The organism is Vibrio kyushuensis (genome assembly GCF_050337325.1).
In the GTDB taxonomy this organism is placed as follows: domain Bacteria; phylum Pseudomonadota; class Gammaproteobacteria; order Enterobacterales; family Vibrionaceae; genus Vibrio; species Vibrio kyushuensis.
Genome location: NZ_JAKJSV010000006.1, coordinates 57,672 through 173,014, shown reverse-complemented (window position 1 = coordinate 173,014; position 115,343 = coordinate 57,672). Strand labels below are relative to the sequence as shown.

Below are 115,343 nucleotides of genomic sequence, written 5' to 3'. Positions count from 1 at the left end.
AAAAAGGCCGGACCCGAACCCAAGCGGCGACAGATATTGTTACACAGACCAAATGGCCTTTGCTTGGTGCAACAGTCATCGCTGTCACAGCCTTCGCCCCTATTGGTCTGTCTGAAGATGCAACAGGTGAGTATTGTGGTACATTATTTACGGTACTTTTGATCTCACTAATGTTGAGCTGGTTTACGGCTATTTCTCTAACTCCATTCTTTGCTGATATGTTCTTTAAGGGACAAAAAATGCCAGAAGGTGGTGAAGATAACGACCCGTACAAAGGGGCGGTGTTTGTTATCTATAAAAACTTTTTAGAGTTTTGCATGAACCGCGCTTGGTTAACGGTCGCTGTTCTTGTCGTAAGTTTAGGAGCGGGCCTTTATGGCTTTACAATGGTTAAACAGTCATTCTTCCCTTCATCTATTACGCCGATGTTCCAAGCAGATATCTGGATGCCGGAAGGGACCGATATCAGAGCGACGAATACCAAACTCAAGGTATTAGAGAGCTGGATCGCAGAGCAAGACAATGTTGAGCATGTCACTACGACTGCGGGTAAAGGTTTACAGCGTTTTATGTTGACCTACGCGCCGGAGAAAAGCTATGCAGGTTATGGCGAGATAACAACGCGTGTCGATGACTACGCTGCACTGCACGATCTGATGGCGAAGTTCCGTCAACATGTTGAAGATAATTTTCCAGAAATTAACTACAAGCTTAAACAGATTGAATTGGGGCCGGGTGGTGGTGCAAAAATTGAAGCGCGAGTAGTTGGCTCCGATCCAACGATATTGAGAGGTCTTGCAGCTCAGGTAGTCGATATCATGCATGCGGATCCTAATACCACGAACGTACGTCATGATTGGCGTGAACGAACCAAAGTTTTAGAGCCGCAGTTTAACGAAAGCCAAGCAAGGCGTTACGGTATCACGAAGTCGGATGTTGATGACTTCCTATCAATGTCATTCTCTGGGAAATCGGTCGGTGTCTATCGAGACGGCACAACGCTAATGCCTATCGTCGCTCGGTTACCTGAAGATGAACGAGTCGATATTCGTAATATTGAAGGCATGAAGATGTGGAGCCCAGTACTGAGCGAATATATCCCGCTTCAACAAGTTACGCTAGGTTACGAGTTGCAGTGGGAAGACCCAATTATTGTCCGTAAGAACCGTAAACGTGTTTTAACGGTAATGGCGGATCCTGATTTGCTAGGTGAAGAGACGGCTTCGACATTACAAAAGCGTCTAATGCCACAAATTGAAGCGATCGAAATGCCACCGGGCTATTCTCTTGAATGGGGCGGCGAGTATGAGTCATCTCGTGATGCTCAAGCTTCACTATTCACAACCATGCCACTTGGCTATCTGTTCATGTTCTTAATTACTGTTTTCCTATTTAATTCGGTTAAAGAGCCGTTAATCGTTTGGTTGACTGTTCCTTTGGCGATAATAGGGGTGACAACGGGGTTATTAGCACTTAATACACCATTTGGCTTTATGGCGCTGTTAGGCTTTTTGAGCTTGTCTGGTATGTTGTTGAAAAATGGTATTGTATTGCTCGATCAGATTGAAATTGAAATGCAGTCGGGTAAAGAGCCTTATATTGCGGTAGTCGATGCTGCATTAAGTCGTGTTCGTCCGGTGTGTATGGCGGCGATTACGACGATACTTGGTATGATTCCACTGTTGCCTGATATCTTCTTTAAACCTATGGCTGTAACGATTATGTTCGGGCTTGGTTTCGCGACCGTTTTAACACTTATCGTTGTTCCGGTTCTATATCGAATCTTCCATGGGCTAAAAATCCCTCAGCAATAGATCACTAGCGCTTCAACTTATTTTTGAGTCAGCACTAGAATAGTATTATGAAAAGCGCCTCTGATGATTCAGGGGCGTTTTAATAAGGAACGTTTCTTAAAGGAGTAACAGCAATGAAGGAAACAACATGCGCATGGGCAATAAATACCCCCCTAGAACGTGAATATCACGATAATGAATGGGGTAGGGCTGTTTATGATGACAGAGTGTTATTCGAGTTTATTACGCTGGAAGGGGCACAAGCAGGGCTCAGCTGGATAACAATCTTAAAAAAGAGAGAAGGCTATCGTGCTGCGTTTCTCAATTATGATTTAGACATGCTTGCGAAGCTTGATGATTCCAACGTTGCATCGATCATCGAAAACTTCGATATCGTTAGGCATAAAGGAAAAATCGCATCAGTTTACAACAATGCTAGAGCCGCCATTGAATTACAAAATGAATACAGTTCTTTGTCTAAAGCTCTTTGGCAATTTGTTGACGGAAAATCACTGACCAATCAATGGTCTTCAATGGATCAAGTTCCGGCTTCAACTGAAACATCAAAAGAGATGAGTAAGTTTTTAAAGAAGCGTGGTTTTAAGTTTGTTGGCGAAACGATCTGCTATGCGTTCATGCAGGCGACGGGAATGGTCAATGATCATCTTATTGATTGTCCTAAATATAATTTAGATAAATAAAATTGGCGAGTAACAATGTAGCTTCTACTATTAATTAAAAGAAGATCACGTTGCTAGGAATAAATATGCCGATAACTGCTATCGAAAAAAAATTAATCCAAGATAGCTTTGCCAAAGTAGCTCCCATTGCAGACCAAGCCGCGGAGATATTTTATGCAAAGCTTTTTGAGTATGATCCCAGTCTAAAAGTATTGTTTAAAGGCGATATGAAAACGCAGGGTAAAAAGTTGATGACTACGCTTGGTGTTGCCGTTAAAGGGCTAGATAATCTTGATTCGCTCATACCAGTACTACAGGGTTTAGCGACTAAACATGTAAGTTATGGAGTGAAGGTTGATGATTACACCCCAGTAGGAAATGCATTACTTTTCGCATTAAAGACTGGACTTGGTAATCAGTTTGACGATAAAACGCGGAATGCTTGGATTAAAATTTATAATACGATAGCAACGGTAATGAGAAGTGCAGCTTACCCAGGCTTTGATCCTAATACGTACAAAAATACTCGAGCATATAATCGACAGGGTCAGAGAAATTCAGCGTAAATTCCTTGCTAGTGGTTTCAGTATGGTCATGCGAAAAGAGTGCAGAAAATGACGGCACTCTTTTTAATTAGCCTTTGAATAACGGCACTAACTTATTTGACACTAACTTATTTGGCACTTAGCTATTTAGCGTTTGCTTTGACCGCTTCATTATAACGCTCTAAACCCAACTCTAAATCAGCAATTAAATCATTAACGTCTTCAAGTCCTATGTGAACACGGATCAGAGTACCTGTGAAGTTAGGGTTGGCGATGGTTCTTAAACTGTTAAAGCTTCTTGGTTCATTAGCCAAAATCAAACTTTCAAATCCACCCCAAGAATACCCCATGCTGAAATGCTTCATTCCATCAAGTAGCTCTGTGGTAGCTTTTGGGTGAGATTCGTTTAGAACGAAAGAAAACAACCCATTTCCACCAGTGAAGTCACGCTCAAAGAATTCATGGCCAGGACATGTCTCTAAAGCAGGGTGGCGAACATGATCAACCTCAGGACGTTCTTGTAGCCATTTCGCAATAGCCAAGCTGTTCTCGGCATGCTGACGTAGACGTACATCTAACGTACGAATACCACGTAACCCTAGATATGCATCATCAGGAGAAACACATTGGCCCATCAAATAGCTTTGCTCTCTCAGTTGAGGCCAGTATTTTTCAATTGCTACAGCGGTACCGAGCATGACATCTGAGTGACCAACAATGTATTTGGTCGCTGCTTGAATTGAAATATCAACGCCAAAATCAAACGGGGAAAAGTTCACACCTGCAGCCCAAGTATTATCGAGCATAACTATGATATCTTGTTCGTGAGCGATACGAGATAGAGTCGGAATGTCTTGAACTTCCATCGTTACAGAGCCGGGAGACTCGGTGAACAAAATTTTAGTATTAGGCTTAATAAGATCGCGAATACCTTCTCCGATCATCGGCTCATAATAGGTTGTCTCAACGCCCATCTTTTTCATGATGGAATCACAGAAATCACGAGTAGGTTCGTAACACGTATCAACCATCAAGATGTGATCGCCGGTTTCAACGAAAGAGAGAATGGCGTTTGATATGGCGGCAGTACCACAAGGATAAAGAGCACACCCAGCACCACCTTCAAGTTCCACCATGGCGTCTTGGAAAGCAAAGTGTGTATTGGTGCCTCGGCGTCCATAGAACAATGTCTTATCTGCGCGTTTTAACATGGCTGCATTTTTCTCAGCAACGGTATCAAAAACGATTGTTGATGCTCTTTGAACTGGAGGGTTTACAACACCATTAGTCCATTTTTTATCGCGCCCAGCGGTGATGAGCCGAGTTTTTTTGCCTTCCGACATTCCATTTCCTTGTCTGCTAATTTGATCTATGTCTATTTAAAGCATGGAGTTGGGCTTTGTTTCAACCCCTCATAGCCGTTTATTTTGAGTTTCTAAATGATTTATAGTTACAAAAGTGGATTGAATAAGAAAAAGGCCCGTTCTAAAAATCGATGTCGAAGAGGGCGTACCTTCCATTGTTTTGCATCGACAGGATAAGATTGTTCTATGTATTGCTGCTGAAGCCATAGCATTTCTTTTGTAAATTCTTGATCTTCAATTGCTAAGGTCACTTCAAAGTTAAGCCATAAACTGCGCATATCCATATTAACCGTACCAACAAGACAGAAGTGGTCATCAATAACGACTGACTTTGTATGCAGTAACCCACCGTGAAATTCGTGGATATTGACGCCTGCTTCAAGAAGGTCACCATAAAATGCTCTTGAGGCCCATTTGACCATCAGTGAGTCATTCTTGTGAGGAATGATGATATCAACGTTAACACCTCGTTGGGCGGTCAGTTTAATCGTTTCTAGTAAGTCGGTACTCGGAACGAAGTAGGGTGTGGTTATTTTTACGGATTCATTGGCTTGGTGCATAGCCAATGCAAGCACTTGTAGAATCAGGTTCTCTGGCATGCCTGGGCCAGATGGCACTACCTGAATAGGGTGCTGTTGTTGCGATGGTTCGATGTGACATTCTGGCAGCTTTGGTAGTTCCCGCTTTCCTGTTTCAACTTCCCAATCCCAACTATGAATGGCTGATAGTACATTAACCGTAGGACCAGTAATTCTCACCATGATATCGATCCATTGGCCTACGTCTGCTCTTTGTTTGAAGTATGCGGGATCAACCATGTTCATTGAACCTGTGTACGCGACCATGTCATCAATGACGATTATTTTTCTATGCTGGCGTAAATCAAGGCGACGCAAGAAAATACGCCAAGGACTCACTTCTAACGCTTGAATAACGTGAATGCCAGACTGCTTCATCATTCGATACCAAGGGCTTCGGAAGAATCTTGGGCTGCCTGCTGAGTCGAGTAATAGCTTAATTTTAACGCCTCTTTTTGACGCTTTGATCAGTGCACTCGCTACTGAATCAGCTAATCCACCAGGGTGCCAAATATAGAACACCATACTAATACTATGTTGTGCTTTTTCGATGTCTTGAATAATAGAGTGAAGAATTTCATCAGGAGAGTTTTGTAGCGAAAGTGTATTGCCGCTGAGTGCGGGGATGCTCATTCGATTATTACAAAGATCATCTATTTTAGATATGTGCCCACCAAGCGATTCTGGAAGGTGCGCCTGGCAATGGTTAAGTTGACTAAACCATTGCTGAAATGGGCTAAACGCCTCTTTTGCTCGTTCACCACGTTTTCGGCCTAAATTGAGCTCACCAAATAAAAAGTAACAACCGACGCCAACAACGGGAACGATGTAGATGATCATAAGCCAAGCCAAAGACACACTGACAGCTCGTCTCTTTAATACGATTCGTAAAGTAACACCGGCAACCAAGAACCAATAGAGGCCGATACTTGCTAACGTAAGGAAATGATAGAACTGATCCATACACACTTAAGTTGTTGAATGATTGATAAGGATAGTAATGGGAATCAGTCAAGATAGGAATGGCTATTTGAACTTATATGAAATCATCGACAGTACAAAATTGTTAAAAAATCGTAATCGGCAGATGTGAATGTAACGAATTGTATATATTTGCAACAGATAAGACGTAAAATTAAGCGGTGGGCCATAATTTATACTATGTGGGGTTCCAATTTTACGCTCAAACTGGTTTACTTACCATATACGAGCGTCACTAAACCTTTATTGGGTGTAAACAGGGCTGTACAGTCTGTATTTACACTTTAACTTTTTAAGGCGCCAGTAAGACAAATATAATTCAGACAAACACAACATAAATTTTGGAGATACACCGTGGCGACTAGCAGTACAACCACACAACCCCGTGATACCTGGGGTTCGAAACTAGGATTCGTAATGGCCGCAGCTGGTTCAGCTGTAGGTCTAGGTAACATTTGGAAATTCCCGTATACAGCAGGTGAAAGTGGCGGCGGTGCGTTCGTCCTTATTTACCTATTGTTCGTTATTTTTATCGGTTTCAGTGTAATGCTGACGGAATTCGCTGTTGGTCGTAAGACAGGCGTTTCTGCAGTAGGTGCGTTTAAGAAAACAGACCGCCGCTGGTCGTTCGTCGGCGTTATTGGTGTTTTCAGTGGTCTATTGATCATGGGTTTCTATCCGGTTGTAGGTGGTTGGGCAATTGCTTATATCTACAAACTGGCTACTGGCCTATTGAGTGCACCAGAAGCTATCGGTGATAGCTTTGGTAGCTTTATCTCTAACCCAATTGAACCACTAATGTGGATGGGTCTTTACCTACTATTGAATATCGCAATCGTTGCTCGTGGTATTTCTGGTGGTATCGAGAAAGCAGGTAAAGTTCTAATGCCTATGCTGTTCATTATCCTTATCATTGTATCTATCAAAGGTATGATGCTTCCGGGTGCAAGCGCAGGTCTAGAATTCCTATTTAAACCTGACTTCTCTCAAGTGGATAGTGGTGTTGTTCTAGCAGCACTAGGTCAAGCGTTCTTCTCACTAAGCTTAGGTATGGGTTGTATGATCACATACGGTAGCTACCTGAAGAAGAAAGAGAACCTAGTTCAAACGACTGCAATGGTAACAGCAATGGATACCAGCGTTGCTATCCTTGCTGGCCTAGCAATGTTCCCTGCAATGTTCGCATTTGGCATGGCTCCTGCTGCTGGCCCTGGTCTAGTCTTCGTTGTTGTTCCTCAGCTATTCGCTGAAATGGGCGCAATTGGCTTAATGTTCGCTCTTATGTTCTTCGTTGGTCTAAGTGTTGCGGCTCTAACGTCTTCAGTATCTCTACTTGAAGTTGTTGTATCGTACCTAATCGATGAGAAAGGCTTGAAGCGTTCTACTGCTGTAGGTCTTGCTGCAACAGTGATGGGTGTACTATGTGTATTCTCTTCTATCTCTCTGGGTGGCCTAGGCCCACAACTGTTTGGTACAGGCGCATTTGATGTATTCGACCTACTAACAGATAAAATCTTCCTAGCGGTTGGCGGTATGCTTGTGTGTATCTTCGCTGGTTGGAGACTTAACCGTGAAGAGCTTGAGAAAGAGATCACGAACGATGGTGACATCAAGTTCCCACTGTTTGGTCTTTGGTACAACCTAGTTAAATACGTGATTCCTTTCGCTGTAGCAATCGTTGCGATTGCAGGTGTTTACTCTGGATTTGAATCTGGAAAAGGCGAAATCATGTTGGTTGGTCTAGGTGTGATAGCTGTTGCCGGTATCATCTCTAAGAAGCTCTAATAGAATCAGTTGGTTAGTTACATTTAACTAACGCAGCTACTTAAAAAGGCGAGAAACGGAATAGTTTCTCGCCTTTTTTATTTTCTCACTTTCTTAAATATCTCCCATACTTACCTAGCTATGAGCCAATAAAGCAGCATCAGGAAGCAATGACTGCTCCTTTTACTGCTATTTACTGTGTCGATTTGCACATAGGAAAGGGGGAGTCGTATGTCGGTAAGAAACAAGTTATATGGTGGATTCGCAAGTATTCTAGCCGTTGTCATGATCGCGATGGCGGTTATTTGGTGGGAAGTTGAACAGTCACACGACGTCGCGACAGAAATACGTGTAGACGACGTTCCAGGTGTTGAGCTTTATTTAGTGTTGATCGACGAAGCGGGTGATGTGTATCGTGATTCACTTAAGATTGTTGCTAATACGCCCGGAGCTAGAAGTGATTATGAATCTAATAAAGCCCAATTTAGAGACGCATATACGAAGATCGTCGCGTTGGAGAAAAGCAGTGCAGTCGACTACGAGCGACTAAAAAAAATAGAGGCACTGTTTAACCTTTATACCAGTGAGTTTGAGAGAAACGTACTACCTCAAGTTAATCCTTCGCAAGACTCTGACGTACTGTTTAGAGAGCTTGATCAACTCTACGACAAGCACCTTGTTATGCTAGAAAGTTTGCTTGATGACGCGTCCCTATCAGAGAGTGCAGAAGCACAGCGGGCGTTATTGGCACTCAATGACTCTTTTAATACTATTAACAGTACGATTTTAATCCTCACCATTATTGCAATCTTGTCCTCGTCTGCGGTTGCTTATTTCCTATCACACTCTATTACGACGCGTTTAACCCGCTTAGATGAAGTTGCCGTTCGAGTGGCTAATGGGGATTTAACTGCCGTGGAAATCGAAGACCCATCCAGTGATGAACTGGGTAACTTAGCGAAATCTGTTAATAAGATGCAAAGCTCCTTAGTGAGCCTATTAGGTTCAATCTCCAACGTGAGTTCTGAGGTAAAAGGCGTGACATCTGAACTCTTTCAGATAAGTAACGATATTGTTTCAGGCGCTTCATCTCAAGCAGATAAAGCTGCGCTAATTGCGACCGCCGCTGAGGAGTTAAGCCTAACCATCTCAGAAGTTGCGCAGCAAGGGAATTCTACTTTTGAAGAAGCACAGCGTTCTGAGAAGTCGGCAGAAGAGGGGCGTAACGTTATTATTGAGATGGTAGAAAGCATCCAACAAGTGTCTAACCAAATGAGCGACATGTCGACACAGATGAACACTCTAGGCTCGCATGGTGAGCAGATCGGCAGTGTTATTAAGGTTATCGAAGATATAGCCGAGCAAACGAATCTACTGGCTTTAAATGCGGCGATAGAGGCTGCACGCGCGGGAGAGTTTGGCCGTGGCTTTGCCGTGGTTGCAGATGAGGTGAGGGCACTGGCTGAAAGAACCACAAATGCGACTCAAGAGGTCTCAGGAATTATTCAGTCAATTCAATCGGGTACCAAGGAAGCGGTCACCTTCACCGAGGATAACTGCCAACTTGTCGAAATAGGTGTGAAGCAGAGCGTAGGGGCTGTGACTGCATTAGAGGAAATTGTATCAGGAGCTGCGAATGTTCAGAACATGGTTAACGCAATAGCGACAGCAGCCGAGGAGCAGACTGCGGTGACAAGAGAGATTGCTGCTGATATCACGGCGATTAGTGATATTTCAGAACAATCACTAACACTAGCAAATCAAAGCTCACAAAGCACCACTGGTCTAAACGCGCGAGTTTCAGAGCTTGAGCAATTAATAAGCAAATTTAAATTATCATAAGATAGATTCTCCTACCTAAGCTACGTCGATATTAGTTTGATGGTGTGAAAGGGGTAGGGGAGTGGAATATCTATTAAGAATCGGTATACTCCTTCGCTCTATACCGGAGCCCAATAATGTTCGATATTCTTCATACCGACAGTGACTTTCTCGTCATTAACAAACACCCTAATGTATCTGTTCATAAAGATGATGGAGATACGATGCTGCTTCAAGAAGTGGCAAAAGTTAGTGGTGATCGACAGCTCTATCTTGTGCACCGTTTGGACAAAATGACATCAGGTATACTCTTACTTGCTCGTAATCGAGAAGCCGCAAGCGCATTATCGCAGGCATTCGCCAATCGTAATGTTGAAAAACATTACCTAGCCATTGGTTGTAAAAAACCAAAGAAGAAACAAGGCTTGGTAAAGGGGGACATGGAACGCTCTCGTCGTTCAAGCTGGAAGTTGGTGAAAACTCTAGATAACCCCGCTATTACACAGTTTATATCGTTACCAGCCATGCCTGGTGAACGTCTGTTTCTATGCAAGCCATACACTGGTAAAACGCATCAAATAAGAGTGGCACTTAAATCTGTTGGTTCAAGCATTGTCGGTGATCCAATATACTCACCAAGTAGTGTATCTGATCGTGGCTACCTTCATGCGTTTGCATTGAGTTTTAACTATAACGGTATTGATCATCAATTTATTTGTGACCCTCGCCAATCGACGCTGTTAGGTACTAAATGGCAGGAGCAGCAAGTCAGTGACGGTATTCAGGCTTGGCTTCAACCTAGCTCACTCTCGTGGCCAAAACTAAATATACACCAAGATTAAACCGATCCCAAAATTAATCAGATCAAAGAGAATTAGAAGCAATGCAATCATCTCAGTTACCGAAGTTTTTTGACCATGTTGAGTCGGAATTGTCCCAAGTACCTAATGAGTTACGCCGCCTTTTTCATGGACGGGGGCACTACTGGCCGGGTCTTGAGCAGTTAACCTGTGATTGGTTGCAAGGGCAGTTGATCGTTAACCTATTCAAAGAGGTTGATGAAACGTTTCTTGCGACGTTAAAAGATGGCCTAATTAAACTGACAGAGCTTAACTGTTGGCTAGAAAAGCAGGGCAGCTGCATTGTGCTCCAGCATCGCTACGCGGATGGGGCACCGTCTGAGGTGCTAGTCGGAGAGTTAGATTCGCGACCTGTGGTTTCAGAGAACGGGTTGAAGTACCAACTTGATATTGGACGGAACCAAAACTTTGGTCTGTTTTTAGATATGCGTCTGGGTAGAGAGTGGGTGAAAGCGCGCTCAGAAAACAAAAACGTACTCAATTTATTTGCTTATACGTGCGGATTTTCCGTTGCTGCTGTTGAAGGCGGTGCGGTCAAAGTAGCAAATGTCGATATGGCCAAGTCTTCACTAAGCAAAGGCAGAGAAAACCATAAATTAAATGACCATGACTCGCGTAAAGTGAATTACTTAGGACACGACATCTTTAAGTCGTGGGGCAAGATTAAAAAGATGGGGCAATATGACCTAATCATTATTGATCCGCCATCATTTCAAAAAGGCAGTTTTGCACTAACGAAAGACTACAAAAAGATTCTACGTCGACTACCAGACCTTCTAGCGGAAGGCGGTGAAGTATTGGCATGCGTCAACTCACCTGTTGTTCATAGTGAGTTTTTAATTGAAAGCATGAAAGAAGAAGCACCTTCACTTAACTTCAAATATCGCTTGGATAACCCTCCAGAGTTTATCGATACCGATACTGAAGCCAGTTTAAAGGCACTTGTATTTAGCTAACGGCTGCCGCTATTCACTATTTGAAAAGAGAAAGTAGAGCATTAATGCTCTACTTTTTTATTTATGTTTTGTAGCGTGATAAACCCTGAATAAATACGAGTAATGGTCGTAAACCAGCATGCCGCAGCAAAAATATAGGCAATGACTGGAAAGTACGTAGGGAGTAAGCAGAACAACACAAAGCAGCCAATAGTTTCAGTGCCCTCGGTTAAACCACTCATGTAATACAAAGATTTGTGCTTATAAACAGGGTTCTCTATGCCTTGCTTTCCCGCCATAACAGCAAAAGCTAAGAAGCTTGTTCCCGTACCTATAAAAGTAAAGATTAGAAAGGCCCCCGCAATGGCGTTTTGGTCCGGGTTAGCGAGAACAAAACCAAACGGAATTAGAGAATAGAAAATAAAGTCGAGGCTAATATCAAGAAACCCACCTGCATCAGTTATACCCTGTATTCTAGCAAGAGCGCCGTCTAATCCATCACAGGTTCGGTTGACTAATATTAGAAATAGAGCCAATAGATACTGTTCAAATACGAGTGCTGGTAAGGCTACACATCCTACAGCGAAACCAAACAGAGTCACTTGATTCGCAGTAATACCAAACCTATTGAGTACCTCTGCGGTTTTAGCTAGCGGCCATCGAACTATTTTAATGCTAAAGCTATCAAGCATGATTTGTACTCCAGGGCCAATTTAGAATTTTGCTGTTTGCTGGTACATCTTCTTTGTCATGCGTCACCATCAAAGTTGGAATATTGGCCGCTTTTAACTCAGAAACCACCCAATCGCGAAATTGGCTTCGTAGTTCTTTATCAAGCTTGCTAAAAGGCTCATCTAGCAGTGCGAGCTTGGGTTTTGCCAGTAGCATACGAATCAGACTGATCCGAGCGCGTTGACCGCCCGAAATCTGCTGTGGAAAAGAGTCTGCGAGGTGTACCAGTGATATAGCTTTAAGTGCGGTAATAGCCTCTGATTTTCGGTCTTCACCTTTAATGTTATTCGGTAATGCAAAAGCCAAATTCTCCCAAATACAAAGGTGAGGAAAAAGTAAGTCATCTTGAAATAGAATACCCACTTGGCGCTTGTGAGCCTCTAATGTAGATATATCGATATTATTTAGAGAAAATGTACCGTTATAGTCAAACTCATCGCTAAGGTGACCGGCAAGGAGATCAAGCAGTGTGGACTTACCACAGCCGCTTGGCCCCATAAGAGTTAGAATTTCACTGTTTTCAATTGTTGTTGTAAGTGATGAAAAGAGTGGCCCGCCATTTTTTTTAGAGACGGAAAGGTTTTTGAGAAACAGGCTCATAAGGTAATAGACCTTTAATTGAAAGTTGACGAGAACGAAGGCTCAACTTGCTTAATCCTATAGCAAAAGAGAAAAATAGTAGCGGTAATATTGCCTGCCATAGTGCGTAAATTGCCGTAACGCGTCGATCAAAGCCACTTGATAGCGCAACTGCTTCAGTCGTTATTGTTGAAATACGCCCACCACCGAGCATGAGTGTTGGCAAGTATTGAGCAAGACTAACGCTGGCTCCAATCGCCCAAGCAAAAATGATACTTAGAAATAGTATTGGCAATTTAATTTTCCACCAAACCAAAACGGGATGCTTACCTAAACTGAGTGCTGATTTCGTCAAGTTAGTATTATAGCTTCTCCAAGGGCCATCAAGAGAGAGATAAACAAATGGGAATGCAAAAAAGACGTGAGCCCAGAGCGTCCAAAGGTAGTAACTGCTTTGATTGATATATAGCGTCGCTATTTGAATACCAAACAAAATAGAAAGTTGAGGTACTAGCATTGGTATTGCAATTAAGTAATCAGACAGTGCCCAACGATGTTTCACTCGGTATTCGTGCGCAATGATGGCTAAAATAAGTGCGATTGTTGCACTTGCCAGTGCTAGTAACAGGCTCTGCTGTATATTGTTAAAAAGCGCAGCCCACTCGTAGCTCCAATATCGAGTAGTCAACTGGCTTGGAAATAGGTCAGGAAATCGCCAGCGCTGAGCATAGCTCCAAATCAGCATTAGTGGAAAAATTAAGATTGATGTAGTGAACACAACAATTAGGATTGCTTTCCCGCCAATCGCTTTTCCATAGCGTCCGGAGAACTGCCAAGCTCTGAATCCCTGAGTAACTAACCACTCGATACCGCGAGCCGTAATCATTAGTAGTGTGGCGAGTAGAAATAGAATCATCGCACCAGCGGCAGCCCGTGGTAACAGAGAAAGGTCAGGGTCACTAAACCACTGCCAAACTAAAACAGCGAATGTGGGTGGATTCGTGGGGCCAATTATAAGGGCTATGTCAACAACTGACAGGCTATATGCAATGACGGCAAGAAGAGGGAAACGCATCTTTTGTATCCATATCGGAAAAATGCATTTCCACCACATTTGGTATCGGCTGTAGCCTAATGATGAAGCGACCTTTTTAAGCTGGGAAATATTGAGTTGGTTTAATATCGACATGCTCATCAAAAGAAGAAACGGCACCTCTTTTAAAGCAAGCATTACGATTAGGCCAACGGCATATGGATCGTTAATCAATAGAGGTAAGCTGCTGACTCCTTGTTCATTAACATCGTAGCCAGTTGTATTGTAAAAAAACCTAGATATTAGTCCTGTTGGAGCAAAAAGAAATGCGAACCCGATTGCAAACGCAACGTGAGGAAGAGCAAGCAGGGGAGACAATGCCGTTTCAATTTTACCCCACACTCTACCGCCCCAGCACGATAGTAGAATCGCAAAGGTAAGCAACGCGGCTAGATAACTGCTGACCAACGCCGAAAAGACCGATAAGCCTATTGAATGCCATACGCCTTTCCAATTAAATACCATTTTAAACCCTTCAAAAGAGGGGGTGTTTAAATTGATAGGCGGAATATAGCTAAGCGATGAAGCCGCAAGTCCGACTATTCCAGGAATAGTCGGAATAAAGCAAATGAGGATGATAAAAGGGTACAACGCTCTTAACATTACTGTTTAACTATCCTATTTAATGGCCACTGATATTTAACGACGACTGATATTTAACGGAATTAGCGGTCTAATTTCCGTATCGCTCAAGCCAAGATTTTTCAATTGCTGCCTGCCAACTAGGGTGAGGCTCAGAGACAGATTTGAACTGCTGAGTATTTTTAGCGCTACCCGTTAAATGTTGGCTATTGAGCACTGAAGGATCCCCCCAGACCGATAAGTCACCTTTACGAGACTGCGCTTCAGGGCTGAGTAAAAAATTAATCGCGACCTGTGCGCCTTCGTTTGAAGTCGCGTTCCATGGAATGGCCAAGAAATGAATGTTAGACAAAGCGCCGTTGTCCATCGCGTAAGCCTTAGTTGTCATTGCGAGCTTGCCAGTCGCTTGAGAAGAAAATACAGCATTTGGATTAAAACTAATGGCTAAATCTAGCTGGCCATCATCAAGAAGCTGAATTGTTTCTGTTGTTCCTGAAGGAAACTGTTTCCCTCCACGCCATGCTACTTTGTGAAATTCGTTTAAATAAGACCACAGAGGCTCGGTGACGGCATCGAAATCTCCTTGTGAAACAGGTTGTGCTAAAGCAGGGTCGTTGTCTGTTAATTCGATTAAAAGTGATTTAAGAAAACTTGTCCCGTGGAACTCTGGTGGCCTTGGGTAGCTTATTTTATTTGGAAACGCTTTAGCGTAGCTGAGCATTTCAGTAAAGGAACGAGGAGGATTGCTTAATGTCTCTTCATCATGAATAAAGACAAGTTGTCCAACTCCCCACGGGGCTTCTAGTCCAAGTGTTGGTTCTGAAAAATCGACATCAACCGGAAGTGATTTATCGACATATTGCCAGTTTGGTAATGATTGAGTAAAAGGGCCAAATAGTAGCTGGTTATCCTTCATTGATTTGAAGTTTTCGCCATTAATCCAGACGATATCAACACTACCACCACTGTTTCTATTCGCTGACTTTTCTGCAATTAATTTTGTTGTTGTCTCTGCAATATCAGTAACTTTGACGTGTTTCAGCGTTACGTCATATTGCTCGCTTAGCTCCATGCCTGCCCACTGAATGTAGCGATTAATCTCTTGGCTTCCACCCCATGCATGAAAATAGACAGTTTGTCCTTTCGCTTGAGATTCGACTTCTGCCCAATCCATAGCAAAAGCTTGGCTAGTCATTGTTGTGGCGATAAGCCCGATGGTACTGAATAACGTCTTCATAACTTAATCCATGTGAAATGATAATTATTGCTTAATCCATTAACTAGAAATACTAATCTATCTTATTCATTTATCAATACTATTCATAAATGATTTCGATAAATAATCGTTAAGATAATAACGCAGGTTAATGGATGTTTTTGATAGCAAGTAGAGACCTGAGAAGTGGGGAAAATATTGCAGATGAATTGAAATATATTAGGTCAACAGACCCAAGTAATGCAGCGAAGTAACTAGGGAGAAGAGTGGTTACTGTTCATATTTAATCGTATAGAAAGCTAATTGGCAAAAAAAAGAGCGGATATCCGCTCTTTTTTTAATCTTGATTGCTTTAGCAAAGACAGAGCTTAGTTCACCCAGTCACGTAGTGTGAAGGTTAGTGTATGAACGTCATTTTTAAGCTCTAAGCTGTCTTTAGTTAGAGTGATGTCACTCCAGTCAGTTAGAACTTGAGACATAGCCATCTCGGTGTTCATCGACTCTTCGTCACACATCTTCATTGTTGTTCCCATTCTTTCGATACGGAACTGATTCTCGTTAAGTTCAGCTTGACCGAAAAAGTTGTTACAACCTGCGTGACCGTTCGCAGACATGTTCTCGCCGATTTCTAAACGTACAGGCTTGTTGTCTTCACCTTTAGCAATGTCTTTGCCATCAATTTGAACAAGTTCCCAGTTATGGTGCTGAAGATCTTGAGATGTGATCACTTGTCCTTCCTCGCCATTGCTTACACAAGCAGTTAATAATACAGGAACAGAAATAGCAGCAGCCAGTGTTTTTAAACTAAGCTTCATAATAGGTAACTCCACAATTGGACATGGGGACCAAGCGACACGCTTGAGGTCGTAAGATTGTCAAAAAGTATAGCCAATGAAACACTGTTTTTGTCAGCGGTAAGTCATACTTTAGCGTAGTTCACAGTTTAAAAGTGATAATTACGCTATTAGATATACACATCTAACATATTGAAAGACTGAGCAATATCAATTACGGTACTTGAGAAAGGAGGCATTGATGGAACAGTTGGAATTCTTTACAGTGCCAAGCCCATGCGTGGGCGTTTGTAACTTGGATACCAAAGGTTACTGTCAAGGTTGCATGCGAAAACGTGAAGAGCGGTTCAACTGGTTGACGATGACGCCGACTGAGCAGTTGCATGTCATTAAGCTGTGTAAATTGCGATACCGACGAAAAATGCAAAAAAATAAAAAGCTAGAGGCGGAGAAAATTGAGGCTAGTAATCCTCAACAGGATCTTTTCTAATAGTTACTGTTTATATAAACTCAATTTTAGGATCATTCAGTGATCAAGTCTCTTTATCGTTCAATTCTTCTCAGCACAGCTAGCTTATCGACGACGGCCTTTGCTGTGTCGTTCACAGATCCTATTGACGGCATGCTCGATATGGGAGAGTACCTTGCTGAAAATGCGTATGGATTTCTCCCTGTTCCCATTCTAATCACAGAACCCGCACTTGGCGTTGGTGGCGGCTTTCTTGGCGTGTTCTTACATGAATCAGAACAAGAAAAAGAAGCGCGTAGAAAGCTTGCTCTAGAGTCTATCGATGGTGGTGCGAATTTGATTCCTCCAGCGGTGACAGTTGCTGGTGGTGGCGCTACCCAAAATGGCACATGGTTTGGTGTTTTGGGCCATAGAAGAACGTGGGATCAAGACTCGATCCGCTATATGGGCGGATTGGGCTACGGTAATGCTTTTATTGATATTTACGCGAATAGCCAATTAATACCAGATAAGAGTATTAGCTTCGAAAGTGACAACAAAGGCTATGGAGGAATGCAAAAACTCCAGTTTAGAGTAGGGGATACTCCGTTATTTCTTGGTGTCTCTCAATTTTGGGCAAGATCAGAGGTTAGGTCTTCTAACGATGTTGTTAATGCTGCCATAGAAAAATTAATTGGTTTAGAGACAACGGCTTCTGCTTTGGGCATCAATGCTGAATATGACACCAAAAACAGCTTCTTTTTTCCAACTGACGGGTATTCAATTAACGCAGAATACATGCTTTATCGAGACTCATTTGGTAGCGATCACAGTTACGATACATTTGAGCTTGGGGCGCAACTGTTTCATCCAATCTTAGACAGTTGGACGCTTGCCTTCGCCGGTGATTATGAGTCGTTAACTAAAACCGAACGAGGCATCTTGCCTCCGTTAGCTAAACCGTATGTAAAGCTTCGCGGTATATCAGCATTTCGATATCAAGATAATTATGTGTCATCTATTCAATCTCAACTGATGTGGCACATTGATAATCGTTGGACTGTTTCAGGGTTTGTCGGTGTGGGCTCTGCAAGTAAAGAGGTAGATGGACTCTTTGATGATACTCATGTGGCATACGGTACGGGTTTTCGATATTTGATAGCGCGTCGTTATGGTATTCATATGGGAATGGATTTCGCGTTTAGCGAAGATGACAATGCTTTCTATTTCAATGTAGGCTCTGGTTTTTAATTTGTGACTTTTGTCGTTTATCTAATAAGTCTTTCAGGATCAATAACGCCGCTGATTAAAGCGGCGCAACAGCATTTACTTTGTTAGTGCCAGTGATTACTTCAGACCCCAAGTGTCGCTGACCCATCCTCCTGCGCCTTCATCGAAGTGACTGCCACTAAAGCGATGGTTTCTTTCGACATTCTCTTCACCGTGAGGTTTGTCATCTAGCATATGTTGTATATGGATAGCCATTGCGTCGTTGGATAGCTCACGTTGCTTTTTAATCGCAACCTCTTTTATCAGTTGTAGTCGATATGCAGTGCTTGCTCGTTTCATCCTCAATGACCTCCTAGTTAATATACTTAATAACAAAAGTTAGAAGTTAATCACATTAGCGTCAAATCGATTTTGGACAAATTTTGAGACTTTCTTAGTATTGTTTTTTGATGAAAAAAAAACGGCTATAGAATCAGAAAGTAACAGGAAAGGGAGGTACAAAGTTAAGCGAGAGAATTTTATTGAGTGTCAAGTGGCACATAAGTAAATTGTCGTGTTGTAGTTGACCAGTACAAGGCTAAAGGGAACTCACTTTGCTTGTATGATTAAGTTATTTTGAACTTGCTAAGATACCGTCAATCACCTTAACCAGATAGAGCTTTCTATTTTGTTCTTCACACCAAGCTTTGCTTAAACCACGTCGATTGAACTCAGATCCAATTGCAGCCTTTGTTTGCGTCGTGGAGCGAGAAAAATAAAGAGTGTCACACAGTTCCGTATTCGTCATATTTTGCGCATAGGTATTTACGCTGCTTTTTCGCATACCGACCGCACTGGCTTGCTGGTTTGAACAACCTTGAATGGCTAAAGCAATTAACAATATAGAAGCAAAACGAAGCATTGAATCCCTTAAATAAATACTGAGCATGAAGCATCGACAAAGAAAGAACAGATAGTTTACCAAATTGAAATGAGAGATATACAAGAATGAACTAGGTATCACCCATAGTTTGGAGCAGCTTTGGATAATAGAGGCTTAGTCTGCTAAAGTTTATAAGTTAGAGGCCGAAATGATAGTATCAAGGAATGATAGTGATTTGTAATGTATGGCGGTGTATCATTCATTCAGCCACTAAAAACAGGTTGGAGTTATAACCTTATGAGTGAAGATTCAATACAGAAGCGTCAATATTACCGATTAAAATATCCTAAGCGTGCCATGCCAGTGATGCGTATTCAGGATGAGCTTTATCGTGTCAGTGAAGTTTCTGAAAAAGGGATTCGTTTTGTTATTGATAAGCCCGATAGTATTCATCATGGCTTAGACATGTCTGGTGTCCTAAACCTGCATGATGATAGCCAAATCAGCATCCAAGGAGCAGTACTTCGTTTGGATAAAAATGAAGTGATTATTTTGCTATCAAAAGGACCAAGCTTTAAAGATATGGTGCAAGAGCAGCGCCATATTCGTCAAAAATACCCTACATATTTTGCCAAAATGCGCGAATGTACTGCTTAACATTCTACTATTCACGTTAATCCAATTATTCTGTCTATCTTCTACCTCCTGTGAGTACGATATTGCTTTGCCCAAGATTCATTATCTCTTAGAATAGCCACGCTTTTTGTAGTGGTTATAGAGTTTCTCAGAAATCAGGCAGTCGATAGTTTATGGGCAGTCGATAATTTATGGATAGTTGAAGAGTATGGCGATTGAAAGTCTGTGGTTATTCGTTGGAATCGTGTTTTTTGTTGCAGTGGTTCCAGGCCCTAATGCACTTTTAGTATTGAGTACTGCTCTGTCAAATAAGAAAGGGGACGCTATTACCAATATTCTCGGGGTATCACTTGGCTTTTTAGTGCACGCCTTTATTTCTGCTACTGGGATCAGCTTATTACTGTCGCAGTCAGATCTTGCTTTTAACGCATTGAAGTGGCTAGGCGCGGCTTATCTGCTTTGGTTGGGCTTCGTTAATGTCCGTAACGGGTACTCTATGCGTCAAGGTGACGCTGCAATTCCGGCACCTAAGACGGGTACGATCAAGGATCACTTTACGAGAGGCTTGTTGACGAACCTTCTTAATCCTAAAATCGTCTTATTTTATTTATCTATCTTCCCTCAATTTGTCCGCTCAGATACTGTTATCGCAGATAGCTTATTACTAGGGCTAGTTCAAGCGATGGTTGTAGCCAGCTGGTTTTGTGTCGTTATATTGCTTGCTCAAAAACTGAAAAATGTACTAACCCAACAGAAAACTGCGAGAAGGCTGAATTATTCCGTCGGACTGATTTTTGTGGTTTTTGGTGCGCAGCTAGCACTGTTCCAACTTTAGAGAAATCGCTGAGCCTTGACTGATATTTGAATACTGAGCAACGCTGTCTCATATCGGCTTGTTCAATCGCACATTCCATCTGATTTTCCCCTTAATCTGGTCATATTTCCTCTGCTCTCTCACTTGTTAAGCTTTACTTTCACCTTACTATTCTTCTGCTAATCCTCTTTTTACCTTGCTTTTGATAGTTGATATTTACATTCAAGTTACGGTTACATAGCACCTTTCTCATAAATTCAACCAATTAATGCTTGTATTAATAATTGCTAACAATATAATGCAAATAATTCTACGAATGATAATTAATATCATTACCAATTGAGAAAGGAAAAGCAGTGAAAAAATCATCTCTTAGTCTTGCTATCTCAGCAGTCGTATTTGCTTCTGCCGCATCAGCAGCCCCTCAAGTTAAAGTGTTAGACAAAACTCATCAGCCAGCAGGTAGCTTCCTTGCCTATACAGAGTTTGAACTCTCTGGTGAGCCGTTAGCTGAAGCGCTAGGTCTTGATCTTGATGTTCTTGATCCAAATGCTGCGGATATTCCAACGCCATTTGACTTCGCTGCTGGTATTGAAAGCTACGAATACTCTGAAGAGGCGATGTACGCACTGAACTACCAATCGACTATGGGACCTCACCTAGTCAATGGCCCGGTAAACAAGGCTCGTGGTGGACAACTGGCTGATTTAGGTAAGCGTGTTATTGAAATGGCTGACGCGGTAGGTTTCCCTGCAAGTGAAGTTCCGCAAAACATGTATCCAATTTCAATACCGTATGTGTCTGGATCTCCTGAGTTTGCTCAAAAGCCAGATACGACGACAGTGAATGGTGATGAAGTTGAAATCACAACGGCTAAAGGCGTAACCAAAACAGTTGAAACGGTTGTTCCTGCCTATTTCCGTGATTACAAATCTTTAGCGTGGGATGAAAACAGCTTTGATAAGTCGTTCAACCCAGCAGCAACAGGCGGTATCTTGCTAAAAGAAGTGATGTGGTCACAAGACTTCTTAGGCGGCATGCACGTAACAGAATCTGATGAAGAAGTGGAAGCTGAATCTTCGAAGATGGACCAAGATGGTGTACACAGCCTAGGTGTATCGGCAGCCGATGGCTTCAACGGTATGCTGTTAACAGAAATGTCGATCGATAAGATGCTTATCATGCAAGAGCAGATGGGCTTTGATGGTAAAAAACTCGGCGTTAAGTTTGGTCCAGATTATAACCCACAAAATGGTCCAATTTGGTTTGCTCACAAAGTTGCGGTTACAGAAGGTACTGCAAATGGTGTGAACTCAATTAAGTCTCTGAAAGTTTCAGACAGCGCATCAACTCTACGTGATACGTGGTCAATGCTATGGCCGGTTTCCGAGTACTTTGCATACACCGATCAGCGTGTGGCAAACAGTGCTCAAAACCCAGCATTCCTAGCGGTTTTTGATGGTGCTCCTTTTGCGGCGGCTCCAGCTAAAAACACAGACAGCAAAGATAGTAACGACGTGATTGGTCAAGATGCGTTCTCTCTATCGAACAACATTTCAAACTTACTTTTCCAAAACATCTCAGCGCTTCACTTCAACGAAGAGGCTGGTACGTTTGTGACTGAATATAAGAAAGGTAAGCAGGGCAATGTTGTAGACACATACGATGCGGCTTATTCAATTGTTGCATTGTCTATCTACCAACGTGCAAAAGACGCACTTCCAGTAGGCTATGCCTCTGCTGAAGCGAGTGATGTGAACCTTAAATCACCAGCAGGTAAGCAAGCACTTAGCATGATCACCGCACAAGCTGATTTCATTATTAACAGCCTAGTCTCAAAGAACGGTCTAGTGGTTGATGGTGCTCAGCTTGGTAAAGGCGTGAAAATCCAAAAAGGACAATCACTGGACGCACAGTTCGCAGCTATTCGTGGATTGGTTGCCGCTTTCTTAGCAACAGAAGATGTGAAGTATAAGCAAGCAGCTCGCTCAATTTACCTAGCGGTAGAGAAGAACATGTTTGATGCAAAGATCAATACATGGGCAGCGAAACCAGGTAAAGCGACCGTTCATACTCCTTACACAGCGGCGGCTATCTCTGGTGGTCTGCGTGAAGCAATTCTTCACCTTAAAAATGAAGAAGGCGAAAACGAGCCTGCACTTGAGCTTGAAGCGCTAACTGACCGTTACGTAAGCTGGTTCAAAGGTGTTATCAACGGTGGCATGCAACTAGCAGAATGGATGGGCGACTCAGGTGAGAACCAACTTAAAGGTAGTGACTCAACTGATACCGACGAAGATGGCGTACAACAAATCATCGCATCTGGCGGTAAGTTCGGCACGGCTATGACAATGGCTAATAAAGTCACGGTTAAATAATAAGTAGCTCAATAGGCGAAACCAAATAGTTAAACAACTAAGTAGTTAACTTAACGGCTAATTAAGCAGCGATATTGAATCGCTGCTTTTGTCGTATCAATGAAGCAGTAATCATGATGATAAGTGAAACAGAACAATTGCCAAAGAGTAGCCCATTAGCACAATGGTGGAAAGGCTTAGCCTACCGCCATAAGTGGGCTGAGAGTTTGCTTTATATTATGTTTGTCTCTGGTGTCTTACTTTGGCAACGAATTGAGTTAGCTTGGGCGCTAGAGAGATGGATGCTGCTTATTCATATGATGGTAGGCGTTTCGATCTTTTCAATTGTCATTGGTGCATTTTGGTCCTCTCACCGAAGCCTTATCCAGAATAGTAATAAACCGTTTTTGCGCAAAACTGGCACCATTATCGAGTGGTTATTAGTGCTGTGTTGCTTAAGCGGCTTTTTCCTATTTTTCTTTGGTAAGACTGGGAATACGCTGAGTGTCATTATTCAGGATATGCATTTTTACTCTTCTTGGTTTTTAGCTCCATTGGTCTTTCGTCATGCCATGCGTTGGAGCGTGCTTAAAGTCTTCTCAACTAGACGTGCATCGAAATAGTTATACAACTATTTAGTCATACAATCATTAGCAATCGTATTGAGGATTTATGTTTGCAAGTTTTTTAATAACACTGCGTGAAGGGCTAGAAGCCTTTCTTCTCGTTGGCATTGCTCTCTCATATTTGGCAAAGCTTAACGCTCAGCGATACAACAAATACATCTACATGGGTGTATTTGTTGGATTGATCTGCTCATTGGCCATTGCTGTGGTTTTTCAAGTCGTTGTCGATCAGTTTAGCAACGAGTTGTATCGCAACCTATTAATGGCAGGGATACTCATTTTTGCCACGATTGTGCTCACCTATATGGCTGTCTGGATGCAGAAACAGGCAAAGCATCAAGTGACCCAAATGCAGCAAGAGATCAGTGATATTGTCTCAAAGGGCAATGTGCTTGGTTTGGTGTTTCTTTCGTTTCTAGCGGTTCTAAGGGAAGGGTTTGAGACGATATTATTCTTCTCTGCTTTGATGTATTCAAGCTTTGGTGAGTTCTCAACCGAAGATGCGCTTATTGGCGCAACCGCTGGGCTTGTGCTGGCTTACGTTTTGGTTTGGGTGATGTTCAAAACCACTAAAACAGTGCCTCTTAATTCTTTCTTCCGTTGGACGAGTCTACTGATCATTATCATCGCTGCGGGCTTACTGTCTTCGGCTATAAATATGTTGCAAGCCGCTCACGTGCTGCCAATTGTCTATGAGAGCTTGTTTGATATTTCACACATTTTGGATGACCAAGGCGTATTTGGCACCTTCTTGCGAGCACTGTTTGGTTACAACTCATCCCCAGGCTTGTTGCAGCTCCTTGTTTGGGTTGGCTACATGTCAATATTTTCGCTGTTTTGGCATAAAGGATATAAGCACGCATGAAAACAGAAAAACCGATTTCACAAAAACATATCGCTATTTTGGGCGCAGGGCCTGCTGGGCTAATGGCTGCTTGGGAGTTAGTCGAAGCGGGTCACAAAGTGACACTAATTGAAAAGGCGGATCACGTTGGTGGAATGTGCGCAACTCAAACGTTTCAAGGTAAGCACGGCGAGTACCGATTTGATTTTGGTGGGCACCGTTTTATTACCAAAAACCCAAAGCTACTTAACTTTGTCGATACCTTGATGGGCGATGATCTGCTTTATGCCCAACGTAAAAGTGTCATCCGTTATAAAGGGCGTATCTATCAATACCCGCTAGCATTAATGGATTTGATAAAAAATGCGCCTATGCCTTTGCTTATTGGTGGTGGCGTTGATCTGCTAAAACAGCTGTTTAAAGCTAAGCCAAAAGATCAGTCTAGTGTTAGCTTTGCCGAGTGGATTGAGAGTCGTTTTGGTAAGACTCTATATAAACACTTTTTTGAGGGCTATACCGCCAAGCTTTGGGGTATTGATCCTAAGTTTCTTTCTGGAGACTGGGCCTCACAACGCATTAGCTTGATGGATCTTAAAGATGTGGCGCGCCGATTATTGCCCGGTCGTCAATCTTCAGTTCGAACTTATGCTCGTCAATATCGATACCCTAAAATGGGCTTTGGTCAGCTCTATACAAGGCTTGGTGAAGAGTTGGTTAAAAAGGGCGTTGAGATAAAATTAAATAGTGAAGTAAGCGGTGTTTCAATCGCTGCGGATAACCGTATTGAGTCGGTGCAATACACTGTCCCTGATACCCCTGATACCCCTGATACCCCTGATACCCCTGATTACGTCGGTACTGTTGCGTGTGATGAAGTGATCTCGACGCTGCCATTATCGATTATGTGTGATCTAACAGGCTTTGATAGCAAGCTAGAGTTTCGCTCTCTGCGCTTTATGAACATGCCAATGGAAACAGACAATATCTCTGATAACACGTGGCAATACCTTTCTGACCCAGAAATGCTAGGCACCCGCTTGCAAGAGCCAAAACGCCGTTCTTCGTTTATGGCACCAGAAGGGCGATCTTCAGTGATGGTAGAGATCCCTTGTGACAAGAATGATGAAACGTGGACGATGGCAGGCGATAAACTGCAAACTCGCATACTCGAAGATCTTGACGCACTGGGTGTAGATAAAAAGCTGGCGACGGGCGAGTACTTTACTTCTTATACCGAGCACGCCTATCCACTCATGGATATGACGTATCAATCCAAGCGCGAAAAAGCGATTACTCATTTATGCCAGTTCGACAATCTCATCATGACGGGAAGGCAGGGTACATTCCGCTACATCTTTACTGACACAGCAATGGAGATGGGCATGATGGCGGCGCAAAGTGTGCTTGATGGTAAAGACCGCCGACGTGAAATCTTCGATTTTAGAAATGAAAAAGTGGTACTGGAAGTGCAAAGCGTTGCCTAAACGAAAGGAACAGTGACAGTGGATATTACGAGACAATTTATTCGATGGATTCATGCAATATCGCTATTGGCTTGTTTTCTAGCGAGCGGAGTAGCGCACGCTTATTCATACGCAGCAGCGGGTAAAGAGCCAGTGATTGATGGCCGAGAGGCGATATTAGTTGCGCTTAGCAATGAAGATTATGCTGCGGTTAAAGCAGCGGTTGATGGACTAAGCGAAGAGTTTGCATACCTGAAAGCTGATCATGATGTTGATCTGTTAACGCCGATGTTATCGGCAATTGGTCAGCAGCAAGCAAGTGAGGTTGAACATCTGATGGATAAAATGATGTACGAAGAGATCGTACGTCGCTTGGAGGGGGCGCAAAACAATTTGGCTGACTATCAAGTAGCGAAGGTTCTTGTCGTTAAAAGTAAGCTCTTTTTGGACTTGCTAGCCCCAAAGCTTGAGCAAGAGTCGCGACAAATCGCTTCTCAGTCCATTCAAGGTGTATTGGCTGCAATTGGTAATCCGGGAGTCTTCGGAGTAGGGCAAGCACCAGCTGATCCACAGACGTTTAAAGAACAACGAAGCGCGTTGATGTCTGCGCTTCGTTCGTTTAAATAACTGTTCGTTTTAGGCAGAAGATACTTGCAGGTCAATGAATAGTAAAAATGCCCCTTGGATTATTATCATTGTCACCGGCTACATAGGCTGGTGGCTTTGGGCATCTCGCTTTCCGTTAGAGTTAACCAGTGATGACGCTTACAACTTTTGGTTGGCGATTGAGCGTTTTTCAGTGATTGAATTTCGTCCGCATTTTCCTGGTTATCCTGCATTTGTGGCGATGAGTAAAATGGTTGCCTATGGGCTTGCTTCAAACGTCCCTGCCAATGTTGTGGTGTCACTTGTGTTTGGCTGCCTTATTCCTATTCTGGTGGCTGGGATAGTTTACATGGTTTGCAAAAGTTGGTTTTTAGCGGCTCTCGGGTTTGTAATGATCACTGTGCAGCCATTGTTACTGTCAATTTCACTGAGCGGGTTGTCTGATTCAATGGCATTAGCACTGTTGCTATTTTCCGTTGCTGCGCTTATTAGGCAGAACTATTTGATTGCAGGGCTTTTTGTCGCAATGATGCTAGCCACAAGACCGGCTTACCTACCACTGGCGATTGGGCTAGCGATACATCCTCTTATTTCGCCTGTCTCTGTCGAAAATTCAACGAGTCGAATTAAAGCGTACTTTCAAGTGTTTAGCATGATTATGTTAGTGGGTGGTATCTCTCTTTGGTTTGTACTTCGTCAAGATGGCCTAGCTTACTTTGAAGAGGGGATGAGATTTACTCAAGGCCACTTTTCTATTTGGGGGAATACAGTTCATGGTGAACAAAACCAATGGATTCAATGGTGGAATAGTCTGACAAAGGGGTTTGGTTTATACCCTGTCTTGATAGTTTTACTTCTCCAATGTTATACGCTGACTTATTTTATTCGTCCTCGGTCTCATCTTGCCTCTCGCTCAATTTTCAATTTGGAAGTATCAAGAGTTCAGTTGAAGGAAGAGGCGATTAAGACCATAAGTTTTACTTCTCTTATTTATTGGGTCTGGATAACGTTTGCCCAAAATCCAGATAATCTTCGCCATTGGACTCCGATACTGACTCTGTTTTGCATCTTGCTTCCGATTGCCATTGGCTCATTTCTAAATAAGTCATCGGAAGACGATATGGGAATAACAGGCAAGAGCATAATTTCGTTGAAAAAGTTTTCCTCGTTGCTTGTGGCTTTCTTGTTTTTCAATTCGCCCTCTATTCATGCCATTGTGAGCAAGTCAAAGCCAATTCACGCCCCAATACAGCAGGCGATTAATTGGGTTGATGTAAACCCTTTCATCGACTTATTAGGCACGAACTACAGCGTGAACCTAGCAAGAGCGTCGCTACCCAATCAGCGTATTTATGACATGTATTATCCAAGTAGCAATCACGCCTTGCTATCGGCGGCTTCGACTAACCCTCAAAGTGCTTGGCGTCTTTCAGGAACACCGATTGACCAGACGTTAGTAGAGATTTTCCCAGCTCGCTTTGTCGGAGAGAGAACACTCTACCTTTACCAAATTAATGAACAAAAAATTAGCAAACAAGAAAACAATAATTATGAGCAATGATGTAATGAGTTATTCAGGTATTAAAAGGCTACTCAAGACTATCCATGAGATGCGGTTATTTAAACGCGTAAAGCAATTATTGAATATTGTCTGCGTTTTGGTTGCGTTAAGTATTAGCCACTCTTCATGGGCTATCGAGAAAAGTAGTTCGTTACTTATGACGGCAGACAAAAGCCAGTTCATTAGCGCAAACTTTGATGCTGGCAGTGTCAGCATTATTGAGAGAAGTAGTGGAAAAATCCTAGTTGAACAGACGATTGGTCGTGATATACGCCGAGTAGCGCTAACGGGTGATGAGCAGCAGTTACTTGCGACAGACTACTTAAGTGACAATGTCACAATGCTGAATGCAGACGATCTATCCGTGGAGTGGACACTTTCCGTTCCTTCCCGACCGTTTGGGGTAGTGTTTGATAAAAATCATCAACAATTTTATGTGACCAGTTTCGAGCGAGATAAGTTGCTGGTGATAAGCCGCGACGGTGAGATCACCAAAACAATTGATACCGCTTCAACGCCAAGGGGATTAGCCCTTACCGATGATGGTCGTTTGTTAGTCACTCATATGATGTCAGGTCAGCTCTCTATCTATGATACTAAAGCTCAAACGCCAATTCTAAATCAGATAATCCAGCTCGAAGATACTAAAGCAAATGCAACGTTAACCACCCCTCAAGGTAAGCCACGTGGGCTTGATAATATTGTAGTTTCACCAGATGGTAAAACGGCTTGGCTTCCTCACATGCTTTGGTCATTCGGTCACAATTTTCAGTTTCAATCGACGGTGTTTCCTACCATCTCAATCATTGACCTAGAGCTTGGCAATGAACACGAGGTGATAGAAGAGAGAAAGCAGCTATTTGAGCAGATCAATATTATTGAAAGTGGCAACCGAATTCGCATTATCTCAAACCCTCATGATGGCGCATTCACAGAAGATGGTAAGAAGGTGATTTTTACGCTAGCCGCGTCTGAAGACTTGCTAGTATTTGACCTTTCTCGACAAGGTAAAAAGAACAGCAAACGACATCGTCGTAAGAAGTTTCAAGGCGGAGTGAAAGCAACTCAAATATACCGTAATGTACCGGGCGATAATCCACGCGGCATTGCTATTTCGGGGCGCGATCTATTTGTGCAAAATGCGATGACTCTGGATTTAGTCAAGTTTGATACTGGAAAGCCAGGGCCATTTTCAAAGGTGAAATTGGCAGAAGAGCAGTTCGCGAAGCTAGTTCAACATGATCCAGTAGCGCCGCAAATGCGACTGGGTAAGACGCTCTTTAATAGCGCGAATATGGCCGATAGTTCCGAGTACCCAATGTCTGGCGACTTCTGGATGAGTTGTAACTCTTGTCATATTGATGGCTTTAATTTTACTAACCGACAGCTGATGGAAGATGGAAAGAAAGATCGCTTTAAAAACGCGTTAACCGGACACGTCGATGTAAGAAAAATGATCATTGGTGACCCTGTTGGCGCGTACGTCGATATCATTCAAAAAACTCAAGGCGGAATGGGGGGCGATCCAAGAGAGGAGGAGATGCCTCCTGTTGATGTTGAAAACCCGCCTCTTGAAGTCGCGAAAATGATGTCAGCCTTAAATGAATACGTTAAGGCGAGAGAGAACCTGCCATATTTAGCGACTTGGTTGCGTCTTGATGATGAAAAGCGTTACACGCACCCTGATGAGTGGGTAAATTCTGCAGAGTGTGCCGATTGTCATACCACCATCTACGATCAGTGGGCGGACTCAAATCATGGTATGAACATGGACCACCCGTATTACCGCTTTCAGGAAGATTTCGCGGCAAAAACAGAGGGTGAAGAGTTTCGTGTGTTGTGTCGAGGCTGTCATGCGCCACAAAGTATTATCAATGAAGATAACAAGCCGTTTGAAGAGTACGGTGATATGTGGCTAAAGGGTGGTGAGGATCTGAAAGAAGCATTTGCCCATGGTCAATCGGTTAATGAACGAGGGACAGGTTGCGTTTTTTGTCACCGTATTACTAAGGCGGAAAATGCAGGCGGTAATACTGACTTAACCGTAAACATCAAGGATCGAGAGCTGTACGTTTTTGAAGATGCCAAAAATAGCATGCTGAAATGGCTCTCTGAAAAACAAATTAATGCGTCACCAGAGGTCCATAAGGATTCATATTCTGATCCTGATCTGTACCAAAGTTCACTCTATTGTGCGACCTGTCATAATGAATTTACTACCGGGCAGGGCGCGAACATCAATGATAACTTTGGTGAGTGGTTAGCTTCGCCATTTAACGCGCCAAACGATCCTAGTATGCACAAAGAGTGTATCGATTGTCATATGACGCAAGATGTCACTGACTTTGATAACAAGGTGTCAGGGCAATCGACTAATGATGGTCCGATTAAGAGCAACATGCGTTCGCACCACTTTGTTGGAGGTAATTATTACTTCACTGGGATGCGTAATCCAGAACACAAAAAGCTCAGTATCGATATTTTAAAAACAGCGTTAACTCTAGAAGTTGAGAAACAGGGCAATCTATTCTCGGCAAATATCACCAACGTTAACTCTGGGCACGATATGCCGGGTGGCGCTCGCCGTCAGGTTTGGGTTGAGCTCATTGTTACTGACGCTAACGACAACGTTGTTTTTGAAAGCGGTGTTATGCAAGACGGAGTTATTCCAAAAGATTCGCGTCGATTTATCAAAATTGGTGTCGATGAAAATGGAAAGCCTGTTGGTCTTCGTTTCTGGCGCTATGTAAAAATAGGTCAAGATACCCGTATCAAATCAGGTGAAACGCGCGTTGAGCAGTTCGAGTTACCAAGTGATCTGGACTACCCAATTACCGTTTCTACTCGTGTTCTTTACCAAGTCTTCGCCAAAGGGCTGACCGAGAAGGTACGCAGTGCCTTTCCTGATGAGGATATTCCAGAGCCTGAAGTCATTGAACTTGAGAAGGTGGTAGAGGTATATAAGAAGTAGCTTGATATAGATAAGGTATAAGAGAGGCAACGCCTAGAGAGCCAAGGACATTTAAGGCAAGTACAGAACGCATTTTTAATTATCAAAAAAGCGAACTGTTACTTGTCTTAACCTGCCCTCTAAATAGAGTGAACAAGCCTAGGGTCCGATTAGAAGTTAATTTCGTAGTTAATGCTAGATATCAGCTCTTTATGGTCGGTAAAATTGGCATCAATAAAAATACTTTGCCGATCATCTAATCGATATCCTAGAGTGCCATCGATACTGACCTCGCTAACACTTTCATGTTCAAAGTTACTTTTTAGTTGGTTGAGCCCTAATATTGCTGTCGGCGAAACAGTTACCCAGCTATTCATTGGTAGTTTTCTAAAATAGCGAAATTGAATTTTACTAAAGTATGCATAGTTATCGGCCCACTCTTCACTGGTCGCGCCAAAGCCTAAAGAAGGGACAAGTAACGTCTGATTGTCGATGGAGTAAACATCGAAAAGACTGACCGAACCATTTAGAGAACTATCGGCGCTGTCATCTTGTACGTAATCAACAATAATCCCTTTGCTTAAGCGCTTGTGCCTCGCTGCACTACGAATGTTATGGACATTAAAGTCTCGTTGTAGCTCGTACTGCAACAAAATCTGCATGTCCATAGTGGTATTAAGGTCGAGCGTTGCTCTCGCACCATTCCCTTCATTTCCATAACCAAATGAGACACTTGGCCTCATCTGTAATGCTTCGCTAATTCGAACCTCTTTTAGCTGATCTGCTATGGCGCTATTGCTAATAAGCAAAGAAAGTAGATTAATGAAAATGAAGCGTAACGTCATGAGGCCCCCAAGGTTAATTAGTGGAGGCATGATAGGCGGTGCTCGTTTTTTAGGAATGGTTTTCAGAAATTCAAATTTGCTTCGGTCTTTAAGTCGAAAATGAATTTCTCTAATTCATTACTTGTTGTGCTAGTGATCTAGATACTGATGGTATCTAACAATTATTGAGATTAAGTCAGTGACTAGAACGGTATGCAGCAGAGTAAGTGAAGATATTTTTTTAAATCAACGTTGTTACAAGATCTTTGATGAAGGCGAGGGGATCGCCGTTCTGTATTTGCATCATAATCACGCACAACAAAACTACATTGTAGATGCGATTATAGCCGTTGCTTCCGAGCACACACGAGTAATCTGTTTAGATGTTTCTGATGTTTGGTCAACTAACATCAATGAGCTTAGCTCAATGCAATTGAGGCAACTTACGGATGATATTCACCTATTGGTGGATATCTACTGGCTTGAAGACGTAATTATTGAAGGTAACTACATGAATACTAGACTTAAGCATCAATTGTTAAAGGTACTAAAATCGCGTTGCAATGACAGAACAGCACTAGTTAATGACTAGCCGTTAGAGCCGACACTTCTTAACTTGGCTGAATAACCGTATCAAAATGACTTTGAAAAACTTGATGCAAGAATTGATTGAGTGGATACCCTCGTCGTGTTTGTAAGTACCCACCACAAATATCCAATTGTCGGTACTCTTGGGAGAGTGGAGGTAGTGGGTAGCAGGTCAGTTTATCGGACATATTACTAATGTAGCTGCTTGAGTAGAGTAACGAGTCACTAGTCGCTATGTACTCTAATACGGTTACTAAGCTATGGCTGGTCAGTTCAACATCAGCAACATACCCTTTTTGCAAGTACAGCTCTTCAATGACACTTCGTTTGCTGTTTATACCATCCAAAAACAGACGGGCGATAGGAAGGTGATGAATCTCATCCCATGCACTGGTTTTACTTAAAATAGGATGATCGACTCTAGCGACAATGGAGTTTTGTACTTGGCATAATGTGTGAGTGTAAACCTCTTGTGGTATTGGATAGCCAGCAAGCTGGATCATATAGTCGATCTCGCCACTGAGCATTTCACCTAATGAATGGCTTTGCCAATAAATGATTTTAAACTTCGCGTTTGGCAAGCTGCTTTTTAGAACGTTAATTAAACCTGACCCAAAGATTTCTTGAAGAAAGGTATTCACAGCAATGGTAATGGAGCCGTTAAATACCAAAGGATCGAAATCTTGATAAGACTCAACAACTTTGATTATTGGGGTCATCATCTCATCAGCTGCTTGAGCTAATTTTTCTGCAAGTTCTGATGGTTCAACACCGTGAGCTTTACGGATAAATAATTGATCACCGAATACTTCTCGCAATTTGGCCAGTCCGCGACTGACGCTGGTTTGGGATATTCCTAAGCGTTCGGCTGCTAAGTGAGTGTTCTGTGTTTCTACTACAGCTTTTAATAATTTCATTAGATTGAGATCTAATGTATCGATTTTATTCTTCATCTTTTAGCCATTAGTAAATCGCCATTGATATCAATATTATACTGAATCAGAGTTGATTGCCTTCGGATATTGAAACGACCAGTTTCAAAAGAGAACACTTATCAATAGAAGTCAATAGATAGCCTGCATAAATGAATTTCTCTAATTCATAGTATGCAAACAAGCTTTGAATGAAAATGCTTGTCGTTGGCCAATGCACGTATATTGAAAGGAATCTACATTGGCATGAATATTCCTATGATAGAGGCAAAATATGAAGCAAACCATCCTCACGATTACTTTGGCGGCACTTATCCCTGTGTCAGCAATTGCCGCAGGTCAGAATCCATTAAAAGTAAACGCTACAGAATTGCCGATTCCTATTCATGCTTCTGAGGCGATAAAGTCATTTCTAACCGTAGCCCCTGCACCGTTAAATTCTGAGGTTGTGCAAAATATTCAATTGCCCCAAACGAAGAGCGAGTGGAAACAATATATAGAACAATTTGATGCTCCGGGAGCAGAGCAAGGGCGAAAGCAAGCTGAGCAATTCAGTGTTAAATTCGAAGTCAGCACATTTGAAGGTGTGGAAATCTATACGGTAACGCCAGAAACAGTCGCACCTAAATACAAGAATAATGTCTTTGTCCATATTCACGGTGGAGCTTGGATCTACGGTGGTAATGACTCATTACTTCGAGAAGCGACGATAACAGCTCATAAGCTGCAGATTCCTGTTATTTCAATTAATTATCGTAAAGCGCCAGAGCATCCAGCCCCTTCAGCTGTAAACGATATTGTGACAGTATGGTCTGCGCTATTAAAGGAACGTCCGGCAAATTCTATGATGTTAGGTGGAACCTCTGCGGGAGGAAATTTGACAGCAGCGTCGGTACACCGAATGAAAGACGTAGGCCTTCCAACACCAGCGGCGCTGTTTATCGGTACGCCGGCAGCAGATATTCAGAAAAAAACGGACAGCCGTTTTGTTAATGATGGTGTTGATGGTGGACTAGGTACATGGGATGTTGGTATTGAAGCTGCTGTTGATCTTTACATCGGTAACTTGGATCCAACTAGTCCATATTTATCGCCAATTTATGGTGACTTTAGCGAGTTTCCGCCGACAATATTGGTATCTGGTACTCGTGATTTAATGCTAAGTGATACGGTGCTTATGCATAGAGCGATCAGGGATGCTGGAGCTATGGCTGACCTACATATTTACGAAGCACACTCTCATGGCTTCTACATGTTACCCGGTGATGATAGAGCTAATTTCTATGCCGAAATGGATGCGTTTGCTAACACTCACTTAGTAAAATACGAGGATGTCGTTAAGGGCGAACCCCCGCACTTACTCCTTAGTGATTTTCTGATTCCAGAGACAAAATAATCGACATATCGCTAATGTTTGATTTTGGATCTCTGAGACTTTAGCTCAAACAATCATTTATTAGCGATTTAACGACACTGTATCGCTTAGGTAAGTTACGGTGTCGTTTCTGTACCAAAAACAGTATTTCTTTTACTGGATTTTTTGTTGGGGCAATGTATAGCTGTTCTTTTCCTGAGAAGCTATCAATTGCACTTTTAGGTAACACTGTAAAACCAAGCCCTTTAGAAACGGGCAGTAATATTTGATTAAGTTGATTTATATAGCCAGACGCTTTTAAACTCTCGATATTGATGTTTGCTAATGCGCTATCTCCGCATAAGTCGAAGTAAAGCGAGAGGTAATGATTGGCATCTGGGTGGCGTATCAGCCCACAATCAAGAAGAAGTTGAACGGTGATGCTCATACCCTGATAAGCCTTTGGCAATGCTAAACAGAGCTCTTCATTACCAATCTCTTCACTTTGAAACAAACCCGTATTAGGAACGTGAGTCACAATGCCTAAATCAATAGCGCCTTGTTGTAAGTCATCCAATATTTTTTGATTTGGTGCTGCTTCCAATTGAATGGACAGGTCAGAATGCTCTTGCTGTAGAGTTAAAAGTGTCGGATAAAGAGCTAACGCCAAAGAGCCTGAAGTAGCAATTTTACAATCACCTGCATAGGGATTATCAAAGTTGAGGCTTTCTAGTAGCTCTGCGTCATCTATTGCCAACTTTAGTGCGTATTGATAAACCAACCTGCCTTGCTCTGTTATCTCAAATCCTTTGCCTTCACGTTTAATAAGTTCGTGGCCACATGCAGCCTCCAACTTCTTGATGTGTTGACTTACTCCTGGCTGAGTCATATAAAGCTTCTCGGCCGTTTGGGTAAAGTGTCCAATGTCGATTAAAGTTCTAAAGGTGTTTAACCAAAGCGGATTTAGCATGATGGGTTGACTCTTCAATAGCAAAACATTATCAAATTAAGTCTAAATGATAATTTATCTGGATTCATGTGCAAGAGGAATATTGAGTAATGAGGGTTTAATAGAGCTAAATCTAGCGATGATTCGTCTGGTTTATCGGTCTGGTTGCATAGTTAATCTTGATGTATGAAATCAACGAGAATGAGAATAATTGAATAATAAGTTTCATCACTCCTGTTATTTATTTGAGATATAACGACATTGTGAAACCAAAGTGAAGATTACAGTATTAAGAAAGATAAACATAAGATTCAAGGTAGTATAATTGATACAATAATAACGACAAATATTTTCACCCTCTCTACTAAGGTAAATGAAATAATGGCCAAAGTTACTTCTAGAATGATTGCCGCAAAAGCAGATGTTTCTCCTAGTACTGTTTCAAGGTATATCAATCGAAGTTCATTTATTGAAAAAGAAAAAGTATTAGCGATTGAGAAAGCAATGAGTGACTTAGGATATCGACAAAAAGATAACCGAGTACAACCTGCCGCTCGTACAATGGTCATTGGTGTATTATCGCCAAGTTACGACAGTGTGCATGTATCGAGTATCTTTTCTGGGATGAATAAAGCCGTTTCCAAACATGTATATAAAATTAATGTTGAAGTGAGTAATTACGAATCAGACCGTGAGCGTCGAATTCTTAAAGACATGGTTGATAAAAATGTCGATGGTGTAATTATTATTGGCACACACTTAACGGAAGAAGAAATAGGCGTAATATTAAAAGGAGTACCTAAGCTAATATTTGGTACGCCAGCACTGTCAGTAAATAATATTGGTTCAAAACGGCTGCATCAATTACAAATGGACAACGAATTAGGTGCCTATTTGGCGGTTAATCACCTTATTCAAAAGGGTCATAGTGACATTGTTCACTTGCGAGGCCCAGTCGATAACAGCGATTCAGACGCTCGATACGCTGGGTACGTAAGAGCGATGGAAAGTGCCGGAATTGAAATTAATCATGAACTGGTTTTACAGGGCGATTTCAATTCAGAGCAAAGTAGCGACTCAATCCGTAAAGCGGTGTCGGCGAATAAAAGCTTTACCGCTATTTTTGCATCAAATGATGAAAGTGCTGTTGGCGCGATGAATGGGTTGTATCGAGAAGGGTTGACGATACCAAATGATATCTCTGTAGTGGGGTATGATGATATGCCGTTATCTAGCTATATTATCCCACCATTAACGACTGTGAGACTACCTTTTGAAAAAATGGGTGAGTTATCAATTTCTTACATACTGGATCTGATTTCGGGCAATGAGCCAAAGTATAAAATGCCAACGATGCAATTGATTATTCGCGAATCGACCTAGTGACCTAGCAATGATGATTATCTTGATGGCATAGTTAAGATGTTTCAGCCGTAGATTCATTCGAGAAATCTTATTCTTAACTAGAAATGGATTCATAAAGAAAAGGCTGTAACCTCATATTGGTTACAGCCTTTATTATTAACGGGTTATCATCGTGGACAAGGCAATGATATCGTTATTTATTACCACCAAACTTCAAACTGCGCGCCGAAGCTGACAGAGTCAAACTTGTCGTTTGTTACTGAAGAGTGCTCGCCAAATGCTACTTCACTCCAGTGAGTATCTTGCTCAGCGTACGTTACGTAAAGACGGATATGCGGTACATCACCAAAATGGAATTTTTGAGAAAGTGTTGCCTTAGCGGATGTATTTGTACCGTCGTAGGTTTTTGATTTCGCCTGTTGGTAACCAAGCTCTAGCTCAGTTTGAGTGAAGGTATTCCAGTTATAGCGTGGGCGAATACCAGCGTTAAACCACTCTTTTCCGTCTTTGTTATCAAACTCCATATCAATGTCTTCGAAAGCAATAGAGTAACCAGCACTCCACTTATCATTGAATGTGTAGTTACCGTGGTTAAATAGGCGGACACTGCTACCTGGTGCCTCTACATTGACAATCTGCGTTCCCGACCAGCCAGCAACACCAATACCGTCTGTATATTGAATTGTTAGAATATTATCAAAACCAGCAAAATTGCCGCTATGAGAAGCGGTTAGCATGTAGCCGTTAGTTGTAGCACTGTTGCCTTGTTTTGTGATCTCTTCTTTAAGCACTTCATCGTCGACAACACTCGCAAGGTTAATACCAAGTGCTAGGTTACCGCCTGGAACTTCGATGCCATGAACACGTAGCTCAGGAAGGTGTACTGCAGTGATGAAACGTTCATCTTCGTCGGGTGTCTCACCAGGGTTTGTCATCTCGCCATTGTTGTAGTTATAAGTCACATCCATCAACATACCTGGCAGTTCGATGTCACGTAGACCGAAACCACGACCGTAGTTATCCCAATACTCGTAATCAAGCATGTCATCAGCGATTGAACGAGGGTATAGCTTACCGGCCCACATGCTGGTTACATCACTGCCGAATACACCATGCAATTGCCCCCAAACTTGCATCACATCAAATGAATCAGAAATGCCGCCACCAAACTCCTGAACGTCATGCCATGATCCGATCATGATGCCAATTTCACCACGTTGACCATTTTCAGAGACAAGATCTGATTTTAAGCCGAACTCCATCCAGTCGTCTTCGTTACCCAGACGATATTTACCAGCCGCACCTTCCGCAGAGATGTAGTCTGGGTGACCGTTACCGTTACTGCTGTTTGGCGAAATATGAGCACCAGCACGCATGTAACCAAAGAAGTCAATATCAGAGGTTGCCATTGCACTTGAAGTGAAAAGCATTGCACCACAAGCTAAGGCAATTTTAGTTGGTTTAAAATTCATTTTATACCTATGTTTATTTAAGGACTAAGAAAGCTTAATTATTATTTGTTTATTATTGTCAGTGTTTGAATGTATTTTTTATTCTCCCCACTGTTTGGTAGCGGTATTTTAAAGGGAACTTAAGGGTCGTTAATGTGAGGGTGATAGGGTTTTTACTATCGATGAATATTTATCAAAATAAAACGGTTCATGCCTAAGTTGCTGTTTGTTATTGCAATTTATCTCACCTTTAGAATGCGTTTCATGGCTGTTATTATATATGGGATAATAAGCCAAATAATATATTGTTATAGATTTGTTACTTGTATATTTTTAGGAAATAAAAAAGGCTTACTTAATAAGTAAGCCTTTAAGGTTTAATGTCTATATTTTAGTTTCTATATAATTTCTGGTCTTATGCATTCCACGCGATATTGGCTATGACGGCACCAAGCTTCCCTTTTGTATACATCATAAATGGCGTATCTAAATAACGTAGGTCTACATCTTGGTCAATAAATTCCTGACAAGGTACTGACACTTTAATAAATTCATCACCAATGATTAATTGATCCGTTATATCTACAGACGCGACACCGACGGGTTCTTCGTTTTTAGTCCATTTTTGAAGTGACATTTTAACGGGTTCCGTTGGCGCTTCTTGAACTTTAATTTCAAAAGTAATCGAACCATTACGATATTGTGAGAAATCTTCTACAGAGCCATCTCCAACTTGAATATAAGTGGCACCGAACTGCTCATTAAAGTTAATTTTAATGGCATCTTGTTGCTGCTCATAGTTGTACGGTTCAGTTTCAATAGCTTGGATTGCCATTGAGTTGTTTCTTGAAACTTCAGAGCCAATCCAGTGACCGAGATCAGAGATTTTGAGGTTGTAGTCACCGATGTTTGAGCGCACACCATATAAATGTTTGGCTTCAGTTGCTGCATCGGTTTGGTTTACAACATCAATGTCTAATTCAATATTATTTAGATCACGAGTTTGTTTACGATCTGTGTAGTTCAATCCGTACCCATATTCAAATAACGGCGCATGTTCTCCATTTGGATCTTGCTCGTTATCAGGGCAAACATAGTCTGGGATGTGCGTTGGAATACGGTTAACAGTAACGCTACGCTTTTTGTTAGGCCAAGAGTACGACAGTTGACCAACGAAATCGTAACGGATGTTATTTTGTTCATCACGAACAAGTACATCAGTGATACCCAACCCTTCACTGCCAGGAAGGAAAGCAGCAACAAACGCTTCCGACTGTGCAATTTCTTCATTGATGTAAAGAGGGCGACCACTAAAGAAAATACTAATAACTTTAACGCCTAGCTTATGTAGCTGAGTGACTTTCTCGCAGTCTGCTTTGTAGCTGCGTTTTAGCTTTGAGAACTCAAGTGATTGCCACGCTTTGATATCGCCCATCATCTCTGCGTAAGGATCTTCACCAAATACAACAACGGCTACATCACCAGCTTTGAAATCTGAGCTTAGGTCAAGGTCTAGATTAACATTCTCAGCGCCAAGTTCAGCCTCAAGTGCCATTTTAACTGTTGTTGCGCCAGGGAAGTCATCTAGCGTGTTCTCATCACCTTGCCATGTTAGGTTCCAACCACCAGATTGTTTTTGTAAATCGTTGGCAGCGCTACCTGTTAACGTGATTTTTTGGTCACGGGAAAGAGGGAGAATATCGTTGTTGTTTTTAAGCAATACAAGAGACTTACGTACAGATTTTCTAGCAATCTCACGATGAGAATCAGCCCCAAGTTGAGCTTGTTTCCCTGCGAATTGACGTAGGCTAGGGCGTGGTTTGTCCCATAACCCCGCGCGCATTTTAACGCGAAGAATTCGAGTAACTGCATCGTCAATGCGCTCCATTGAGATAACACCGCTGTTTACAGCATTCAATGTCGACTCAATAACACCTTTCCAGTGCTCTCGTACTGGAACCATAAGAACATCGTTACCCGCGTTAATCGCATAAACGGCGTCAGTGTCCGTACACTTATTGACTTCGGCGTGACCGTTCCAATCAGTAACAATTAAACCATCAAAACCCATCTTTTCTTTCAGTACGTCAGTAAGCAGGTACTTACTACCATGAATTTTTTGATTGTACTCTTCACCCTCTTTAGGTGAGTGATCGTAGTTAGCATTGTCTTCCCAGCTGTTAAATGAAGACATAACAACCTGTGCGCCCGCTTCTAAACCGCTGAAGTAGCCCATAGCGTGTATATTAATCAGATGCTCTTCACTGTATCCATTTACACCACGGTCAATACCAGTACGTGTTCCGCCATCACCGACAAAGTGCTTAACGTTAGACAATACTCGCCCTTCGCCCTTTAGCTGTTCAGCGTTGCCTTGTAGGCCTTGCACCATTTTTGCTGCGTAGTCGTAGGTGATTTCTGGATCTTCAGAATAGCCTTCATAAACGCGACCCCAGCGGTAATCGCGCGGTGTTGCAACAGTAGGGGCAAATGTCCAATCAAGACCCGTCGCAACAACTTCACGAGCGGTCACTTCACCAATGCTGTGAATCAGTTCAGGATCACGAGCACAGCCTAAACCAATATTGTGTGGGAATACGGTGGAGCCGAACACATTATTATGACCATGAACCGCATCTGTTGCCCAAACAAAAGGAATACGGAAACCTCTACCTTCAAACATTCTTTCTGTAGCTTCCCAGAATGTGTCAGCGCAATCAGCCCAATCTTGAGCTGAAGCATGTTTGTTTTCGTTTGGCCATGCGCCGCCTCCATTTAGAATTGAGCCCAGTTTATATTCATAAACTTCTTCAGGTGTGACTTCCCGAAGGTTAGGTTGAATCATCTGACCAATTTTTTCTTCCAGTGTCATTTGTTGAAGAATTTCAATTACTTTATCTTCAATAATAGGATCTTTTTTAATTGCGGAATCAATAGTTGGCCAATCCTTAAAATAAGGAAGACTATTTTTAATTGTCATTCTAAACACCTAAGTAATATAAATTGCCGGATTTCTAATACGGCGGATACTACCTTTGAATTTAGCCATTCGTTTGTGATCTGAGTCTCACTGCCATGACTCAAGGATTTATATTGCTCAAAACTAAATTGGGCACACATTTCTGGGGTATTTCATGAATTGTTTGTGTAAAGTTTAATATTTATATTTATTATTCAGTTGGTTAGTGTGAATTGTTTTTTCTTTCTAGCACGGTGTTATAGAAAACGTTGAAACTCAATTGTAGTGCGACATGAAATTGTATGATTTATATACGAATATAGGCTCAGTTAGTGTGATATAAATCACTAGAGGCGAATAATGCGTGAATTTAATTATGTGCATGTAAAGCAAAGTAACTTATTTTCAATAACTTACTGTGAATTTATTTTCGTAATTGGAAAGTAGGCAAGAATCACTTTCAGTGCTTTGATCACAATTTGTAGGGGGGGAACTCTGTATCATCCGGATCAGATGAGAAGTCATACAGTACTTCGTGAATTATAAAGTAATATTATTGTTAATAGTGTTGGAGATAAGATGTATAGCGAAGATTTATACCGTAAAATATATTCTGGAATCCTAGGTAAAATTGTCGGTGTATATGTTGGGCGACCTTTCGAAGGTTGGGATTATAATCAAATTAATAAAACCTTTGGCGATATTAACTGCTATGTAAACGAACAAGTAAATCACCCATTAATCTGTAGCGATGATGATATCACGGGTACTTTCATGTTTACCCATGCGCTAGAAGATCACTTGTTCCGTAAAGACTTCTCTTCCGTCCATGTCGGCCAATCTTGGCTAGATATCTTAATCAAAGGAAAAACCGTCCTTTGGTGGGGTGGGTATGGTCAGTCGACAGAGCATACTGCTTGGCAGAACCTTAAGAATGGCATTCCAGCGCCGAAAAGTGGTTCTGTCGAAACGAACGGACAGACCGTTGCAGAGCAGATTGGCGCTCAAATATTCATTGATGGTTGGGGAATGTTAAACCCAAATATGCCGGATAAAGCAGCCAATATGGCTCGCGAAGCGGGTTTAGTGAGTCATGATGGTGCTTCTGTCGATGCTGCCATTGTTATTGCGGTCATCGAATCCTTAGCATTTAACGAAACTAATCTTAATACTCTGATTGATTCTGCTTTAAGTCATATAAATAAAGACAGCATTATCCAAAAAGTGATTGCTGATGTACGTCAGTGGCACAGTGAAAACCCACAAGATTGGCGTTACGCTTTCACCCAACTTCGCGAAAAGTACGGCTACGATAAGTTTGATGGTACCTGTCACGTTGTCCCTAATCATGGGCTGATTATTCTTTCTCTCCTTTATGGACAAGACAACTTCCATAAAGCGATGATGATTGTTAACACAGCGGGTTGGGACACAGATTGTAACGCGGCCAATGTGGGTTGTATCAACGGTATTCGTTTAGACCTAGACAGCATTAATGATGGCTATGACTGGCGTGGTCCTGTTGCTGACCGTATCTTGCTTCCTACTGCACATATTCATGAACACATCTCAGATGCACTTCGTGAAGCCGATAAAATGATGGAGTTGATGGTTCGTTGGCATACTGGCGAGACACTACCTCGCAAGCCCAAATTCCATTTCTCGCTACCAGGTGCAGTGCAAGGGTTCCAGTTAGATAGCAAACATAACCATGTTCGAACAGCTTTGTTATCTAATCCAGAAAACGCACTGACAATTGACTATCAAAACCTGATCTCTGGTGTTCCGCTAAAAGTGAAAACAGCGACCCACACTGATAAAGAGTGCAAGGTTAACGAATCTTCTTACCATGTTGTTGGTAGCCCAACGCTTTACCCTGGTCAAGACGTAGTCGCGGAGCTTGAACTTACCAAAGAAGCGAATGCTGACGTTGATGCTTGTCTGTTTATAGAAATGTATGACACAGCGCTAAACATCACGACAGTTTCAAGCGAGCCTGTACGATTAAACGCTGGTGAGCGCAATACGATTCAATGGACTATTCCGGCCGCTAATTTCCAAATGATCGCTAATGTTGGAATTAATATCACAAGCACGACAGAAAGTTCTCAACACGGTCAGGTTAAACTTCACCAGCTTGATTGGACGGGTACGCCGACACAAACGATCGGGTTTGATAAAACACCGCACCATGAGATTTGGGAAAGCAGTTTCATCAATACGATGGACACTAAAATCAAGTTCGATAACCAAGATATCTACCGTCTCGTCAACGATGACATAACAGACCCCGGTGTGTTCGCATTTGGTAGCAAAGATTTTGAAGATTATGAACTGAACATTCGCTTAGTTCCACAAACGAAAAACGCCTTTGGCCCAATCATTCGTTACCTTGGTCTGACTCGTTATTACCGCATAGAACTGACAAAAGATGACACCGCTATTCTGATGCATGAATCGTTCGGAGAATCCCGTATCATCGCCGTCGCTCCTTTTGCATGGCAACCGCACAATGCTTACGAGTTTGAAGTGAAAGCAATAGGCGACCATTTTGAATGTTCAATAAATGGTGTCGATACCTTTAGTGTTAAAGACGCTGCTATGCCAGAAACATTCAAATGTGGTGGGGTGGGGTTCTATAACTCATTAGGGCCTGTCCACTTTACTGACATGACGATTACTTCTGTTGATTCTCTTAAAAACAAGTAACTAATAACTAATACGGCGTTAAAGCCGAATACTCTACAAAAATAAGGATAGGCATGAAAAAACTACAATTAAGCACTGTGTCTGGCGCCATCGTTGCAGCTCTGTTCTCTACGGCTGCTTTGGCTGAAGAACAAGTGACACTTAATGTCGCCGCGTTTGCTAATTACGATCAAGTTGTTCGCTTGATTACGCCTGATTTTGAAAAACAATATCCGCATATCAAAATAAATCTAAGATCGCTGTCGTTCCAAGATCACCATACAGCGCTTACAACCTCACTTTCTACTGGTGCGAACGTGCCTGATGTAGCGGCTCTTGAGGTTGGTTATATTGGTCGATTGGCTAATGGTGGTGGTTTAGAAGACTTGAATCAAGCACCGTATAACGCGGCTAACTTTGCCGAGAAATTCTCACCGTTTACTGTGCCGTTAGGTAAGAACAACCGAGGTGAGCAAGCGGCTATCCCTGTTGATATTGGCCCAGGTACAATCTTTTACCGCTCTGACGTATTGGAATCAGCAGGTGTCTCGGCTGAAGAGATGCTAAAAGATTGGGATAGCTTCATTGAAATGGGCAAAAAGCTCAAAGAGAGCAACGGTAGCTACATCGTTGATAACGCCTCGACAGCAATGAAAATTGTACTTCGAAGCGGTTTAAGTGAAGGTGAGTCGGTTTACTTTGGTGAAGATAATAAAATCTTAGTTGAAAGTGACCGTTTTAAAGAGGCTTTCCGTGTTGGTAAAGAGCTGTTTGATAATGATCTGTCTGCAGAAGTAAACCAATGGAGTACAGAGTGGAACGAAGGCTTACGTCGTGGTGATGTTGCGACGCAAATGTTCGGTTCTTGGTTTGTAGGTCATATTCGTGACTTCATTTCTCCAGATACCGATTACTGGCGTACTGCGCAACTTCCTGGTGGTACATACGCAAGCTGGGGCGGTACGTTCTTATCTATTCCCGCTAGAGCTGAGCATAAAGAAGAAGCGTGGACATTCATCAAATACATGTCTGATCGCGTAGAAACACAAATTGCTGCACTTGAGTTCGGTACATTCCCTTCTTCTGTTGAAGCGCAACAAGCGCCTGAAATGAACGAAGAGATGGCTATTTTGGGTAATCAAAAAGCTCGCTTGATCTGGCGTGAATCTGCAGAACGTATCCCTGCAATTTCAGCTCACCGTCATGATCCAATCGCTGAACGTATCATTGATGATGCTTTTGAAAAGGTTATCAACCACGATGTTGACATCGATAAAGCGTTGTCTGATGCCGCTAAACTTATTAAACGTCGTGCTCGTCGCTAATTACTAATTGAATAAACTTTGCGGCTACGACTCTTGTAGCCGCCTTTATTGCTAGCAAGTTCCACTTTTCTAAAGGTACAAATAATGAGTTCCGTTACTTTCGAAAACGTTAAAAAAGCGTACGGTCAAACGCAGGTAGTTAAACAATTCGATCTTCATATTGATGATGGTGAGTTTGTGGTTTTCCTTGGTCCATCTGGCTGCGGAAAATCAACGACACTTCGCATGCTTGCTGGTTTAGAAGAGATTACTTCAGGAGATATTCGAATTGGTGATCGCTTGGTGAATGATCTTCACCCGAAAGACCGTGACACTGCGATGGTATTCCAAAGCTACGCACTTTACCCGCACATGACGGTAGAGAAAAACATTGGCTTCCCAATGAAAATGGCCGGCGTTAAAAAGGAAGTCATTGCGCAGCACGTTAAAGAAGTCGCGGAATCACTAGAGTTAACACCATTGTTAAAACGTTACCCGAAAGCGTTGTCTGGTGGTCAAAGACAACGTGTTGCAATGGGGCGAGCAATGGTTCGAGTACCATCTGTCTTCTTATTCGATGAGCCTTTATCAAACCTTGATACAAAACTTCGTGGAACCATGCGCGCTGAAATTAAAGCGATGCATAAGAAAATTAAAACCACCACATTATACGTAACCCACGATCAGGTTGAAGCGATGAGCTTGGCTGACCGAGTTGTTATCTTGAAAGACGGTTATGTTTCACAAGTGGGTACACCAAAAGAAATCTTTGAATCGCCTTGCAGTAAATTTGTGGCGACATTCATTGGTGCACCAGAGATGAACATCCTCTCTGCAAGAGCAACGTCAACTGACGACACGGTTGTTACCGTAGGTGAGCAATCTGTTACGTTAAATAAAGCGCACAGTTTGCCAACACTCGATATTGAATATGGCATTCGCCCGAGTGATTTCTATCTAAACCGCCAAACGGTTCAGTCTGACAATATTGGTACCTTAACCGCGACCGTTAATATGGTTGAGTTACTAGGTTCTAATTACCATCTTCATTGTTCTGTTGCAGGGCAAAAAGTACTTGCCGAAGTTGAGTCGCCAACGGAATTAGAAAGCCTAGAAAATCAACAGGTTGAACTTCACTTTGACTTGAACCGTACACACCTGTTTGACCTGGAAGGTTTGACAATCACTGGCAATGTGCAGGGGTAATCATGTCCGAGACTATGATGACGAAAAGTGAGCCAGTAGAACCTGTCTCTCGGATAGAGAAGCTAAAGGCCAATAGCCACAAGTGGATACCGTATGTATTCATTAGCCCGTTCTTTATCGTATTTGCAATTTTTGGTTTATTTCCAATGTTGTTCTCTCTGTTTCTATCGTTCCATTACTGGGAGCCTGCAGCAGGATTTGGTGCAATGGAGTGGGTAGGGTTAGAGAACTATATCTTTACCCTTGGAGATGACTGGTTCCATACATCTTTATACAACACGTTCTGGATGGCATTAGCTTCAGGGATTCCACAACACCTAGTGGCTATTCCTTTGGCGTTCTTTATTCATACCGCCTTTAAACGTGGTCGTAATACGATCATGGGTTTGTATTTCTTGCCGTACATCACGTCAACCGTAGCGGTAGCGATGATCTTTACTACGCTATTTTCAAGAGACTATGGATTGATCAATATGATGCTGACCTCAATCGGTACCATCAGCATTGGTGATTTCCAACCGTTTGCGATTCTATTCCCAACGGAAAATATCGATTGGAATCAGCCTGAATACACTAAAACGATGGTTTCATTCGTCGTGTTCTGGCGTTATGTCGGTTGGAATACAATCTTGTACTTATCAGCGATGCAGACAATTCCGAAAGACCTCTACGAAGCAGCAACGATTGATGGCGCAACCAAGCTTAAGCAGTTCTTCTACATAACACTGCCAATGCTGAAGCCAATGATGTTCTTTGCTGTAACACTTTCAATTATTGGTAGCCTACAGATCTTTGAAGAACCGTTCATCATTACTGATGGTACGGGCGGAATTGACCAAGCGGCGAAATCCGCAGCAATGCACATGTACATCACTGCATTCCAAGAAGGTGACTTTGGTACGGCATCAGCAATATCTTGGTTCTTATTCTTAATCATTGCGGCCCTTACATGGGGTAACAACAAAATCTTTGCTGACAAAGAGAGCGAGAGCTAATCATGAAAATCAAATTTACACTTAGTGAGCTTGTCGCCTATGGCTTTGTCATCATGGGTGCGCTGATGATGTTGATTCCATTTTACTTCATCTTCATTTTTGCAACTCATGACAACCAAGCGATCCTTTCTGTTCCGCCACCAATGTGGTTTGGGGATCAATTGGGCGTGAATATGAACGCTCTTATTGGTTACCTTCCGCACTTTTGGAAGAACTTAGGTTGGTCGTTCTACATCGCATTGATTACGACGATTTTGAACCTACTGTTTTGTTCATTGGCGGGTTATGCGTTTGCAATGTTTGAGTTTAAGCATAAGAACCGTTTGTTTGTGTTCGTGATGGCAACCATGATGCTGCCAGCTTTCTTGAGCATGATTCCAACGGCGCTCATCATGTCTTGGTTAGGTTGGATGAATACACCGAAAGCGCTTTACATTCCAATGGCGGTCGGTGCGATGGGTATCTTCCTAATGCGTCAATACATCAGTTCTGCAATACCAAGAGAGTTGATTGAAGCGGCGCGTATGGATGGCTGTGGTGAGTTCTCTATCTTCTTTAGAATCATCATTCCTCTTATCACTCCAGCGTTGGGGACACTAGGTCTGGTGACGTTCATCGGACAATGGAACAACTTCATGGGTCCCCTTGTTATTATGAACGACATGGAGATGTTTACACTGCCATTGGCTCTGCGTTCACTACAAGGCAGTACAGCACTTATTCCTTACGGAGCTATGTTCACAGGCATTGCAGTAGCGGTACTTCCATTGATGATCTTGTTTGCTATCAGTTCTCGCCAGTTAATTGCAGGGCTGACGTCTGGCGCGGTGAAGGGCTAACAATAAGCTTTCAATCGACATGACTCGCATGAGTTGAGAATAAAAGGCTCACTTGTTTATTACGATAACGTAGTAAATGAGTGGGCTTTTTTGTTTGCTGCCGATTACTTATTAATGGTGGCTAAACCCATTTTCTAGGGTGGTTTACGGCAACCTCTATTGAGTTCTTCGCTATTGATTGGTCGTCTTTAGTTATACTTCAAATGAAATCGCGCAATTTTGTTCAAGTTTTTTTATCGGTAGTTTCCTATAGTGTGCCAAGATAATGTCACACAGTGTAAATACTCAGTAGGGAATCAGAGTGGAAACAGGGAATCGCTTTCAATTTACAAGCAATGTGCAGGTCGATAAGGTCGGAATGCTCAGTGCAACGATGAGTGATTTTACTTACTCCAAGCATGCTCATGAGGAATATTCCATTGGGCTGACGCTTCAAGGGCGACAAGACTTTTTTTGTCGGAACGCTTTTCATAAGAGCCCACCCGGTGGAGTGATGCTGTTTAACCCTGAAGATGTCCATGACGGTCATTCTGGTGTTGAGCAGAACCTTGAATACGTTATGTTATATATCCACCCTGATGAAATAACGCCGGTCTTTCAGACGCTTGGCTATACCTCAAAAAGTACGCTTAGATTAGACAATACTTTGTTTGATGATCCGATCCTTCGCCACCAAGTTTGGTCTATGTCGACACTGCTTAGATCGCCGAAATATTCTCAGATTGAATACGAATCTCGCCTGTATTTATTGGCTCAAACGATGGTTCGGCATCATGGTAGTTTAGATTTATCAGCGCCACGATCTCGTACCGATACCCTGTTAATAAGGGCGAAAGATTACATCATGGCTAACCTTGGAAATGATATCTCCATTGATCGCATTGCCGCTGCCGCCAATATGTCTAAGTACCACTTTATTCGAATGTTTCGCGCTCAATTTGGCATTACTCCACACCAATACGTTTTGAACTGTCGTATTAATCACGCTCGTAAAGGGTTACTCACCGGACTAAGCGCTACTCAAGCGGCAATAGGCTCCGGTTTTGCAGATGCCAGTCATCTCAATCGTAACTTTAAGCAAGTATTCGGTATGACACCAAAGCAATTTCAATTGCAGTGGAATCGCTAGCTATCCGCTAGAGCTTGTTGCATTTCAATTTATGGAGTTACTCATGTCAGAGATATTTGCCTACGCGATTGGCGTAATGTACACGCCTGGACCCATTAATTTATTGGGATTACACACGGGTTTAAACAATCGAACTCGGACCCACATCGGCTTTTTCATAGGAGTAGGGTGCGCAATGTTCACTCTGTTTGTTTTTCTTGGTTATGTTGGGCTTAACGTCATTAACCCGCAGGTGTTGCCTTTTATAAGCTTAGCCGGATGCAGTTACATCCTTTATATCGCTTGGAAGGTCGTAAGAGCTAATGTCTCTTTAAGCGGTCAGTCGAAAGAACAGAAATCCCTCAGCTTCAAAGATGGGTTGTTTATGCAGTTACTCAACCCTAAAGCTCTAGTGGCAACACTTCCTGTGGCGACCATTCAATTTCCAAGTGCGGGCATCTCAGGTGGTGCAATCCTTTTTTGGTCGCTGATACTGGCTTTCTTGGCGTTTGGTGCGCCAACCAGTTATTCGCTCGCAGGGCGTGTCCTTGGTAAGCGCTTGGAAAACCCAACCTACTTTCGAGTTTTCAACTACCTCATGGCGGCGCTATTGGTTTATGTATCGTTGGCTATTGGATATGAACACGTCTATTCAAGGCTTGCTGGGGCATAGTGCGTTTCTGTATTCACTTCAAATCAAAATAGGCACGAATGTATGATAGCTCTGTCGTGCGAGTAGTGTTATAAAATTATAATGAATAACGGCGAAACATAGGGATTGGTGAATGAGTAAAAGTACCGTCGAATACTGGAATGTATTGACCACAGCGAATAAAGATAAGTGGGAAGCGCTAGAGGGCACCAATGGCGAGATTGAACAATTAACTCTCGCTATGGATGAATTGAATGGGGATTACACTCGACTCACTCGATTTAAATCAGGAGCTGATACCAGCGAGTTTGGTGGAAAGTCGCATGATTATCCGGAAGAGATTTATATCATATCGGGCCGTTTATATGACAAGGCATTTGGTGTTTGGCTTGAAGCAGGCGACTATGCCAGTCGGCCTCCGGGTGAAGTTCATGGTCCATTTTTATGCGACCAAGAGTGTCTTGTTTTAGAGATCTCGTTTCCAAGCCAGTCTTGCTGAAGCTTTTCACGGTTTGAATTCGGTTTGGTGTTATTAGTGCGGTTGAGTAAAGGAGAGTGACAATGGATTATATTCAAATAGTGGGCTTTTCGTTAGTCGCTTTGCTATTGGTTGTATCACCAGGGCCAAATGGGTTACTGATTGCGAAAACAGTTCCAACTTCTGGTAGGCAAGCGGGTTTCTCTAATGTGATGGGTTTTCTGACCGCTTTTTATCTGCATGGCGCTTTGTCTATCTTGGGCATTTCTGCACTATTAACAAAGTCGTCGGAAGCTTTTTTCATCGTGAAGGTGATCGGAGCATGCTATTTGTCTTGGATTGGCATTAAGTCTTTAATGGGCGCATTTTCACGATCGAATACTTCTTCAGAATTGGAGAAAAAGGGAAGGGAGGTTAGTAACAGTGATAGTGGGCAGCTAGAAAATAAACATACAGGGAAGAGATTGAAGAAGTCATTTTTTGAAGGATTCTTAACCAATGCACTTAACCCAAAAGTGTCGATGTTTTACCTCGCGGCATTTCCTCAATTCATTCCTAGTGGTGAATACGTCATTGCCTATGCATTTCTACTTGTCACCATCCATTCCGCAATCAATCTTCTTTGGTTCTCTTCAGTGATTATGCTTCTATCACGCATTACCGTGGTTTCGAAAAGTGAGTCGATTCAACGAATTTTAAAAGGTATTACAGGCACCGTCTTTATCGCGTTTGGTGTAAAACTTTTAGCGCTCGAACAGAAGTAGCATCACCCGATAATGATATTTTATTGGGGTGAGAGTGGAGTATTGAAAGAAAGGAATACTCGATAGACATTGTTAATCTGGTTCTGACTGAAAAATAATCAGAACCAGATAATAGGGCTACTTGAACTTTGATTTAGTCTTATGTTTGTAAAAGTCGAACTGAATTGCTTGCCACAAAATTCCCCGTAGCGCCTGTTCTCCCGTTTCAGCTCAAATACTATTAAAGCGCGACACCGTTAACAGAAAGTTTCACATCGATGTTACCGCGAACTGCGTTTGAGTAGGGGCATACTTGATGAGCCGTTTTAACGAGTTGCACGGCTTGTTCTTGGTCTAACTCAAGCTCTATAGATAGGCTTACTGTTAAAGCAAAGCCGCCATTTTCATTTGGGCCAATACCGACTGTTGCTGTTGTCGGGGCAGACTTAACCGCTACTTTCGTTTCACGAGCTACATGTAAAAGTGCATTTGAGAAACAAGCAGAGTAACCCGCCGCAAATAACTGTTCAGGGTTAGTCGCTTCACCCGTTCCGCCCATCTCTTTTGGATAGCTTAACGCTAGTGATAGTTTGTTGTCGTCAGTGCTTACTTGACCGTTACGACCTGATAATGCGGTAGCTGAAGTTGTATAAATAGTAGTCATGATTTGTTTCCCTAAATTCGATATGTTCGGTGCAGAGTTGATTGATTGTGTAAAATTAAATTGCGCACAATCTTGTTTGGAGTGATACTAATTGAAAAGCTGGGAGCGCGCAAGTATATTGTGCGCAATTAAGTTTTATTATTTGGGTGAGCGTGATGGACAAATCAAACACAGATAGCAATCTTCATTTAGATAATCAGGTCTGTTTTGCACTGTATAGTGCGTCTAATGCGATGGGGCGTGCGTATCAGCCACTACTGAAAGCGCTTGATCTTACTTACTTACAATACATAGCGATGATGGTGTTGTGGGAAGAAGAGACAATCAATATTAAACAACTTGGCAACAAGATGCGCTTGGACTCAGGCACGTTGACGCCTTTAGTCAAACGTTTGGAAGGGAAAGGATACGTCACTCGAACTCGTAGTTTGGAAGATGAGCGTATTCGGATTGTTTCCGTTACCGAACAAGGGATGCAGTTGCGAGAGCAAGCCAAAGGTATCCCCGGTCAAATGATGTGTACGTCTAAAATGGATATCGAGACGTTGAAGCAGTTGAAAAAAGATTGTGAAGAGTTACTGACTAATCTTACTAAATAACCAGAAATCGAGATTGTTGGGCGAAGAAATTATTTGAGCTCGATAGTTGAGGTCATCAACGACAAGGAATTCAATATGAGTGATTTTTATCAGCAATCGATCAATACCCTTCAAGGGAAAGAGCTAAACCTTCGCGAATTTGAAGGTAAGGTCGTTTTGGTAGTTAATACGGCTAGCCAATGTGGATTAACACCGCAATATGAAGGGCTACAAAAGCTACATGAACAATACTCTGATCAGGGCTTAGTCATTCTAGGCTGTCCGTGTAATCAATTTGGTCAACAAGAACCGGGTGATGCGGCGGAAATCAGCGGTGGATGCCTGATTAATTATGGGGTCGATTTTACCATCAGCGAAAAAATTGAGGTTAATGGCGATAATACACATCCACTGTATGTCTATCTTAAACAACAACTTCCCGGTGTATTAGGTCAACGTATCAAGTGGAACTTTACTAAGTTCTTAGTGGGTAAAGATGGTCAGCCGATTAAACGTTTTGCACCTACCACTAAACCAGATGCGATCGAGTCTTTTATTCAGAAAGCACTCGCTTAGTTAGAATAACAACGTTTGAAGCTTGAATTAAAAAGCGACGCGGTTTAGCTATATGTCATTGGACCTAAACCGCAAATTGAATCTATTCGTCGTTGCCAAATATATCTCTAGAGTAAACTTTATCAATGACGTCATTGAGCTCATTGGTCATTCGGTTGGTAACAATGACATCAACCTCGCCTTTAAAGCGTTGTAGATTAGACTCTACAGCTGAATGATAGATTTCATCTTGTTCAAGAAGTGGCTCATAAACAATAACTTCTACGCCTTTTTCAATTAAACGACGCATGATCCCCTTAATCGAAGAAGCTCTGAAATTATCCGAATCTGCTTTCATGATCAGGCGATAAATGCCGACCTTTTTAGGCGCACGTTTCAAAATAGCATCAGTGATAAAATCTTTGCGTGTACTGTTCGCATCGACAATCGCTTGAATCAAGTTATTGGGTACATCGTGATAGTTGGCGAGAATTTGCTTGGTGTCTTTCGGTAAGCAATAGCCTCCGTAGCCAAATGAAGGGTTGTTATAGTGGTCGCCAATTCGTGGGTCCAGACAGACACCATCAATAATTTGCCTAGCATTCAATTCATGACTTTCAGCGTAGGAATCGAGCTCGTTAAAGAAAGCCACTCGCATCGCCAAGTAAGTATTAGAAAACAGTTTAACCGCTTCGGCTTCGGTGGAGTCGGTCAGTACTATGTCGATATCCTGCTTAATCGCAGCGGCTTGCATTAACTCGGCAAATGCATGGGCACGTTGGCTTCGTTCTCCCACAATAATACGAGAAGGGTGTAAGTTGTCATAAAGGGCTCGACCTTCACGAAGAAACTCAGGAGAGAATAGAACACTAACGACACCCAGCTTATGAGATATCTGCTTTGTAAACCCAACAGGCACCGTCGATTTAATCACAATCGTGGCTGATGGGTTAATCATGGTGACCTGTTTAATAACCAATTCAACGCTACTGGTATCAAAGGCGTTGGTGGAGACGTCGTAATTGGTTGGCGTGGCTATGATGACGTAATTCGCATCGCAGTATGCGTGGTGCATATTCGTCGTTGCGGAGAGAGATAGAAAATTATTCTTCAAATGGTCTTCAATCTCAGGGTCGGATATTGGGCTTATTCCATTTTGAATCTGAGATACTTTCTCTTCATCAATATCGAGCAAAGTAACAAGATTATCTTTTGCCAGTAATACCGCATTCGATAGACCGACATAACCTGATCCAACAACTGTAATTCTCATATCGTCTCAATTCACTTCATAAAAGTGCTGATACCAATCTACGAATGACTGAACACCTTGTTCAATATTCACTTGTGGTCGATAGCTGATTGCATCAAACAAATCCTGTGTGTCTGCGTAGGTTTGATACACATCCCCAGCTTGCATCTCACGAAACTGCTTAATGGCGCTGACTCCAGTTGCAGTCTCAATTTGTTCAATGAAGCGCATTAAGTTAACTGGGCTTCCATGACCAATATTGAAAATACGATAAGGAGCAGTGCTCAACTCGGGCGATAGCTTAGTATCTTCAGACTCTGGTAATGCAGAAGGGATTGCATTGGAAACCCCAATCACGCCATTGACAATGTCGTCGATATAAGTGAAATCGCGCCACATATCACCATGGTTATTAATGCTAATCGGCTTTTGTTGCAGAATTTTGTTAGTAAAAAGAAAAGGGGCCATATCAGGTCTTCCCCAAGGGCCATAAACGGTAAAAAAGCGTAATCCCGTTGTAGGTAGACCATATAAATGAGAGTAGGAGTGAGCCATGAGTTCGTTTGAACGCTTAGTTGCTGCGTATAAAGAAACCGGGTGATCAACGGCATCAGAGGTTGAAAATGGTGTTTTTCTATTGAGACCATAAACGGAGCTAGAAGAAGCATAGATCAAATGAGCGATACTATATTGGCGACATGCTTCAAGGATATTGAGAAAGCCCATGAGGTTGTTTTGCCCATAACTCATTGGTGCGTCGATTGAGTGTCTAACTCCGGCTTGAGCGGCAAAGTGGAACACTCGGTCAAATTGATTCACCGAAAATAGGGTTAGCAGCTTATCGCCATCAGTAATATCTATAAGGTGAAATCGGTATTTGCCGTAACGCTTTAGGATCTCAAGCCTAGCGAGCTTTAGGTTAACGTCGTAGTAATCGTTGTGATTATCGATACCAACAACATCATGGCCAAGCTCAAGAAGCTGTTTTGCAACAGAAAAGCCAATGAAACCAGAGGCGCCGGTAATTAGAAATATCATAATAGATGAGAGTTATATATTTGATTGCTTCTATTATGATAAAGAGTGTTGATATTAATTGCGATAGCTAATGATAGTTATTTGTATTTACCTTGTGTTGATGGAAGAGGTTGTATCTAAGGAAAGGCACTCACATCATAGTAGAAACAATGCGAGTGGAGCGGTTTTTTCACTGTCTGTCTAATTGCTTAGATCAAGAGAATTTATCAATTTGTCTATAGCTACTGGGAATCTAGCAGTAGATTTCATCATGTTAGTCTTAATTAAATGGAACATAGAAACCAGCAATAATGGCATTGTCCCCTTGGCCTAACGGATCATTATCAGTGGTAATAGTTGTGCCAATATAAGGGAGAATATTCTCAAAACCACTGTATTTAAACTCGAATTCATACTCCTGCCATGAACCGTTATTTCCCTCTACTGGATTCATGTTGGTGGAGGTTGTTGAAAGGTATATATCTTGGCTGATAGGAAAACTAACGAGTAGGTCAGAGCGAACTAAGTCAAAGCTACTATGACCGAGTTGGTGGTCATAACGCACCTGGCCGCTCAGTTGAATGTCATCGAAACCCATATAGGCGAAAGCTAAACCTGCCTTAATTGCATCTTTTTTCCCCGCAATGTAGTTGTATTTTGCTGCGGGTCCAATGAATAGGTCCTCTGATATTGGCATTAGATAGCTAAATCCGGGGTGTATATTTGTGACAGTTCCAAGTTGGGTGGTGGTGCCATTTAGCTCTAGTGTCGTATTAAGTATGCCAATCCCTTGTTGACCCCAAGCACTATGCAGCTCTGCGAAATGGCGTTGAAAATCACTTCCTCTTCTTTCCGATTTAAACTCAATGAGGTGATCTCCGGCTAAGGAGGTAGCGGGTGTTACAAAGGTGAGTAGTAATGTGAAAGGTAAGGTGCTTTTTTGCATTGTGTATCACTCTAATGATTGGAATATCTAGACGGGAAGAGTGACAAAGAATAGTCTCATATATAAATCAGGTTTGTAGGGTTAGATCCTCATATGAATATCAGTTATGAACAGATTAGAGCGTTTGTTGCCGTTGCAGAAGCGGGTTCTTTTAGCGCAGCTGCTCGTAGGCTAGGAAAGCATAGAACAACGCTAGGACAGGTTATTAATAACCTTGAAATTGAAATTAATATGACGTTGTTTGACCGAGGCGGAAAGTTTCCAAGCTTGACAGAGCAAGGGGAGGCACTTTTTACTCATGCCAAAACACTCCATGACAATTCCACTGCATTTGAAAGTTTATGTCAGACGATGGAAGCAGGGGTTGAGAGTGATATCCGTATCTACCATACCGGGTTGATGCCAGTAAGCTTAATTGCCTCCACCGTTCAGGATGTTCGAAAGCAGTACCCGCACGCGAATATACATTGGCTACACAGAAGTAAAGACGAAGTGAAGAGTGCATTGAAGTCTGGGGAAGCGGACATGGGCATTGTGCTTATCGACGCCACTAGCAGAGGTGCATCGGCGAGAGATTTTATACATTTATTGAGCATGCCCTTTACCGTTGTTGCTTCTCCTACGTTCTTTAACTTTGGAAGCAAAAAAATCAGTGTGCGAGACGTGAAAACGAGTCGTCAGTTACTGTTGGAAGACTACTACTATTCGGACATTGAGCGCACGATGCAGGTCTCGTCAGTCATTGAGCGAATTGAAACAATGAGCGTGTTGATTGAGTTACTAAAAATTGGAGAAGGGTGGGCAATCGCCCCTGTTCATGCTGTTCAATCTGAAATCGAATCTGGCGCGCTTGTACAAATTTCTGTTGAAGAGTTAAATACCCAACTTAGATATCCGCTAGCAATTTGGTTTATGAACCATTCAGAAAGTGGGCCTGTGAGAAAAGCGATTACAGAGAGCCTTTGCCAACACTCCAAACACCATGAGGGTTTAATCATCGGTAAGTGAGTGTTATGTGAGGTTGTGTTCGATTAATCTGATGCTGAACTTATAGGAGCAGCATATGAAGATTAAATTAGCATCAATCGCATTACTTGCCTCGTTAGGCAGCGCATCAATTGTTCACGCTTGTACATCTGTAGCTTGGAATACGGAGTTAGGTACGTTTACCTCGCGAACAAATGATTGGGTAGAAGCCACGCAACCTGCACTATCGAGTATATTAAAAGGCGCTGAGCGCTCTACCCAAGGTTATGGGAACGGTGATTCTTACACTGTGAAATATGACATTGTGGCAATACTTGCGTATGGCGATCTCATGCATGATGGTATGAACAGCGAAGGGCTACAGGTTAACAGTCTTTTTTATAACCCGATGACAATGAAACCAGCTAGTAAGCCATCAAGTATCAGCCAATTCGTTTTTGGTGAATACATAGTGGCAAATTATGCCTCCGTGGAAGAGGCTGTCACTGCAATCCCTTTACTTAATCTTGGTCACGTCTCCCTTGACGGAATGCCAATGGATATCAAGCTACATTGGTCAATCACAGATAAAAGCGGTGACCGCGCCGTTATCGAATTGGATCAAGAGGGTATCAACATTTATCGGGGTGAAGAGGCCATGATCATGACCAACGACCCATCAATGAAAGAGCATCTCAATAACCGAAAAGAGGTTGTGGACTCGTGGCAAGATGCGGATAGAGATACAAAGTTTGGCTCTTATGGAAACCCAAACGCCGAAAGTCGATTCATTCATGCTAGCTACTTTCAGAGCAAACTATCAGCACCGACGAGCATTCAAAATGGAATGATGAAAGTCTCGACTGTTCCTTATCGAGTCCCGACGGATGCACCATACAAAGACTTTGGCAATGGTATGTCTGGCTACGCAACAGAGTGGACATTGACTCAGAGTCTAGCCACAGGAGACAGTGTGTTTGAATATAATTTCGACGAAAACTGGAATACAGTGCGATTTAATGTTTATGAACTGATGGGTAAAGAGTTTCGATATGAGTTGGCCACAAATAACATAAGTGAACTATCAATAGATTAACGCTCTATTGGCTTTGAATTATGACCACCACTTACTGCACCAATCAGTAGAAAATAAAAAGTTCAGTTGTATCAAATAGTTTGAAGAAAGATAAGTTTTTCATAATAGACCTTCCAGTGACGGTTGAGGAATGTGCGAGGCGTCTTAGCGCCTCGCTTTTTTGTTGTTCTTACAAGCCTAGTAGAGTTTCTAACCCTTTGCCATAAGCCTCATCAGCTTGATAAGCATGATCAACGTGGCGCTGTTGAATAAACTCAGGAACTCCATCGAGTGAACGAGCCGTATTTTCCAATAATACTTGGCGCTGTTCTGCCGTCATTAGGCGGAATAGGTCACCCGCTTGAGTGAAGTAATCGTCTTCAACCTGATGATCGTAGTGGTCAGCATCGCCAGAGATCTTCATTGGTGGCTCAGAGTAATCAGGTTGCTCCTGCCACTCTTGCTTGTGGTTTGGCTCATAACCAATCGTTGAGCCAAAGTTACCGTCTACACGCATTGCGCCATCACGGTGGTAGCTGTTTACTGGGCAGCGTGGAGCATTCACTGGAATTTGATGGTGGTTAACACCCAAGCGGTAACGCTGTGCATCACCGTAAGCAAACAGACGACCTTGCAACATCTTGTCTGGAGAGAATCCAATACCCGGTACAACCGCACCAGGGTTAAACGCTGACTGTTCTACTTCTGCGTAGAAGTTCTCTGGGTTACGGTTTAGTTCAAACTCACCGACTTCAATTAACGGGTAGTCTTTTTGAGACCAAACACGCGTTAAATCAAACGGGTTGAAGTTCACTTGCTCCGCTTCAAGCTCCGGCATGATCTGAACGTACATTTTCCATTTCGGGAAATCTTTGTTTTCAATGCTGTCATACAGGTCACGGTGGTGGCTTTCACGGTCTTTACCACAGATCTCTTGAGCTTCTTGGTCAGTCAGATTTTTAATACCTTGCTGAGATTTAAAGTGGAATTTCACCCAGTAACGTTCATTATCAGAATTGATGAAGCTGAACGTGTGGCTACCAAAGCCGTGCATGTGACGATAAGTAGCTGGAATACCACGGTCACTCATTACAATCGTAACTTGGTGGAATGCTTCAGGCAGTGATGTCCAGAAATCCCAGTTGTTGGTAGCGCTACGCATGTTAGTGCGAGGGTCACGTTTAACCGCGTGGTTAAGGTCTGGGAATTTTAGTGGGTCACGTAGGAAGAATACCGGAGTGTTGTTACCAACAAGGTCCCAGTTACCTTCTTCCGTGTAGAATTTTAATGCAAAGCCACGAATATCACGCTCGGCATCGGCTGCACCGCGTTCGCCAGCGACTGTTGTGAAACGAGCAAACAGCTCTGTTTCTTTGCCGACTTCAGAGAAAATTTTTGCTCGGCTGTACTTAGAAATATCGTTAGTGACGGTAAATTTACCGTAAGCACCAGAGCCTTTAGCGTGCATACGGCGTTCTGGAATCACTTCACGATCAAAATGAGCGAGCTTCTCTAAAAACCAAACATCTTGCAAAAGTTGAGGGCCACGTGGTCCTGCTGTCATAACGTTCTGGTTGTGTGCAACAGGGCAGCCTGCTGCTGTAGTTAACTTCTTACTCATGAATTAATTCCTTCATAGTTACAGTGTGATTTCAAAAGTGACTGAGTGTGTATTGTTATATGAACCACTATTAATTTAGTGCTTAAACTTTAAATTAGCTCAGAATCAAACTCGTATTTGTTAGGCGAGATCGATATTCGATTAATCGGTTTAACTATTCGCCAAATTGTTGATTTAACGCACTTAACTGTTCATCTTTGAGCTTAGATTAATGTCAAATGGAGATAAGTAAAAGACGGCTTTGCCTATAACAGAGATTGGTATTTTCGATTATAGAAGCAGTGATGATGAGTAGCTGTGTTTTATGTGTATTTATTATGTGAAAGTACACCTTGTATAAGACAAATATCATACAAGGTGTATAGCGTGGTTATTAAGATATTATATTGATGAAATAAGGGATCATAAACGCGTTAGCAAGGTCGATAAAGAAGGCACAAACGAGTGGAACAATGATAAATGCTTGATGGGAATTACCGTATTTTTGTGTCACTGCAGACATGTTTGCCATAGCTGTTGGCGTAGAACCTAATGAGATTCCCCCAAATCCTGAACAAATAACTGCTGCGTCATAAGTCTTCCCCATTAATGGGAATATGACGAATATCGCGATAGAGATGGCGATAACAAATTGGGCAAAAAGAATCACAAAAATAGGCCCTGCCAAATCGATCAATACCCAAAGTTGCATACTCATCAAAGACATCGCTAAAAATGAACCCAACGCAATATCAGCTATGAGCGCAACAGCGGGTTGGCGAGAAGGCCAGCGAGTTCCGGTGAGTCTAGGGTAAGATTTAGGGATTAAGTTTGAAATTAAGATACCTGCGAACAAACAGCTAACAAATAGAGGCAGTTGAAGCCCAAATGAATCGATCACTTCGTTAAGTACTGCACCTAAAATAATACAAACATGAATCGCTAATACAGCATCTAGGAAGTCATAGGCATTGATTTGTGGCTGAGGCTTAGCTTGGTCGGTGCCGACATCAGGCGCTTCATCTGGGTTGGCTTTTAGGTTATGTCGTTTGATGAGAAACTTAGCAATAGGTCCACCCATCAAGCTCGCTAGAATGAGACCGAAGGTTGCACTGGCTATACCGATTTCCATCGCGGTGTCTAAATCGAACATTTCTCCGACTCTTGGCGACCAAGCGATTGCGGTGCCATGCCCACCAATAAGTGAAATACTGCCACTCAGTAAACCAAATGCTTCAGGCTGGCCCAGTAGCGTCGCGATACCAATACCCGTAAGGTTTTGAATCATCATGTAACCGATGGTAATGACGAGCAAAATAATCAATGGCTTACCGCCCTTGAATAAGTCCGATAGGCTCGCATTGATACCAATAGTGGTAAAAAAGTAGACGAGTAATAAGTCACGAGCTGCAAGATCAAAGCTAATATCCACTTGGGTTACATAATGTAAAACCGCAAAGAGTACAGAAACTAAAATGCCACCAGAGACAGGCTCAGGAATACTGAACTCTCTGAGATAGTAACTAGATTGGGTAAGTCTTCGACCGATAAAGAGAACGATGATCCCAAGTGTCACGGCCAAAAATGATTCGATGTGTAAGACACCTTCTAAATAATTCATATTTCCTCTAATGGTTGTACTTGATTACCCTGTATCGGGAATTCAAGGTTATTGAGTGAATAGATTGCCGAGCGTTTTATTGCTCATTACTGCTTGGTATCCGTGCTGAATAAGAGCATCGACTTGCTGCTTTTCTAATGAAAAATCAGTCGGGATTGCAAACATGGACTCCCTATCATGTGCATCAAGTAGATTAATATCAACAAAATGTGTCGTTCGATTGCTCGATTTTTGCTCCCACTGCTGTAGCCGTTCATCGATTAGGCGCTTGCTCAGGTCATTATATCGATGGAGTTGGATATCCGTGATGGCCCCAAAAGTATTGGCTGTAGTGGGCTTGTTGGGTGATTGATCAATCGTCCAATTTGGTTTTGTAGAGGCATCAACGGAAATGATGACAATATTGTTTATTGCAGACTCCAAGTGTTCAAAGGAGGTTAATTGTGTCTCAACTACATCATAGAGTGCTAAGACCCCAAGATTATCAGTAATACCACCGTCTACTAAATGGATATAGGGTCTCGCTTCTTTATCTGAATAGCTGGCTAATCCTGATTTAGTTGAATGCAAGTAGGTAGAATTATCAGATTCGTATGTCGTGTCGTTGTAGCTAAGGTTGAATTGAGAATCGCATCCAGAGTGGTTTTCTAAGACGACAGGTTGGAAAATGAAGGGGACAGCGGAGGACGCTGTGACCGCTTTAGATACTGAGTACTCATTGATGTCACTGCATATTAAATCAAAATACTCCTGAACAAAGGAGAAGCGGACTCCGCCACCCAGATCAGTCGCGTTAATAATGATCATAGGACCGTTTTGAGATATATCCGAAAATGTTGCCTTTTCAAACAGTTCATTGTGGTAGTAATTGGCTGCAGCAGTGCTTCTATCTAATCTTGAGAACCAATAACTTGGACTCAAAAGAATATCAATTAATCCTTTAGAGACATCTTTATATAAGAAGTCCTGTTCGTAGCGTTGAAAAATCTCATCGCCATGAACACCATAATAGGCTGCGGTAAAACTGCCTCCTGATACTGAACTTATAACAGAGACATGCTCAAGCAGTGTTGAATCATAAGTATGCAGGTCATTAAGCCCTTTTAATACACCATATGAGAGAGCTGCTGCGCGGGTTCCTCCTCCAGAAAAGCTAACTAAAATTAAGGTATCAGATTGAATAGGACGTTGAGCTTTGTTAGCCAGAGAGTAGGGCGGGTGTTTCTCGCTTATTCCTTCAGAAACCGCTGAATTACTGATGTTGGTTCTTGATGAACACCCTGCTGCGAGAAGCACTAGAATAACAAATAGATACCGGCTCATTACTGCCTCCACATGATCGTGTGTCTAAAGGCAGACAGTGTATAGAGGCTTATTGTAACGAGTCAGTGCCTTGCGCCAGTAATACTGTCTTGAAAGTCATGACAATCTTTGGGCGTTTTAATCAGAGTTAGCGATCTTATAGGTCCAATATTATGGTTTACTTTGAAGCATCTCTTGATAACCGCCAGCATTATGAACTTGGCTAAAACCTAATGACTGTAGGTGCTCGAAAGCGACACTAGAGCGACGCCCACTTCGACAATAAAGTACAATATCGGTGTCTTTTGGCAACTTAGAGTACCAAGAATCAATTTCTTGTAAGGGGCGTAACAATGCCCCCTCTAGATGACCTTGTTGGAATTCATCCGGGGTTCTCACGTCGATGAGAACAGCCCCTTGTGATACTTTTTCCCAACCGATATCAGCTCTTTCTGACGCAACAGCAAAAAAGGAAAAACCGCAAAATAAAGAAAGCAATAACAGCAGTGAACTTAGCTTATTTGACATTTTAGTATCCAAATTAAAGAGGTTAGATTTTCATTATAAAGGTGATTGATACCCAGACTGTGGTAACTATTTGATTTTCTAATTGTTGAGATAGTTAATGCCTGTTTTTTATTCACTACGACTCAGCACTTTTCTTAATCAACTCTTGCGAGATCTCTATGATAAGTCCACGAATAAACTGGTGCGCGGGTTCGTGATGTACACGTTGATGCCAAAAACAGTGAAGCGGGATCGGTGGTATTTCATCAATTATTTTATAGAAAAAGTCATGATGCCCCAACTGCTGTGCCGCTCCGTAGGCGAATACACCAACAATGTCAGAGCTTTTAATGACAGACGAGAGTACCGAGAAGGTTGATGCTGATAAGACAATATTTCTGTGTTTTCCTAAACGTTCGGCTAGTTGGTCAACATAACCTTCACCCAACGCGGTAGGGGCGACACGAACTTGTGGATAATCGAAAATCTCGTTGATGTCATACGCACCGCTTGCAAGTGGGTGATCTTTTCGAACGACAAGGCTTAATGGAACGTTATTCAGCTGATAGCCATGTATTTGAGAGCTTAGGTTTACGATCGCATTGATGGCAATATCAATCGTACCGTCGTGCATTTGCTGCTCTACATCGCTTGGCCAATTAATTATTTCTATCGTTACATTCGGTGCTTCTACATTCAATCGCTTGAGTAAAATGGGAACAAGGACTTCTGCACCAATATCTTGTATCGCAATCTTAAAATTGTGATGGATAGTATATGGGTCAAATAGTTCAGGGTTTACGATGTTTTCAACTTCTGAAAATAGAACCGCAAGCTTGGGTTCGAGTGATAATGCTCGTTGAGTTGGTGTTAATTGCCTGCCTACTTGTACAAAGAGTGGGTCAGCAAGGCTCTCTCTAAGCTTATTTAAATGGTAGGTCACACTTGAAGGCTGCATCGCCATTGCTGAAGCTACTGAAGTAACGTTGTGATTCTTAAGGAGTTCTGACAAGACTCTGAGTGATTTAAGCTCAATTGTAGCTAAAGGATCTTTTTTCACAGTTAACCGTTCTAATAATTCGAATGCTCCTTTAGTTTAATTCTAATTTAAGAAATGAATGCTAACCCATATCATGGTTTTAAACATTAAATCCAACATAACTATGGGTCCTACAATGACAACTCAATCTTACCTACAGCCCGGCCTAAACTATAACCAAGAAACCGTTTTATACACGGGCAACTTCATTACCGTTAACAAAGAGCAACCTGCTGCATCTGCAGTTGCGGTACAAGCGGGAAAAATCATCTTCGTAGGCACGACAGATCAAGCAGAAACATTTCTGGCAAACGAATCTATTTCGTACACGCTAAACGAAGAATTCAGGGGGAAAACTGTAGTTCCTGGGTTTATCGAAGCGCACATGCACCCCTTACTCGCGGCATTATTCACGGGGATGTTTGAATATGCAGGGCAATATGACCGTTTAGGGGTTGAAGGTAAGTTGCTGAAAGGCTGTTGTACGGGGGAGACGCTTAAAGCCCGTCTAATGGAAATAAAAGCTGAGCATGATGCTTCAGGTAAAACCGGTGAGTGGATAAATCTATGGGGCCTAGATCCTCTTTTGATGGCTGATGATACGGTTGTTAACCGTGACTTCCTCGATACAATTATAGATGACTCTCCGGTATTTCTAATGCATGCAAGCTGCCATATTGCGGGAATGAACACGCTGGCTTTAGAAAAAGCAGGTTACAGCCTTGATGACGATCCAGAGTTTGTTCTACGAGAAAATGGTCGATTGACCGGTGATATTGCCGAGATGAAAGATATTTACCGCGCTCTTAACGTAGGAGCATTTAACTACGGTAACGATCCTGCTGTAATCGGAAAAACATTAGTAGACTATGCGAATATTGCAAACTCTCTAGGTGTTACATCAGTATCGGATTGTGGAATGGGCATACCGTCAAACCCTTTCCCTCTGTACCAAGCGCTTAGCAAAAACCCCGCCTTTAAATTACGTGTTACTGCATACCCGTTAGTTGGTACTTTTTCGACCGAAGAAGTTGCTGCTATGAAAGAGAGTGATAACGATCGTTTAAGCGTATCAAGTGTTAAGTTCGTTAATACAGATGGATCAATTCAAGGCTTTACAGCAAACCTTCTTGATGGTGAAAGCTATTACAATGGTAAACCAAGTACTTCGTTAACTCGTGATATTGAAGATATTTATGAAGCTTGCTTACCTTTCCATAAAGCAGGTTACAACATTTCATTCCACTGTAACGGTAACGGGACTACAGAAAAGCTGATTGAACTGATTGAGCGCATGCAAGCTGATACATCAATGCCAAATGCCCGTCACTGTCTGGAACATAACCAAATGGTGACAGACGAGCAGATGGATCGCATGAATGATAATGGTATTTGCCACAACCTTTTTGGAACTCATGTTCCTGTATGGGGTGATGTTCATGCTACTCAAACGGTAGGTCCAGAGCTGGTTAAACGCCTAAATCCATTCAAAACGTCTGTTAAGAAGGGCGTTCCTTTCTCACTTCATTGCGATGATGGTGTAACACAAGTTAATCCTCTGTTTATGATGTGGGGTGCAATGAATCGTCAGTGTATTTTCTCTGGTAACGTATATGGTGAAGACGAGTGTTTGAATGCAGAAGAAGCCCTTCATGCTGTAACAATGGGCGCTGCTTACCTAATGGGCCATGAAAACATGAAAGGTTCGATTGAAGTGGGTAAATTTGCTGATTTAGCCATTCTTGATGAGAACGTGCTAGAAGTTGATAAGACTTTGGTTAAAAACATTCACGTTCACGCAACGATGCTTGGTGGTGATGTGACGGTTCATAAAGCAAAAGTAAACGCTGAAAAAGTGGAACTTGCGCAAGCTTAATTAAAATTCCGTTTATAACGAAACTAAGACCTAGTTGTTGCTAGGTCTTTTTTTTCAATAAGTTAACGTTCAGCTCGGTATTTATTTTTATTTTAATATTTTTTTACTGATAACTATTTAGTCCTCATTATTTTTAAGCATTTAATTTCATTTGTTAATTCTCGACGGTAGCCGTGGCTATGGCAATGTGTATGCAATCAAGTTTTGATTGAATCCTACAAATACGTGGAGCATAAAAATGACAACACAAACCTTCCTAAAGCCGGGCCTTGCATACAACGAAGATGCAGTTCTTTACACGGGTAATTTCATTACGGTTAACGAACAGCAGCCAGTAGCAAAAGCGGTTGTAGTACAAGGTGGAAAAATCACTTTCGTTGGTACAATTGAACAAGCTGAAACGTTCCTTGCTAACGAGTCCATCTCATACACTTTAAATGAAGAGTTTAAAGAAAAAACTATCGTTCCTGGTTTCATTGAAGCTCACATGCACCCACTAGGCGCTGCGCTATTTACGTCTCTTTTCGGCTACGGTGGCCAAATTGAACGAAGTGCAGGTGGTGGTAAAGTTCTTCCTGCTAGCCTTACTAAAAATGAATTAGTGGCAACTGTAGAAAAGTTTGTAGCTGAACATAATGAAGCTGGCAAAAAGGGTGAATGGTTAAATTTATGGGGTTTAGATCCTCTATTAATGACAGACGGCACGACCGTTGACCGTGATTTCCTAGATGCATTGTGCAGTGATTCACCAGTGATGTTTATGCACGCTTCGTGTCACGTAGCGGTATTTAATACGGTAGCAATTGAAAAAGCAGGTTTTAGTATTGAAGACAACCCTGCATTTGTATTCCAAAAGGATGCCCGCCTAACGGGTGAAGTAGCGGAAATGCCAGACATTTTACGTGCTGTTAAAATTGGTGCGTTTAACTTAGGTACAGCAGAAGATGCAGTAGCTGCAATGGTTGGATACGCTGACAGCACAAGTCGCCTTGGTGTAACAACGATGTCTGATTGTGGCATGGGTGTTCCACATAATCCTTACCCGCTTTATCAAGCTCTTTCTCAAATGCCGATGTTTAAATCTCGCCTGGCAGCCTACCCATTAGTACCTAACTTTAACGAAGAAGAATTAGCGGGTTTTAAAGCAGCAAGTAACGATCGTCTTTTTGCGACCAAGACTAAATATTTAAATACAGATGGCTCGATTCAAGGTTTCACAGCAGCGCTGAAAGAAGGTGAAAAGTACTACAACGGAAAAGAGAACGGTCACTTTCAATACGATGATGAGAAGATGTATAGCGATGTGTTCTACGCACACAAATTAGGTTATAGCATCTCTTTCCACTGTAATGGTGAGGGTTGTACGACTAAGTTACTTGACCTGATTGAGCGCATGCAAAATGAGTGTCCGCAACCAAACGTACGCCACTGTTTAGAGCACAACCAAATGGTAACGCCAGAGCAGATGGACCGTATGAACAAGCTGGGTGTTGTTCATAACCTATTTGGTACACACATCCCGTTCTGGGGTGATGTTCACGCAACACAAACTGTCGGTCCAGAGCGCGTTAAAACACTGAACCCATTCCAAACATCAGCTAAGAAAGGCGTTCCTTTCTCTATTCACTGTGACGATGTAGTAACACAAGTTAATCCACTGTTCATGATGTGGGGTGCTATGAATCGTCAGTGTGTATTCTCTGGTACTGTTTACGGTGAAGATGAGTGTCTAACAGCAGAGCAAGCACTACATGCTGTTACAATGGGTGCCGCATACCTGATGGAGCAAGAACACATGATCGGCTCTATTGAAGTCGGTAAGCTTGCTGACATGGCTATCTTAAATGAAGACGTATTAGCAGTAGACAAAACACTCGTGAAAGACATCAAAGTTCACGCGACGATGCTTGGTGGCGAAGTGAGCATTCACAACGTACAAGTAAAGGCAGAAACGGCAGAGCTTACTCAAGCGTAACTTTTTCTTTTGCTGAACATATTGCTGTGACCTAGCTTTCGAGCTAGGTCTTTTTTTGTCGGGTTAAACTTTTATCGTATGAAACTTATGTAGTATGAAGATTATATAGTATTAAACCTACGGAGCCATTAAACAAGAACGTTATTGTGTGAAGATCGCATAAAGTCCTTGATCTAATACAGCAACTGCTACACTCAACTAATAAAGAAATCTCTTATATACAAAAAAGAGATATCCAGAACGTAGTTGGCATAGGAAAAGTCATGGTTGATTTACATAAGTTATTGATCATCGAGTCAGATGTTGAATTTTGCAATAAAATGGTTGAGCAATTAAAAGGAAGTTACGAGGTCGATGTTGCCTCAAACTTTAATTGCGCACAGGACCTCATTGAAACGCACCAACCCCATATCGTCTTGCTAGATACTCATCTAAACAAAGAGCCAACCATTGATTTTTATAAAGGTCTAAAGTCACTAGAAGCTTACCAAGATTTTGCTGTGGTTTTTATTACAGAAAACACCTCAATGGATGAGCGATTAAAAGCCTATGAAGTGGGTGCTACGGATGTATTAGTCCGTCCTTTTGAATATCAAGAGTTGACGGCTAAGTTGCGGGTTATAGATAACTACTTAATTGAAAAAAACAAACTTCGCTCAGATTACGAAGAGGCGAGATCGGCATCAACAGAATTTATGAAGGAAGCCAGCCAACATGGGCTTGTTGTGCAGTTTTTCCGCAATCTTTCCTATTGTCAGTATGTAGAACAACTTAGCTTTACTGTGTTTCAGACAGCGAATTCAATGGATTTACATACCTCAATGGTCGTTCGCGATGGAGAAGAGCATTACTTTGACAATAAGACAGGGGTAGTTAACCCCATTGAGCGTAACATTTTTGATTTATTGCGTACGAAAGGTCGCATTTTCCAGTTTGGAAATAGGCTGATTTTTAATGATAAAAACTGTGCGGTTCTTATCAAGAATCTTCCCGACGATGAGCGATTGATTGGCCAAATTAGAGATATATATGCCTTTGTTATTGAAGGGTTAGAGGCTAAATATCAAGATATTAGACGACAAAATATGATGTTAGACATCGTTAAAGATATAGCGAACACGGCTCAGCAGGTATCAACTCGTATTGATCAGTTTGATGCTATCTCTGAGGAAAACCTAAATGAATCTAATGAAGAGTTGAATGCCAGTTATCACTTTCTAGGGCTTTCGTATGAACAAGAGGAAGCGTTGTCTGCACTGTTTAAATCGGGTTTAAAACGGATGGAGTTTGCTAAAGATGATTTAACCCAGATGAAAGGAACGTTAGAGGAGTTAGTCTATAAAATTGAAAATGCCGATATGTTAACGGTACCAAGTGAAGAAGCACCTAAAGACGATGACTGTAGCGATGTTGAGCTGTTTTAATTATTCGGGTTTGGGCGATAGGTTGAAGCGCACAAACAAAAAGCCCTGCTATGCGTCACATTCATAACAGGGAATTAGGGGGAGGTGCTTTATTATTTTAGTCTGTGATAGGGTCTAATTTGTGTTTATTAATAGCTTTTCCTAGTAGAGATTCGATAATAAGTATTGACATGATAGTTAGATAAAACGCTACTACACCGCTTGCCGGGCCAGAAAACTGAACTTGCTCACCGAACAATATAACAATTGTGCCCATTGCTGCGACTTTAGACCCAACTAAGATAAGCCAAGATGTAAACACACGTTTTGCTTTAGCAAGAGACTTTTGTTTTAAACAAAAGGCAGAAGTGATTTTTTCGAAAGCCACCGAGAGTTTAACAATAACTGCCATGATCAATGCCGATATTGCACCCATGCCGACATTTTCTACAGTAACCCAGTTCCAAGCAATACCGTATCCGACCATCACCACTGTTCCGATAACGCTGCACGCTGCAACTTCTTTTACCATTTTCATAAATACGTTCTCAATAATAATCTGTGGGTTTAAAGTTTTTAGCACCACGTATTAACGTCGTTGTGCTTAATATTGAAGTGATGATTATATAAATACATTTGTTAATTAAATATCGATGAGGACGAGGCTTTGTCAAATCTTCCTTAAACCTACTTTTTATAATTATTTACATATTAATTTAATTCGGTTTAATATTATTTGTTGTAGTTAGTGTGGCTTGGACTGAAATTTGACTTGTTATTTATCATTGCGCTGTTCTATGTGAATAGGATTCATGCTGGATGCCTTTTGATCAGTAAGCACAGAGACTTATGTGGATTAGTGGATTAGTGGATTAGTGGATTGGTGACATGTGAGGGTGAGGGGTAATAAATACTGAAAGCATCGATTGTATAGTATAGAAGTAAAGCAGGTTAAGAAGAGAGTGAATAATAAGCGAAAGTTGTTATTAAATAAATTATAAGCGGAGTAATAGGTTCTGTATTAACCCGCTTATGGGTAACTATTTTTCATAGAAGTAGCCTTATACTTCTTTCGTTAATCGTGTGCTAGTGATCACCCCTAAACTGGCTAAAAATATCATCATCATTAATGCTCTTTGGAAGCTTGTCAGCCTTGAGTCCGCATTTAAAATAAGCAAGGTGTCTATTTGCTGGTGGTCCATGCCGTACGAGTCTGCAATATTTGAAACTCTAATGTCATCTAGGTAGGGAAGTGTAGGGCTTTCCTTAATCTGAGTGACAAAGTGTTGTGGGAATATCTCTTTCGACTGTTCGCTGTGCTGTCGAACGGAATGCTCTAATGCCCATTGTTGAGTACCACCGATCAAACAGATCCCAAGAACAAGCCCAATGTTACGAATCGTTGCTTGTAACCCACTTGATTGAGCGGCGTCCGCTTCACCTAGAGCGTTGGTAATGATCGCAGGGCATTGCGAAGCCAATACTCCCATTGAAGCACCAGTAAGCAGCATACCGAAGTAGAAAGGTACATGTATGTAAGTGGTGCCGCTAGAAAGCATCAGGATAGTCGCAGAGCATGCTAAACCTATGAAAGCGGTCGAGCATAAGAATCTAGGTGATTTGGATTTGAAGAGAATAGGGCTAATGACTGAGAAGGCAATCATACAAATGGAAAAGAGGAGAATGATAAAGCCAGAGTGAGAAGAACTTAATGCAATTGCAACTTGTAAATACGTGATAATGGTAAAACTAACACCGCCTAAAATCATATACATAAAGGCGAGCAATAAAAATCCGCATCCACACTGAGTATTCTTCAACCAATGTGTAGGTAGCAAGGCCGTTCTTTGATTTTTTTCTCGGTGTCGTTGCTGAAAGTAAAAAGTAAATAGTGATACTAGACCAAGCAGAACCAAAATCAACGATGGGCTTATTTGGGTAATATCGGTATACCATGTTGGAATTTCAGCCTTAAGGTTTGCTTTCGTTAACCCCCAACTTGGTGCTTTTATCAGGCCAAGAACTACGAGTACTATTCCCGAAGAACTTAGTGCAACTCCTTTAAAATCGAAAGACTCAGGGCTCTCTGTGCAAATAGGAGGGATACCACGAATAGCAAAAATCGTCGTGAGTAAGTAGAAGCCGCTAATAAAAATAAAGGGAAGGGACCAAGAAGCATTATCCATCATAAAGCCACTGGTCATAGGCACTACTGCGGCAGCTAAACCAGCCGAGGCTGCGAGAACCCCAAAGGCTAAAGCGCGACTTTTACCTGGGAACCGTGCGGAAACAAGCGCGAGAATGGCGGGTAATAGTAAAGCGGAGGATATGCCGGTTAGTGGCCTTGCTAAGAAAGTAACAAATCCAACATTGGGTGCAGTAACAAATAGAAGTGTCGCTACGAATCCGATAACAGCCCCTGCGATGAGCATGACTCGCCAGCCAATGAATAAGCCTATTAGACCTGCGGGCAACATTAACGCTGCGCCAACTAAAGGCTGAATAGTACCCAGTGTTTTTATGGCTGAAATATCAGTTTGGAATGTAGAGACGAGTGTAGAGGTTGCAATGGACAAGTTAGCTATATCGGCTGAGATAGTAAACTGTGCAAGGCAGAGAATGATTAGAAGTCGTTTTTGGATATCAGTTAAGGGAGTAGTCATAATTATTGTTCTTTCGTTTAGTGACTTTCTCGTTAAGAGTCTTTCTTATTAAAAACATAAGCTCTCTATGAGTTTCAAGGCTTCCTATGCATAAACAAAAAGATGGTTTTTCGCTCCAATTATTAAAAATAACTATAACACAGTAAGTTCAATTTACAGGTGTCTCATAAGTTAAGGTTTAGGTTAAATGAAAAAGCCCCAACCATAGTTGGGGCTTTAAATATTACTCTGAACTACCCATCAATGAACGTTGAGGTAATTTAGAACATAGAGCCAAACCACCCATCATCAAGGCAATCAGTGTATATAATGCATACTTTACTGAAGCTAGACGAGAGTCAGCCATTACTGCAACAACCGTTTGTTGTTCTTGCACTGGGATTTCAGCTTTAACCATTAGGTCAAGCGCCATATCGTTTGATACAAACGGTAGTGATGGAGCTTCAACAATGATTTGCTTCGTTTCCGCTGAAAGAGCATCGTGGTCCATAACGCCTTTCTTGATTTCGCCCGTTAGAGAGAACAGCATCACTGAACCTAGGATTGCAACACCAAATGCTTGGCCGATGTTACGTGAAGTTGCTTGAATACCGCCTGACTGCATTGCTTCTTGCTCGCTAAGAGCTGAAGTAACAACAATTGATGCTTGTGATGCTAGAAGGCCAGCACCAGTACCAAATACTAGTAGAGAAACGTATTGCCAGATAGTGATGCCGTCTTTAGTGAAGCCAAAGAACATCAGAGCGGTACCAGCTGCTGCAACAATGAAGCCTAGCTGACAAACGCGTTGACATGTTAGGTGACCAAGTTTAGCAGGAGCACCTAGAGAGCCAATCATCATACCCAGTGCAAATGCACATAGTGCGATACCAGAAGCAAGAGCGCTCATTCCCGCCACTAGTTGCATGTAAGAAATATTAATGAAGCCAGTAGCACCGAATAACAAGAAGATAGTTGCACAAAGTACAAGACCAACAACAACTTGAGGGTTAGTTACATAAGATTGTGGAAGAAGAGGCGTGTTACCTGCTTCTTCAAATTTACGCTCCCAAACCATTAGAAGTTTCATCAGAGCACCACCAAGAGCAACCATAGGAAGCGCAGGTGAAATACCGATGATAGAGAAATCGGTTAGTGGCGCAATGAAGCCCCAATCTGCAATTTTTAGAAGACCAGTAACGAAACACAGTAGACCTGCACCCGCTAGCAGTACGCCAACGATGTCGAATTTACCTTTGAATGCAGCTTTTGGAAGTTCTGGAAGTTTCATGCTGCCTAGCATAACTAGCGCACAGTAAACACCTAGTCCGGCGAATGCTACGCTGAAGCTTGCTACATCGAGAATGAAACCAAAGATTAGTGGAGTTAGTGCACTTGCCAAACCAACTAATGCGGCAATAGCAGAGAACGCAATTGCTTGGTCTTTACCTTTGTAAATACCAGCGACATTAGCCAATACCGCAGGGATAAGTAGACACGCACCTAGACCAGAGCCAACACGAGCACCGTAGTTCAAAACTTCCATGTTTGGAGCAAAAGCAGCGGCGAATGATGCAACAGAAAGGATACCTGCACCGATAATCATTTGGCGCTTCCAACCAATGATTAGACCAATAAGACCACCGGCAATCATACCTGCACCCGCAATAAGAGGGTACATTGCGTTAGCCATTTGAATTTGAGGCATTGTTGCACCGTGAAGTGCGATTAATGCTTCGGTTGAAATAGCAAGACCAGAGTTGTCTGCCATTGTAGAAAATTGCGCTGCAAGCAGAACAATAAGAGGAAACCATTTGGCTAATCCTGTTTTGTCTGCTGTAGGGTTGGTTGACACTGATACCGTCATTGTGGATACCTTAATTGTTGTAGAGCCGTTGCTCGGAAGTTGTTATTTCAAATTGGTTTTGAACACAACTATTAGACCGTGCTAAGGCACCTATCATCCAACAATAAAAAGTATTCTTGAAAGCAAAAAAATAATATACAGAGTGAAAAAAAATATAAAACAAGAAATTTCAGAAGCTTATCTGGTCTTGGTTAATATGTATGAAGCATGCTTACCGCTGTTGAGTGTCACGTCCATAAACATTCTATTCTCTTCAAGTCGCCACATATTAAGTTCAACGAGATTCCCCGTAGTCGGCATACGAATTCCCGTTTCTTTCTGAAAGGCGTCTAATCCTGTGACCTGTCGATTCGTAAGTTCAAGACGAACATATTCACTATCTGATTCAGTTAAAACTAAAGAAGCGTCAAATGTATAATTACTAGTACCTAGCTGATTGTCGATTGATATTCGAATGTCTTTATTGACAACAAGTGTTGTGTGACTGATGACTTCCCCTGAATGTTCGGAAAGGATGGACTTTCCTTCCCAAACGCCTTCGTGTTGACTGACAAGCTTGTTTAATGGGTCATGTAGCTCGTGTCCAATTACAAAAGCGAACAAAGGAACAAGTAGAGCTATTGTAAGCTTTACTATCATTGATTTTTGCATTGAGTCACCCCTTTGACTTCTTGGCAGATTCGATAATAACTTTCATTCTTTGAAACAATGGAAGGCACATCGTCTTGAAGACTCAACTTCTCTAACTCCCCAAATGTCGGTTTAAATAGCATCCAATGCGGACCAACCTTATGGCTTGTGCGATCGTGTTCAGTGGACAGCACCCCCTGATAACCTATAGAAAACAATAACAAACTAATGATACTGATAGAGCCAATTTGAAATGGAGAAAAGAGAGATGTGAGCTGAAAGCGTGGCTTATCGATCCCTGATGATTCAACATGTTCAACTTTAGGCTCATGTTGTATCACTGTTAGATCGAGTTCTTCACTAATCAAATGAGGCTTGCTTGATAACACGTACCCTTGCTTAGGGATGGTGCGTATTAGCGCTCTTTGATCATCTTCTAATGAAAATCGTAACGCTTTAATTGTTTGATTTATTGTGGCGTTGGTCGCGTATGAGCCTTTCCATAACTGCTCTTCGATTGATTGGCGAGATAAAATATCAGGGAAAGAATCTATTAAAGCAGTAAGAAGGTTCGCTTCTCTTGCTCTCAATCGAATGATTTTATCTTCTTCGTTTTTTATAGCGCCAGAGGTGGGAGAGTATTGAAATCCAGCCACTTGATAGATGGGAGGCTCAAGAAAAGGTTGTGTCATTAAGAGAGACCCTTATACAGCGTGAATGGCAGAGTGAATACTACGGGACTACTTGAGTACATTATTTTGATCCACAACAAATAAATTATCGGTTGTTACATTATTCGACAAATAAATTATAAATTAATATTTATATTGATTAGCTGTATGTTTCTATAATTGTGAGCCTCGTAGACATTATAGTTGATATTTTCCTGTGCTATTTCTTGTAGTTACGCTGCGCCACTATTTTTTTTTATTTTATCTTGTTTTATTTAGCTATATGCCAATAAACCGATTCCTTAGAGTGCGTAGGAAATAATCACACTTTAATTACAATAATAGGTTTGAATCATGGCTGTAACTAAGAAACTTTCATTACTAGCATTACTTCTTCCACTAACTACCTACGTAAACGCAGATGACACTGCTGAAGAAAACGCACCTGATCCAGGTGACCACACAAAAGTCTCTTCTGTTGTGAGCGCTACTTACGGCGTTCAAAGTTTAGGTGAAGATGACAATAATTATGTACAGCTCGTCGGACAAATGTCGGGTGCAAAGGATAATGGTAATCTGTTTTTAGGCAGTATTGCTTTATCAGGCCAGGAAAACGCGAATACCTTCCCTGCAGACGATAGCTTTGATATCTCTCAGTTTCGCGCACGTTACTTTGAAGTAAAACGTACAGAGTGGGAAAGTGCTCCAATGCTTGGTATGTCTTTTGACTACGTTGAGACAAGCTTTGTTGACGGCGCTCCAATGGACCGCTTATTTGCTGTTGGTGGTCTAATTAGAATGACGACGCCATTCGATAATTGGTTATCATTCCCAATTTTAGCGGCGGCTGTTGGTCAAAACAGTGATTTTGCAAAGGACTTCGCAGGAGCAGACTCTACGACTTATGGAGTTCAATTTAACTTCTTAAACTCAATCTACTTGCATGAAAACGGTACTCATATCCAGATCAATCCACAATTCAGTAGCTTAGACTTTGGTGGTGATATGGGCACGATTAACACACTTCAGCTCGATACTGTGTACCAAATGCCAATAAGCAGCAACCGTAAACACTGGGGTAAAGTCACGTACACTGAGTACTTTGACGATGCAAACCAGAGCTTTGGCCACAATGACCAAGGGCGTGAGTTAAAGCTAACATATAGCTACTTCTTGTAATCTAATATTGAGTTTGACATTAGAGGGAAACAGCTTCTAATGATTGTTTAAAAGCCGGATGGGAGCTTTGCTGCCATCCGGCTTTTTGTATTTTTTGTAGCTCTAAATACACTAGTTTCATTAAATACAAATTCAAGCTAGACGACTGGTCTATTTTTATATACCATACTGAAAAATCAGAGATGAGATTATATATGTCGAGCAAAAAGCAACTCAGTCAGGCTGTGATCTGTGAAGCAGGAGAAAAACTCTTCGCGCGTCATGGCTATAGTGCTGTTGGCATCAAAATGATTTTAGATGAAGTAGGGATCCCTAAAGGTTCTTTTTATCACTACTTTAAAAGTAAAGAAGCGTTTGCTGTAGCGGTTTTAGAACAGTATTTTTCTGTTCGTTTCGAGCGCTTTGAACAAGCTTTGAAAAATAATACAGCATCAATATCTTCAACGATCATAGAGAGTTATGACCAAGAAATTGAGGCGATGTTTGACAGAGATGACGCTTCAGGTTGTGTCATTGGTAATCTATTTATCGAAGCAAACGAAGGGTTACCAGATTTACAACAAAAGCTACATGATATCTATGAACGCTGGTTTTCCCTTTTTGTCTCGTTAATTGAACAAGGACAAAACAGCGGTGAATTTAGGTTGGATGTCGAGGCGTCATCGATGGCTTCAATGTTTTGGGCGAACTGGGAAGGCACAGTACTACGTTTTCATCTGGTTCGCGATAAACAGCAGTTTAAAAAGAATATCCAAGATTTCGTCAGGTTAATGAACGTACCCGCTGAACGTGGTCTTTAACGTAAGCGAAATTGAATAATCAATAATTGTTATTGGGCGTAGTGTCCAATATTTTTTTAATCACAAAATAGACGACCGGTCTAATTTAGGTGTTTATGTTAAACGCAACAACAAAAATCAATCAGTTATCTATTTCAAATCGTATCTTTAAGCCTGCAATGTCTGAGCAAATGGCAGACAAAGAGGGCAACCCAAAACATGAGTTACTTGGTAATCTGTATCGCTCTTGGGCAAATGGTGGCGTAGGTTTAATGGTTTCGGGAAATATCATGATCGATCGAAATGCCTTAGGTGAGCCACTAAATATCGTTTTGGATGAACAGTCTGACATCGAACCTTTTAAACATTGGGTTAAAGCTGCGAAGGTCAATGGCTCAAGATTTTTTGCGCAAATTAATCACCCAGGAAAACAAGTCCCTAAGTTTTTAGATTCACAACCAATGGGGCCTTCAGCTATTGGTATTGAAGGGCCTTTGGCGAGCGGTTTTAACATGCCACGCGAAATGATGGAGGAAGACATTCAACGCGTGATAGGCCAATTTGCAACAACGGCTCTACTTTGTAAAAACGCAGGGTTTGATGGTGTCGAAATTCATGGAGCACACGGTTATTTGATTAATCAATTTCTATCACCTCGACATAACCAACGCACGGACAAATGGAAAAATGGTCAGCTTTTTCTGATGGAGGTTTACCACGCTATCCGTGCAAAAGTGGGCGATGAGTACCCACTTATTATTAAACTTAATTCATCAGATTTTGAGAAAGGTGGTTACAGTGAAAGTGACGCTATAGAAGTGATGAAGGCGTTGGAATCTGTCGGTATCGATGCGATTGAAATCTCGGGCGGTACTTATGAATCTCAGTCAATGACGGGTGATGGCCAAAAAGCTGGCGGGTACTTTTTGGAGTTTGCGCGTGGCGCGAGAAAAGATCTCACGATCCCTTTGATTGTTACCGGTGGCTTTCAACAAAAGTCGGCAATGGAAACTGCGATAGAAGATGGTATCGATATGGTCGGTGTAGGTCGACCGCTAATATTGAATCCGAATCTGCCAAATGAAGTGATAAGGGGTGTTGATGACATTTATCAAAATGACATGCGTCGATGCGGTTGGCGTTATCTTAATATTGTGTCAATGCTCTCTTGGTGGGAAGCGCAAATGCTAAAAGTGGCAAAAGGTGAACAACCGGATCCAAACATGCACGTTATACATGCGGTTAAACACGCATTAACCAGTGTTGGCGTGAAGGCGTTTGCTCCTCGTCGCGGCTAGCAGATGATCTAAGTAAACAAGCGCATAATAAAAAACCGTTCACAATGAACGGTTTTTTTGATCTAGTAAAAGATAAGCTCGATTACCACATCAAATCATCTGGGACGACGAAATCTGCGTATGGGTCATCTTCTGCTGGAATCTCTTCATCAGATGTATTGTTCTCAATAATCGTTTCTTCATCACGCATGGCAATTTTATCGGCAACGCCACCAGGAATAACGGCATAGCTCTCACCAAAGCGAGCAATAGCAAGAATACCTTTAATCAACTGTTCACGTTCTAAAGACTCTACATAAAGAGACTTAACGGTTGTGCCATCAGTAAAGTTGTATTTGATGTCGCCTTTCAGTTCAAGCTTGTTCATTTCAATCAGCTGTTTCACTTGAGCTTTCATCTCTTTGCTCAACTGCTGCTCTTTACGTTGCTGGTTTAGCTCTTTATCGCGTTCTTGTTGAGCGGTTTTGTTTTCTTCAGCAGCGGCTTTAGCTTCTCGCGCTTGAACTCGTGACTTTTTCGCGCCTTTCTTAGCTTTTTTCAACTTCTTTTCGTTTACTAAGCCTGCTTTTAGCATCTGTTCTTGTAGGGTTAACTTTGCCATGGTCTTTCCATATTAATCATCTTGGCGTTAGTTTAACTTTTCGCTCAATGCAAAGAAAGAGTTGCTAGAAGGAATCAAGCTAACAAATGGTAATTGCTAGCTTGATAGATGATAGGTAGAGATTTAATTTGAAGCTTAAGTCTCTGGCTCGGTAGAAGGGGCAACCAGTGGTAGCTCTAACGTAAAGCTGGTGCCTGTTCCTAACGCACTCTCTACTTTGAGCTCACCGCCAAGTAAGCCAGTCACGACATTGTAAGCAATGTTTAGCCCTAAACCTGATCCTCCTTCACCTAATCGAGTCGTGAAGAATGGGTCAAATACTTTAGATAGATTTGCCTCTTCGATACCGTGGCCATTGTCTTTTACTTCAATGATTGCAGTTTGGTCATTAAGTATTGAGCAGGTAATCACCACCAGTTTGTTTGGCTGATCTGAAAATGCATGTGCAATGGTGTTGGTGAGTAAATTCATCAGAACCTGAGTCAGCGGGCCGGGGTAGCTGTCCATAGAGATAGTACCGGATAGCTTCTCTTCTAGAACTATCTGATGTCGAGATAAATTCGGCATCATGGTGACACGTAGCTCATGCAATATCTCGGGTAGATTGAACTGGCGACGTTGGTAACTGGTTTGATCGACTGCGACCTGTTTGAAACTGGTTATGAGCTCGGCAGCGCGGTGTAAGTTTCGTTCGATGCTATCAGCCGATTCACTACTTTGGGTGACGTAATTATCTAGAACAGATTGACGTAAGCCTTCTTGCGTTGCTGTAATAAATTCTTGATTAAACTGTCTTAGGGAGCTGGCCACAAGTAATGCGTTACCAATTGGCGTATTTAATTCGTGAGCAACACCCGCAACAAGTGATCCTAGACCTGCAAGTTTTTCAGAACGTATAAGTTCATCCTGAGTTGTTTTTAGTGTTTTTAGTGTTTCTTGCAACTCTTGAGTACGTTCATCAACACGTAGCTCAAGCTCTTCTGTTTGTTTTTTTATGGTCGAAAGGTGCGCTCTTCGATCATTCTCTGTGGTGGCTGCACTGTCAAACCAGTATTGCCATCTGTTCGGGATTTTTGGAATAACGATAGCGTCTTGGTTAGGTAGTTCCTCGACAAATTGAGCCAGTTGTAGGGCTGGTTGGCTAAAGTTCCAATGCTGATAAAGCACAATAAACAGTAGTAGTATGGCAAATAGGCCACCCATAATGAGGAAAGGAATGATAGTTTCAAAGATATACTGATGAATTTTGGTGCTTTTGATTTCAAGAACTAGGCTCCAAGGCGTATCGGCAAGAGGGTAGCTGATCCAGTAGCCATTTTGTACCGCTTGAATTTCCCCACTTGCTACCTCATGGGCTTCGCCAGCAGAAACTAAAGATAATACATCGCTTTGATTAACGGACTCGGTCTTTCCACTTAGATTCCCTTCACTATCGCCAATAACGGTTCCATCTTGATCAACAATGGCGAAATGACCTAACGCTGAGTGCATCTCGATCAAAATATTATCGAGGACTTTGAGAGTGATATCTGTGCCTACTGCGCCAACAAATTTTTGCTCATCGTATACAGGTGCGAGCAAAGAGACCATCATCCCTTTACCCCCTGCATCCATATACGGTGGAGTCCAAACTTTTTGCCCGTTACTGTTATTTTCTGGCCCAACAAGATCTAATGGAAATGTTCCGCCCGCTTCATAGATAACTGCCAGAGCGTCATCCATGTTGTCTGTTTCTGTTGCTGCAATAATATCATCGTGACTGACCCATGGATAAAGTTGAGTGAGTGCTTTATCGGCATCATAGTAATAGCTCCATTGGAACTCACTATGTTGCCGGTGAGTTGCAACAACGGCTGGCATCATTGGAAGCAACGAGGCGAGATCAAAAGTGATGTCTCTTATGTCACTAAGAACAAATACTTGGCCAACGGAATCTTTTAGCGGTTGAGGAATTGAATCCCATAACCCTTGATTTGATGTCTTGTTACCTTGCTCGGCAAGGTACTCTATCGCATCATTTTGTGGTGTGATTTCAGGAAGAGCTCGTGCCGAGACAATTGAAGAGCGCATTCTGTCGATATGATTTAAAGAGACAGAGATCGTTTGAGTCAAAGCCTGTAATGTCTCTTCACCATGGTGCTCTTCTTCATTAAGAACTTGGTTTTTGATTTGATTGCTTAGGTAGGCGGCATTACCAAGTGTCAGTAAGATGATAAGAAGCAGGCCGCCGTAGATTATGTAACGGTAACGCCTGATCAACTCTTGAGAGCTTATTTCAGCGTGTGCGTTATCACTGGGTTCGTCAGGAACAAAGTAAGTGGCTGTTGTTTTTTGTCGATTCACTAGAAAAATCCTACTGCTTTTTGTTAAGAATAATGAAGCCTGCTAGAGGTAGATCGTCATTAAGAGCCTAGTAGCTCTATGAGATCTTCGAGCGGCATCGCTTTAGCGAACAACCAGCCTTGCCCTTCTTCACAACCGAAGCCTTTAAGCTTTTCCAACTGAGTGCTAGTTTCTATCCCTTCAGCTGTAACTTCTAAGCCTAGCGTTTGACCCAAATTAACAATCATTTTTGCAATGCTGTCGTCTTCTTCCATTGCCTCCACGAAAGCTCTATCAATTTTTAACCGTGTCGCGGGGAGCTTGTGTAGAACACTTAAAGAAGAGAAGCCTGTACCAAAGTCATCAATGGCGATCTTGCAACCGAGCTGTCTAACTTGAGTGAGAACTTTACAAACGTAATCAAGGTTATTAGCAGCCATGGTTTCGGTGATCTCAAGTTCCAGTTGGCTTGGTGAGACCCCTGTGCTGTTTAACGAGTACTGCAGTAGTGAGATAAACCCTGAGTCTTCCAATTGAGCCGGTGAGATATTTATTGCCATGCAAATATTATTGTATCCAGCTTGATTCAGCTGTTGCAGTTGCTCGCAAGAACGCTGAATGACAAAAGCGCCTATGGTGACCATCATCCCGCACTGTTCGGCAAGAGGAATAAAGCGATCAGGAGGTACAAGGTCACCATTATCGTCTTTCCATCGAAGCAGTGCTTCCATGCCTGTGATCTTACCCGTAAGCAGGTGGTATTTAGGCTGGAACATCATAAACAGGGCGTTTTTAGTGACAGCTAAGCGAAGCTGAGTTAACAGTTGCATTCTGTCTCTGGCACATTGCCCCATATTTTCAGAGAACGTTATTGCACCACCTCTTTTGTGTAGCTTCGCCTGTTTTAATGCGACTTGAGCATCTTTAAACAACCCTGTTAGCTCAGAGGTACGTTCAACTAACTGCACCAAACCGATACTTGCACTCAGTTTAAAGGGCTGCCTGTTGACGATAAAATCGCTGTTGAATGTTTTGATTACTTGAGTAGCGCTGACTTCAGATTCAAGGCCAATCAGAGCAAAAACATCACTACTAACACGTGCTAAAAAGCAGCGAGGAAACTCACTGGTGAGCCTATCAATGACTTCTTTTAGTACGCTATCGCCAAATTGATGGCCGAAGCTATCGTTGATTGATGAAAAATCGTCTAGGTCAATGAGTGCAAGGGTTGATGGCTCTTCGTCCTCTCTTGGAGCGCAAAGATACTTTAAAAGGTAGTTAAGATTAGGCACTTTAAGCAGAGGGTCAATGTAGGCTTGCTCTTCGAGCTTGTTATACAAAAGAACATTGTCAAAACCGACGGATATATTCGCACAAAAAACTTCAAGCAAGTGACGGTCAGTAGGCTCTAATGGGTGTTCTATATCGACATAGGCAGCTAATCCGCGGCCTTGCTCCGTCGAAAAATAGAGTGTTAAACCATCATCCATTGAGCTTCTTTTTAATAGCAGACAAGTAGTAATTGCCCGCTTAATTCTATTTGACTGGATGCTATCTAGTGGGGCTTGAACTAAATTGCTATAACGCCCAGAGGCGGCAATAACTTGAGCTGTGTTGCTATCATCAAGCATGCCTTCTTGAGCGCAGATCAATCCGTCGGGCTCAATTTGTATTAATGCACTTATTTGTTTCACTGCCCCTTCTGCAAACAATCTCATCCCGTGAATGTTTGCGAGTTCAGTGCTGGCTTTAACTACATTCTCCAAACCTTGACGCATTGTTTGCTGTTGTTGAATCTGCTTATATGCACGGATAGTGCTGGTTAGAATGGTGAAAAGACGAATTCTAGTTAACTCAGACTTGGTTCGATAATCGTTAATGTCATAGCGTTGAATGGTTTCCATTTCAGGCGCATAACCGGGTTGCCCGGTACGAAGAATAATTCGAATTGAACTCAGCTTTAACGTATTACGAATAATATCAACGAGCTTTAGTCCCGCATCTTCAGTCTCCATCACGACATCGAGTAATATCACGCTTACGTCGTGTTCTCGTTGAAGTACTTCCTTTGCTTCATCAGCCGAATATGCATGAAGCACTTCGAGAGGTCGATCCTCGATAGTGAGATCGTTTAAGGTGAGTTCAGTAGCAATGTGAACATCTTTATCATCATCAACAATGAGTATTCTCCAACAGGGAGGCCGGCTACTTAATGGTGTTTCATCTGCACTGTCGTCAATAATCGTCAATAGTTCGTCTTGCGAGCTTTTCTCAGTGGTCATTCAATACCCATTGTCAGTGGCGAATTTGTGATTTACGCAGGTGCGTGTAGTCATAAAAATCATGTGACTAACAAAATCATTAATAAGAGATATTACTGAGTATAGGTGTGTTTTTTGAGCGCTGCTAAAAAGGAAAGGGGAGATTTGTGATGCTAACTATACGAAAACTCAGCGGAATAAAGAATGTATCCCGCGATGAGCTTTAATTACTTCTTTAGACGATTAACGATTAGGTCGTTTGGTCTTTTTTTGAAACTGCTTAGCACTCGTTTTGTTGTTGGTTCTACGGTTCGCTTTTTTGTCTCTTGGGGCGCGTTTACTTTCACCACTTGAGGGTTTATCAGTAACGGGAAAATTGCTTAGGGTTTGTGTCGCCAATGAGCGTTGAGCTGTCGTACGTATTGCTTCTAAATAGTCTTTTTCCCCATGGCACACTAACGAAATAGCAAGCCCTTGCTGTCCGGCTCTCGCAGTACGTCCAACCCGATGAACATAGACCGTTGGATCAGAAGGAAGATCAAAATTAATAACTACAGGAAGGTCATCAATATGAATGCCACGGGCGAGTAGGTCAGTTGCGATGAGGACTTGAATTGACTTTTGTTTGAACTGAACCAGTGTTTGTTCACGTTCAGACTGAGACTTATCACCATGCAGAGCCGCGCACGAGATGCCCGCTTTTGCGAGTTTTTTCGTCAATGCATTCGCGTTATCTTTAGCACTGATAAAGACTAAAACTTGTGACCACTGATTCGTTTCAATCTGCTGAATTAGCGCTTTTGTTTTACTGCCTTTATTGACGAGAAATAGCCGCTCTTCAATATTATCGACAACTTGGTTAACCTGATTGACTTGAACGTAGCTTGGTTGATTTAGCTGACTATTGAGCCTCTCTTCAAGTTCACTCGGTAACGTTGCGGAGAACATCATGGTCTGTCGTGATTGAGGTAGCTCAGCCAATATTGATTGTATATCTGACCAAAAACCCATATCCAAAAGTCGATCTGCCTCATCCAATACAATTCGCTTAACGTCGCTGACGAGAAGGTGTTTACTTTGTATGAGATCCAGTAATCGCCCTGGTGTTGCTACCACTAACTGGGGTTGATTTTGTAATTGTTCAACCTGACTATCTTTGTCTACACCGCCGCAAAGAAGAAGTGAATTAAATTTGAGTTTGTTCACCTTAGCCAGTACTTCAATGACTTTACCTAGTTCTGTATGAACTTGGGTTGCTAACTCTCTAGTAGGAACAATGATGATGTTTAGTAAAGCCGTTGGTGAATCAATTTTTTGTTGTGCTTTTCCATCCGTAAATAGCTGCTCGAGAATAGGTAGACCGTAAGCCAGTGTTTTCCCGCTTCCTGTTTGCGCAATGGCAAGTAGATCACCACCTTTTAGAATAGTCGGGACAGATTGAGATTGAATCTCAGTCGGTTCTTTAAAGGCTTTGGGTAGAGCATCAATCAGCTCAGGGCTTAAATTTAGGCTAGAAAATGGCATGGGGTAACTAATTTATAGAGGTGGGAACACAGGGCGCAACCTTATCATAAGCGATGATAGTGACCTATTGCTTTTGATAGCGATCACTTTAACTTGGTTCATGCTTATCCCACTACACTTGTTCTAATTCTCTTCATCTAGGCAGCATTCATCTTGTAGAAACCCAATGACAGATTGAAGCTTATCAAATTCAGCAACACAGTAGAGTGTTCGGCCTTCACGGCGCTGAGTAATAAGCCCAGCAGAAGCTAGGTTTGAAATATGGTGAGACAAGGTTGAACCGGGCACATTTAGTTTCTGTTGTAATCCGCCAACCGCAATGCCTTGATAGCCAGCACGAATAACGCTTCTAAAAATCATTAGGCGAGTAGGGTGCCCTAGCTCTTTCAGCGCTTTAGCGACAGTTTCAATATCTAAGCTTTCAATGCCTAAGGTATCAGCGGCTAAGCCTTCATTATTCAAATTATCGATATCCATGTTTAACCTCTGCGATGTCTATATTTCGATATTACTAGAAATATATTGATCAATCCAATGGTGAAGAGTATATTTCGATTATTCTAGAAATATAGATTCAATTGTGGAGTGATAGTTATGATGGGCATTGAGATGAACATGGTGAAAGAGACGTTGAACATGTTTGCTTTTCTGGCGGTAGAATTAACGGTTTTGTTTCTTTTGATTAGTTACTTTGTGGGTGTTCTTCAGGTGTATATCCCACCGACGAAAATACAAAGTATTTTGAGTGGTAAAAAAGGCAAAGGTTACATTGTTGCAGGGTTTCTGGGTGCGATAACCCCGTTCTGCTCTTGCTCTACCATTCCATTTTTAAAAGGTTTATTAAGAGCTAAATCAGGTTTTGGCACTATGATGGTGTTTCTATTTGCTAGCCCTTTACTCAATCCAATCATCATCGGGTTATTTTCCGTGACATTTGGGTTGAAAGTAACGGCCTTCTATTTCGTTATTGCGATGGGTGTTTCGGTGCTCGCAGGCTATACGCTAGAAAGATTGGGGTTTGAAAAGTACGTAAAACCGGAAGCTTACTTGAGCCCAGAAAAGAAAGGATGTGGCTCGTCATGCTCATCGAAAAAAGCGCCAATTAGCCAATGGAAGCGTATTTGGGATACAACGTGGACAGATTTTAAAAAGGTATTGCCTTATCTATTTGGTGGTATTGCACTGGGTTCGATGATTTATGGGTTTATGCCAACGGAATTTGTGGCGAGTGTGGCAAGTGAAAATAATCCATTTGCTATCCCGGTTGCAGCAGTGATAGGTATTCCTCTCTACATTCGAGCAGAAGCGGTGATCCCTTTAAGTGCGGCTTTAGCTGCGAAAGGGATGGGACTGGGTGCTGTGATGGCGCTGATAATTGGAAGTGCAGGTGCGAGCTTAACAGAAGTGATCCTGCTTAAATCGATCTTTAAGAATCAGATGATCTATGCATTCTTAACTGTGATCGTGTCGATGGCCATCAGTGCCGGCTATCTATATATGTTGATGTTCTAGCATGTGGTAAGACGATGGAGGTTAGGCTTCGAATGAATTTGTAGATAAAAGGTAGTTGTATAATTTATTGAGTGAATGTTTTTGACTTGATGTATAGAATTGGCGAGATATAAAACGACAAGGATGTTAATCTCAATGAAACGATACACAACTGCATGCGTAGTGCTGCTTTTATCTACTCTATTACCAGTGGAGGCTCTAGCAAAAAAAGGTAAATCTTCTGGATTTGCTGCGGGTAGCGCATTAAGCGCTTTAGGTAGTTTAAAGATCTACGATGAAGATACGTTAACAGTTGATGCACTTCGATCTTGTCTGGAGCTGGAAGTCGTTATCGATGAAGCAGAAAAGCAGTTAGATATCGACGTCCAACCAATCAATAGAGTTGAAGAGAGTATGGCGAGAGCTGAAGACAGATTGGAAAAGTTAGATCGTTATTTCGCTAAGAATGAGGACGTTGAATTCTATATTGATGCTGAACTAGCTGAATATAATCGCGAGGTGGACCGCTATAATCGAATTATTGCTGCTTTTAACGAAGATCTTGAAAGGTATCAACGATTGGAAGGTCCCTATAATTATAAAGTTGATAGCTATAATGCCAAAATTGACAGCTTTGATTTGGAGTGTGAAGGTAAAAGCTATTACGATGAAGATTATGCGAAAGTCGCGGATAGCATAAAGTAAATGGTTTTATAACTGGTTGAGCATCTGTTGCTTAACCAGCGCCTTCCTCATACCTTATCGATTATGGTGATAAGGTGCCGTAAATACAGGCGTATCTGCTTATTTCACTGCTGAGTTGACGAAAATAGTGCCGTTTCAATTCGTATTGCTCTATAATCTGCGACCGTATTTTTGGTTATGCTGTACGTGGTTGTAGCCGTTAAGCTTAGGAACATAACAAATGTCATTTTCATCTCAGAATTTTGCGCCAGAAATTGTGAAAGCACTTTCAGAATGCGGCTACGAAAAACTCACGCCAGTTCAACAAAAAGCGATTCCTCATGCTCGAAAAGGTCATGATATTTTAGCTAATGCCCAAACAGGAACAGGTAAAACCGCTGCGTTTTCTTTACCTATTATTCAACAGCTGTTTGATAAGCCAAAAACAAAAAATAACCACCAAGCACGTGCACTGATTCTCGCTCCAACGCGCGAACTAGCGGCTCAAATCGCACAAAATATTGAAGACTACATTAAGTACACGTCACTGACGGTAACCGCTATTTATGGTGGTGTTAAGATGTCTTCACAAGTGACGAAGCTGCAAAAAGGGTCTGATATCCTTGTTGCTACGCCAGGTCGCTTGATTGAGCACCTTGAAGAGAAGAATGTCTCTGTCGCTAATCTAGAATTTCTTGTCTTTGATGAAGCAGACAGAATGCTTGATATGGGGTTCATCTCTTCTATTGAAACGATCATGGCAGGCGTTGCGACAAAACCTCAAACAATGTTATTTTCCGCGACGTTCTCACCACAAATGAACAAGCTAGCTGGCGAAATCTTGAAGCAGCCTAAACGCATTTCTGTCGCGAGAGAAAATGTGACTGCAGATACCATTGCACACGTTGTTTACCCAGTAGACCAAGAAAGAAAACATGAGATGTTGTCCGAGCTAATTGGTCGTAAAAACTGGCAGCAGGTGTTGGTATTTGTAAACTACAAAGAAACGGCCAACATGTTACTAAAAGAGCTTAAGCTTGACGGTATCAAAGCGGTACTGTGCCATGGTGATAAAGCGCAAAGCGCACGTCGCAGAGCTCTAGATGAGTTCAAAGAAGGCAAAGTTCGCGTCATGATCGCAACTGATGTTGCAGCTCGTGGCTTGGACATTAAGGATCTGCCTCACGTAGTCAACTTCGATATGCCTTTCTTGGCGGAAGATTATGTACACCGTATCGGTCGTACTGGTCGTGCTGGTCAAAAAGGATATGCTGTATCATTTGTTAACCGTGATGAAGAATTAACACTTCAGCAAGTTGAGTCATTGATTGGTCATACTATCCGCCGAGTTGAACAAGCAGGATATGAACCGAAAAACCGCGATGCGCTGATACAAAAAATGCACTCAAAGCCAGCGTTCAAAAATCGTAAGACACGAACTAATAACCCATCAGACACTGACCAAGGTTCTGCTGAGAAACGTGCTCGACTACGTAACATGATTAAAAATCGCGCAGCAGGCTCTAAGAAGTAGCCGTTACTCTTTTCGACAAGTTACTTTTTATTAAAGCGCCAATGATGTGAATCATTTGGCGTTTTTTGTTTTTATACCTATAAAATTCATTGTTAACATTTCCAATCTACGGATTAACTGCTTTATTTATAAATGAAAAGGATAACCAATCGGTAAATTACAAGGAGATTCATGTTGAAGACAATGACTTGCAAGCAGTTGGGTGGTGCATGTGATTTACAATTTCATGCTGAAACATTTGAACAGATGGTAGAGATTAGCAAGCAACATGGAATGGAAATGTTTCAAGTCCATGATAATCAGCACTTGGAAGCCATGGACAAAATTAAACAGATGATGGCAGACCCCGAAGCCATGAAACAATGGTATGAAAGAAAAAAAGATGAATTTGAACAACTGAGTGAAGATTAACCGTGTCAGTTTGTCCAATATCTAAGGGTTAGTTGAGCAATCACCTTGTCATAGTTGATAAGGTTTATTCACGAGCTCTTCGTCTTGAAATAGTTCCTTTGAGATTTCAATGATTAAGTTGCGTAAAAATTGGTGAGCAGGTTCATGATGAACGCGTTGATGCCAAAAACAGTGCAGCGGGATTAATGGGATCTCTTCAACATCTTTTGTAAAGAACCCCTCTTTTGCTAAACGTTTCGCAGCCTCTGAAGCAAATATACCCACAATATCTGAATGCTCTATGGTCGAAGACAACACAGCAAAAGTAGATGCCGCCATAACAACCTTTCTTTTTTTGCCTAATTTATGCGCCAGTTCATCCACATATAATTGCCCACGTGCCAGAGGCTCGACTCTCACATGAGGGTAATCAAATACTTCACTTAGTTTAAACTCTTTGTTGGCCAGTGGGTGAGAGCGACGAGTGACAATACTCATTTTCATATTTCCAAGCTGATATCCGTAGAGCTGGTTATTCGGCTTGTCTATAGCATTGATTGCAATATCAACGCTTCCTTCTAGCAGTTGCTGTTCTATATTTGCAGGCCAATTAAGTACTTTAATTACTGCGTTTGGTGCAAGAGTTGCCAGACGGCTCAGTAGAACAGGGATGAGAACGACGGCAGCAATGTCTTGTAGTGCGATTGTGAAAGATTGCGTAATAGTTTTTGGGTCAAACTTCTCACATCGCATTAATTCGTCAAACTGGCATAGGAGCGTATCGAGTTTATCCATTAGAGATAACGCTTTTTTAGTGGGGACCATTTCTCGCCCAACTTGAACTAGTAATGGGTCATCCATAGCGCTTCGTAGCTTATTTAGATGGTAAGTAACACCAGCAGGTTGCATCGCCATTTTATTGGCAACCGCGGTAATGTTCGGCTCTTGTAAAAGCTGAGCCAACACTCTTAGAGATTTCAGATCAATGTTTGTGAGATTACTTAAAGACATCAGACACCTTTAAAAATATTTAAACGAAGCGTTAATTTTATTTAAATTATATTAATCAAGACTAGGTTATACCATCTAATTGAACTGTGAAACCCTACAATTAAGGTGACTTATGTCTCTCGATACCATTACAAAAAACATTGCTCCTTCGCCAAGTTGGTTAGATCTAGAAATCATGAAAGGCTTTCCTTGTGCACCTGAAAAACAAGTAAAAAATACAAACTGGGTTTGGTACCCGTTTAACCGCTGGGGCTTTCAAAATGTGAGTAAATTCTTACCAACAACACCGGTTGTGACAGGCTCTAGTATTCCCTGGGAAATTGCATCTTCGAAAGATGTAATGTTACTCGCGTCACCTAAAGCGGACGGAGAACCATCAACCGTTGAAAATATACTTAACAGCCAAAACACAGATGCGTTTGTCGTTGTCCACAAAGGGATAATTGTACAAGAGAAATACTTTAATGAGATGACCCCAAACACTCAGCATTGGCTAGCTTCAATGACAAAATCGTTCACGGGCTTGGTTTCTGAAATATTGATATCTAAGGGTTTGCTTGAGCGCGAAGCGTTAGTTGAAACTTATGTTTCTGAATTAAAAGGTACCGCTATTGGTTCATCGACAATACAACAGTTACTCGATATGACTGCGGGTACAGCTTGGGATGAGTCGATGGATGCATTAATGAATGAAGAGTCGTTTGCCCGTCAGTACGGCAATGCTGTTGGCACATGGCCAATCGATAACAGTGCTCAAGGTGTGTTTGGGATTCTTCCTCAAATAGGGCCAGAGCGTGAGCATGGAGAGAGTTTTGTTTATAACTCACCATTGACCGACGCAATGGGGTGGGTCATTAGTGCCGTGACAGGGAAGCGCTATGAAGAGGTACTGTCAGAGTTATTCTTGAAAGATCTTGGTACAGAAGATGATGTCTACATGATGGCAGACACCAAGACTCACGCATGGGCGACGGGTGGTTTGAATATGACGGCTCGTGACGCAGCGCGTTTTGGCCAGCTATTGGTAAATAAAGGGCAGTTTGGTGGTAAACAAATTTTCCCAGAGTCTGTTATCAAGTCTATTGAAAACAGTGATGTGTGTTTAGGTGAAGCTTTTAAAGAGCGTATACCTGGTGGGGCGTATAGTAGCTTTTTCTGGTTAACGAATGATGAAGATGGTAGCTATATGGCTAAGGGTATGTTTAGCCAGTACATCTACATTAACCCAACGAAAGAAGTTGTCATTGTACGTCTAGCGTCACCTGAGGTATCTGCTAAACCAGAATACGACATGGAGATGCTTCCATTGTTTAAAGCTGTTGCTGAGGAGCTGTCTAAGTAAATTAGGTGGCTATTCTTGGTACGCAATGAGCGTTTAGATTGGTCCTAAAAGCGAGGCTGAAAAGCTTCGCTTTTTTGTGGGGAAAACATAACTCACTCTATTTTTTTAGTTCTAAATAGTTATAAAAACAATAACATGAATTATAAATAATCAAGTTATTTCAATGTGTTATTGATGTTGTTATTGATGTTGTTATTGATGTTGTTATTCGTTTCTGGAGCGTTTGGTTTATCTGCTCCAATATGGAACTTAATTGCTGTGACTTGTTCTATCTAGCAGTTTCTAACTAGAAACTGGAAGAGTGAACTTCAGCCTATGGCATTACTATCCAATGAAACAAAAGGTAACCAAGCGTAATTGTAATATATGAGATTTAATCTAAGAATAAGGACCTAATTGGTCCTTATTCTTTATCAGTCTGGTTTCAATTCATCCTCTATTCGTGCCTGTTCAGGTATAACCCAAACTCTTCACCGAACCCAAGGGTTGCTTGTAAGAACAATTTTGACTCACTAATTGGCCATACAAAACTATTCATTAAATACCCTTCAACTGGTAGATCCCGACCCAAGAATTTTTCCAAGGCATCCCTATCGTTGTACTTTAAATCAGTCACTGACAATTTAAGCGAATGACCTTCAATATCTAAAATGTTCACGCGAACCGATATTTGATGATTTTCGCCACTATATTTAGGACTTTGAGGTTGGTAATTTAATATTACTCGACCACCGTCATCTTGAACAATGAGCTGAATATGGGCATCAACAGGATCGTTTTGATAGAAAATAGTCGTAGTACCTGACCATAAACCAATAAATCGACTTGTTTGTTCGTGGTTAAACAGTTGAATACCAACGCCAATAGAGAAACAAAGCAGTAGTAGAGCGAGCACGCTTACTTTATTGGTTGGCATTGGGTCACCTCATCTTGCTCAATACAACGTATCTTTTTGTTATTAATTAGGAATGTAGCAGAAATTTGGTTGTCTTCATTTACTGTTAAAGCTATATCACCTTCTTGTAACGCGTCACTTGGCGTCATGGTCCCCATTTCAGAACTTAACTGTGGAAAACTGGCAGGGCGAAAAAGCTGGGAAGTGGCGTAACCTAAGGTAACCATGCTCAAGCAAGCAATGGTCAAAAGGGATCCAAATAAGTAACTTTTAGGTACCAGGTTACTTTGTTGCTGTGACTGATTTTGTAGGTTCTGAAAGACTTGGTTCGGTTTATTCTCTGATACTTCATCCACAGGGGAAATAGGTAGTTTCACTGTACTTGCTTGCGCAGTATTAAAAGATTGCTTTTTAGTAAAAGGCTGTTGCTCTATTGCAGGGGTAACACCAAGAACATATCCATACTTCGGGACTGTGCGAATGAGTTTCTTGTGATCATCTTGCAGTTCATCACGTAGACGTTTAACCACTTGATTAATAGTGGCATTGGTTGCGTACGTATTTTTGTAGAGAAGCTCTTCGATTCTTTGTCGTGTAAGGGTTTCAGGGAAAGAATCGATTAATGCACTTAACATTGCTGCTTCTTTTGCACGTAAACGAACAGTTTCCGATTCCACCTGAACCACCCCGGAAATAGGAGAATATAGAAAGTGCCCTATTCGATAAATAGGGGGCTCTAACGGTAAGTCTTTCATAAGTCTCAACAGATTGGAAGTGAGTGCTAATATTACCTTTTTGTTGATTTTATTTATAGAGGGACAAATGAATTATGGGGGGTGAATCTATTTGAAGGTTCTTTATAGAACGTCATTTATTATACGTTTGTTTTAAATGTTTAATGATATTAAAGAAATGTTTTATATAATCTAACTAATGGAAACGTATATTGAACAAAGTGGTTACAGTTCTTGTTAGAGCACAACAATGATTTTAAGCTGTATGTTCAAAAATAGGAGTAACTCAATGAATAAGGAAGTTCAACTAAAGTTCGAATCTTACCCACCTGAAGTCAGGTCAAAAATGCTAGAGTTACGCACTTTAATCATAGAGGTTATTGAAGAGTGCGGGTTCAAACAGTTTGAAGAGACACTAAAATGGGGAGAACCGAGTTACCTAGTAAATGGAGGAAGCACTGTTCGAATTGACTGGAAAGCTAAGTCACCAGAGCAGTGTTATGTGTTCTTTAACTGTAAGACAAAGTTAGTCGATACTTTTCGTGAACTGTATTCAGATACGTTAACGTTTAATGGAAACAGAGCGATTTCTTTTAATCTCGATCAAGCGTTCCCTGTGGGTAGTTTGAAGCATTGCATTGAACTATCTCTACGTTATCAAAGTATTAAGCACTTGCCGTTACTTGGGGTTTAACATTATTAATATGCAACGGTAAAGTTAACCTCTTCGCATATTGCTTTATTGAGTAAGATTCGATGATACCTCTAAGGTAGAGTAAACAATCATTTACTTTTTCATCGGTATTTATATGGGCTCAGAAACGGCAATGGCTATCTCTCATTACTTAGGAATGCTTATCTTGTGGTTGATTCTTTATCCACTCGTCATTGTGGGCATTTGTATGGCTGTTTTTGAAAAGAAAAATCAAAATAAATTGATTGGTCGATTTACCATAATATGGGGGCTGATTGCCCTAGGCTTACTCACAATGCATCTGCAAATCGAAGTTATTTATGGTTCTGAAATTTTGGAGTCACTAAGTAAAAGCGAATAAATTCAACCACAAGGCCTTAATAACCGAGCATTCAGTTTCTATTCAATTCATCTCACAATGAATTCAACAGCTGGCGAACATACAATAGTGACTTATAATTAATGGATTGATCCCCATAGAGTATGTCGCTATGCAGAAGGCTATATTATATTTATTTGTTGTCTTTTCTTTACACGCATCCGTATATGCAGCGACTTTACCTAACCCATCTGGGGAAGTCATACTGTCGGTGTCAGGGAATATAGAGCATTCCAATAGTGAGATTGGAGTGGAGTTTGACGAAGGTATGATAGAGCAACTGAACACCTCAATTATAAAAACGAAGAACCACGTCGTTAAAGAGGTAGCAATATATAAAGGACCAACCTTATACGATGTACTAGAGCTAGCTGGTTCAAAAGGGGATGAAGTAAAAGTAATCGCATGGGATGACTACGTTGTCACTATCCCTATCTCGACTATTAAAAAATATGGGGTACTGCTTGCGACGCATGAGGATGGCAAGCGCATGACACTTGATGATAAAGGACCATTTTTTGTTGTATTTCCTTTTACCGAGTATTCGGAGATTAGAAATGACCTCTATTATAACCTATCCGTTTGGCAGGTTAAGGCATTGGTTGTGGAATAGAGCCTCACAATGCGAGTTGATCCGCTTCTATCTAGGACTGCTTTCACAACAATAATTGGCGTTCTTTGTTGTTGCATGATTTTTTCCATTAGTATTGTTTTTTACTCCTCAAACAAAATAGAGAATATACAGGCTGAACCTTATGTTGCCATTATTAATAATAATTTAGGGACTAAGTCTAAGTTATTGTCAATTAAAGTTAATTTTTTAGAATACTTAAATGAACCTACGAAGAGTAATCTAAAAAAGCTAAAGATTAGGGTTAGAGTTATTCGATCAAGCATTAATCAGGACTTATCTAGCGAAATTACTACTGACATTCATAGTCGGTATGGAGATAGTGAGAAGCTGACTGATATTATTAATAAAATAAATATAATATCGGAAAAAACAAAGCGTATAAATGAAAATAACAATCCAGAAGTGCTAGTAAAATTCATCCTAGTCGAATTGAATGCAGTTTATTCATTGGTTAATGATTACCTTTCAAAATTGGTGTCTGAAGTTCAAAGGAACCAGAACGAATTTCTACAGCTTAGAGACTCACATTATAAACGACTGTATTTTTACTATACGATCATTCTCATTGTTTCACTTCTCATTATTTCGTCGATTTCTTTTTTATATCTAAATCAAATTAAACTAATGAATGATCTCCGTCGACAAAGTCTTGAAACTGAAAAGGCTCGAAGAAAAGCGGAGGCTAGTGCTAGGGCTAAAGCTACATTTCTGGCCAACATGTCCCATGAGATTCGAACGCCACTCAATGCTATCATCGGTTTAAGTGATGCTGTCTTTTATGAACGAAGCGATAGTACAACACGAGAAAACCTTTTCTTAATCCACTCATCAAGTAATCACCTCCTAAGCGTAATCAATAATATATTGGACGTCAGTAAGATTGACGCAGGGAAAGTCACTGTTGAATGTATTGATTTTAAATTGAGTTACATTATCGACCAAGTACGTACGATCTTCATTAATTCGGACGCCAAGCCTGACGTTGAAGTTATCTTACTAACACCGATGAACGTCGACTACGTTATGAACTCAGACCCTACTAAGTTAATTCAAGTAATAACCAACCTTTGCACCAATGCTTGGAAGTTTACTGAACATGGATTGATCGTTGTTGATTTTAATGTCGTTCATCAAGAAAACGCCCCAGCGTACTTTAATGTCACTATCAAAGACTCGGGTGTTGGAATGACAAATGAGCAACTGAGTTCCATATTCGCTGAGTTTACACAGGCTGATTCCTCTATAACGAGAAAGTATGGCGGGACGGGGTTAGGGCTGTCGATCAGTAAACGATTAAGTAAGATTTTAGGCGGGGATATTACTGTTGAGAGTGAAGTGAATCTAGGCTCTACGTTCACGGTCAAGATACCAGTTAAATTGGTCAGTCACGATACCTTGTATCAATCGACTGAGTTGAAAAATAACGTGTCGCTATATGCAGATAATATGGACGTACATAACCTGATAAAAGCTGACTTAGAAAAAGTGGGTTTATTCAATGAGCATGGAACGGTTCTCCTATACTACAACACAAATTTATTTGAGTTAGATACTGTTATTGAAGAGGTCTCGAACAGTGGCGATAGAAAACTGGTTGTGATCTCAGGGTTAAATCAAGATGGCAATTCTAGTCAGTCACATGCATTTATCACCAAGCCTTACTCATCTAAAGAGGTGTTCTTTACTCTCAATACAATGATGAATGCTAAGGAGATAAGCGAGGCACAAACACCAAATTATCCGAGTTACCCGGAAATATCGGCGCTTATTGTCGAAGATGTAATGGTGAATCAAATCGTGGCACAAAGGACTTTGGATAGACTACATGTTAATCATGAAACGGTAACCAATGGTAAAGAATGCATTGAGCGAATCAGCGACAAGTACTATGACGTTATTTTATTGGATATTCAGATGCCCGTGATGGGTGGGATTGAAACAATCAAATACATTAAACAAGAGTCACTGTGCCAAGATACTATGATTGTTGCGTTAACGGCCAATACATTTGAAGAAGACATCCGACATTACTATCAGATCGGATTTGATGACGTTTTATCAAAGCCTTTTAAGTTGGAGCAAATGAACGAGCTGATAAAAAAGATCAAAAGATAATATTTTTAATGGAAAGGCTCTCTATTTAGCCGTGATTACTATTTTAAATCTCTACCCCTTAAACCGTTCTTAGATAAAAATAATATCACTATCTATGATCGTTATATGTTAATACAATTTGTTCAACATTTGAGCCCTGTCCTAGGTTAGAGTAGGGAAAGTCAAATTCAAGCAAAGGATCTGCCATGATTGTTGTGTACGGAATAAAAGAGCAATTAAACCCAATTAAATCAAAACTATCAGATGTGATTCATTTAAGCATGACCCAGGCAATAGGAATGCCTGAAGATAAGCGAGCTCATCGATTTGTACCAATGGAAAAAGAGGATTTCTATTACCCCGGAGGCCGTACAGATGCTTATACCGTTATTGAAATAAACATGATGGAAGGGCGTCAAAAAAAGACTAAGAAGTTGCTGATAAAAACGCTGTTTAATAATATTGAATCCCAGCTTGGAATTTCTTCGGTCGATATTGAAATCACGATTAAGGAGCAACCCGCTCACTGCTGGGGCTTTAGAGGAATTACCGGTGATGAAGCGCAAGACCTAAAATATCAAGTTAAAGTCTGAGGAGCAGGGAATGTTTAAAGCATACTTATTTGATTGGGGCGATACGCTAATGGTTGATTTTCCTGATGCTCAAGGAAAGATGTGTGATTGGAAACATGTTGAAGCCATAGATGGAGCTGAATTAGTGCTAAGTACCATTTCAATACAGAGTAAGATTTTCATTGCTACTAGTGCTAACGAGTCGACAGAATCAGACATTCAAAGTGCTTTTAACCGAGTAGGACTAGATAAATACATTACCGGTTACTTTTGTAAGGCTAATCTTGGTTTAGCGAAAGGAACACCAGAGTTCTATTTGAAAATTGTAGACGAAATAGGTCTACAACCTAATCAAGTCGTAATGATTGGCGACACTTTTAGTAAAGACATTCAACCAGCAATTCAAGCAGGTTTGTCAGCGAGATGGTTTAACCCTAAACGAGCCGAAAGCCCCCTTGCACAAGATTTTGATCAGTTTACTCACTTATGTGAATTGATAAGCTAACTGAAATGGTTTAATGCGCCCACTCGGAAGCAGTATGAATCAAAGTTCAAAGTCCCTTCATTGTGAATGCACTATACTTTCTGACTGACGTAGAAGAGTTCGACACGTTTGAATTGAATGTGTTTTCTTTTCTTTCTTTGGTGACTAAACGCTTTTTCCTAATAGCTTATCGCGTGAGTATCCATGTCGAATTGTTGAAGGTGGTGAGATGACTGACAAAATATGCTCATTGAAAGCAGAAATTGAAGGACTTAAATCTCAGGTTCGTACTCTAAAAAAACATGAGAAGCAGCTTGAGCTTGTAATCAAAAGTACCGGTGTTGGAATATGGGACTGGTACGTGCAAGAGGGCAAGACTGAATTCAACGAACGCTGGGCCAACATTATTGGTTATACCCTCGACGAGCTATCACCAGTCAGTATTGATACGTGGTTAACCTATGCTCACCCAGACGACCTCATCGAATCAGAGCGTTTATTGAAAGAGCATTGGGCAGGGCGTAGCGAGTACTATATCTTCGAATCTCGAATGAAGCATAAAAGTGGTAGATGGATCTGGGTTTATGACACTGGGCAAGTGATCGAGTGGGAAAGTGAAGGCGTACCTAAAAGAATGATTGGGACTCATCTAGATATTACGAAAGAACGGGAGGCGATGGCTAAGTTGGATGCGGCAAATAAAGCCTTAAAAGAGCTTAGTTACATGGATTCTTTAACCGATATACCCAACCGAAGGGCCTACCTTGAGAGGCTATCAGAAGAAATCTCGATTGCACGTCGATCAAATACTCCTCTTTCTATGCTTATGATCGATATTGATCACTTCAAACAGTACAACGATACATTTGGTCATGAGAAAGGCGACATAGCCCTGTTTCAAATTGCTCAGTGTATAAAGCATGAACTGCCTAGAAAAACCGACTTTGTTGCTCGTTTTGGAGGAGAAGAAATTATCGCAATTTTACCTCACACAGACCCGGATGGGGCGGTGTTTGCAGCACGGAAAATACTAGAGGCCGTGATGGCTGAAAACATAGAGCACACCTATTCGCAACATGAAAATAAGTTGACGGTAAGCATCGGTGTCGCGACATGCACCGATCATTACGAAACCTTACTCGATAAAGCCGATGCAGCAATGTACTGTGCAAAAGAGCTCGGTAGGAACCAGCTTCAAACGTACAACAAAAAGTAGAAACCGATTTTTGCGAAAAATTACCTTAGTTACTGTTTGTATTTATGTCGGGCTTGACGGGTTTAAGCTGTATTAATATTTTTAAGTCTCTGGTACTTTGAAAGAAGGAATAACTGTATTTAAAGAGGCTACAGTGAGCTCGCCAAAAAATTTACTTGTTCGAATGCGTTCAAATATAGAACCGTTGAGTAAAAAACTACGAATCGTTACCGATTATGTTTTGGAAAATGCCCAAGAGGTGCAGTTTCAAACAATCACTGATTTAGCTCGTAATACAAATACGAGTGAAGCGACTGTCATCCGTTTATGTCGTGATTTGGGTTATAAAGGTTACTCTGATTTTCGAATGGCTCTGGCCATTGAATTGAGCCAAGCGGCTAACCAAGAAGCGTCTGAGGAAGAAGGTGACATTTGTGATGTTTCCGCTCGAAGTGCTGTAGACAGCCTTCAAGATACCGCTAAATTAATCGACCGTGACTCTTTAACACGCGTTTGCGAGTTGGTCCATCAGGCAAACTTTATTGGTTGTGTTGGTGTAGGTGCCTCGAGCATTGTTGGTCGTTACCTAGCATATAGGTTGATACGAATTGGCAAGAAGGCGATCATGTTTGAAGATACACATATCGCGGCAATGAATGCCAGTCGATGCAGTAAGGGTGATTTGTGGGTTTCTGTTTCTAGCTCTGGCTCTACAAAAGAAGTTATCCATGCAGCAAGCCTTGCATATAAACGCAGTATACCCGTTGTAACATTAACCAATATTAATCACAGCCCGCTTTCTGAAATATCAACAGAATTACTCGTTGCAGCAAGGCCTGAAGGACCACTAACTGGTGGTGCATTTTCCTCAAAAGTGGGGGCTTTACTATTAGTAGATGTACTTGTGAATACCTTGTTAGATAAGTACCCACAATATTCAGACTCTGTACAAGAAACTGCGGAAGTCGTATTACCTTTAATGAGTAATTAACGAGTTATAACACCGATTGATACGACGAAGACCTGCCTCACCAGTAGGTCTTTTTTATATCTATTTTATGAAGATATTTTTTATTGTTAAGTTGATCAAAGAAATTATTCTTCATTAAGTGATAATTAGATGGATTTTTGAACAATAAAAGATGGCAATTCTGACCATTGATATAAGGAAATAACAATAATGAATTTGAAAACCAATCTAATAACTACGCCTTTGCTTGCTGCAGCGTTGCTATTCAGTGTTAATGCTATGGCTAATACTCATTGGCCTGATCTACCCGTAGGCATTAAAAGCGGGGTCAGTGCACAGGTAGGAGACAAAGTTTTTGTGGGGCTTGGCTCAGCAGGCTCCGATTTTTATATGTTGGATATTGAGTCTTTGGATAAAGGTTGGCAGAAACAAGCCAGTTTCATCGGTCCGGCAAGAAGTGGCGCGACAGCATCTGTTGTTGATGGCGATATCTACATTTTTGGTGGCTCGGGAAAAGAGAGCTCGAGTGATCCTGCACCGATACTTTTCGATACTATCTATCGTTATAATGTCTCTGCCAATAGCTGGTCTCAGGCTAACTCAACGACACCTGTTGGCTTATTAGGTGCTGCATCTTATTCTCCAGACAACAAACAAGTCATTTTCTTTGGAGGTTATAACAAAGGATATTTTGATACTTACCTTTCTGACATTATGGCAACGGATAAAAAGACACAGCCAGACGCTTGGCAGAAGATCGTTGATGACTATATGGGCATGAAACCGCTCGATTATAAATGGAACCAACAAGTGTTGAGCTTTAAGCCAGAGACTGGAGAGTGGAGTGAACTAGGTTTGTCACCCTATATCCCTAACTGTGGTTCCGCTTTGGTTGCCGATGGTGCTAACGCTATGCTAATCAGTGGTGAAATCAAGCCGGGGCTGAGAACAGCAGAAGTGAAACAGTATCAATTTGGTCAACCTCAACCATGGACAAGTCTTCATTCGTTACCTGCTCTCGAACCATCAAATATTCAGGAAGGCGTTGCTGGTGCGTATGCTGGTAAAAGCAATGGTGCGATCATTGTTGCTGGTGGCGCAAACTTCCACGGCGCAAAAACGGCGTTTGAAAAAGGGAGTATGTTTGCACATAACGGCTTCGGTAAAGCGTATAACCCCGAGATGTACGTCAAGGTTGATGGATTATGGAGTCAAGTAAACGATTTGCCAGAAGGGCTTGCTTATGGCGCATCCTTTGCAACAGATAAAGGTGTTCTAATCGCAGGTGGTGAAACGGCTGACAGAAGCGCAAGTAAAAAAGTGTATTTGCTTGCGTGGAACGGTACCTCTGTCGATATAACAGACTAAATAAAAAAACATCAGGCTAAGTCTGAGTGAAAAAGTAGTGGTAGTAATAAAAACCCGCTGCGGTAGAAGGTGAGAGTGTGTTCTCGACTTTTCCGCTAGTGGGTTTTCCCCTTCCTTCGTTACATTCTTATTGTCAAAGTAAAGCACTCACAATTAACAAAACGTATGAGTAAATATCAACCAAAAAATTCTGTTTTTAATGTTTGGTAATTATTTATATTATTATTTGTGCGCTGATAAACAGTCTTAAGTAGAAATGGTTCATATTATTTGTCATGTATTAAATACCAAATGTGATTCGTGCCTTTTATAGTAATTAAACTTAAATGAGATCTAACCTTGAAAATAATTTGTTTCATCATTTGTTGTGGTTTTTATGAAATAAGTGAATTGTTTAACTTGTTGTTTTTAGGTATTTTGTTTCTGTTTCTTCGTGTGTATGAAAACCTAGTTCATTACGTGGAAATTGACTTTGTTTCATCGTTAGTGCGTGAGATTAGACTAGCTTTGATATTTTAAAACATACTCATATCACTATTTAATTAATGTGACCAAATAAGCAAAACTACTCTGACCAAACTTCTATGATTCGCCAAGTAAAGCGTCGTTGTTAAGTGTCGCGGCGTTCCATGATTATAATTACAGGAGTTTCATATGAATCGTGCTTTTTTTGCTGCGTCTACATTAGCTTTGGCGGTAGCGATGCCTGCACAGGCCAACGAGGTTACAACAGAATCGATACCTAATTTGAGAATACTCAATGATAGTACGACAGGTTGGGTTCGTAATTTTAACCCGTGGGTTGGAGGTCGCACCAACTTTGCTTATGAGTCACTAGTGATATTTAGCCAGCTTGATTCATCTGATGTGCACCCTTGGTTAGCTACTGGATATGAGCTAAGCGAAGACATGAAAATGATCACTGTTAATTTACGCGAAGGCGTTAAGTGGTCAGATGGGGTTGATTTTACCGCGGATGATGTTGTTTTTTCTTATACATATCCAACCAAACACCCTGAAATTGATGGTGCAGGTATGGCCAACCGCATCGAAAAAATAGTAAAAATAAACGATCATAAAGTAGAGATTCACCTACCTGAAGCGAATGCGTTCGCTGCCGAAGATATTATCGGTGAGGGTGTTCGTATGATTCCAAAACATATCTGGTCAGAAATCGACAGTCCTGCTGCTTTTGTTAATGACAACCCAGTCGGTACTGGTCCGTTTACCGAAATTCAGCGCTTTACCCCTCAAGTCTATATTCAGTGTCGTAATCCACATTACTGGAATAAAGACCTAGAAATTAACTGTTTAGAGTTTCCTCAGTACTCAAGTAATGATGCGGCATTAGAGATGCTGTCAAAAGGTGAAATCGATTGGGCAGGTATTTTCATTCCTGATATTGAACGCACTTTTGTGGCTAAACACCCTAATAATAAATACTGGTTCCCATCGAATGATGGTGTCCGTATTGCGATGAACTACAACACCAAAAATGAAGCCGCAAGTGAAGCATTCAGTGATCTAAATTTCCGTCGTGCAATGAACCTCTCTATGGATCGTGAAGCAATGATCATGATTGGTGCTTACGGCTATGTTGAAGGGGGTAACCCAGCCACTAACTTACCTAAAACGCATTGGTCTTGGCGTGATGAACAAGCTGATGAATCTTGGAATCAGCTATATCGTTATGATGTAAAGGCGGCAAAAGCGGAACTTGAAAAAGGCGGCTTTAAAGACACCAATGGTGATGGTTTTGTCGAAACACCATCAGGTAAAAAGCTATCGTTCCGTATCCAAGTACCCAGTGGTTGGAGCGATTGGGTAAACAACGTGGGTATTGCTGTTGAAGGTCTGCGAATGGCAGGTATCAATGCCAATATCATCACACCAGAAGTGAACGCTTACGCTCAAAACTGGGCAAATAACGACTTCGAAGCAACGATGGCGGCGGGCACAATTCAAAGCTCCGCTTGGCGATTCTACGATCAAACCATGCACTCACGTTATGCAGATACCGGCATTTGGTGGTCAACGAGCATGCATAACTACACCAGCGATGACCTAGATAACTTAATTGAGAGTCTAGGAAAAACGCGTGATGTTGAAAAACAGAAAGAGTTAGGCGCTCAAATTGAACGAATCTATGCAGAGCAAGCTGTTCAAGTACCGCTTTACTACAACGGTGTTTGGTACGTCTACAACGATTCACGCTTTGAAGGTTGGGCGTCGGCTGACAATCCGTTTGTTCTACCTGCACCATTTGAAGGGATGGATCGTTTGATTCACATAATGAATCTAAAGCCACGAGTGCAATAGTACGTTAACTATTGTTTAGCTAACGCCTTATTAAGCTGTAATCGTAATAGGCGTTGGCTAATTCAATATTGCCTGTTGATACAGGCATATTTTAAATTTTCGTTGTAAGCGGTTTCATAGATATGGAGTTTTTCCTATGAAGTTTATTTTAAGCCGGCTTGGTTTCTATTTTCTGGCTTTTCTTGGTGCTATCACCATCAATTTTTTCTTGCCTCGCTTAATGCCGGGTGATCCTATCCAGTCGTTTTTAGGGCGATTAGCCCAATCTGGCGGGCAAATCACACCAGAGATGGTTGCTGCTCTTGAGATGCTGTACGGCTACTCAACTCAAATCCCTTTAATCGAGCAATTCTTCCACTATTTACAGAATATTTTAACGGGTGAATGGGGGACTTCGACACGCTTCTACCAACCGGTATTTGATGTGTTAGGTCGCGGCATGCTGTGGACCTTACTTTTAGTGGGTTGTTACATTTTGGTCTCGTATACCATCACTACATTGCTAGGTATCTATGTTGCGTGGAAACGTGGAACATGGGTAGATAGCGTTATAACGATCTCATCAGTGGTGATATCGTCGATTCCTGCTGTTGTTATGGCGCTCTTTATCTACTTTGTCTTCGCGTCAGATTTAGGTTGGTTCCCAACGGGTTACGCCTACGACCCAAAACTCGATCCTGAATTTAGCTGGCAGTTTATTTCTAGTGTTTTATATCACTTAGCACTTCCACTATTGAGCATGGTACTGCTTGGTATGGGTGGCGTCATGGGCATGCGCTCAAATATGATTAACCAGCTAGGTGAAGACTTCATCGTGATGGGTTGGGCTAAGGGTGTAAAAGATCGCAAGGTGATGCTGCAGTACGGCGCACGTAATGCGATTTTGCCAATGATCACGTCATTCGCTATGTCGATAGGTTCAATTTTTGCTGGTTCACTCATCATTGAAATCATCTTTAACTATCCCGGGCTCGGGCAAGTGATGTTCCAAGCGATGCTTTCAAGAGACTACCCACTGATTCAAGGCTACCTACTCATCATGACTTTCATGGTATTAAGTGCCAATTTCATTGCTGATTTATTGATGTTTATTCTTGATCCGCGTCTACGTACTGAGCTAGAGGCATAGGAATATAGTTATGAAAAAAACGCTCTCTATTTGCAAACAATTTTTGTTAGGTAACCCAAAAGCAGCTGTAGGTATATTCATGGTATTTACCGTGATATTCCTCTGTTTTGCCGCGCCTTTGTTTACCGAATATCAAGCAACGGCACGAATTGCTAGACCACACCAAGCGCCATCATTGGACCATATTCTAGGTACCACTCGTATGGGCAGAGATGTATGGGCGCAAGTGCTATACGGTGGACGAACGTCGTTAATGGTCGGCTTTGTCGCTGGAACTTTCGTTATGCTTATGGCAATGATTATCGGTGTTTCGTCAGGCTACTTTGGTGGCCGAGTCGATAACGCACTGTCATTTATTACCAATCTAGTGATGGTTATTCCAAGCTTACCGCTTATGTTGGTACTGGCTGCATTTCTTGGTCAAGTTTCTCCGTTTGCTATTGCTGTCATCATTGGCGCAACCTCTTGGCCTTGGGGGGCAAGGGTTATACGTTCACAAACATTAGCCATACGTAACCGTGATTTCGTTCATGCCGCTCAAGTTATGGGGGAGACAAAACCACGCATGCTTTTTGCTGAAGTGATGCCCAATATGATGTCGATTCTTGCGTCGCTTTTCATCGGTACGGTTATCTTCGCCATCATGACTCAGGCAACGTTAGAGTTCATCGGTCTAGGTGATCCTCTTAGCGTGACGTGGGGAGGAATGCTCTATAACGCTGACCAAACGTCAGCCATTCGAATTGGTGCGTGGTGGGAAATTGTCGCACCAAGTGTGGCATTAGCTTCAGTTGCCATTGGCCTTGCTCTTATTAATTTCTCGATTGATGAAATTTCCAATCCGAAACTGAAAGCGCAACGCATCATGGCGAAGTACCGTCGTGAAGAGAAGAAAGCGGAAAAGTTATTGGTTCAAAAGAAAAAGATGGAGCAGGTGGTGTTTGATAAAAAGGCTACAGACACAGGAGCCACAGAATGAAAAAGTTAATTGATGTTAAAGGCTTATGTGTTGACTACGTCACTTTTGATGGCCGAGTAAGAGCGGTTGATGATGTCAGTTTTCATATTAATGAAGGCGAAATATTAGGTCTTGCTGGTGAATCTGGGTGTGGGAAATCAACCGTTGCTTTCTCGTTAATGCGATTGCACCGACCGCCCGCTCTAATCTCTGAAGGGCAAATCTTGTTTGATGGACAAGACGTGCTAACCATGGAAGAAGAAGAGCTTCGTTCGTATCGCTGGAAAGGCGCGTCGATGGTATTTCAAAGTGCCATGAACTGTCTTAATCCTCTGAAAACCATTGAATACCAATTCTGGGATATTTTTGATGCCCACGACATTGTAAAAAACCGTGAAGAGTCGATAGAAAAAGCAAAAGAGCTGCTCAACATTGTTGATATTCCATCAGAACGATTGTTTGATTATCCGCACCAATTTTCTGGCGGCATGCGTCAGCGTGTGGTGATAGCGATGGCGTTGGCACTCAACCCTAAACTGCTTGTTATGGATGAACCAACAACGGCGCTTGATGTAGTGGTTCAGCGTGAAATTCTACAGAAAATCTATGAATTAAAAGAGCGGTTTGGGTTCTCAATTTTGTTCATTACTCACGACCTTAGCTTGATGGTCGAGTTCTGCGATCGTATTGGCATCATGTACTCGGGAAAATTAATTGAGCTTGCGCCTTCAAAAGAGATTCTTCAAAAGCCGAATCATCCTTATACCCAAGGGCTTGGTAACTCATTTCCCACATTGATTGGTGAACTGCAAGAGATGAAAGGGATCCCGGGAACACCTCTCGATCTTACCAAAATACCGCCGGGTTGCCGTTTTGCACCCCGTTGCTCTTATGCACAAGAGACGTGTCGAAAGGTTGAGCCGATGACTGAGAAAGTTGCGGCTAATCGTTGGTCTGCTTGTCACTTTCATTTGAATGCTTCACTAAACAGTGATTGCTTAAATGAAAGCCGTGTTGAGAGCGAGACAAAAATGCACAGTCAATTAACTGAAGTGGAGTGCTAGATGATGCAGGTATTAGAACAATCACCAACGGCTAAAAACCGCGAGCACCCTGTGGTTCTAGAAGCGCAAAACCTGACGATTGATTTCCATAAGAAAAAGAAATCTCTGTTTGGGCCGAAAGAGTATTTAAGAGCCGTTAATGGTCTGAACTTTAAACTTCGTGAAGGGCACTGTGTTGCTATTGTTGGGGAGTCAGGTTGTGGTAAAAGTACCAGTGCAAAAATAGCGACGAAAATTCATAAAGCGACTGAAGGTGGGATCTATTTCCACGGAACAAATATTGATGATTTCAAGTCTGGAAAAGTGTTGGATGCGTATCGTCGTGAAGTTCAAATGGTGTTCCAAGACCCATTCAGTTCGCTAAATCCACTGCATACCATACGTTATCATTTGCAGCGTCCATTGAAAATTTACCACGGTATTAAACCGGGCAAAGAGATGGAATATCGAATGATTAAACTGCTGACTGAGGTGGGCTTAACGCCAGCGAAAGATGTGTTGGGTAAGTTCCCTCATCAACTTTCTGGCGGTCAACGTCAGCGTGTTTTCTTAGCGAAAACATTGGCCATTGGCGCTAAAGTCATTTTGGCTGATGAACCTACATCAATGTTAGACGTTTCAATTCGTATCGGCGTTTTGAATCTAATGAATAAGATGAAAAAAGAGATGGGTAAATCGTTCATGTATATAACGCATGATATTGCGACAGCTCGTTATTTTGCTGAAGAGACGATTGTTCTCTACTGCGGTCATATGGTGGAGTGGGGTGATACTGAAGCAATAACGCAAAACCCTCAGCACCCATATACCCAACTGTTGCTTGCAGCGGTTCCAGATCCTAGTCGAAGTATTCACGACAAATTGCCAACTCATCGTTCACTTGAAACACCCATGTGGTCACCGGATAAACGAGGTTGCCCGTACGCTTCTCGATGTCCTCAGGCTAAAAAAGTATGTGGTGAATATTTACCCGAGCCCACTCAAATAGCGGAGAACCATTTCTCGCGTTGCCACCTCTTTGTGTAAGACGAACCAGAGGTTAGTGCCTTAACGAAAACTGCTTTGTCGCAAAAGCTTAGGCAAAGACCAGTACATAACAAAAAATTCACTTAATAATAATTATGTGCTCTCACCATTCGGTCGACTGAATGGGAAGAGAGCACAGACATAAATGGATAGTTTTATATGCACCAAGAAAACACAAAAATTGATTCAACAATTTTAGCTAAGGTAAGCCGACAGGCCGCCAGCGAGGGTATTGTACTGCTTGAAAATAAGGAGTCGATATTACCGATTAAAGCAGGAGAAACTATTTCGCTATTCGGTCGATGCCAGATCGATACTTATCGAAGCGGAACAGGGTCCGGCGGCGCCGTTAATGTCAAATATGCGATTAACGCGTTAGAGGGATTAAGAGCTAACCGAACGATTAAGCTTAATGAATCTCTCGTTGGTATTTATGAACAGTGGGTTAAAGCGAACCCGTTTGACAATGGTGGTGGCGGTTGGGCGGCTGAACCGTGGTTTCAACATGAGATGCCTTTAACTGATGAATTGGTTACTCAGGCCGAAAAAGTCTCTAACAAAGCGGTGGTCTTCATTGGTCGCACCGCAGGCGAAGAACAAGATAACCGAGAAGAGGCTGGAAGTTACTACTTAACCGAGCTGGAATTGGAGATGCTTGGTAAAGTGGCGACCCATTTTAAGGATGTGATTGTTGTTCTTAATGTGAGCAATATCATCGACATGTCATGGCTTAGTTGCCTCGATAATAATCAATCAATTAAAGCTGTTTTGTATAATTGGGCCGCAGGAATGGAAGGGGGACACGCTTTAGCCGATGTTCTTTCTGGAGACGTGTCTCCAAGTGGCAGACTAACAGATACCATTGCTCACAATCTTGCTGATTACCCATCCGCTGAAAATTTTGGGCGTACGGATTACAATTTATATGCAGAAGATATTTATCTTGGTTATCGCTATTTCGAAACCTTTAAACCTCAGGCTGTACAGTACGAATTTGGTGCAGGATTATCCTATACCGCATTTAGCCAAAAACTGATTTCCTACACGGTTGACGGGAAAGGCGCAGATAGCGTTCTTCACTTTGATATTGAAGTTGAAAATGTAGGAACTCACTTCGCAGGCAAAGAAGTAGTACAGATCTATCTTGAAGCTCCTCAAGGAGAGCTTGGTAAGCCTGCTCGCGCACTTGTTGGCTTTGCGAAGTCGAAGGCTCTTGATTGCGGTGAGAACCAAGCTATCCGTATTTCGATTCCTGTTCACTCATTTGCTTCATACGATGATAGCGGCGTGACTGGAGAGCAGAGTTGTTATGTCTTAGAGCAAGGCTGCTATCAATTTTACTTTGGTGGTAGTGTGCGCAAAGCACAGCGAATGAGTGTTACTTTTGAACTTGATGAAATGCTGGTTACCGAAAGGCTTAAAGAGGCATTAGCGCCTGTAAAAGCGTTTGACCGAATGAAACCCGGCACTCGTAATGGTGATGGTGCTTATGAGTTAGCCTATGAGCCTGTTCCACAGCGCACTGTTTCAATGCTTGATCGTATTGAGACGGAATTGCCAGCGTGTTTAGAGTTAACTGGCGACAAAGGCATTAAGCTTATTGACGTGAAACAAGGGCGCGCAGGGTTAGACGATTTTATTGCTCAACTAACCCCTGAGCAGCTAGCGACGATGACACGTGGCGAAGGAATGTGTAGCCCTAAGGTCACCCCCGGCGTTGCTGCCGCATTCGGTGGTGTCTCTCAAGACCTGTATGAGTTAGGAATTCCTGTTGCAGCTGCCGCAGACGGACCTTCTGGTATTCGTATGGACAGCGGTCACACCGCGACTCAAGTCCCAATTGGTACATTGCTGGCTAGCACGTGGAACAGAGAGTTGAATGAGCAACTTTTTTATCTAGTTGGCCAAGAGTTGGTGGAGCATAAGATTGATACTCTATTAGGCCCAGGGATGAACATTCATCGCCACCCTCTTAATGGTCGAAACTTTGAATATTTCTCTGAAGACTCTCTAATAACCGGTGTTATCGCGTCGGCCCAAACACGCGGTTTGAGCAGAGCTGGTGTTAGTGGAACGATTAAACATTTTGTAGCCAACGATCAAGAAACAGCGCGTAAAGATGTAGATTCAATTGTGTCTGAACGTGCCTTACGTGAAATTCACCTTAAGCCGTTTGAAATGGCGGTGAAAGAAGGTCTAGCTTCTACCATCATGACAGCCTACAACCCAGTCAACGGTCACTGGACCGCTTCAAATTATGATCTCAACACCACGATACTACGTGGAGAGTGGGGTTACACAGGCATAGTCATGAGTGATTGGTGGGCGAAGATGAATGATCCTGTCACGGCGGGCCATGAAGATGTGAGCCTTACCTCGTTTATGATTCGTTCTCAAAATGATCTTTATATGGTGGTAGAAAATGATGGAGCTGAATGCAATGCTTCCGAAGATGACACATTAGCTGCGCTACAACAAGGCACATTGACGTTAGGTGAATTACAGCGTTCTGCGATGAATATTTGCCGTTTTATCATGAATGCCCCAGTGATGAATCGTCCGTTAGAGTTTTACCATAATGTGAAACACTTTAAACCGTTGCAAGGTGTAGATGAAAGCATGGCAACACCTGTTGAAAAAGGTGTGACGTTTAAACCCAAGTCTATGAAATCGGCAATAATTGAAGTTACTCATGATGGACTTTATCAATGTGACGCCTTAATGCGTTATGAGCTTAATTCAATGGCACAGTCATCGTGTAACTTAAATATTAATGGGGTTATTGCAATGACCCTGCCAGTTAATGGCACCGATGGGAAGCTAGTGACGGTGAAAGGTCAGCAGGTGAAATTGACTAAAGGCTGTTATGAGCTGAGTGTCGAAACGGTTAAACCAGGACTAGAGCTTGAACAACTGACGTTCGCTAAGGTGTAGTTATTTTACGGGTGAGCGGCTGATTAAAGTGGGGGAAACCTTTTCCCCCACGGATCTCATAACGGAATGCTAATTCATAATGAAAAGCTAAGGAGTGGTTTTGCGTAAGAAAAAAGCAACGGTTTACGATGTAGCCGAACGAGCAAATGTCTCTGTTAGTACTGTTTCACGCTATCTCAATCGAACATCTTATATCGTTAAAGAAAAAGTGGATGCAATCGAAAAAGCGATAGTCGATGTGAATTTCACGCCCAAGACGACCCAAAGCAGTGCTAAAACCAAACGTAATATGACATTGGGTGTGATATCCCCTGCATTTGATAGCCCGTTCATCTCTGAAATTCTAGGCGGAGTCTATTCTGAGGCAGTGAAAACATCTTATAAATTAGAGCTAGAGGCTTCAAACTGGGATCAAAATCGCGAGAGAAAAATCATTAAGCAGTTAATTACCCAGAAGGTGGATGGGTTGATTTTACTGGTTCCAACATTAGATATTAAAGAGATAAAACAATTGGTTGTAAATACGCCAGTGCTCTTCATTGCTCGTGATGGGGGCGGTTCGTATCCTTCATTATTGATAGATAATCAAATGGGTGGTTACATTGCGACCAATCACCTCATTCAACTAGGCCATAAAGAGATTGTATTTGTTACTGGAACAGAAGGCAGTTTAGATGGTGCAGAGCGATTTATTGGTTATAAACAGAGCCTAGAAAACGCAGGCATTGAGTTCAATTCGAATTTGGTGATTGACGGTGCGTATGAATCGCAAAAAGCGTTTGATTCTATGAGTGAGCTGATTGAACAAGGGGCGTCATTTAGTGCCATATTCTGTGCCAATGACACCAGTGCTTATGGTGTCATTCAAGCACTTCACCAGAAGGATATTCAAGTTCCAGCGCAAGTCTCTGTGATAGGCTTCGATGATCTTTCGACCTCTCAGTTTTTCATTCCACGTTTAACGACGATTAAGCAGCCATTACATTGCTTAGGACAAATATCCATTAAGCACATGTTGGATCTTATAAGCTCGAACACACCAGAGTATGTGATTCCACCCGTTACGCTGGTGGAGCGAGACAGCTGTATAGCGGCAATGGAACTATACGAATAATCTACGCTGCCTGATCATCAACCTAATTGGCGACGTAAACGGCCTTACCAAAGTAGTTATCTGATTTAACTTGCTCCACTAAAAATGTCGCTAGGCTGTGAATAGATACGTTTCCTCCCTGAAAGGTCGAGTGACTTGTTTTTAGAGGGGTCTTTGCCTGTGCATCATATAATCTTGCAGCGCGAGCAATAGTAAAGTCCACGTTACTACTGGTGAGTAGTTCAAGCTCTTGTTCACGATCTAGCCAAATATCTCCGAGAATTTTTGGCGCTAGTTTTGTTAATAGCAAACGTACGAGTAGGCTGTTCTTGTCATCAGGGTGTTGCAAGCTAGCGCCAGTGCATAACACGAAACGGCTAATGCCATGTTTTTCCATTAAAGGTAAAATAGAGCGGGTACTATTGGTCGAAATAAAATCACTCGCTGAAGACTTAGCCAGTTTAACGCTGGTATTCATGCCTGCAGGCCCTAAAGTGGAAATCACCGCACTAGCCCCATGCAGTAGAGCATCCAAAGCTCTCAAATCTTTAGCATCCCCTTTTATTACGTTGACACGTTTATGTATCGAAACCTTGTTCGGGTCACGAGCTAATACGTTTAACTTATAGCCAAGCGCTAAGGCTTGTTGTATCACTTGCTGACCCACTCGACCGGTACCGCCAATAATTGCTAATGTTTCCATTATTTTGTTCCCACTGTTTGATGTTGGAATCATTATGGCAATCTTTATTGGTCTTGATTAGTGGGTTAAATCTTACTTTACTGATACTATTTTAGTATCAATTATGTTGTCCAATATGTGATTAAGTGAAGCGTATTCAGTGTTAATAAATTACTTAAAAGCGATCGCCATATTCAGCACGGTTGCTGAAACCGAAAGCTTTACCGAAGCCGGGCGAAAACTTCAAATGCCACGAGGGAAAGTTAGCGAGCAAGTAGCAAAGTTAGAAGCCTATTTGGGCGTCAAGCTATTGCAGCGCAGCACACGTAGAGTATCGATAACAGCTGAAGGTCAGGCTCTTTATCAACAGGTGCAAGGGTTGCTTCCTAGTGCTATTCAGGGTGTGGATGAAGTAAAAAGTTTTAACTCGGAAATTAAAGGGGTTATTCGTTTAACAACGACACAGGATCATTACGAAACCTTGCTACTCCCTCTACTAAAGCAATTTAGTGAGCTCTACCCCAAAGTTCAGTTTGATTTAGTGATTAGCGAAGAGCCGTTATCAATCATTGATGAATCCATTGACTTGGCGATTCGCTCAGGAGACTTACCCGATTCAAATTTAGTGTCACTGCCCTTAACCTCAACTCAGCTAAAATTGTACGCTAGCCCGTTATTAAAAGAGCTTCCTGTGCGACCAGAACAGCTACCAATGTTTCCGTGGGTTAGCCTCTCGACCCCTAATATTGGAAATAACCTTACCTTACAGAACTCAAGTGACGACGTTGTGCAAGTGATACCAGTTAGTCAGCATAAAGCCAATAACATTGCCAGTTACATACCGTTATTGCAGCAAGGGTTTGGTATTGGGGTACTCGCCGAGGTATCCGCAAGAGAACTTGTAAAGAAAAAGCTGTTGATCCCCGTATTATCTAAGTGGCATGTTCAGCAATTACAGCTGTCGTTAATTTACCCTGCTAGATTACATATGGCTAAACGCACAAGGTTACTGCTTGATTTTATTCGCAATAACCTGGGTGACTAGATATAACAAGTAGTGGAGCACTTTGTTAGCTCTTAAATCGATAGGCTATGCTCTTACAATATGGCGCTGTGGCAACGCTCGACTTCTTGTAATACCAAGGTTTTAAGCGTTTGACTCATTTCAATTAATGCAGGGTCCATATTCTTCTCAAGTGGGAAAATCAGATTCGCGTGGTACTTCAACTCTTCCGAGAGAGGTTTAACGATTACGCCCGATGTGTTGGCGTGCGATGCGGATACACAATCGACAACACTCATACCAACTGATTCTTGAACCAGCTTAACGGCCATTTCTGCTAGCGACACCGTCCACACTTTTTTAGGCGTAGCATTATGTTGCTCTAGTAGTGCGTCAAGCTGTCGACGAGTACGTTCTTGCGCTTCGCCATAGATAAGCGTTTCACCATCAAAGTCGCTCACCTCTATAATCTCTTTATGCTCTAGTCGGTGCCCTTTAGGCAGAATACAAACTTGCGGTAGAGTAATGGGATAACTTTGATAGCGGCTATCAGGAGCCGTTATCGTCGTTATCCCCATATCAAAACGTTGGGCGATCATATCTTCAACAATCTGCTCTGAGCGGTAACTGAGAAGGTTAACTTCAATATCGGGGTAGTACTCGGTCAACTGCTTAGCGATTTTGGGTAGTACATTAATGGCAAACACGGAAACACAGCCCACTCGCAAAGTACCCTCAGCGATATCACGAATCTTGTCAGCAAACTTTTGCAATTGACGAATAGCAATGTAAGAACGTTCAACCTCTTGATAGAACAGTAGCCCGCGTCTTGTTGGTGACAATCGGTTATTAATACGTTCAAACAGCGCGAACCCTAAACGATCTTCAAGTCCTTTGAGTAAGCGGCTGATAGCAGGCTGCGAAATAAGCATCTTCTCTGCAGCTGCCGTTGCACTCTTGGTTTTCATGACCCAAGTAAAAGCTTCAATTTGACTGTCAGTAAATCCGCGGCTAGCCATAACTTTTCCTTATGGGGTGGTAACGAAGAGTCATTATCTCAGAATAATTGGCCGTTTTATAATGAAATAAAGTGAAATTTGGAGTTTACGATAAGGATTAGTTATGAGCTCTAGATGCGGTTTGTTTCTAAAAGTGGAGAGTCTATGAACCTTGAAATTGCAGAGAATCATACAATGTTTACCCAGTTAAGACATGATATTCATCGCCACCCAGAGCTTGGTTTTAAAGAGCTTAAAACCAGCCAAATGATCGTTGAAAAGCTCACCGAGTGGGGTTTTGACGAAGTGCACAGTGGCATTGCTCAAACAGGAGTTGTTGGGGTGCTGAAAGGCATGGGATCATCAT

General features: G+C 41.9%; 101 protein-coding genes (2 of these 101 cut by a window edge). 63 read left to right on the top strand and 38 right to left on the bottom strand.

Features of this window, described 5'->3' with window-relative positions; translation table 11 throughout:
• The 3 genes from L4D20_RS14380 to L4D20_RS14370 all read left to right on the top strand — a co-directional run.
• Positions 1–1,814, top strand: the 3' portion of a protein-coding gene (locus L4D20_RS14380; protein ID WP_428802295.1) for an efflux RND transporter permease subunit. Its footprint begins 1,291 nt before the window's first position; the window shows 1,814 of its 3,105 coding nt (coding positions 1,292–3,105); its start codon lies beyond the left edge, outside the window; its stop codon occupies positions 1,812–1,814.
• A 113-nt stretch (positions 1,815–1,927) separates the two neighbouring features.
• Positions 1,928–2,494 (top strand): DNA-3-methyladenine glycosylase I, encoded by a 567-nt coding sequence (locus tag L4D20_RS14375; RefSeq protein ID WP_428802294.1) that lies wholly within the window; start codon positions 1,928–1,930, stop codon positions 2,492–2,494.
• A 65-nt stretch (positions 2,495–2,559) separates the two neighbouring features.
• Positions 2,560–3,039: a globin family protein gene (locus L4D20_RS14370; protein ID WP_428802293.1), complete on the top strand. Its 480-nt coding sequence runs from the start codon at positions 2,560–2,562 to the stop codon at positions 3,037–3,039.
• A 122-nt stretch (positions 3,040–3,161) separates the two neighbouring features.
• On the opposite strand, the gene L4D20_RS14365 is transcribed toward L4D20_RS14370, so the two are convergent.
• Together L4D20_RS14365 and cls are read right to left on the bottom strand one after the other, a co-directional pair.
• The gene (locus L4D20_RS14365; RefSeq protein WP_428802292.1) at positions 3,162–4,361 is read right to left on the bottom strand and encodes a cystathionine beta-lyase; all 1,200 of its coding nucleotides are present in this window, start codon (positions 4,359–4,361) and stop codon (positions 3,162–3,164) included.
• A 107-nt stretch (positions 4,362–4,468) separates the two neighbouring features.
• Positions 4,469–5,923 carry a cardiolipin synthase gene (gene cls, locus L4D20_RS14360; RefSeq protein WP_428802291.1) on the bottom strand — a complete coding sequence of 485 codons (1,455 nt, stop codon included), beginning with the start codon at positions 5,921–5,923 and terminating at the stop codon, positions 4,469–4,471.
• Positions 5,924–6,295: 372 nt separating this feature from the next.
• Between cls and L4D20_RS14355 the strand changes: the two genes are divergently transcribed.
• The 4 genes from L4D20_RS14355 to L4D20_RS14340 all read left to right on the top strand — a co-directional run bounded on the left by L4D20_RS14355 (position 6,296) and on the right by L4D20_RS14340 (position 11,342).
• Positions 6,296–7,726, top strand: a complete 1,431-nt coding sequence (locus tag L4D20_RS14355; protein ID WP_428802290.1) for a sodium-dependent transporter — start codon at positions 6,296–6,298, stop codon at positions 7,724–7,726.
• Positions 7,727–7,936: 210 nt separating this feature from the next.
• A complete protein-coding gene (locus tag L4D20_RS14350) occupies positions 7,937–9,547 on the top strand; it encodes a methyl-accepting chemotaxis protein (protein ID WP_428802289.1) in 1,611 nt (536 codons plus the stop codon).
• A 116-nt stretch (positions 9,548–9,663) separates the two neighbouring features.
• Positions 9,664–10,368: a TIGR01621 family pseudouridine synthase gene (locus L4D20_RS14345; RefSeq protein WP_428802288.1), complete on the top strand. Its 705-nt coding sequence runs from the start codon at positions 9,664–9,666 to the stop codon at positions 10,366–10,368.
• 41 nt (positions 10,369–10,409) lie between these two features.
• A complete protein-coding gene (locus tag L4D20_RS14340) occupies positions 10,410–11,342 on the top strand; it encodes a class I SAM-dependent methyltransferase (RefSeq protein WP_428802287.1) in 933 nt (310 codons plus the stop codon).
• 41 nt (positions 11,343–11,383) lie between these two features.
• Here L4D20_RS14340 and L4D20_RS14335 read toward each other — a convergent pair whose 3' ends face one another.
• The 5 genes from L4D20_RS14335 to L4D20_RS14315 all read right to left on the bottom strand — a co-directional run bounded on the left by L4D20_RS14335 (position 11,384) and on the right by L4D20_RS14315 (position 16,338).
• On the bottom strand, positions 11,384–12,013 hold the full coding sequence (locus L4D20_RS14335) for a CDP-alcohol phosphatidyltransferase family protein (protein ID WP_428802286.1): 630 nt from the start codon (positions 12,011–12,013) through the stop codon (positions 11,384–11,386).
• The gene (locus L4D20_RS14330) at positions 12,006–12,653 is read right to left on the bottom strand and encodes an ATP-binding cassette domain-containing protein (protein ID WP_428802285.1); all 648 of its coding nucleotides are present in this window, start codon (positions 12,651–12,653) and stop codon (positions 12,006–12,008) included. The genes L4D20_RS14335 and L4D20_RS14330 overlap by 8 nt, the downstream gene beginning before the upstream one ends.
• Positions 12,619–14,328, bottom strand: coding sequence for an ABC transporter permease (locus tag L4D20_RS14325; RefSeq protein WP_428802284.1), 1,710 nt, complete (start codon positions 14,326–14,328; stop codon positions 12,619–12,621). The genes L4D20_RS14330 and L4D20_RS14325 overlap by 35 nt, the downstream gene beginning before the upstream one ends.
• A gap of 70 nt (positions 14,329–14,398) precedes the next feature.
• A complete protein-coding gene (locus L4D20_RS14320) occupies positions 14,399–15,544 on the bottom strand; it encodes an ABC transporter substrate-binding protein (protein ID WP_428802283.1) in 1,146 nt (381 codons plus the stop codon).
• 347 nt (positions 15,545–15,891) lie between these two features.
• Positions 15,892–16,338 carry an META domain-containing protein gene (locus tag L4D20_RS14315; RefSeq protein ID WP_428802282.1) on the bottom strand — a complete coding sequence of 149 codons (447 nt, stop codon included), beginning with the start codon at positions 16,336–16,338 and terminating at the stop codon, positions 15,892–15,894.
• A 220-nt stretch (positions 16,339–16,558) separates the two neighbouring features.
• Between L4D20_RS14315 and L4D20_RS14310 the strand changes: the two genes are divergently transcribed.
• Together L4D20_RS14310 and L4D20_RS14305 are read left to right on the top strand one after the other, a co-directional pair.
• Positions 16,559–16,807, top strand: a complete 249-nt coding sequence (locus L4D20_RS14310; protein WP_428802281.1) for a DUF1289 domain-containing protein — start codon at positions 16,559–16,561, stop codon at positions 16,805–16,807.
• Between the two features lie 42 nt (positions 16,808–16,849).
• Positions 16,850–18,016 (top strand): BamA/TamA family outer membrane protein, encoded by a 1,167-nt coding sequence (locus L4D20_RS14305; RefSeq protein WP_428802532.1) that lies wholly within the window; start codon positions 16,850–16,852, stop codon positions 18,014–18,016.
• Between the two features lie 96 nt (positions 18,017–18,112).
• Here the strand turns inward: L4D20_RS14305 and L4D20_RS14300 are convergent, their stop codons facing one another.
• A complete protein-coding gene (locus tag L4D20_RS14300) occupies positions 18,113–18,334 on the bottom strand; it encodes a hypothetical protein (RefSeq protein ID WP_428802280.1) in 222 nt (73 codons plus the stop codon).
• A 271-nt stretch (positions 18,335–18,605) separates the two neighbouring features.
• Complete coding sequence (locus L4D20_RS14295; protein WP_428802279.1) at positions 18,606–18,896, bottom strand: hypothetical protein; 291 nt, start codon at positions 18,894–18,896, stop codon at positions 18,606–18,608.
• Between the two features lie 258 nt (positions 18,897–19,154).
• Here L4D20_RS14295 and L4D20_RS14290 point away from each other — a divergent pair, with 258 nt between their 5' ends.
• The 9 genes from L4D20_RS14290 to L4D20_RS14250 all read left to right on the top strand — a co-directional run bounded on the left by L4D20_RS14290 (position 19,155) and on the right by L4D20_RS14250 (position 30,735).
• Positions 19,155–19,514 carry a PilZ domain-containing protein gene (locus tag L4D20_RS14290; RefSeq protein ID WP_428802278.1) on the top strand — a complete coding sequence of 120 codons (360 nt, stop codon included), beginning with the start codon at positions 19,155–19,157 and terminating at the stop codon, positions 19,512–19,514.
• A 187-nt stretch (positions 19,515–19,701) separates the two neighbouring features.
• Positions 19,702–20,328 (top strand): LysE family translocator, encoded by a 627-nt coding sequence (locus L4D20_RS14285; protein ID WP_428802277.1) that lies wholly within the window; start codon positions 19,702–19,704, stop codon positions 20,326–20,328.
• Between the two features lie 335 nt (positions 20,329–20,663).
• Positions 20,664–22,685 carry a hypothetical protein gene (locus tag L4D20_RS14280; RefSeq protein ID WP_428802276.1) on the top strand — a complete coding sequence of 674 codons (2,022 nt, stop codon included), beginning with the start codon at positions 20,664–20,666 and terminating at the stop codon, positions 22,683–22,685.
• Between the two features lie 113 nt (positions 22,686–22,798).
• Positions 22,799–23,287: a hypothetical protein gene (locus L4D20_RS14275; protein WP_428802275.1), complete on the top strand. Its 489-nt coding sequence runs from the start codon at positions 22,799–22,801 to the stop codon at positions 23,285–23,287.
• 49 nt (positions 23,288–23,336) lie between these two features.
• Positions 23,337–24,155, top strand: a complete 819-nt coding sequence (locus L4D20_RS14270; RefSeq protein WP_428802274.1) for an FTR1 family iron permease — start codon at positions 23,337–23,339, stop codon at positions 24,153–24,155.
• Positions 24,152–25,618 carry an FAD-dependent oxidoreductase gene (locus L4D20_RS14265; protein ID WP_428802273.1) on the top strand — a complete coding sequence of 489 codons (1,467 nt, stop codon included), beginning with the start codon at positions 24,152–24,154 and terminating at the stop codon, positions 25,616–25,618. Before L4D20_RS14270 ends, L4D20_RS14265 begins: the two co-directional genes overlap by 4 nt.
• An 18-nt stretch (positions 25,619–25,636) precedes the next feature.
• Positions 25,637–26,224 carry a hypothetical protein gene (locus L4D20_RS14260; protein ID WP_428802272.1) on the top strand — a complete coding sequence of 196 codons (588 nt, stop codon included), beginning with the start codon at positions 25,637–25,639 and terminating at the stop codon, positions 26,222–26,224.
• A gap of 34 nt (positions 26,225–26,258) precedes the next feature.
• Positions 26,259–27,764, top strand: a complete 1,506-nt coding sequence (locus tag L4D20_RS14255; RefSeq protein ID WP_428802271.1) for a hypothetical protein — start codon at positions 26,259–26,261, stop codon at positions 27,762–27,764.
• On the top strand, positions 27,754–30,735 hold the full coding sequence (locus tag L4D20_RS14250) for a hypothetical protein (RefSeq protein ID WP_428802270.1): 2,982 nt from the start codon (positions 27,754–27,756) through the stop codon (positions 30,733–30,735). The genes L4D20_RS14255 and L4D20_RS14250 overlap by 11 nt, the downstream gene beginning before the upstream one ends.
• A 149-nt stretch (positions 30,736–30,884) precedes the next feature.
• On the opposite strand, the gene L4D20_RS14245 is transcribed toward L4D20_RS14250, so the two are convergent.
• The gene (locus L4D20_RS14245; RefSeq protein ID WP_428802269.1) at positions 30,885–31,559 is read right to left on the bottom strand and encodes a hypothetical protein; all 675 of its coding nucleotides are present in this window, start codon (positions 31,557–31,559) and stop codon (positions 30,885–30,887) included.
• A 178-nt stretch (positions 31,560–31,737) separates the two neighbouring features.
• Here L4D20_RS14245 and L4D20_RS14240 point away from each other — a divergent pair, with 178 nt between their 5' ends.
• Positions 31,738–32,130, top strand: a complete 393-nt coding sequence (locus L4D20_RS14240) for a hypothetical protein (protein ID WP_428802268.1) — start codon at positions 31,738–31,740, stop codon at positions 32,128–32,130.
• A gap of 19 nt (positions 32,131–32,149) precedes the next feature.
• Here L4D20_RS14240 and L4D20_RS14235 read toward each other — a convergent pair whose 3' ends face one another.
• Entirely contained in the window at positions 32,150–33,079 is a 930-nt protein-coding gene (locus tag L4D20_RS14235) for a LysR family transcriptional regulator (RefSeq protein WP_428802267.1), read from the bottom strand.
• Between the two features lie 253 nt (positions 33,080–33,332).
• Between L4D20_RS14235 and L4D20_RS14230 the strand changes: the two genes are divergently transcribed.
• Positions 33,333–34,454 (top strand): alpha/beta hydrolase, encoded by a 1,122-nt coding sequence (locus L4D20_RS14230; protein ID WP_428802266.1) that lies wholly within the window; start codon positions 33,333–33,335, stop codon positions 34,452–34,454.
• 40 nt (positions 34,455–34,494) lie between these two features.
• Here L4D20_RS14230 and L4D20_RS14225 read toward each other — a convergent pair whose 3' ends face one another.
• Entirely contained in the window at positions 34,495–35,382 is an 888-nt protein-coding gene (locus L4D20_RS14225) for a LysR family transcriptional regulator (RefSeq protein ID WP_428802265.1), read from the bottom strand.
• Between the two features lie 360 nt (positions 35,383–35,742).
• Between L4D20_RS14225 and L4D20_RS14220 the strand changes: the two genes are divergently transcribed.
• A complete protein-coding gene (locus tag L4D20_RS14220) occupies positions 35,743–36,744 on the top strand; it encodes a LacI family DNA-binding transcriptional regulator (protein ID WP_428802264.1) in 1,002 nt (333 codons plus the stop codon).
• A gap of 182 nt (positions 36,745–36,926) precedes the next feature.
• Here L4D20_RS14220 and L4D20_RS14215 read toward each other — a convergent pair whose 3' ends face one another.
• Both L4D20_RS14215 and L4D20_RS14210 read right to left on the bottom strand, forming a co-directional pair.
• Complete coding sequence (locus tag L4D20_RS14215; RefSeq protein WP_428802263.1) at positions 36,927–38,198, bottom strand: carbohydrate porin; 1,272 nt, start codon at positions 38,196–38,198, stop codon at positions 36,927–36,929.
• 394 nt (positions 38,199–38,592) lie between these two features.
• Positions 38,593–41,157: a glycoside hydrolase family 3 protein gene (locus L4D20_RS14210; RefSeq protein ID WP_428802262.1), complete on the bottom strand. Its 2,565-nt coding sequence runs from the start codon at positions 41,155–41,157 to the stop codon at positions 38,593–38,595.
• A 558-nt stretch (positions 41,158–41,715) separates the two neighbouring features.
• Here L4D20_RS14210 and L4D20_RS14205 point away from each other — a divergent pair.
• From L4D20_RS14205 to L4D20_RS14165, 9 genes are all read left to right on the top strand, one after another.
• Positions 41,716–43,845 carry an ADP-ribosylglycohydrolase family protein gene (locus tag L4D20_RS14205; protein ID WP_428802261.1) on the top strand — a complete coding sequence of 710 codons (2,130 nt, stop codon included), beginning with the start codon at positions 41,716–41,718 and terminating at the stop codon, positions 43,843–43,845.
• A 53-nt stretch (positions 43,846–43,898) separates the two neighbouring features.
• Complete coding sequence (locus L4D20_RS14200) at positions 43,899–45,149, top strand: ABC transporter substrate-binding protein (protein WP_428802260.1); 1,251 nt, start codon at positions 43,899–43,901, stop codon at positions 45,147–45,149.
• Between the two features lie 84 nt (positions 45,150–45,233).
• Positions 45,234–46,334 carry an ABC transporter ATP-binding protein gene (locus L4D20_RS14195; RefSeq protein ID WP_428802259.1) on the top strand — a complete coding sequence of 367 codons (1,101 nt, stop codon included), beginning with the start codon at positions 45,234–45,236 and terminating at the stop codon, positions 46,332–46,334.
• A 2-nt stretch (positions 46,335–46,336) separates the two neighbouring features.
• Positions 46,337–47,329 carry a carbohydrate ABC transporter permease gene (locus tag L4D20_RS14190; protein ID WP_428802258.1) on the top strand — a complete coding sequence of 331 codons (993 nt, stop codon included), beginning with the start codon at positions 46,337–46,339 and terminating at the stop codon, positions 47,327–47,329.
• A gap of 2 nt (positions 47,330–47,331) precedes the next feature.
• Complete coding sequence (locus L4D20_RS14185; protein ID WP_428802257.1) at positions 47,332–48,168, top strand: carbohydrate ABC transporter permease; 837 nt, start codon at positions 47,332–47,334, stop codon at positions 48,166–48,168.
• A 301-nt stretch (positions 48,169–48,469) separates the two neighbouring features.
• Positions 48,470–49,297, top strand: coding sequence for a helix-turn-helix domain-containing protein (locus L4D20_RS14180; RefSeq protein WP_428802256.1), 828 nt, complete (start codon positions 48,470–48,472; stop codon positions 49,295–49,297).
• 43 nt (positions 49,298–49,340) lie between these two features.
• Entirely contained in the window at positions 49,341–49,949 is a 609-nt protein-coding gene (locus L4D20_RS14175; protein ID WP_428802255.1) for a LysE family translocator, read from the top strand.
• A gap of 112 nt (positions 49,950–50,061) precedes the next feature.
• Positions 50,062–50,427 carry a cupin domain-containing protein gene (locus L4D20_RS14170; protein ID WP_428802254.1) on the top strand — a complete coding sequence of 122 codons (366 nt, stop codon included), beginning with the start codon at positions 50,062–50,064 and terminating at the stop codon, positions 50,425–50,427.
• Between the two features lie 62 nt (positions 50,428–50,489).
• Entirely contained in the window at positions 50,490–51,170 is a 681-nt protein-coding gene (locus L4D20_RS14165) for a LysE family translocator (protein ID WP_428802253.1), read from the top strand.
• Between the two features lie 220 nt (positions 51,171–51,390).
• On the opposite strand, the gene ohr is transcribed toward L4D20_RS14165, so the two are convergent.
• The gene (gene ohr / locus L4D20_RS14160) at positions 51,391–51,813 is read right to left on the bottom strand and encodes an organic hydroperoxide reductase Ohr (RefSeq protein WP_428802252.1); all 423 of its coding nucleotides are present in this window, start codon (positions 51,811–51,813) and stop codon (positions 51,391–51,393) included.
• Positions 51,814–51,968: 155 nt separating this feature from the next.
• Between ohr and ohrR the strand changes: the two genes are divergently transcribed.
• Both ohrR and L4D20_RS14150 read left to right on the top strand, forming a co-directional pair.
• The gene (gene ohrR, locus L4D20_RS14155; RefSeq protein WP_428802251.1) at positions 51,969–52,412 is read left to right on the top strand and encodes a transcriptional regulator OhrR; all 444 of its coding nucleotides are present in this window, start codon (positions 51,969–51,971) and stop codon (positions 52,410–52,412) included.
• Positions 52,413–52,487: 75 nt separating this feature from the next.
• Positions 52,488–52,967 carry a glutathione peroxidase gene (locus tag L4D20_RS14150; RefSeq protein WP_428802250.1) on the top strand — a complete coding sequence of 160 codons (480 nt, stop codon included), beginning with the start codon at positions 52,488–52,490 and terminating at the stop codon, positions 52,965–52,967.
• Positions 52,968–53,049: 82 nt separating this feature from the next.
• Here the strand turns inward: L4D20_RS14150 and L4D20_RS14145 are convergent, their stop codons facing one another.
• The 3 genes from L4D20_RS14145 to L4D20_RS14135 all read right to left on the bottom strand — a co-directional run bounded on the left by L4D20_RS14145 (position 53,050) and on the right by L4D20_RS14135 (position 56,161).
• Entirely contained in the window at positions 53,050–54,219 is a 1,170-nt protein-coding gene (locus L4D20_RS14145; protein ID WP_428802249.1) for a nucleotide sugar dehydrogenase, read from the bottom strand.
• 6 nt (positions 54,220–54,225) lie between these two features.
• On the bottom strand, positions 54,226–55,236 hold the full coding sequence (locus L4D20_RS14140) for an NAD-dependent epimerase/dehydratase family protein (protein WP_428802248.1): 1,011 nt from the start codon (positions 55,234–55,236) through the stop codon (positions 54,226–54,228).
• 259 nt (positions 55,237–55,495) lie between these two features.
• Positions 55,496–56,161: a hypothetical protein gene (locus L4D20_RS14135; RefSeq protein ID WP_428802247.1), complete on the bottom strand. Its 666-nt coding sequence runs from the start codon at positions 56,159–56,161 to the stop codon at positions 55,496–55,498.
• A gap of 93 nt (positions 56,162–56,254) precedes the next feature.
• Between L4D20_RS14135 and L4D20_RS14130 the strand changes: the two genes are divergently transcribed.
• Positions 56,255–57,169, top strand: a complete 915-nt coding sequence (locus L4D20_RS14130; protein WP_428802246.1) for a LysR family transcriptional regulator — start codon at positions 56,255–56,257, stop codon at positions 57,167–57,169.
• Between the two features lie 55 nt (positions 57,170–57,224).
• Positions 57,225–58,223 carry a linear amide C-N hydrolase gene (locus L4D20_RS14125; protein ID WP_428802245.1) on the top strand — a complete coding sequence of 333 codons (999 nt, stop codon included), beginning with the start codon at positions 57,225–57,227 and terminating at the stop codon, positions 58,221–58,223.
• 169 nt (positions 58,224–58,392) lie between these two features.
• Here L4D20_RS14125 and katE2 read toward each other — a convergent pair whose 3' ends face one another.
• The 5 genes from katE2 to L4D20_RS14100 all read right to left on the bottom strand — a co-directional run bounded on the left by katE2 (position 58,393) and on the right by L4D20_RS14100 (position 64,292).
• Positions 58,393–59,823 carry a catalase KatE2 gene (gene katE2 / locus L4D20_RS14120; protein ID WP_428802244.1) on the bottom strand — a complete coding sequence of 477 codons (1,431 nt, stop codon included), beginning with the start codon at positions 59,821–59,823 and terminating at the stop codon, positions 58,393–58,395.
• 373 nt (positions 59,824–60,196) lie between these two features.
• Positions 60,197–61,423, bottom strand: coding sequence for a sodium/glutamate symporter (gene gltS / locus L4D20_RS14115; RefSeq protein WP_428802243.1), 1,227 nt, complete (start codon positions 61,421–61,423; stop codon positions 60,197–60,199).
• Positions 61,424–61,471: 48 nt separating this feature from the next.
• Entirely contained in the window at positions 61,472–62,746 is a 1,275-nt protein-coding gene (locus L4D20_RS14110; RefSeq protein ID WP_428802242.1) for a patatin-like phospholipase family protein, read from the bottom strand.
• A 150-nt stretch (positions 62,747–62,896) separates the two neighbouring features.
• On the bottom strand, positions 62,897–63,253 hold the full coding sequence (locus L4D20_RS14105; protein WP_428802241.1) for a rhodanese-like domain-containing protein: 357 nt from the start codon (positions 63,251–63,253) through the stop codon (positions 62,897–62,899).
• A gap of 115 nt (positions 63,254–63,368) precedes the next feature.
• Entirely contained in the window at positions 63,369–64,292 is a 924-nt protein-coding gene (locus tag L4D20_RS14100; protein WP_428802240.1) for a LysR family transcriptional regulator, read from the bottom strand.
• Between the two features lie 115 nt (positions 64,293–64,407).
• On the opposite strand from L4D20_RS14100, the gene L4D20_RS14095 reads away from it, so the two are divergent.
• The 3 genes from L4D20_RS14095 to L4D20_RS14085 all read left to right on the top strand — a co-directional run bounded on the left by L4D20_RS14095 (position 64,408) and on the right by L4D20_RS14085 (position 69,546).
• Positions 64,408–66,147 (top strand): amidohydrolase, encoded by a 1,740-nt coding sequence (locus L4D20_RS14095; RefSeq protein WP_428802239.1) that lies wholly within the window; start codon positions 64,408–64,410, stop codon positions 66,145–66,147.
• Between the two features lie 238 nt (positions 66,148–66,385).
• A complete protein-coding gene (locus L4D20_RS14090) occupies positions 66,386–68,122 on the top strand; it encodes an amidohydrolase (RefSeq protein ID WP_428802238.1) in 1,737 nt (578 codons plus the stop codon).
• 263 nt (positions 68,123–68,385) lie between these two features.
• Positions 68,386–69,546 carry a response regulator gene (locus L4D20_RS14085; protein WP_428802237.1) on the top strand — a complete coding sequence of 387 codons (1,161 nt, stop codon included), beginning with the start codon at positions 68,386–68,388 and terminating at the stop codon, positions 69,544–69,546.
• 97 nt (positions 69,547–69,643) lie between these two features.
• Here the strand turns inward: L4D20_RS14085 and L4D20_RS14080 are convergent, their stop codons facing one another.
• The 5 genes from L4D20_RS14080 to L4D20_RS14060 form a co-directional block, all read right to left on the bottom strand.
• Positions 69,644–70,063 carry a hypothetical protein gene (locus tag L4D20_RS14080; RefSeq protein ID WP_428802236.1) on the bottom strand — a complete coding sequence of 140 codons (420 nt, stop codon included), beginning with the start codon at positions 70,061–70,063 and terminating at the stop codon, positions 69,644–69,646.
• Between the two features lie 523 nt (positions 70,064–70,586).
• Positions 70,587–72,188, bottom strand: coding sequence for an MFS transporter (locus L4D20_RS14075; protein WP_428802235.1), 1,602 nt, complete (start codon positions 72,186–72,188; stop codon positions 70,587–70,589).
• Between the two features lie 223 nt (positions 72,189–72,411).
• Positions 72,412–74,034, bottom strand: coding sequence for an MFS transporter (locus L4D20_RS14070; protein WP_428802234.1), 1,623 nt, complete (start codon positions 74,032–74,034; stop codon positions 72,412–72,414).
• A 177-nt stretch (positions 74,035–74,211) separates the two neighbouring features.
• The gene (locus L4D20_RS14065) at positions 74,212–74,685 is read right to left on the bottom strand and encodes a hypothetical protein (protein ID WP_428802233.1); all 474 of its coding nucleotides are present in this window, start codon (positions 74,683–74,685) and stop codon (positions 74,212–74,214) included.
• The gene (locus L4D20_RS14060; protein ID WP_428802232.1) at positions 74,670–75,356 is read right to left on the bottom strand and encodes a winged helix-turn-helix domain-containing protein; all 687 of its coding nucleotides are present in this window, start codon (positions 75,354–75,356) and stop codon (positions 74,670–74,672) included. The genes L4D20_RS14065 and L4D20_RS14060 overlap by 16 nt, the downstream gene beginning before the upstream one ends.
• A 333-nt stretch (positions 75,357–75,689) precedes the next feature.
• Here L4D20_RS14060 and L4D20_RS14055 point away from each other — a divergent pair, with 333 nt between their 5' ends.
• The 3 genes from L4D20_RS14055 to L4D20_RS14045 all read left to right on the top strand — a co-directional run bounded on the left by L4D20_RS14055 (position 75,690) and on the right by L4D20_RS14045 (position 78,591).
• On the top strand, positions 75,690–76,514 hold the full coding sequence (locus L4D20_RS14055) for a hypothetical protein (protein ID WP_428802231.1): 825 nt from the start codon (positions 75,690–75,692) through the stop codon (positions 76,512–76,514).
• Positions 76,515–76,708: 194 nt separating this feature from the next.
• Positions 76,709–77,314, top strand: a complete 606-nt coding sequence (locus tag L4D20_RS14050; protein WP_428802230.1) for a TetR/AcrR family transcriptional regulator — start codon at positions 76,709–76,711, stop codon at positions 77,312–77,314.
• 95 nt (positions 77,315–77,409) lie between these two features.
• Positions 77,410–78,591, top strand: coding sequence for an NADH:flavin oxidoreductase/NADH oxidase family protein (locus L4D20_RS14045; RefSeq protein ID WP_428802229.1), 1,182 nt, complete (start codon positions 77,410–77,412; stop codon positions 78,589–78,591).
• Between the two features lie 82 nt (positions 78,592–78,673).
• Here the strand turns inward: L4D20_RS14045 and L4D20_RS14040 are convergent, their stop codons facing one another.
• From L4D20_RS14040 to L4D20_RS14020, 5 genes are all read right to left on the bottom strand, one after another.
• Positions 78,674–79,192: a DUF2058 domain-containing protein gene (locus tag L4D20_RS14040; protein WP_428802228.1), complete on the bottom strand. Its 519-nt coding sequence runs from the start codon at positions 79,190–79,192 to the stop codon at positions 78,674–78,676.
• Positions 79,193–79,327: 135 nt separating this feature from the next.
• Positions 79,328–81,535, bottom strand: a complete 2,208-nt coding sequence (locus L4D20_RS14035) for a sensor histidine kinase (RefSeq protein WP_428802227.1) — start codon at positions 81,533–81,535, stop codon at positions 79,328–79,330.
• 59 nt (positions 81,536–81,594) lie between these two features.
• The gene (locus L4D20_RS14030; RefSeq protein WP_428802226.1) at positions 81,595–83,796 is read right to left on the bottom strand and encodes a bifunctional diguanylate cyclase/phosphodiesterase; all 2,202 of its coding nucleotides are present in this window, start codon (positions 83,794–83,796) and stop codon (positions 81,595–81,597) included.
• A gap of 222 nt (positions 83,797–84,018) precedes the next feature.
• Positions 84,019–85,299: a DEAD/DEAH box helicase gene (locus L4D20_RS14025; RefSeq protein WP_428802225.1), complete on the bottom strand. Its 1,281-nt coding sequence runs from the start codon at positions 85,297–85,299 to the stop codon at positions 84,019–84,021.
• 123 nt (positions 85,300–85,422) lie between these two features.
• Positions 85,423–85,776, bottom strand: a complete 354-nt coding sequence (locus tag L4D20_RS14020; RefSeq protein ID WP_428802224.1) for an ArsR/SmtB family transcription factor — start codon at positions 85,774–85,776, stop codon at positions 85,423–85,425.
• 117 nt (positions 85,777–85,893) lie between these two features.
• On the opposite strand from L4D20_RS14020, the gene L4D20_RS14015 reads away from it, so the two are divergent.
• The 4 genes from L4D20_RS14015 (at position 85,894) to L4D20_RS14000 (ending at position 89,419) form a co-directional block, all read left to right on the top strand.
• On the top strand, positions 85,894–86,811 hold the full coding sequence (locus L4D20_RS14015) for a permease (RefSeq protein WP_428802223.1): 918 nt from the start codon (positions 85,894–85,896) through the stop codon (positions 86,809–86,811).
• Positions 86,812–86,946: 135 nt separating this feature from the next.
• Entirely contained in the window at positions 86,947–87,495 is a 549-nt protein-coding gene (locus L4D20_RS14010; protein WP_428802222.1) for a hypothetical protein, read from the top strand.
• Positions 87,496–87,715: 220 nt separating this feature from the next.
• Positions 87,716–89,008, top strand: a complete 1,293-nt coding sequence (locus tag L4D20_RS14005; protein WP_428802221.1) for a DEAD/DEAH box helicase — start codon at positions 87,716–87,718, stop codon at positions 89,006–89,008.
• 171 nt (positions 89,009–89,179) lie between these two features.
• Entirely contained in the window at positions 89,180–89,419 is a 240-nt protein-coding gene (locus tag L4D20_RS14000; RefSeq protein ID WP_428802220.1) for a DUF1059 domain-containing protein, read from the top strand.
• 48 nt (positions 89,420–89,467) lie between these two features.
• On the opposite strand, the gene L4D20_RS13995 is transcribed toward L4D20_RS14000, so the two are convergent.
• Positions 89,468–90,409, bottom strand: a complete 942-nt coding sequence (locus L4D20_RS13995; RefSeq protein ID WP_428802219.1) for a LysR substrate-binding domain-containing protein — start codon at positions 90,407–90,409, stop codon at positions 89,468–89,470.
• Positions 90,410–90,521: 112 nt separating this feature from the next.
• On the opposite strand from L4D20_RS13995, the gene L4D20_RS13990 reads away from it, so the two are divergent.
• A complete protein-coding gene (locus L4D20_RS13990) occupies positions 90,522–91,751 on the top strand; it encodes a serine hydrolase domain-containing protein (RefSeq protein WP_428802218.1) in 1,230 nt (409 codons plus the stop codon).
• Between the two features lie 436 nt (positions 91,752–92,187).
• On the opposite strand, the gene L4D20_RS13985 is transcribed toward L4D20_RS13990, so the two are convergent.
• Together L4D20_RS13985 and L4D20_RS13980 are read right to left on the bottom strand one after the other, a co-directional pair.
• Complete coding sequence (locus L4D20_RS13985; protein WP_428802217.1) at positions 92,188–92,667, bottom strand: hypothetical protein; 480 nt, start codon at positions 92,665–92,667, stop codon at positions 92,188–92,190.
• Positions 92,649–93,323 (bottom strand): winged helix-turn-helix domain-containing protein, encoded by a 675-nt coding sequence (locus L4D20_RS13980; protein ID WP_428802216.1) that lies wholly within the window; start codon positions 93,321–93,323, stop codon positions 92,649–92,651. The genes L4D20_RS13985 and L4D20_RS13980 overlap by 19 nt, the downstream gene beginning before the upstream one ends.
• Before the next feature lie 346 nt (positions 93,324–93,669).
• Here L4D20_RS13980 and L4D20_RS13975 point away from each other — a divergent pair, with 346 nt between their 5' ends.
• The 16 genes from L4D20_RS13975 to L4D20_RS13900 all read left to right on the top strand — a co-directional run bounded on the left by L4D20_RS13975 (position 93,670) and on the right by L4D20_RS13900 (position 112,314).
• Positions 93,670–94,074, top strand: coding sequence for a DUF1801 domain-containing protein (locus L4D20_RS13975; RefSeq protein ID WP_428802215.1), 405 nt, complete (start codon positions 93,670–93,672; stop codon positions 94,072–94,074).
• A gap of 115 nt (positions 94,075–94,189) precedes the next feature.
• A complete protein-coding gene (locus L4D20_RS13970; protein WP_428802214.1) occupies positions 94,190–94,435 on the top strand; it encodes a hypothetical protein in 246 nt (81 codons plus the stop codon).
• Positions 94,436–94,565: 130 nt separating this feature from the next.
• Entirely contained in the window at positions 94,566–95,066 is a 501-nt protein-coding gene (locus L4D20_RS13965) for a putative pterin-binding protein (RefSeq protein WP_428802213.1), read from the top strand.
• A gap of 9 nt (positions 95,067–95,075) precedes the next feature.
• Positions 95,076–97,202 carry an ATP-binding protein gene (locus tag L4D20_RS13960; RefSeq protein WP_428802212.1) on the top strand — a complete coding sequence of 709 codons (2,127 nt, stop codon included), beginning with the start codon at positions 95,076–95,078 and terminating at the stop codon, positions 97,200–97,202.
• Positions 97,203–97,387: 185 nt separating this feature from the next.
• Positions 97,388–97,774: a tautomerase family protein gene (locus tag L4D20_RS13955; protein WP_428802211.1), complete on the top strand. Its 387-nt coding sequence runs from the start codon at positions 97,388–97,390 to the stop codon at positions 97,772–97,774.
• 10 nt (positions 97,775–97,784) lie between these two features.
• A complete protein-coding gene (locus L4D20_RS13950; RefSeq protein ID WP_428802210.1) occupies positions 97,785–98,258 on the top strand; it encodes an HAD family hydrolase in 474 nt (157 codons plus the stop codon).
• Positions 98,259–98,466: 208 nt separating this feature from the next.
• Positions 98,467–99,453, top strand: a complete 987-nt coding sequence (locus tag L4D20_RS13945; RefSeq protein WP_428802209.1) for a sensor domain-containing diguanylate cyclase — start codon at positions 98,467–98,469, stop codon at positions 99,451–99,453.
• A 133-nt stretch (positions 99,454–99,586) separates the two neighbouring features.
• On the top strand, positions 99,587–100,423 hold the full coding sequence (locus tag L4D20_RS13940) for a MurR/RpiR family transcriptional regulator (protein ID WP_428802208.1): 837 nt from the start codon (positions 99,587–99,589) through the stop codon (positions 100,421–100,423).
• Positions 100,424–100,612: 189 nt separating this feature from the next.
• Complete coding sequence (locus tag L4D20_RS13935) at positions 100,613–101,770, top strand: N-acetylneuraminate epimerase (protein ID WP_428802207.1); 1,158 nt, start codon at positions 100,613–100,615, stop codon at positions 101,768–101,770.
• Positions 101,771–102,424: 654 nt separating this feature from the next.
• The gene (locus tag L4D20_RS13930) at positions 102,425–104,089 is read left to right on the top strand and encodes an ABC transporter substrate-binding protein (protein ID WP_428802206.1); all 1,665 of its coding nucleotides are present in this window, start codon (positions 102,425–102,427) and stop codon (positions 104,087–104,089) included.
• 136 nt (positions 104,090–104,225) lie between these two features.
• Positions 104,226–105,218 carry an ABC transporter permease gene (locus L4D20_RS13925; RefSeq protein ID WP_428802205.1) on the top strand — a complete coding sequence of 331 codons (993 nt, stop codon included), beginning with the start codon at positions 104,226–104,228 and terminating at the stop codon, positions 105,216–105,218.
• Positions 105,219–105,228: 10 nt separating this feature from the next.
• Positions 105,229–106,197 (top strand): ABC transporter permease, encoded by a 969-nt coding sequence (locus L4D20_RS13920; RefSeq protein ID WP_428802204.1) that lies wholly within the window; start codon positions 105,229–105,231, stop codon positions 106,195–106,197.
• Positions 106,194–107,240, top strand: coding sequence for an ABC transporter ATP-binding protein (locus tag L4D20_RS13915; protein ID WP_428802203.1), 1,047 nt, complete (start codon positions 106,194–106,196; stop codon positions 107,238–107,240). Before L4D20_RS13920 ends, L4D20_RS13915 begins: the two co-directional genes overlap by 4 nt.
• Complete coding sequence (locus L4D20_RS13910) at positions 107,241–108,266, top strand: ABC transporter ATP-binding protein (protein ID WP_428802202.1); 1,026 nt, start codon at positions 107,241–107,243, stop codon at positions 108,264–108,266.
• A 159-nt stretch (positions 108,267–108,425) separates the two neighbouring features.
• Positions 108,426–111,200 (top strand): glycoside hydrolase family 3 protein, encoded by a 2,775-nt coding sequence (locus L4D20_RS13905; RefSeq protein ID WP_428802201.1) that lies wholly within the window; start codon positions 108,426–108,428, stop codon positions 111,198–111,200.
• A gap of 100 nt (positions 111,201–111,300) precedes the next feature.
• Complete coding sequence (locus L4D20_RS13900) at positions 111,301–112,314, top strand: LacI family DNA-binding transcriptional regulator (RefSeq protein WP_428802200.1); 1,014 nt, start codon at positions 111,301–111,303, stop codon at positions 112,312–112,314.
• A gap of 22 nt (positions 112,315–112,336) precedes the next feature.
• On the opposite strand, the gene L4D20_RS13895 is transcribed toward L4D20_RS13900, so the two are convergent.
• Positions 112,337–112,996 (bottom strand): NAD(P)-dependent oxidoreductase, encoded by a 660-nt coding sequence (locus tag L4D20_RS13895; protein ID WP_428802199.1) that lies wholly within the window; start codon positions 112,994–112,996, stop codon positions 112,337–112,339.
• A gap of 139 nt (positions 112,997–113,135) precedes the next feature.
• On the opposite strand from L4D20_RS13895, the gene L4D20_RS13890 reads away from it, so the two are divergent.
• Positions 113,136–114,020 (top strand): LysR family transcriptional regulator, encoded by an 885-nt coding sequence (locus L4D20_RS13890; protein WP_428802198.1) that lies wholly within the window; start codon positions 113,136–113,138, stop codon positions 114,018–114,020.
• A gap of 53 nt (positions 114,021–114,073) precedes the next feature.
• On the opposite strand, the gene L4D20_RS13885 is transcribed toward L4D20_RS13890, so the two are convergent.
• The gene (locus L4D20_RS13885) at positions 114,074–114,997 is read right to left on the bottom strand and encodes a LysR substrate-binding domain-containing protein (RefSeq protein ID WP_428802197.1); all 924 of its coding nucleotides are present in this window, start codon (positions 114,995–114,997) and stop codon (positions 114,074–114,076) included.
• A gap of 144 nt (positions 114,998–115,141) precedes the next feature.
• On the opposite strand from L4D20_RS13885, the gene L4D20_RS13880 reads away from it, so the two are divergent.
• A protein-coding gene (locus L4D20_RS13880; RefSeq protein WP_428802196.1) for a M20 aminoacylase family protein crosses the window boundary here: on the top strand, positions 115,142–115,343 show its start. 986 nt of this gene lie beyond the right edge of the window; only the first 202 of its 1,188 coding nucleotides appear in the window; its start codon is at positions 115,142–115,144; its stop codon lies beyond the right edge, outside the window.

Coding starts and splice junctions, on each gene's coding strand:
- L4D20_RS14375 (WP_428802294.1), top strand. CDS start 1,928: ATGAAGGAAACAACATGCGCATGGGCAATAAATACCCCCCTAGAACGT.
- L4D20_RS14370 (WP_428802293.1), top strand. CDS start 2,560: ATGCCGATAACTGCTATCGAAAAAAAATTAATCCAAGATAGCTTTGCC.
- L4D20_RS14365 (WP_428802292.1), bottom strand. CDS start 4,361: ATGTCGGAAGGCAAAAAAACTCGGCTCATCACCGCTGGGCGCGATAAA.
- cls (WP_428802291.1), bottom strand. CDS start 5,923: ATGGATCAGTTCTATCATTTCCTTACGTTAGCAAGTATCGGCCTCTAT.
- L4D20_RS14350 (WP_428802289.1), top strand. CDS start 7,937: ATGTCGGTAAGAAACAAGTTATATGGTGGATTCGCAAGTATTCTAGCC.
- L4D20_RS14345 (WP_428802288.1), top strand. CDS start 9,664: ATGTTCGATATTCTTCATACCGACAGTGACTTTCTCGTCATTAACAAA.
- L4D20_RS14340 (WP_428802287.1), top strand. CDS start 10,410: ATGCAATCATCTCAGTTACCGAAGTTTTTTGACCATGTTGAGTCGGAA.
- L4D20_RS14335 (WP_428802286.1), bottom strand. CDS start 12,013: ATGCTTGATAGCTTTAGCATTAAAATAGTTCGATGGCCGCTAGCTAAA.
- L4D20_RS14330 (WP_428802285.1), bottom strand. CDS start 12,653: ATGAGCCTGTTTCTCAAAAACCTTTCCGTCTCTAAAAAAAATGGCGGG.
- L4D20_RS14325 (WP_428802284.1), bottom strand. CDS start 14,328: ATGTTAAGAGCGTTGTACCCTTTTATCATCCTCATTTGCTTTATTCCG.
- L4D20_RS14320 (WP_428802283.1), bottom strand. CDS start 15,544: ATGAAGACGTTATTCAGTACCATCGGGCTTATCGCCACAACAATGACT.
- L4D20_RS14315 (WP_428802282.1), bottom strand. CDS start 16,338: ATGAAGCTTAGTTTAAAAACACTGGCTGCTGCTATTTCTGTTCCTGTA.
- L4D20_RS14310 (WP_428802281.1), top strand. CDS start 16,559: ATGGAACAGTTGGAATTCTTTACAGTGCCAAGCCCATGCGTGGGCGTT.
- L4D20_RS14300 (WP_428802280.1), bottom strand. CDS start 18,334: ATGAAACGAGCAAGCACTGCATATCGACTACAACTGATAAAAGAGGTT.
- L4D20_RS14295 (WP_428802279.1), bottom strand. CDS start 18,896: ATGCTTCGTTTTGCTTCTATATTGTTAATTGCTTTAGCCATTCAAGGT.
- L4D20_RS14290 (WP_428802278.1), top strand. CDS start 19,155: ATGAGTGAAGATTCAATACAGAAGCGTCAATATTACCGATTAAAATAT.
- L4D20_RS14285 (WP_428802277.1), top strand. CDS start 19,702: ATGGCGATTGAAAGTCTGTGGTTATTCGTTGGAATCGTGTTTTTTGTT.
- L4D20_RS14275 (WP_428802275.1), top strand. CDS start 22,799: ATGATGATAAGTGAAACAGAACAATTGCCAAAGAGTAGCCCATTAGCA.
- L4D20_RS14270 (WP_428802274.1), top strand. CDS start 23,337: ATGTTTGCAAGTTTTTTAATAACACTGCGTGAAGGGCTAGAAGCCTTT.
- L4D20_RS14265 (WP_428802273.1), top strand. CDS start 24,152: ATGAAAACAGAAAAACCGATTTCACAAAAACATATCGCTATTTTGGGC.
- L4D20_RS14255 (WP_428802271.1), top strand. CDS start 26,259: ATGAATAGTAAAAATGCCCCTTGGATTATTATCATTGTCACCGGCTAC.
- L4D20_RS14250 (WP_428802270.1), top strand. CDS start 27,754: ATGAGCAATGATGTAATGAGTTATTCAGGTATTAAAAGGCTACTCAAG.
- L4D20_RS14245 (WP_428802269.1), bottom strand. CDS start 31,559: ATGACGTTACGCTTCATTTTCATTAATCTACTTTCTTTGCTTATTAGC.
- L4D20_RS14235 (WP_428802267.1), bottom strand. CDS start 33,079: ATGAAGAATAAAATCGATACATTAGATCTCAATCTAATGAAATTATTA.
- L4D20_RS14230 (WP_428802266.1), top strand. CDS start 33,333: ATGAAGCAAACCATCCTCACGATTACTTTGGCGGCACTTATCCCTGTG.
- L4D20_RS14225 (WP_428802265.1), bottom strand. CDS start 35,382: ATGCTAAATCCGCTTTGGTTAAACACCTTTAGAACTTTAATCGACATT.
- L4D20_RS14220 (WP_428802264.1), top strand. CDS start 35,743: ATGGCCAAAGTTACTTCTAGAATGATTGCCGCAAAAGCAGATGTTTCT.
- L4D20_RS14215 (WP_428802263.1), bottom strand. CDS start 38,198: ATGAATTTTAAACCAACTAAAATTGCCTTAGCTTGTGGTGCAATGCTT.
- L4D20_RS14210 (WP_428802262.1), bottom strand. CDS start 41,157: ATGACAATTAAAAATAGTCTTCCTTATTTTAAGGATTGGCCAACTATT.
- L4D20_RS14205 (WP_428802261.1), top strand. CDS start 41,716: ATGTATAGCGAAGATTTATACCGTAAAATATATTCTGGAATCCTAGGT.
- L4D20_RS14200 (WP_428802260.1), top strand. CDS start 43,899: ATGAAAAAACTACAATTAAGCACTGTGTCTGGCGCCATCGTTGCAGCT.
- L4D20_RS14195 (WP_428802259.1), top strand. CDS start 45,234: ATGAGTTCCGTTACTTTCGAAAACGTTAAAAAAGCGTACGGTCAAACG.
- L4D20_RS14190 (WP_428802258.1), top strand. CDS start 46,337: ATGTCCGAGACTATGATGACGAAAAGTGAGCCAGTAGAACCTGTCTCT.
- L4D20_RS14185 (WP_428802257.1), top strand. CDS start 47,332: ATGAAAATCAAATTTACACTTAGTGAGCTTGTCGCCTATGGCTTTGTC.
- L4D20_RS14175 (WP_428802255.1), top strand. CDS start 49,341: ATGTCAGAGATATTTGCCTACGCGATTGGCGTAATGTACACGCCTGGA.
- L4D20_RS14170 (WP_428802254.1), top strand. CDS start 50,062: ATGAGTAAAAGTACCGTCGAATACTGGAATGTATTGACCACAGCGAAT.
- L4D20_RS14165 (WP_428802253.1), top strand. CDS start 50,490: ATGGATTATATTCAAATAGTGGGCTTTTCGTTAGTCGCTTTGCTATTG.
- ohr (WP_428802252.1), bottom strand. CDS start 51,813: ATGACTACTATTTATACAACTTCAGCTACCGCATTATCAGGTCGTAAC.
- ohrR (WP_428802251.1), top strand. CDS start 51,969: ATGGACAAATCAAACACAGATAGCAATCTTCATTTAGATAATCAGGTC.
- L4D20_RS14150 (WP_428802250.1), top strand. CDS start 52,488: ATGAGTGATTTTTATCAGCAATCGATCAATACCCTTCAAGGGAAAGAG.
- L4D20_RS14145 (WP_428802249.1), bottom strand. CDS start 54,219: ATGAGAATTACAGTTGTTGGATCAGGTTATGTCGGTCTATCGAATGCG.
- L4D20_RS14140 (WP_428802248.1), bottom strand. CDS start 55,236: ATGATATTTCTAATTACCGGCGCCTCTGGTTTCATTGGCTTTTCTGTT.
- L4D20_RS14135 (WP_428802247.1), bottom strand. CDS start 56,161: ATGCAAAAAAGCACCTTACCTTTCACATTACTACTCACCTTTGTAACA.
- L4D20_RS14130 (WP_428802246.1), top strand. CDS start 56,255: ATGAATATCAGTTATGAACAGATTAGAGCGTTTGTTGCCGTTGCAGAA.
- L4D20_RS14125 (WP_428802245.1), top strand. CDS start 57,225: ATGAAGATTAAATTAGCATCAATCGCATTACTTGCCTCGTTAGGCAGC.
- katE2 (WP_428802244.1), bottom strand. CDS start 59,823: ATGAGTAAGAAGTTAACTACAGCAGCAGGCTGCCCTGTTGCACACAAC.
- gltS (WP_428802243.1), bottom strand. CDS start 61,423: ATGAATTATTTAGAAGGTGTCTTACACATCGAATCATTTTTGGCCGTG.
- L4D20_RS14110 (WP_428802242.1), bottom strand. CDS start 62,746: ATGAGCCGGTATCTATTTGTTATTCTAGTGCTTCTCGCAGCAGGGTGT.
- L4D20_RS14105 (WP_428802241.1), bottom strand. CDS start 63,253: ATGTCAAATAAGCTAAGTTCACTGCTGTTATTGCTTTCTTTATTTTGC.
- L4D20_RS14095 (WP_428802239.1), top strand. CDS start 64,408: ATGACAACTCAATCTTACCTACAGCCCGGCCTAAACTATAACCAAGAA.
- L4D20_RS14090 (WP_428802238.1), top strand. CDS start 66,386: ATGACAACACAAACCTTCCTAAAGCCGGGCCTTGCATACAACGAAGAT.
- L4D20_RS14085 (WP_428802237.1), top strand. CDS start 68,386: ATGGTTGATTTACATAAGTTATTGATCATCGAGTCAGATGTTGAATTT.
- L4D20_RS14080 (WP_428802236.1), bottom strand. CDS start 70,063: ATGAAAATGGTAAAAGAAGTTGCAGCGTGCAGCGTTATCGGAACAGTG.
- L4D20_RS14075 (WP_428802235.1), bottom strand. CDS start 72,188: ATGACTACTCCCTTAACTGATATCCAAAAACGACTTCTAATCATTCTC.
- L4D20_RS14070 (WP_428802234.1), bottom strand. CDS start 74,034: ATGACGGTATCAGTGTCAACCAACCCTACAGCAGACAAAACAGGATTA.
- L4D20_RS14065 (WP_428802233.1), bottom strand. CDS start 74,685: ATGCAAAAATCAATGATAGTAAAGCTTACAATAGCTCTACTTGTTCCT.
- L4D20_RS14060 (WP_428802232.1), bottom strand. CDS start 75,356: ATGACACAACCTTTTCTTGAGCCTCCCATCTATCAAGTGGCTGGATTT.
- L4D20_RS14055 (WP_428802231.1), top strand. CDS start 75,690: ATGGCTGTAACTAAGAAACTTTCATTACTAGCATTACTTCTTCCACTA.
- L4D20_RS14050 (WP_428802230.1), top strand. CDS start 76,709: ATGTCGAGCAAAAAGCAACTCAGTCAGGCTGTGATCTGTGAAGCAGGA.
- L4D20_RS14045 (WP_428802229.1), top strand. CDS start 77,410: ATGTTAAACGCAACAACAAAAATCAATCAGTTATCTATTTCAAATCGT.
- L4D20_RS14040 (WP_428802228.1), bottom strand. CDS start 79,192: ATGGCAAAGTTAACCCTACAAGAACAGATGCTAAAAGCAGGCTTAGTA.
- L4D20_RS14030 (WP_428802226.1), bottom strand. CDS start 83,796: ATGACCACTGAGAAAAGCTCGCAAGACGAACTATTGACGATTATTGAC.
- L4D20_RS14025 (WP_428802225.1), bottom strand. CDS start 85,299: ATGCCATTTTCTAGCCTAAATTTAAGCCCTGAGCTGATTGATGCTCTA.
- L4D20_RS14020 (WP_428802224.1), bottom strand. CDS start 85,776: ATGGATATCGATAATTTGAATAATGAAGGCTTAGCCGCTGATACCTTA.
- L4D20_RS14015 (WP_428802223.1), top strand. CDS start 85,894: ATGATGGGCATTGAGATGAACATGGTGAAAGAGACGTTGAACATGTTT.
- L4D20_RS14010 (WP_428802222.1), top strand. CDS start 86,947: ATGAAACGATACACAACTGCATGCGTAGTGCTGCTTTTATCTACTCTA.
- L4D20_RS14005 (WP_428802221.1), top strand. CDS start 87,716: ATGTCATTTTCATCTCAGAATTTTGCGCCAGAAATTGTGAAAGCACTT.
- L4D20_RS14000 (WP_428802220.1), top strand. CDS start 89,180: ATGTTGAAGACAATGACTTGCAAGCAGTTGGGTGGTGCATGTGATTTA.
- L4D20_RS13995 (WP_428802219.1), bottom strand. CDS start 90,409: ATGTCTTTAAGTAATCTCACAAACATTGATCTGAAATCTCTAAGAGTG.
- L4D20_RS13990 (WP_428802218.1), top strand. CDS start 90,522: ATGTCTCTCGATACCATTACAAAAAACATTGCTCCTTCGCCAAGTTGG.
- L4D20_RS13985 (WP_428802217.1), bottom strand. CDS start 92,667: ATGCCAACCAATAAAGTAAGCGTGCTCGCTCTACTACTGCTTTGTTTC.
- L4D20_RS13975 (WP_428802215.1), top strand. CDS start 93,670: ATGAATAAGGAAGTTCAACTAAAGTTCGAATCTTACCCACCTGAAGTC.
- L4D20_RS13970 (WP_428802214.1), top strand. CDS start 94,190: ATGGGCTCAGAAACGGCAATGGCTATCTCTCATTACTTAGGAATGCTT.
- L4D20_RS13965 (WP_428802213.1), top strand. CDS start 94,566: ATGCAGAAGGCTATATTATATTTATTTGTTGTCTTTTCTTTACACGCA.
- L4D20_RS13960 (WP_428802212.1), top strand. CDS start 95,076: ATGCGAGTTGATCCGCTTCTATCTAGGACTGCTTTCACAACAATAATT.
- L4D20_RS13955 (WP_428802211.1), top strand. CDS start 97,388: ATGATTGTTGTGTACGGAATAAAAGAGCAATTAAACCCAATTAAATCA.
- L4D20_RS13950 (WP_428802210.1), top strand. CDS start 97,785: ATGTTTAAAGCATACTTATTTGATTGGGGCGATACGCTAATGGTTGAT.
- L4D20_RS13945 (WP_428802209.1), top strand. CDS start 98,467: ATGACTGACAAAATATGCTCATTGAAAGCAGAAATTGAAGGACTTAAA.
- L4D20_RS13935 (WP_428802207.1), top strand. CDS start 100,613: ATGAATTTGAAAACCAATCTAATAACTACGCCTTTGCTTGCTGCAGCG.
- L4D20_RS13930 (WP_428802206.1), top strand. CDS start 102,425: ATGAATCGTGCTTTTTTTGCTGCGTCTACATTAGCTTTGGCGGTAGCG.
- L4D20_RS13925 (WP_428802205.1), top strand. CDS start 104,226: ATGAAGTTTATTTTAAGCCGGCTTGGTTTCTATTTTCTGGCTTTTCTT.
- L4D20_RS13920 (WP_428802204.1), top strand. CDS start 105,229: ATGAAAAAAACGCTCTCTATTTGCAAACAATTTTTGTTAGGTAACCCA.
- L4D20_RS13915 (WP_428802203.1), top strand. CDS start 106,194: ATGAAAAAGTTAATTGATGTTAAAGGCTTATGTGTTGACTACGTCACT.
- L4D20_RS13910 (WP_428802202.1), top strand. CDS start 107,241: ATGATGCAGGTATTAGAACAATCACCAACGGCTAAAAACCGCGAGCAC.
- L4D20_RS13905 (WP_428802201.1), top strand. CDS start 108,426: ATGCACCAAGAAAACACAAAAATTGATTCAACAATTTTAGCTAAGGTA.
- L4D20_RS13895 (WP_428802199.1), bottom strand. CDS start 112,996: ATGGAAACATTAGCAATTATTGGCGGTACCGGTCGAGTGGGTCAGCAA.
- L4D20_RS13885 (WP_428802197.1), bottom strand. CDS start 114,997: ATGGCTAGCCGCGGATTTACTGACAGTCAAATTGAAGCTTTTACTTGG.